Origin of the sequence: Marinobacter oulmenensis (assembly GCF_014201735.1) — a bacterium.
Lineage (GTDB): Bacteria > Pseudomonadota > Gammaproteobacteria > Pseudomonadales > Oleiphilaceae > Marinobacter > Marinobacter oulmenensis.
This window is the reverse complement of record NZ_JACHFE010000001.1, coordinates 341,929-457,271: the sequence shown is the minus strand read 5'-3', so window position 1 is coordinate 457,271 and position 115,343 is coordinate 341,929. Positions and strand designations below refer to the sequence as shown.

100 protein-coding genes, 1 tRNA gene and 1 other RNA gene (1 of these 102 running past the window's edge) are annotated in these 115,343 nt (G+C 59.7%); 36 read left to right on the top strand and 66 right to left on the bottom strand.

What is annotated here, in order from left to right; all coding sequences use genetic code 11:
- Positions 1-87 precede the first annotated feature (87 nt).
- The 4 genes from glcF to HNR38_RS02065 are packed head-to-tail and all read right to left on the bottom strand — an operon-like array spanning position 88 to position 4,272.
- On the bottom strand, positions 88-1,296 hold the full coding sequence (gene glcF, locus HNR38_RS02080) for a glycolate oxidase subunit GlcF (protein ID WP_183699268.1): 1,209 nt from the start codon (positions 1,294-1,296) through the stop codon (positions 88-90).
- Positions 1,297-1,298: 2 nt separating this feature from the next.
- The gene (gene glcE, locus HNR38_RS02075; RefSeq protein ID WP_183699266.1) at positions 1,299-2,366 is read right to left on the bottom strand and encodes a glycolate oxidase subunit GlcE; all 1,068 of its coding nucleotides are present in this window, start codon (positions 2,364-2,366) and stop codon (positions 1,299-1,301) included.
- On the bottom strand, positions 2,359-3,831 hold the full coding sequence (locus HNR38_RS02070) for an FAD-linked oxidase C-terminal domain-containing protein (RefSeq protein WP_183699264.1): 1,473 nt from the start codon (positions 3,829-3,831) through the stop codon (positions 2,359-2,361). The genes glcE and HNR38_RS02070 overlap by 8 nt, the downstream gene beginning before the upstream one ends.
- Before the next feature lie 15 nt (positions 3,832-3,846).
- Positions 3,847-4,272: a GlcG/HbpS family heme-binding protein gene (locus HNR38_RS02065; protein ID WP_183699262.1), complete on the bottom strand. Its 426-nt coding sequence runs from the start codon at positions 4,270-4,272 to the stop codon at positions 3,847-3,849.
- Positions 4,273-4,494: 222 nt separating this feature from the next.
- On the opposite strand from HNR38_RS02065, the gene HNR38_RS02060 reads away from it, so the two are divergent.
- From HNR38_RS02060 to HNR38_RS02035, 6 genes are all read left to right on the top strand, one after another.
- On the top strand, positions 4,495-5,259 hold the full coding sequence (locus HNR38_RS02060) for an FCD domain-containing protein (RefSeq protein ID WP_183699260.1): 765 nt from the start codon (positions 4,495-4,497) through the stop codon (positions 5,257-5,259).
- Positions 5,260-5,406: 147 nt separating this feature from the next.
- Positions 5,407-6,177, top strand: coding sequence for an ABC transporter ATP-binding protein (locus HNR38_RS02055; protein WP_183699258.1), 771 nt, complete (start codon positions 5,407-5,409; stop codon positions 6,175-6,177).
- 76 nt (positions 6,178-6,253) lie between these two features.
- Positions 6,254-7,006 carry a transporter substrate-binding domain-containing protein gene (locus HNR38_RS02050; protein WP_183699256.1) on the top strand — a complete coding sequence of 251 codons (753 nt, stop codon included), beginning with the start codon at positions 6,254-6,256 and terminating at the stop codon, positions 7,004-7,006.
- 48 nt (positions 7,007-7,054) lie between these two features.
- Positions 7,055-7,759: an ABC transporter permease gene (locus HNR38_RS02045; RefSeq protein WP_183699254.1), complete on the top strand. Its 705-nt coding sequence runs from the start codon at positions 7,055-7,057 to the stop codon at positions 7,757-7,759.
- Positions 7,760-7,762: 3 nt separating this feature from the next.
- Positions 7,763-8,485 (top strand): ABC transporter permease, encoded by a 723-nt coding sequence (locus HNR38_RS02040; RefSeq protein ID WP_183699252.1) that lies wholly within the window; start codon positions 7,763-7,765, stop codon positions 8,483-8,485.
- Between the two features lie 178 nt (positions 8,486-8,663).
- Positions 8,664-9,728 (top strand): succinylglutamate desuccinylase, encoded by a 1,065-nt coding sequence (locus tag HNR38_RS02035; protein WP_183699250.1) that lies wholly within the window; start codon positions 8,664-8,666, stop codon positions 9,726-9,728.
- Here HNR38_RS02035 and HNR38_RS02030 read toward each other — a convergent pair.
- Positions 9,688-12,714 (bottom strand): efflux RND transporter permease subunit, encoded by a 3,027-nt coding sequence (locus HNR38_RS02030; protein WP_183699248.1) that lies wholly within the window; start codon positions 12,712-12,714, stop codon positions 9,688-9,690. The two genes, HNR38_RS02035 and HNR38_RS02030, sit on opposite strands and share 41 nt — an antisense overlap.
- Complete coding sequence (locus HNR38_RS02025) at positions 12,714-13,799, bottom strand: efflux RND transporter periplasmic adaptor subunit (protein WP_343068206.1); 1,086 nt, start codon at positions 13,797-13,799, stop codon at positions 12,714-12,716. Before HNR38_RS02025 ends, HNR38_RS02030 begins: the two co-directional genes overlap by 1 nt.
- 171 nt (positions 13,800-13,970) lie before the next feature.
- Between HNR38_RS02025 and HNR38_RS02020 the strand changes: the two genes are divergently transcribed.
- Positions 13,971-14,609, top strand: coding sequence for a TetR/AcrR family transcriptional regulator (locus HNR38_RS02020; RefSeq protein WP_183699244.1), 639 nt, complete (start codon positions 13,971-13,973; stop codon positions 14,607-14,609).
- 3 nt (positions 14,610-14,612) lie between these two features.
- On the opposite strand, the gene astB is transcribed toward HNR38_RS02020, so the two are convergent.
- The 4 genes from astB to HNR38_RS02000 form a co-directional block, all read right to left on the bottom strand.
- Positions 14,613-15,953 (bottom strand): N-succinylarginine dihydrolase, encoded by a 1,341-nt coding sequence (astB, locus tag HNR38_RS02015; protein ID WP_183699241.1) that lies wholly within the window; start codon positions 15,951-15,953, stop codon positions 14,613-14,615.
- Positions 15,954-15,967: 14 nt separating this feature from the next.
- Positions 15,968-17,446 carry a succinylglutamate-semialdehyde dehydrogenase gene (astD, locus tag HNR38_RS02010; RefSeq protein ID WP_183699239.1) on the bottom strand — a complete coding sequence of 493 codons (1,479 nt, stop codon included), beginning with the start codon at positions 17,444-17,446 and terminating at the stop codon, positions 15,968-15,970.
- A 61-nt stretch (positions 17,447-17,507) separates the two neighbouring features.
- Positions 17,508-18,551 (bottom strand): arginine N-succinyltransferase, encoded by a 1,044-nt coding sequence (astA, locus tag HNR38_RS02005; RefSeq protein ID WP_183699237.1) that lies wholly within the window; start codon positions 18,549-18,551, stop codon positions 17,508-17,510.
- A 37-nt stretch (positions 18,552-18,588) separates the two neighbouring features.
- Positions 18,589-19,806: an aspartate aminotransferase family protein gene (locus tag HNR38_RS02000; RefSeq protein WP_183699235.1), complete on the bottom strand. Its 1,218-nt coding sequence runs from the start codon at positions 19,804-19,806 to the stop codon at positions 18,589-18,591.
- A 310-nt stretch (positions 19,807-20,116) separates the two neighbouring features.
- Between HNR38_RS02000 and HNR38_RS01995 the strand changes: the two genes are divergently transcribed.
- On the top strand, positions 20,117-21,307 hold the full coding sequence (locus HNR38_RS01995) for a DcaP family trimeric outer membrane transporter (RefSeq protein ID WP_183699233.1): 1,191 nt from the start codon (positions 20,117-20,119) through the stop codon (positions 21,305-21,307).
- Between the two features lie 156 nt (positions 21,308-21,463).
- On the opposite strand, the gene aceF is transcribed toward HNR38_RS01995, so the two are convergent.
- Complete coding sequence (gene aceF / locus HNR38_RS01990; RefSeq protein WP_183699231.1) at positions 21,464-23,146, bottom strand: dihydrolipoyllysine-residue acetyltransferase; 1,683 nt, start codon at positions 23,144-23,146, stop codon at positions 21,464-21,466.
- 12 nt (positions 23,147-23,158) lie between these two features.
- Positions 23,159-25,822, bottom strand: a complete 2,664-nt coding sequence (gene aceE / locus HNR38_RS01985) for a pyruvate dehydrogenase (acetyl-transferring), homodimeric type (protein WP_183699229.1) — start codon at positions 25,820-25,822, stop codon at positions 23,159-23,161.
- A 412-nt stretch (positions 25,823-26,234) separates the two neighbouring features.
- Between aceE and HNR38_RS01980 the strand changes: the two genes are divergently transcribed.
- Positions 26,235-27,599: a KamA family radical SAM protein gene (locus HNR38_RS01980; RefSeq protein ID WP_183699227.1), complete on the top strand. Its 1,365-nt coding sequence runs from the start codon at positions 26,235-26,237 to the stop codon at positions 27,597-27,599.
- A gap of 63 nt (positions 27,600-27,662) precedes the next feature.
- On the opposite strand, the gene HNR38_RS01975 is transcribed toward HNR38_RS01980, so the two are convergent.
- Positions 27,663-29,102 carry a hypothetical protein gene (locus tag HNR38_RS01975; RefSeq protein ID WP_183699225.1) on the bottom strand — a complete coding sequence of 480 codons (1,440 nt, stop codon included), beginning with the start codon at positions 29,100-29,102 and terminating at the stop codon, positions 27,663-27,665.
- A 35-nt stretch (positions 29,103-29,137) separates the two neighbouring features.
- A complete protein-coding gene (gene trxA, locus HNR38_RS01970; protein ID WP_183699223.1) occupies positions 29,138-30,001 on the bottom strand; it encodes a thioredoxin in 864 nt (287 codons plus the stop codon).
- A 139-nt stretch (positions 30,002-30,140) separates the two neighbouring features.
- Between trxA and lon the strand changes: the two genes are divergently transcribed.
- Positions 30,141-32,591, top strand: coding sequence for an endopeptidase La (gene lon / locus HNR38_RS01965; protein WP_183699222.1), 2,451 nt, complete (start codon positions 30,141-30,143; stop codon positions 32,589-32,591).
- A 26-nt stretch (positions 32,592-32,617) separates the two neighbouring features.
- On the opposite strand, the gene HNR38_RS01960 is transcribed toward lon, so the two are convergent.
- Positions 32,618-33,112 carry a MarR family transcriptional regulator gene (locus HNR38_RS01960; protein WP_183699220.1) on the bottom strand — a complete coding sequence of 165 codons (495 nt, stop codon included), beginning with the start codon at positions 33,110-33,112 and terminating at the stop codon, positions 32,618-32,620.
- 196 nt (positions 33,113-33,308) lie between these two features.
- On the opposite strand from HNR38_RS01960, the gene HNR38_RS01955 reads away from it, so the two are divergent.
- The 6 genes from HNR38_RS01955 (at position 33,309) to HNR38_RS01930 (ending at position 39,316) form a co-directional block, all read left to right on the top strand.
- Positions 33,309-34,220 (top strand): TPR end-of-group domain-containing protein, encoded by a 912-nt coding sequence (locus tag HNR38_RS01955; protein ID WP_183699218.1) that lies wholly within the window; start codon positions 33,309-33,311, stop codon positions 34,218-34,220.
- A gap of 152 nt (positions 34,221-34,372) precedes the next feature.
- Complete coding sequence (locus HNR38_RS01950; RefSeq protein WP_281380313.1) at positions 34,373-35,485, top strand: branched-chain amino acid ABC transporter substrate-binding protein; 1,113 nt, start codon at positions 34,373-34,375, stop codon at positions 35,483-35,485.
- Positions 35,486-35,641: 156 nt separating this feature from the next.
- Entirely contained in the window at positions 35,642-36,568 is a 927-nt protein-coding gene (gene livH, locus HNR38_RS01945; RefSeq protein WP_183699216.1) for a high-affinity branched-chain amino acid ABC transporter permease LivH, read from the top strand.
- The gene (locus tag HNR38_RS01940) at positions 36,568-37,842 is read left to right on the top strand and encodes a high-affinity branched-chain amino acid ABC transporter permease LivM (protein ID WP_183699214.1); all 1,275 of its coding nucleotides are present in this window, start codon (positions 36,568-36,570) and stop codon (positions 37,840-37,842) included. The genes livH and HNR38_RS01940 overlap by 1 nt, the downstream gene beginning before the upstream one ends.
- A 7-nt stretch (positions 37,843-37,849) precedes the next feature.
- Complete coding sequence (gene livG / locus HNR38_RS01935) at positions 37,850-38,605, top strand: high-affinity branched-chain amino acid ABC transporter ATP-binding protein LivG (RefSeq protein ID WP_183699212.1); 756 nt, start codon at positions 37,850-37,852, stop codon at positions 38,603-38,605.
- Between the two features lie 9 nt (positions 38,606-38,614).
- Complete coding sequence (locus tag HNR38_RS01930) at positions 38,615-39,316, top strand: ABC transporter ATP-binding protein (protein ID WP_183699210.1); 702 nt, start codon at positions 38,615-38,617, stop codon at positions 39,314-39,316.
- A 137-nt stretch (positions 39,317-39,453) separates the two neighbouring features.
- On the opposite strand, the gene pnp is transcribed toward HNR38_RS01930, so the two are convergent.
- From pnp to rlmE, 14 genes are all read right to left on the bottom strand, one after another.
- Positions 39,454-41,541 (bottom strand): polyribonucleotide nucleotidyltransferase, encoded by a 2,088-nt coding sequence (gene pnp / locus HNR38_RS01925; RefSeq protein ID WP_183699709.1) that lies wholly within the window; start codon positions 41,539-41,541, stop codon positions 39,454-39,456.
- A 387-nt stretch (positions 41,542-41,928) separates the two neighbouring features.
- Positions 41,929-42,198 (bottom strand): 30S ribosomal protein S15, encoded by a 270-nt coding sequence (gene rpsO / locus HNR38_RS01920; protein WP_183699208.1) that lies wholly within the window; start codon positions 42,196-42,198, stop codon positions 41,929-41,931.
- A gap of 77 nt (positions 42,199-42,275) precedes the next feature.
- Positions 42,276-43,202, bottom strand: a complete 927-nt coding sequence (truB, locus tag HNR38_RS01915) for a tRNA pseudouridine(55) synthase TruB (RefSeq protein ID WP_183699206.1) — start codon at positions 43,200-43,202, stop codon at positions 42,276-42,278.
- Positions 43,199-43,630 carry a 30S ribosome-binding factor RbfA gene (rbfA, locus tag HNR38_RS01910; RefSeq protein ID WP_183699204.1) on the bottom strand — a complete coding sequence of 144 codons (432 nt, stop codon included), beginning with the start codon at positions 43,628-43,630 and terminating at the stop codon, positions 43,199-43,201. Before rbfA ends, truB begins: the two co-directional genes overlap by 4 nt.
- Positions 43,630-46,191, bottom strand: a complete 2,562-nt coding sequence (infB, locus tag HNR38_RS01905) for a translation initiation factor IF-2 (protein ID WP_183699202.1) — start codon at positions 46,189-46,191, stop codon at positions 43,630-43,632. Before infB ends, rbfA begins: the two co-directional genes overlap by 1 nt.
- Before the next feature lie 20 nt (positions 46,192-46,211).
- Positions 46,212-47,705 carry a transcription termination factor NusA gene (nusA, locus tag HNR38_RS01900; protein ID WP_183699200.1) on the bottom strand — a complete coding sequence of 498 codons (1,494 nt, stop codon included), beginning with the start codon at positions 47,703-47,705 and terminating at the stop codon, positions 46,212-46,214.
- 54 nt (positions 47,706-47,759) lie between these two features.
- Positions 47,760-48,221, bottom strand: a complete 462-nt coding sequence (gene rimP / locus HNR38_RS01895) for a ribosome maturation factor RimP (protein ID WP_183699198.1) — start codon at positions 48,219-48,221, stop codon at positions 47,760-47,762.
- A 304-nt stretch (positions 48,222-48,525) separates the two neighbouring features.
- Positions 48,526-48,610, bottom strand: a tRNA-Leu gene (locus HNR38_RS01890).
- A gap of 7 nt (positions 48,611-48,617) precedes the next feature.
- Complete coding sequence (gene secG / locus HNR38_RS01885; RefSeq protein WP_183699196.1) at positions 48,618-49,010, bottom strand: preprotein translocase subunit SecG; 393 nt, start codon at positions 49,008-49,010, stop codon at positions 48,618-48,620.
- A 23-nt stretch (positions 49,011-49,033) separates the two neighbouring features.
- The gene (gene tpiA / locus HNR38_RS01880) at positions 49,034-49,792 is read right to left on the bottom strand and encodes a triose-phosphate isomerase (RefSeq protein ID WP_183699194.1); all 759 of its coding nucleotides are present in this window, start codon (positions 49,790-49,792) and stop codon (positions 49,034-49,036) included.
- An 84-nt stretch (positions 49,793-49,876) separates the two neighbouring features.
- On the bottom strand, positions 49,877-51,220 hold the full coding sequence (gene glmM / locus HNR38_RS01875; protein WP_183699192.1) for a phosphoglucosamine mutase: 1,344 nt from the start codon (positions 51,218-51,220) through the stop codon (positions 49,877-49,879).
- Positions 51,220-52,050, bottom strand: coding sequence for a dihydropteroate synthase (folP, locus tag HNR38_RS01870; protein WP_183699190.1), 831 nt, complete (start codon positions 52,048-52,050; stop codon positions 51,220-51,222). Before folP ends, glmM begins: the two co-directional genes overlap by 1 nt.
- 94 nt (positions 52,051-52,144) lie before the next feature.
- Positions 52,145-54,088 (bottom strand): ATP-dependent zinc metalloprotease FtsH, encoded by a 1,944-nt coding sequence (gene ftsH, locus HNR38_RS01865; protein WP_183699188.1) that lies wholly within the window; start codon positions 54,086-54,088, stop codon positions 52,145-52,147.
- A gap of 127 nt (positions 54,089-54,215) precedes the next feature.
- Positions 54,216-54,836 carry a 23S rRNA (uridine(2552)-2'-O)-methyltransferase RlmE gene (gene rlmE / locus HNR38_RS01860; protein WP_183699186.1) on the bottom strand — a complete coding sequence of 207 codons (621 nt, stop codon included), beginning with the start codon at positions 54,834-54,836 and terminating at the stop codon, positions 54,216-54,218.
- A gap of 153 nt (positions 54,837-54,989) precedes the next feature.
- Here rlmE and yhbY point away from each other — a divergent pair, with 153 nt between their 5' ends.
- Positions 54,990-55,298 (top strand): ribosome assembly RNA-binding protein YhbY, encoded by a 309-nt coding sequence (gene yhbY, locus HNR38_RS01855; RefSeq protein ID WP_183699184.1) that lies wholly within the window; start codon positions 54,990-54,992, stop codon positions 55,296-55,298.
- Between the two features lie 88 nt (positions 55,299-55,386).
- Here yhbY and greA read toward each other — a convergent pair whose 3' ends face one another.
- From greA to grpE, 7 genes are all read right to left on the bottom strand, one after another.
- A complete protein-coding gene (gene greA, locus HNR38_RS01850; RefSeq protein WP_183699182.1) occupies positions 55,387-55,866 on the bottom strand; it encodes a transcription elongation factor GreA in 480 nt (159 codons plus the stop codon).
- A gap of 4 nt (positions 55,867-55,870) precedes the next feature.
- On the bottom strand, positions 55,871-59,089 hold the full coding sequence (gene carB, locus HNR38_RS01845; protein ID WP_183699179.1) for a carbamoyl-phosphate synthase large subunit: 3,219 nt from the start codon (positions 59,087-59,089) through the stop codon (positions 55,871-55,873).
- A gap of 81 nt (positions 59,090-59,170) precedes the next feature.
- Positions 59,171-60,304: a glutamine-hydrolyzing carbamoyl-phosphate synthase small subunit gene (gene carA, locus HNR38_RS01840; protein WP_183699177.1), complete on the bottom strand. Its 1,134-nt coding sequence runs from the start codon at positions 60,302-60,304 to the stop codon at positions 59,171-59,173.
- Positions 60,305-60,563: 259 nt separating this feature from the next.
- The gene (dapB, locus tag HNR38_RS01835; protein WP_183699175.1) at positions 60,564-61,367 is read right to left on the bottom strand and encodes a 4-hydroxy-tetrahydrodipicolinate reductase; all 804 of its coding nucleotides are present in this window, start codon (positions 61,365-61,367) and stop codon (positions 60,564-60,566) included.
- Between the two features lie 11 nt (positions 61,368-61,378).
- Positions 61,379-62,509, bottom strand: a complete 1,131-nt coding sequence (gene dnaJ / locus HNR38_RS01830; protein ID WP_183699173.1) for a molecular chaperone DnaJ — start codon at positions 62,507-62,509, stop codon at positions 61,379-61,381.
- A 77-nt stretch (positions 62,510-62,586) separates the two neighbouring features.
- A complete protein-coding gene (gene dnaK, locus HNR38_RS01825; RefSeq protein WP_183699171.1) occupies positions 62,587-64,509 on the bottom strand; it encodes a molecular chaperone DnaK in 1,923 nt (640 codons plus the stop codon).
- A 91-nt stretch (positions 64,510-64,600) separates the two neighbouring features.
- Positions 64,601-65,206 carry a nucleotide exchange factor GrpE gene (gene grpE / locus HNR38_RS01820; RefSeq protein ID WP_183699169.1) on the bottom strand — a complete coding sequence of 202 codons (606 nt, stop codon included), beginning with the start codon at positions 65,204-65,206 and terminating at the stop codon, positions 64,601-64,603.
- A gap of 239 nt (positions 65,207-65,445) precedes the next feature.
- Between grpE and recN the strand changes: the two genes are divergently transcribed.
- Positions 65,446-67,125, top strand: coding sequence for a DNA repair protein RecN (gene recN / locus HNR38_RS01815; protein ID WP_183699167.1), 1,680 nt, complete (start codon positions 65,446-65,448; stop codon positions 67,123-67,125).
- 62 nt (positions 67,126-67,187) lie between these two features.
- Here recN and fur read toward each other — a convergent pair whose 3' ends face one another.
- Positions 67,188-67,607, bottom strand: coding sequence for a ferric iron uptake transcriptional regulator (fur, locus tag HNR38_RS01810; RefSeq protein WP_183699165.1), 420 nt, complete (start codon positions 67,605-67,607; stop codon positions 67,188-67,190).
- A gap of 122 nt (positions 67,608-67,729) precedes the next feature.
- On the opposite strand from fur, the gene HNR38_RS01805 reads away from it, so the two are divergent.
- Positions 67,730-68,062 carry an outer membrane protein assembly factor BamE gene (locus HNR38_RS01805; RefSeq protein ID WP_183699163.1) on the top strand — a complete coding sequence of 111 codons (333 nt, stop codon included), beginning with the start codon at positions 67,730-67,732 and terminating at the stop codon, positions 68,060-68,062.
- Positions 68,063-68,071: 9 nt separating this feature from the next.
- Here HNR38_RS01805 and HNR38_RS01800 read toward each other — a convergent pair whose 3' ends face one another.
- The 3 genes from HNR38_RS01800 to HNR38_RS01790 are packed head-to-tail and all read right to left on the bottom strand — an operon-like array spanning position 68,072 to position 70,442.
- On the bottom strand, positions 68,072-68,350 hold the full coding sequence (locus HNR38_RS01800; RefSeq protein ID WP_183699161.1) for an RnfH family protein: 279 nt from the start codon (positions 68,348-68,350) through the stop codon (positions 68,072-68,074).
- Entirely contained in the window at positions 68,350-68,796 is a 447-nt protein-coding gene (locus HNR38_RS01795; protein WP_183699159.1) for a type II toxin-antitoxin system RatA family toxin, read from the bottom strand. Before HNR38_RS01795 ends, HNR38_RS01800 begins: the two co-directional genes overlap by 1 nt.
- Positions 68,797-68,852: 56 nt before the next feature.
- Positions 68,853-70,442: a sodium-dependent transporter gene (locus tag HNR38_RS01790; protein WP_183699157.1), complete on the bottom strand. Its 1,590-nt coding sequence runs from the start codon at positions 70,440-70,442 to the stop codon at positions 68,853-68,855.
- A gap of 180 nt (positions 70,443-70,622) precedes the next feature.
- Here HNR38_RS01790 and smpB point away from each other — a divergent pair, with 180 nt between their 5' ends.
- Positions 70,623-71,102 (top strand): SsrA-binding protein SmpB, encoded by a 480-nt coding sequence (smpB, locus tag HNR38_RS01785; protein WP_183699155.1) that lies wholly within the window; start codon positions 70,623-70,625, stop codon positions 71,100-71,102.
- Between the two features lie 75 nt (positions 71,103-71,177).
- Positions 71,178-71,541, top strand: a transfer-messenger RNA (tmRNA) gene (gene ssrA / locus HNR38_RS01780).
- Between the two features lie 322 nt (positions 71,542-71,863).
- On the opposite strand, the gene HNR38_RS01775 is transcribed toward ssrA, so the two are convergent.
- The 6 genes from HNR38_RS01775 to HNR38_RS01750 all read right to left on the bottom strand — a co-directional run bounded on the left by HNR38_RS01775 (position 71,864) and on the right by HNR38_RS01750 (position 79,456).
- A complete protein-coding gene (locus tag HNR38_RS01775) occupies positions 71,864-73,081 on the bottom strand; it encodes a PP_RS20740 family protein (protein ID WP_425488685.1) in 1,218 nt (405 codons plus the stop codon).
- Between the two features lie 4 nt (positions 73,082-73,085).
- The gene (locus HNR38_RS01770; RefSeq protein WP_183699151.1) at positions 73,086-75,047 is read right to left on the bottom strand and encodes an ATP-binding protein; all 1,962 of its coding nucleotides are present in this window, start codon (positions 75,045-75,047) and stop codon (positions 73,086-73,088) included.
- A gap of 42 nt (positions 75,048-75,089) precedes the next feature.
- The gene (locus tag HNR38_RS01765) at positions 75,090-76,379 is read right to left on the bottom strand and encodes a DNA cytosine methyltransferase (RefSeq protein ID WP_183699149.1); all 1,290 of its coding nucleotides are present in this window, start codon (positions 76,377-76,379) and stop codon (positions 75,090-75,092) included.
- 91 nt (positions 76,380-76,470) lie between these two features.
- Positions 76,471-76,821: a very short patch repair endonuclease gene (locus tag HNR38_RS01760; RefSeq protein WP_343068221.1), complete on the bottom strand. Its 351-nt coding sequence runs from the start codon at positions 76,819-76,821 to the stop codon at positions 76,471-76,473.
- Between the two features lie 863 nt (positions 76,822-77,684).
- Positions 77,685-78,590 (bottom strand): ferredoxin family protein, encoded by a 906-nt coding sequence (locus tag HNR38_RS01755; protein WP_183699147.1) that lies wholly within the window; start codon positions 78,588-78,590, stop codon positions 77,685-77,687.
- The gene (locus tag HNR38_RS01750) at positions 78,587-79,456 is read right to left on the bottom strand and encodes an ABC transporter ATP-binding protein (protein WP_183699145.1); all 870 of its coding nucleotides are present in this window, start codon (positions 79,454-79,456) and stop codon (positions 78,587-78,589) included. Before HNR38_RS01750 ends, HNR38_RS01755 begins: the two co-directional genes overlap by 4 nt.
- A gap of 73 nt (positions 79,457-79,529) precedes the next feature.
- Here HNR38_RS01750 and HNR38_RS01745 point away from each other — a divergent pair, with 73 nt between their 5' ends.
- From HNR38_RS01745 to HNR38_RS01735, 3 genes are read left to right on the top strand one after another with little or no spacing between them, the layout of a single operon-like run.
- Positions 79,530-80,498, top strand: a complete 969-nt coding sequence (locus HNR38_RS01745) for an ABC transporter substrate-binding protein (protein ID WP_183699143.1) — start codon at positions 79,530-79,532, stop codon at positions 80,496-80,498.
- Complete coding sequence (locus HNR38_RS01740; RefSeq protein ID WP_183699141.1) at positions 80,492-81,496, top strand: FecCD family ABC transporter permease; 1,005 nt, start codon at positions 80,492-80,494, stop codon at positions 81,494-81,496. The genes HNR38_RS01745 and HNR38_RS01740 overlap by 7 nt, the downstream gene beginning before the upstream one ends.
- Positions 81,493-82,542: a FecCD family ABC transporter permease gene (locus HNR38_RS01735; RefSeq protein ID WP_183699139.1), complete on the top strand. Its 1,050-nt coding sequence runs from the start codon at positions 81,493-81,495 to the stop codon at positions 82,540-82,542. The genes HNR38_RS01740 and HNR38_RS01735 overlap by 4 nt, the downstream gene beginning before the upstream one ends.
- A 48-nt stretch (positions 82,543-82,590) precedes the next feature.
- Here HNR38_RS01735 and HNR38_RS01730 read toward each other — a convergent pair whose 3' ends face one another.
- From HNR38_RS01730 to HNR38_RS01705, 6 genes are all read right to left on the bottom strand, one after another.
- Complete coding sequence (locus HNR38_RS01730; RefSeq protein ID WP_183699137.1) at positions 82,591-84,705, bottom strand: TonB-dependent receptor; 2,115 nt, start codon at positions 84,703-84,705, stop codon at positions 82,591-82,593.
- A 234-nt stretch (positions 84,706-84,939) separates the two neighbouring features.
- Positions 84,940-86,352, bottom strand: coding sequence for an amidase (locus tag HNR38_RS01725; RefSeq protein WP_183699135.1), 1,413 nt, complete (start codon positions 86,350-86,352; stop codon positions 84,940-84,942).
- Positions 86,353-86,367: 15 nt separating this feature from the next.
- The gene (locus tag HNR38_RS01720; RefSeq protein ID WP_183699133.1) at positions 86,368-87,642 is read right to left on the bottom strand and encodes a TRAP transporter large permease; all 1,275 of its coding nucleotides are present in this window, start codon (positions 87,640-87,642) and stop codon (positions 86,368-86,370) included.
- Positions 87,643-87,657: 15 nt separating this feature from the next.
- Complete coding sequence (locus HNR38_RS01715) at positions 87,658-88,179, bottom strand: TRAP transporter small permease subunit (protein ID WP_183699131.1); 522 nt, start codon at positions 88,177-88,179, stop codon at positions 87,658-87,660.
- A 17-nt stretch (positions 88,180-88,196) separates the two neighbouring features.
- Positions 88,197-89,198 carry a TRAP transporter substrate-binding protein gene (locus tag HNR38_RS01710; RefSeq protein ID WP_183699129.1) on the bottom strand — a complete coding sequence of 334 codons (1,002 nt, stop codon included), beginning with the start codon at positions 89,196-89,198 and terminating at the stop codon, positions 88,197-88,199.
- A 248-nt stretch (positions 89,199-89,446) separates the two neighbouring features.
- Positions 89,447-90,337, bottom strand: coding sequence for a LysR substrate-binding domain-containing protein (locus tag HNR38_RS01705; protein ID WP_183699127.1), 891 nt, complete (start codon positions 90,335-90,337; stop codon positions 89,447-89,449).
- A 275-nt stretch (positions 90,338-90,612) separates the two neighbouring features.
- Here HNR38_RS01705 and HNR38_RS01700 point away from each other — a divergent pair, with 275 nt between their 5' ends.
- Both HNR38_RS01700 and HNR38_RS01695 read left to right on the top strand, forming a co-directional pair.
- A complete protein-coding gene (locus tag HNR38_RS01700; RefSeq protein ID WP_183699125.1) occupies positions 90,613-91,209 on the top strand; it encodes an exopolysaccharide biosynthesis protein in 597 nt (198 codons plus the stop codon).
- 143 nt (positions 91,210-91,352) lie between these two features.
- A complete protein-coding gene (locus HNR38_RS01695; protein ID WP_183699123.1) occupies positions 91,353-92,246 on the top strand; it encodes a chemotaxis protein in 894 nt (297 codons plus the stop codon).
- Positions 92,247-92,259: 13 nt separating this feature from the next.
- On the opposite strand, the gene HNR38_RS01690 is transcribed toward HNR38_RS01695, so the two are convergent.
- From HNR38_RS01690 to mqo, 4 genes are all read right to left on the bottom strand, one after another.
- On the bottom strand, positions 92,260-93,933 hold the full coding sequence (locus tag HNR38_RS01690; protein WP_183699121.1) for an acetolactate synthase large subunit: 1,674 nt from the start codon (positions 93,931-93,933) through the stop codon (positions 92,260-92,262).
- A gap of 14 nt (positions 93,934-93,947) precedes the next feature.
- Positions 93,948-95,987, bottom strand: coding sequence for a hypothetical protein (locus HNR38_RS01685; protein WP_183699119.1), 2,040 nt, complete (start codon positions 95,985-95,987; stop codon positions 93,948-93,950).
- A 50-nt stretch (positions 95,988-96,037) separates the two neighbouring features.
- Positions 96,038-97,270, bottom strand: coding sequence for an ATP-grasp domain-containing protein (locus HNR38_RS01680; protein ID WP_183699117.1), 1,233 nt, complete (start codon positions 97,268-97,270; stop codon positions 96,038-96,040).
- A gap of 143 nt (positions 97,271-97,413) precedes the next feature.
- Complete coding sequence (gene mqo, locus HNR38_RS01675) at positions 97,414-98,895, bottom strand: malate dehydrogenase (quinone) (protein WP_183699115.1); 1,482 nt, start codon at positions 98,893-98,895, stop codon at positions 97,414-97,416.
- 410 nt (positions 98,896-99,305) lie between these two features.
- Between mqo and HNR38_RS01670 the strand changes: the two genes are divergently transcribed.
- A complete protein-coding gene (locus HNR38_RS01670) occupies positions 99,306-100,298 on the top strand; it encodes a calcium/sodium antiporter (protein ID WP_183699113.1) in 993 nt (330 codons plus the stop codon).
- A 23-nt stretch (positions 100,299-100,321) separates the two neighbouring features.
- On the opposite strand, the gene HNR38_RS01665 is transcribed toward HNR38_RS01670, so the two are convergent.
- From HNR38_RS01665 to msrA, 3 genes are all read right to left on the bottom strand, one after another.
- Entirely contained in the window at positions 100,322-101,071 is a 750-nt protein-coding gene (locus HNR38_RS01665; RefSeq protein ID WP_183699111.1) for a lysophospholipid acyltransferase family protein, read from the bottom strand.
- Positions 101,072-101,153: 82 nt separating this feature from the next.
- Positions 101,154-101,594 (bottom strand): peptide-methionine (R)-S-oxide reductase MsrB, encoded by a 441-nt coding sequence (msrB, locus tag HNR38_RS01660; RefSeq protein WP_183699109.1) that lies wholly within the window; start codon positions 101,592-101,594, stop codon positions 101,154-101,156.
- 9 nt (positions 101,595-101,603) lie between these two features.
- Positions 101,604-102,254: a peptide-methionine (S)-S-oxide reductase MsrA gene (gene msrA, locus HNR38_RS01655; protein WP_183699107.1), complete on the bottom strand. Its 651-nt coding sequence runs from the start codon at positions 102,252-102,254 to the stop codon at positions 101,604-101,606.
- Positions 102,255-102,433: 179 nt separating this feature from the next.
- Here msrA and HNR38_RS01650 point away from each other — a divergent pair, with 179 nt between their 5' ends.
- A complete protein-coding gene (locus tag HNR38_RS01650) occupies positions 102,434-103,408 on the top strand; it encodes a metallophosphoesterase (protein WP_183699105.1) in 975 nt (324 codons plus the stop codon).
- Positions 103,409-103,412: 4 nt separating this feature from the next.
- Here the strand turns inward: HNR38_RS01650 and HNR38_RS01645 are convergent, their stop codons facing one another.
- The 7 genes from HNR38_RS01645 to HNR38_RS01615 all read right to left on the bottom strand — a co-directional run bounded on the left by HNR38_RS01645 (position 103,413) and on the right by HNR38_RS01615 (position 110,220).
- Positions 103,413-103,895: a CDP-archaeol synthase gene (locus HNR38_RS01645; protein WP_183699103.1), complete on the bottom strand. Its 483-nt coding sequence runs from the start codon at positions 103,893-103,895 to the stop codon at positions 103,413-103,415.
- 18 nt (positions 103,896-103,913) lie between these two features.
- Entirely contained in the window at positions 103,914-105,290 is a 1,377-nt protein-coding gene (locus tag HNR38_RS01640; protein WP_183699101.1) for a class II fumarate hydratase, read from the bottom strand.
- A 155-nt stretch (positions 105,291-105,445) separates the two neighbouring features.
- Entirely contained in the window at positions 105,446-106,966 is a 1,521-nt protein-coding gene (gene exaC, locus HNR38_RS01635) for an acetaldehyde dehydrogenase ExaC (protein ID WP_183699099.1), read from the bottom strand.
- A 55-nt stretch (positions 106,967-107,021) separates the two neighbouring features.
- Positions 107,022-107,792 carry a metal ABC transporter permease gene (locus HNR38_RS01630; RefSeq protein ID WP_183699097.1) on the bottom strand — a complete coding sequence of 257 codons (771 nt, stop codon included), beginning with the start codon at positions 107,790-107,792 and terminating at the stop codon, positions 107,022-107,024.
- Positions 107,785-108,711, bottom strand: coding sequence for a metal ABC transporter solute-binding protein, Zn/Mn family (locus tag HNR38_RS01625; RefSeq protein WP_183699095.1), 927 nt, complete (start codon positions 108,709-108,711; stop codon positions 107,785-107,787). The genes HNR38_RS01630 and HNR38_RS01625 overlap by 8 nt, the downstream gene beginning before the upstream one ends.
- Positions 108,701-109,828: a hypothetical protein gene (locus HNR38_RS01620; RefSeq protein WP_246362271.1), complete on the bottom strand. Its 1,128-nt coding sequence runs from the start codon at positions 109,826-109,828 to the stop codon at positions 108,701-108,703. Before HNR38_RS01620 ends, HNR38_RS01625 begins: the two co-directional genes overlap by 11 nt.
- Positions 109,829-109,941: 113 nt before the next feature.
- A complete protein-coding gene (locus HNR38_RS01615; RefSeq protein WP_183699093.1) occupies positions 109,942-110,220 on the bottom strand; it encodes a polyhydroxyalkanoic acid system family protein in 279 nt (92 codons plus the stop codon).
- Between the two features lie 115 nt (positions 110,221-110,335).
- Here HNR38_RS01615 and ubiE point away from each other — a divergent pair, with 115 nt between their 5' ends.
- The 8 genes from ubiE to tatC form a co-directional block, all read left to right on the top strand.
- Positions 110,336-111,118 carry a bifunctional demethylmenaquinone methyltransferase/2-methoxy-6-polyprenyl-1,4-benzoquinol methylase UbiE gene (gene ubiE, locus HNR38_RS01610; RefSeq protein WP_183699091.1) on the top strand — a complete coding sequence of 261 codons (783 nt, stop codon included), beginning with the start codon at positions 110,336-110,338 and terminating at the stop codon, positions 111,116-111,118.
- Positions 111,118-111,759: a ubiquinone biosynthesis accessory factor UbiJ gene (locus HNR38_RS01605; RefSeq protein WP_183699089.1), complete on the top strand. Its 642-nt coding sequence runs from the start codon at positions 111,118-111,120 to the stop codon at positions 111,757-111,759. Before ubiE ends, HNR38_RS01605 begins: the two co-directional genes overlap by 1 nt.
- Positions 111,756-113,399 carry a ubiquinone biosynthesis regulatory protein kinase UbiB gene (gene ubiB / locus HNR38_RS01600; protein WP_183699087.1) on the top strand — a complete coding sequence of 548 codons (1,644 nt, stop codon included), beginning with the start codon at positions 111,756-111,758 and terminating at the stop codon, positions 113,397-113,399. The genes HNR38_RS01605 and ubiB overlap by 4 nt, the downstream gene beginning before the upstream one ends.
- Positions 113,400-113,427: 28 nt before the next feature.
- Positions 113,428-113,829: a phosphoribosyl-AMP cyclohydrolase gene (gene hisI, locus HNR38_RS01595; protein WP_183699085.1), complete on the top strand. Its 402-nt coding sequence runs from the start codon at positions 113,428-113,430 to the stop codon at positions 113,827-113,829.
- 11 nt (positions 113,830-113,840) lie between these two features.
- Positions 113,841-114,170, top strand: coding sequence for a phosphoribosyl-ATP diphosphatase (locus HNR38_RS01590; RefSeq protein WP_183699083.1), 330 nt, complete (start codon positions 113,841-113,843; stop codon positions 114,168-114,170).
- Between the two features lie 86 nt (positions 114,171-114,256).
- Complete coding sequence (tatA, locus tag HNR38_RS01585; RefSeq protein ID WP_183699081.1) at positions 114,257-114,484, top strand: Sec-independent protein translocase subunit TatA; 228 nt, start codon at positions 114,257-114,259, stop codon at positions 114,482-114,484.
- Positions 114,485-114,495: 11 nt separating this feature from the next.
- Positions 114,496-114,918 (top strand): Sec-independent protein translocase protein TatB, encoded by a 423-nt coding sequence (gene tatB, locus HNR38_RS01580; protein WP_183699079.1) that lies wholly within the window; start codon positions 114,496-114,498, stop codon positions 114,916-114,918.
- On the top strand, positions 114,915-115,343 hold the 5' portion of the coding sequence (gene tatC, locus HNR38_RS01575; RefSeq protein WP_183699077.1) for a twin-arginine translocase subunit TatC. The gene runs 360 nt beyond the window's last position; only the first 429 of its 789 coding nucleotides appear in the window; the start codon lies at positions 114,915-114,917; the stop codon falls past the right edge of the window. Before tatB ends, tatC begins: the two co-directional genes overlap by 4 nt.

Sequence of the window (115,343 nt, the reverse complement as noted above, 5' to 3'; positions counted from 1 at the left end):
TCCTGTGATGTACTGGCAAACAGAAAGGCCGATGCAATCCCTGCACCGGCCCTTCTGACTATACCCGTATTTGCTGTCGACGGGATACTACCGATCCAACAACTCAATCCAGTGATGTACCGGCACCTGCGCCTTGCTCTCAATGTGCAACTGGCAGCCAATGTTGGCAGTGACAATCCTCACCGGGTCCTCCACCGTCAGCGCCTTGATCTTGTTATCCAGCAGCTTCTGGCTCATCTCCGGCTGCAGAACCGAATAGGTACCTGCCGAACCACAGCACAGGTGTTTGTCGCGGGTCTGGGCCAGATCCACGCCGGCACGGGTCAGCACCTGCTCCACGACACCTGTCTGTTTCATGGCGTGCTGCAGGGTGCAGGGGCAGTGAAACGCAACCTTTCCGGCCCCGGCGCTGGCTTTCAGGGGCTCCAGGTCCTCGTTCAGCAGGAACGCACCAAGATCCGTACACAGCTCGCTGACCCGCTTCGCCTTGTTGGCGTAGACCGGATCATCCTTCAGCAGATGGCCATAATCCTGAACCATCGCACCACAACCTGAAGCGGTCATCACAATGGCCTCGGCCCCGGCCTCAATAGCAGGCCACCAGGCATCAATATTCCGGCGCATCTGCTCGAGACCACGTTCGTGTTCCGACAGATGGTAATTAACCGCCCCGCAGCAGCCAGCTTCCGGCGCCTCGACCAGCGTAATGCCCAGCTTGTCCAGAACCCGCGCCGCCGCCGCGTTGGTGTTGGGAGTGGCCGAGGGCTGGACACAGCCGGCCAGTGCCAGCACCACCCGGCTATGACTGCTGGCCGGCCAGGGGCTGGCCTGGCGCCGGGGCGGCACCTTGGCGCGCAGCGCCTGTGGCAATACGGGCCGGAAGGCCTGGCCCAGCTTGAGCATGGAACCAAACAGCTGGCGATTTGGCAGCACCCGGGTCAGACCCCAGCGCACCCAGCGTTCCCGGGGTGAGCGGGGCATTTCCCGGTCCAGCAGGCCCCGGCTGATGTCCACCAGCCGGCCGTACTGTACGCCGGACGGGCAGGTGGTTTCACAGCTGCGGCAGGTCAGGCAGCGGTCCAGGTGTTCCCGGGTTTTTTCCGTGACTTCCCCACCCTCCAGGAACATCTTCATCAGATAGATGCGCCCCCTAGGCCCGTCCCGCTCGTCATTGAGTTCCTGATAGGTCGGACAGGTGGCCGTGCAGAATCCACAGTGAACACAGGCCCGGAGAATGTCTTCGGCTTCCTGTCCTTCCGGTGTATTGGCAAATTGTTGAACCAGATTCGTCTGCATAATTACAACCAACTGTAGAGACGGCCCGGATTGAACAGGCCATCGGGATCGAACGATTGCTTCACTCGGCGTTGAATGGTTTTCAGCGCCTGAGGCTGGGAGTGCATGACCTCTCCGTGACGGTCACCGCCCCGGAACAGGCTGACCTGACCGCCGGCGGCGGTGGCCAACGCTTCCATCTCAGCCAGATCGCCCTCGCCTTTCAGCCACCGCTGGGAGCCGGCCCAGTCGATAAACCAGTCGCCCCGACCGGCATCGATGGCTGCGGTGGATCCCACAGAAAACCGCCATAACGGCTGATCATCGTCCGCGAAAAAGCTGTGCTGAAGATCGCGCACCTGCTGCCAGAAGGTCTCACCGCCTTCCATGACCTCGCCGGACCACTTGTCCGCGGTGGCCTCGACCGCCGAACGGGCGCCGCTCAGACGCAGATAAACCTTGCCGTCGACCCAACAGGCGCCGGTGATCGGTTTGGGCTCTGCTGCCCGGCGGTTCATGTAGTCAATCACCTCGTCCGGTGACATGGCCTGCACCAGTGTCAGGGACGACGCCGGACGGGGCATGACTTTCAGGCTGATTTCGGTCATCACGCCCAGGGTACCCAGGGCGCCGGCCTGCAGACGGGAGACGTCATAGCCGGCCACGTTCTTCATCACCTGGCCGCCAAAGCGCAGGTGCTCGCCCTTGCCATTGATCAGCCGGACGCCCAGTACCTGATCACGCACCGAACCGCTCCATGGCCGCGCCGGGCCGGAGAGGTTACAGGCCAGTGTGCCGCCGATGGTGGCGGCGTCACCAAACCGGGGCGGCTCGAAGTGCAGGCACTGATCGTGTTCAGCCAGTGCGGCTTCAATCTCGGTCAGCGGTGTGCCCGCCCGGACGGTCATGACCAGTTCGACCGGATGGTATTCCACAATGCCGGAATGGTCCGCCAGGTTCAGGGTATCTGCGGTTTCATCCGCGGTGCGGCCCATAAACGACTTGGTGCCACCACCGACGATATTGAGTTTATGCCCGCTGTCACGGGCCTGGAGCACCTGCTCCTGTATCTGTTGGGTGTTATCAGCCATGGGCGGCATCCGTCTGTTCGTGCTTGTGTTGCTTGTGTTCGATGGACCGGTATTCCTGACAGAACCTGAGCGTCGGAACCCCTTTGCCCGGGTTCAGAATGCCGGTGGGATCAAAGGCGGCCTTGACGTCATGGAACTGCTGCAGTTCGTCATCGCTGAACTGAACCGCCATCTGCCGGATCTTCTCCACGCCCACGCCATGCTCGCCGGTAATACAGCCACCGACTTCCACACAGAGCTCCAGAATCCGGCTGCCAAAGGCTTCGGTACGCTCGAACTCACCGGGCACGTTGGCATCAAACAGGATCAGCGGGTGCAGGTTGCCATCGCCGGCATGGAACACATTGGCCACCCGCAGTCCGAATTCCTCGGTCATTTTTTCCATTTCGAGCAGCACATGCGCCAGGTAACGCCGGGGAATGGTGCCGTCCATGCAGTAGTAATCGGGCGAGATCCGACCGACCGCGGGGAATGCCGACTTGCGCCCTTTCCATAAAAGCGCCCGTTCCTCGTCGCTGCCGGAGGTTCGGATGGAGGTGGCGCCGAGTTTGCGGAACAGGGCCTCGGCCTCGGCAATGTGCTCATCCACTTCCTCGCGGGTGCCATCCACCTCGCACAGCAGCAGGGCTTTAGCATCCCTGGGGTAGCCGGCGCCGCAGAAATCATCCGCGGCAATAATGGCGTGCCCGTCCATCATCTCCAGACCGCCCGGAATGATCCCGTGCGAGATCACACCGCCGACCGCATCACCGGCTTTCTCGACACTGTCGAAACCGGCCATGATCACCTGGGCCACTTCCGGGGTGGGCAGCAGTTTGACCTTGACCTCCGTCACCACCCCGAGCAGCCCTTCCGAACCGGTCATCAGGGCCAGCAGGTCCATACCGCAGCTGTCCAGGCCGTCACTGCCCACGGTCACCCGATCGCCCTCGGCGGTGACCATCTCGACACTGAGGATGTTGTGAACGGTCAGGCCGTACTTCAGGCAATGGACGCCACCCGAGTTCTCCGCCACGTTGCCCCCAATGGTGCAGGCAATCTGGGAGGACGGGTCCGGCCCGTAATACAGCCCGTGCGCCGCGGCCTCCTCGCTGATCGCCAGGTTTCGCACCCCCGGCTGCAGCCGGGCGGTGCGGGCGACCGGATCGATGTCCAGAATCCGGTTGAACTTGGCCAGCGACAACACCACGCCTTCCCGGTGCGGCATGGCACCGGCGCAAAGGCCGGTTCCCGCGCCCCGGGCCACCACCGGTACACCCTGTTCGTGGCAGATGCGCATTACCCGCTGGACCTGGTCCACGGTCTCGGGCAGCACCACCAGCATGGGCATCTCGCGGTACATCGCCAGGCCATCACACTCGTAAGGCTTGAGGGTTTCATCATCGGTAATGACAAATTCCGGGTCGATGAATGACCGGAACTCGTCCGCCAGCCGATGTTTGCTGGGTATGGATTCGGTTGTCATGACATTCTCGGGTAATTATTGGCGTTTGCCTTGAAAGTAATCGATTCCGGCCTGGGCGCAATCCATGTCCTGCTGGGGGGTGCCGGAACTCAGCCCGATGCCGCCCACCACCTCGCCATCGACGATGACCGGCAGGCCGCCGCCAACGGAACTGATGCGTCCGCCCGCTTCGGTGTGGATGCCAAACGCCAGACTGCCCGGCACATTCGCCGCATTGTATTCGTGGGTCGCCTTGCGGGCGGCAGCGGCGGTATAGGCTTTGTCCTGGGCAATGAGGACACTGCTGGTTTTGCCACCGTCCATACGCTCGAACGCAATCAGGTTGCCGGATTCGTCGACAATGGCGATGCACATGGGAACCCCGATGTCCCGGGCTTTTTCCGCAGCCCCGGCAATCAGCAGTCGTGCGTCTTCTATGGAAAGCCGCTTGAAGGTCAGCATGGTCGGTACCTCTTTTGTTTTCGGTTTGGTTACCACGACGTACCGCAGATGGTCTTTGTATTCGCTCCGCACGTCCATAATTTTTGCCACTGGTCAGACCAGTTTGTTCGCCGGGCTCTACCCTGACTTCCGCTAAGCCACCGCCTGCCGGGCAGTTTGTGGTCACCCGGAGTTATCGCCTAAACTACCGGAAAACACCAAAACTGGTCAGACCAGCAAGACATGGGCATATCCAGAGACATCTCCTACCGGCTTGAACATCTGATTCTCGAAGGCGGACTGGCCCCCGGGCAGAAGATGCCCTCCGAACGCCAGCTGTCGGCCCGACTCCAGGTTTCCCGCTCCGTGGTCCGGGAAGCCCTGCACGAACTCCAGGCCCGCGGCGTCGTCGAAACACACCATGGCAAGGGCTCCTTTGTGGCCAGCATTGTCCCGGATTCCGACAATCGCCGCTCTGACAGCCCGCTGATGTATCTCTACCAGGGCCATTCCCGCACCCTGTTCGACCTGCTCGAAGTACGTGAGCAACTGGAGGGCCAGGCAGCGTTTCTCGCCGCCCAGCGGGCCACCAACCTGGACCGGCACCGCCTGACCCAGGCCTATCAGGCGCTGGAGCAGACCGATCCGCTGAGCAACGCCCGGCCGGATCACGGCTTCCACCAGGCCATTGTTGAGGCCTCCCACAACCCGGTGCTGGTGCATGTACTCAGCGGTCTGAAAAACATGATGCTGCTGACCGTGCAGGCATCCGTATCGAACCTGAACCCACGGGAGGAGATGCGCAGCCGCATCACCCGGCATCATCGCCAGTTATACGAAGCCATCATGGCTGCCAAACCCGAACAGGCCCGAAAGGTGGCGACAGCGCACGTCCGGTTTGTCCGCCAGACACTGCTGGAGATGGAAAAACAGGGGGAACAACTGCTTCGGGTACCCGCGCCGGAGGAACTGGAAAACCTGATGACCGACACCGAAGAGCGGCAATAGCGCAACACTTGCGTTGATCAGTAATTAAGCCAGAATGACGGGCGGGGTTTTTGGCCCCGATCTTGCCGTAATATAGCAACTCGGTATTGATTTCCGTGACGACAGTCCGTAAAACATGCGCCTTTGAACAATAGCCAGGAGTCAACCATGGCGGAGCCCGCGCCCCTGATCTGCAGGGACATCCACAAAACCTTCGACCAGCTTGAAGTGCTCAAGGGCATCTCGCTGGAGACACGCAAGGGGGATGTGGTTTCGCTGATCGGCAGTTCCGGCTCTGGCAAGAGCACCTTCCTGCGCTGCATCAATCTGCTGGAAACTCCCACCGCCGGCGACATTATTGTGCACGGTGACCCGATCCGGTTCACCGAGAACCGCAAAGGCGAGCGCATTCCTGCCGACAACCGGCAGGTTGAACTGATTCGCAGCCGGCTTTCGATGGTGTTCCAGAGTTTCAACCTCTGGTCCCACATGACCGTTCTGGAAAACATCATCGAAGCTCCGGTACACGTCCTGAAGGTGCCCAAAAAGGAAGCCATCGAGCGGGCGGAGGCCTACCTCCACAAGGTGGGTATCTACGAACGCAAGGACTACTACCCGGCCCAGATGTCGGGCGGCCAGCAGCAACGGGCCGCGATCGCCCGGGCCCTGGCCATGGAGCCAGAAGTGATGCTGTTTGACGAACCCACCTCGGCACTTGATCCGGAACTGGTGGGCGAGGTACTGAAAGTCATGCAGAGCCTGGCCGAGGAAGGCCGCACCATGATCGTGGTGACCCACGAAATGGCTTTTGCAAGGGATGTGTCTACTCAGGTCCTGTTCTTGCATCAGGGCGTGATCGAGGAGCAGGGAACCCCGGATAAGGTGTTCAACAACCCCGATTCTGAACGAATGAAGCAGTTTCTTGCTCCCAAGTTCTGAAAACCGGTGCTATCTTGAAGCCGGAAACTTCGATAAGAAACAAAGCCATCAAGGCAAATGACCGGAGAAGTGACGCATGAAAAAACTGTTTGCAGCAGCCAGTATCGCCCTGACCATGGCCGCCGGTGGCGCCCAGGCCCAGGACCAGAACCTGCGGATTGCATTTGACGTTCCCTACGCACCGTTCGAATACAAGGACGACAACGGCGAACTCACCGGCTTCGAAGTGGAGCTGGCCGATGCCATGTGCGAGGAAATGGAAGCCAACTGCGAATTTGTCATCCAGGCGTGGGACGGCATGATCCCCGGCCTGCTGGCCCGGAAATTCGATCTGATCATGTCTTCCATGTCCATTACGCCCGAGCGTGCCGAGCGCGTACTGTTCTCTGAGCCGTACTACATCACACCGGGTGGCTGGTTCGCCCATGACAGCTTCGACACCGACGTGACCGACATGGACGCCATGGAAGGTAAAACCGTTGGCGTTCAGCGCGGCACCACCATGGATACCTTCGTAACCGAAAACATGGGCGGCGTTGTGACCATCAAGCGCTACACCACGGCCGAGGACATGGCGCTGGACCTGGAAGGCGAGCGTCTGGATGTGGTCTTCGTGGACTACCCGGTAGGCGAACAGACCATTCTGAACAAGGATGGTTTCAAGGAAGCCGGTGAGCCAGTCAAACTGGGACAGGGCGTTGGCGTTGCCATGCGCAAGCGTGATGCCGACCTGGCCGAGGAAGTCAACGAAGCCCTTGCCACCCTGAAGGAAGATGGCACCTACGACGCCATCATGCAGAAGTACTTCAGCTACGACATCAAGATGTAAGAAGCCAGCGGGGTGGCTTCGGCCACCCCCTGATGACCGGATAATTCCATGATCGACCTTAAAGGCTACGGCCCGGCTCTCGCAGAGGGGGCAGTGGTCACCGTTGAGCTTGCCTTTCTGTCACTGGCCCTGTCCATCACACTGGGCCTGCTCGGAGCCAGCGCGAAGCTCTCCGGAAACCGCTTCGCCCACGGCGTGGCGGCCACGTACACAACCCTGATCCGAGGTGTTCCCGACCTGGTGATGATGCTGCTGTTCTACTACGGCGGGCAGGTAATGGTGAACACACTCTCCGACTATCTGTGGTACAACCACGAAATCGAGTTTTTCTTCCAGTTCGATCCGTTCATCTCCGGCGTGGTCACGATCGGGCTGATTTTCGGCGCCTATATGACGGAAACCTTCCGGGGCGCCTTCCTGGCCGTAGAGAGTGGCCAGATTGAAGCCGCCCGGGCCTACGGGTTCAGCCGCTGGCACACTTTCCGCCGGATCATGGTGCCACAGATGCTGCGCCATGCCCTGCCCGGGGTGGGCAACAACTGGCAGGTGCTGCTGAAAACCACCGCCCTGGTGTCCATTATCGGCCTGACCGACATGGTTCGGGTTGCCGAGGAGGCCGCCAAGGCCGAACGCATGCCCTTCCACTTCTTTATCCCGGTGGCGGCCGTGTACCTGGCCCTGACCGCGGTCACCGAGCTGTTCATCAAATGGCTCGACAAACGCGCCAATGTCGGCGTGGTGCAGGGAGGATAAGGCATGCCCGACTTTATCGCCCAATGGCTGAACCAGAACGACATCTTCACCGCCATGACCCTCATGGAATACTGGGATGGCCTGGTGACCACCGTGCATCTGGTATTCCTGTCACTGGTCATCGGCCTGCTGGTCGCTGTGCCCCTGGCCATCCTGCGCACCGTGCGCAATCCATTCGTGTCCGGCCCGGTCTGGCTCTACACCTACCTGTTCCGGGGCACGCCCCTGCTGATCCAGCTTTACATCATCTACTACGGCGTCGCCCAGATCCCCGGCATTCAGGACACCTTCTGGTGGGACATCTTCAAGGAGCCCCTGTACCCGGCGCTTCTGGCCTTTACCCTGAACACGGCGGCCTACACCACCGAAATTATCCGTGGCGCCATAGCCGCCACCCCCTACGGGGAGATCGAAGCCGCCAAAGCCTACGGCATGAACTGGTTCCTGAGACTGCGCCGGATCGTACTGCCCAGTGCCGCCCGCCGCGCGGTGCAGGCCTATTCCAACGAAGTGATCTTCATGCTCCATGCCAGCGCCATCGCCAGCGTGGTCACCATCGTGGACCTCACCGGGGCAGCCCGGAACATCTACTCCCGGTTTTATGCACCCTTTGATGCCTTCATCTTTGTGGCCCTGTGCTACATGGCCCTGACCTTCATGCTGGTGTTCGCCTTCCGGAAGCTGGAAAATCACCTGTTGCGGCATCAGAAGCCGGTCAGTTCCTGATCTTCAGGGATAGCACTCAGTCGGCAGGGTCCGGCATCCGGGAATCTCGAAGGCCAGGGACGGCCTGAGAGAAGCGCACATGGACGTGCTCGTAGCGGTTCCCGGATGCCGGACCCTGCCGACTGCCCGAGGTCTGCTATCTGCTCAGGCACCGATCGCTGTACATCCCGGGGAAGCCATGAATACATCCAGACCACTCTTTGACACCCACAGCGACTGGCTGGCCCATACCCTCGCCTGCGCCGGCCAGGAATGCCCGGAAACCAGCATGGTGCTGCACGACGGCACCCGAATCCTGCGCAAAGCCCTCGGCGTTCTGTGGATCACACCGCCCGACCTCGCCGACAACCGGCACCGGGAGGCCCTGATGGTCTCGGCGGGCATCCACGGTAACGAGACGGCGCCCATTGAAGTGCTCAACGGTCTGGTGTCAGAGCTGCTTGAGGGGCGCTGGTCACCGGGCTGCCCGCTCCTGCTGATCCTGGGCAACCCACCGGCCATGGTTGCCGGCGAGCGCTTCACCGGCGTCAATCTGAATCGGTTATTCAACGGCGCCCATGGACGCAAGGAGTACCGGGGTGAGCCGGAAGCCGACCGGGCCCGCTTGCTCGAAGGCGTCTGCCGGGCTTTCGCGGACACCTACCCGGAACTGGCCCTGAGCCATTACGATCTGCACACCGCCATCCGGCCATCCCGGCGCGAACGCTTCGCCCTGTATCCCTACCTGGAAGGCCGTTCAGCGCCGCCCCGGGAACAGTGCGACTTCCTGCTGGAAGCCGAGGTGGAAACGCTGCTGTTACAGCACAAGGAATCAACGGTGTTCTCGGCCTTTTCCGCCAGTGAGCTGAACGCCGAGAGCTTCACCATCGAGCTGGGCAAGGTGCGGCCGTTCGGCCAGAATGACCTGAGCCGCTTCGGTAGCATTAAGCAGGCCCTGCGCCGGCGATTTCAGGGGCAGATCGCGCCCGGATGCGACCACGCCACCGGGCAGCTCACCGTGTTTGAGGTGGTGCATGAAATTCTGAACACCGGCGACGGGTTCCGCTTCCACATCCCCGACGATGTTGCCAATTTCACCGAGTATTCACCGGGTACGGTCATCTGGGAGGATGACCAGACACGCTACCAGGTCGGCAGCGTGCCGGAGGCCATTGTCTTCCCGAACCGGGAGGTGCCGGTCGGGCACCGGGTCGGCCTGCTGGTCAGGCCGGCGCATTCTCCGGCTCGGGCACCGGCGCCCTGAGCACTTTCGCACACACAGACGGCACCACCAGCAGGGTCAGCACGGTGGATGCCAGCAGACCGGAGATGATCGCCCAGGCCATGGGCGGCCACAGGGTGGAGCTGGAAAACGCCAGCGGCAACAGCCCCGCCACTGTGGTCGCGGTGGTCAGCAGGATTGGCCGGGTCCGGCGCTCCACGGCCGTCCGGACCGCGCCATGGATATCCCTGCCCCGCGCCAGTTCCCGATCCATGACATCCAGCAGAACAATGGCATTGTTGACCACGATCCCCACCAGGGCGATAACCCCGAGCAGCGACTGGAAACCAAACGGCGAACCGGACAACACCAGTCCCGGGAAGATCCCCACCGCCGACAGGGGCACGGTGAGCAGGATGATGCCCACCCGCCGGAAGGAATTGAACTGGATCAGCAGGAAGAACAGAAGCAGCAGTATGCCAATGGGCGCGGACTTCAGCAGGGCGGTATTGGCATCACTGGAACCCTCGGCATCACCGCCCATTTCCAGCCGTGTCCCCGGAGGCAAGGGTTGCTCCGCCAGCCCGGCACGCAGGCCATCCAGCGCCTGACTGAAACTGAATCCGACTTCCAGGTTGGCCAGCACCGAATTGACCGGCGCCTCGTTGCGAAGGTAACGCACCGCCGGCTGCCATTCGGTCTCCACCGTGGCGACAGCGGACAGAGGGATGGCATCGCCCTGAGCGTTGTAGATATTAACGGACAACAACCGGTCCAGAGCCAGTGACGTGCCTTCCCGGGAGCGCAGGACGATGGGAACCGGATCATCGCCCTGGCGGAAACGCTCCGCCACGGCCCCGAAGCTCTGCCCGTACAGGCTGTTGGCCACATCCGCCCGGGTCAGGCCGTAGCGGGCAGCGGTGGCATCGTCCACGTTAATGGCAATACCGGGCACGCCGATGTCCAGGTCGTGGCGTACGTCCACGGTGCCCGGGGCCGACCGAAGCAGCCTGTAGACCTGGCGCACGGCCGTGGCCCGCCGGGCATCGTCGGCATTGAACACCCGCACTTCTACCGGCGCTTTGCGTACCGGGCCCTGCCCCAGAATGCCGACATCAATGGTCAGGTCCGGCAGATTGCGGGCCACCCGCTCACGGATCCAGTGCATCAGATCGGTGGTGTCCTCAAGGGTGGGCGTGCGCACCACCAGCCGGGCCAGGTTGGGCGCATCCGGAGAACGCCGCAGGTTGTAGTAGAAACTCGGGCCGGAAAAGCCAACGAACCGGTGCACATCCAGGACGTCCGGGCGCTGGCGCAGGGCGTGCTCCAGCTCGGAGGCCGCCTGCCCGGTCCGGGCCTGGTCGGTGCCCTCCGGCATGTGCAGTTCGACAATGACCCGTGGCCGGTCGGCGTTGGGGAAAAACTGCTGGGCCATGAACGGCGTCATGCCCACACTGATGGCCACCAGCACCAGGCCGGCCAGTATCAGGCGACCGGGGTAACGCTGCACCAGCCGTCCCAGAAAACGGGCCAGGCCGATCAGGCGGTCACGGTGGCCACTGCCACTGCGTTTCAGGAACCGGGCCGCCAGCAACGGCACTGCCGAGATCGCCAGCAGATAACTGACCGACAGGGTCAGCATGATCATCACCGGTACGCCGCGGGTGAAGTCCGCCGTACCGCCCTTGGCCATCAGCAGGGGCGCGAAGGCGGCCAGGGTGGTACCGGTCGAGGCGCCCAGTGGCCCGGCCAGTTCCGACACTGCCCGGCGCAGGGCATCGAGCCGGCGTATACCTTCATCGAGGTGGCCCTGAATGTTCTCGACGATGACGATGGCATTGTCGATCAGGATACCCAGGGAAATCACCATGCCGATCACCGCGATCTGGTGCAGCACGCCCCCGCCCAGGTCATACAGACCCACGCTGATCAGCGCCACCATGGGCAGGATGGACGCCACCAGCAGCCCCATGCGGATACCCATGCCCGTAAACACCACCGCGACGATGATCAGAACCGACAGCACCAGGCTCCAGGCCAGGTTGTTCAGGCGTTCCGCCACCTTGTCGGGCTGGAAGAACATTTCGTGGATGTCGTAAGGCGCAAAATCCGGCCGGATTTCGGTCAGTCGCTCACGCACGCTCTGGCCAAAACGGATGGCATCGGTGGTGTCCTCTTCCATGATGATGGACAAAAGCACCGCCCGCTCGCCGTCGTACCAGGTTTCCGGCTGACGTGGCTCCGCCGGCCCGCGCCAGACCTCGGCCACCGCCGACAGGGGCACCTGGGAACCGTCCGGCAATTCGATGGGGGTGGCCCGGATGGCCTGCATGTCCGTAAATTCGGAGTTGGGCAGCACCGACAGGCGCCGGCCATCCACCACCACGAAGCCACCGGTGATGGTCTGGTTGCGGCGGCTCAGGGTATCCAGAATCCGTTGGGGTGACACGCCCAGCCGGAACAGGGCGGCGTCATCCAGCGCCAGGGTGATCTGCTCATCCGCATCACCCTCCAGTTCGATTCGCGACACCCCCGGGATATCCGACAGGTTGCGCTTGAGACGTTCAGCCACCTCACTGAGCTCTGCCACCGACGGCGAGCCGGCAACCGCCAGCACGACGGCGGGAATGTCGATGACACGGTCATCAAGGGTCATCTGGCCGACACCGTCCGGGAAATCCAGACGTGCCCGATCCATGGCCTGGCGTACCCGGTCCCAGGCGGCATCGGTGTCGTAGATATCGTCCTGAAGGCGCATCCGGACAAGAGCGACACCGGTTCGTGCGGTGCCCTCGCTGTAATCCACTTCCTCTACTTGGCGGAGCTCCTCCGCCAGCGGCCGCAGAACCAGACGCTCCACTGTCTCGGCGCTGGCCCCGGAATAATGGGCAGTGATCAGACCGGCACGATCCGGAAACGACGGATCTTCCTGCCGGGGCATGGTGCTGTAGGCCGCCACGCCCAGCAGACAGAGCATGGTGACCACCATGCCCAGAAGACGTTGATAATGCAGCAGACGACGAACCATCAGTGGATCTCCACCCGGTCACCGTCCACCAGACGACTCATGCCGGCGTAAACCACCTGTTCCCCCGAAGTCAGGGGGCTGTTCGCCAGAATCGCGCGCTCGCCCATCACCCGGTCCACTGTGACCGGTACCCGTTCGACCACCGAGTCGCGGACCCGATAGACCGCGGTGCCATTGGCGTCACGAATCACCGCCAGCAACGGCACACTGACACCGTCGTTACGCTCCGGCATGATTCCCACTTCCACCGGCGCTCCGGTTTCCATGCTTGCCGGCGGCAGGCTGACCAGCACCGGGTGCAGCTCACCCCGAACAGCGCTGCCCCGGGCTACCTCGACCACGGTCCCCTGCCGGGGCTCCACATCCCGCTGGCGGACCAGCCAGACCGGCAGAGATTGCCCCGGTGCCACCCGGTCCAGCAGGTAGGCCGGCAACCGGACCTCCACTTCCAGGCCGGAGGGTGAGGCTAGGCGAACCACCGGCTGACCGGCACTGACAAACTCATCAGGTTCTACCGGCAGGGCTTCCACCTGGCCGGCAAACGGTGCCCTGAGCACGCTTTCCTCCAGCAGACGACTGGCTTCCGCCAGTTCCGCTTCGGCCGTTGCCATACCGGCCCGCAGCGCATCCCGGCGGGCCGCCAGTTGTTCCAGCTCCTGCTCGGAGACCACGCCCCGCTCATGCAGGCGGCTGGCTCGCTGCCACTCCCGCTGCGCCTGATCGAACCGGGTTTCCAGCTCCCGCAGCCGGGCCGCTGCGGAATCCCGCGCTGGCTGCAGCGCCGGGTTGTAGAGTCTGGCCAGCAACTGGCCGGGATCGACCGACTGCCCCAACTCCACCGGCCGCTCCCGAAGCGTCCCGCTGACCTGGAACGTCAGCGTGGCCCGCTGCACGGCGCGAACCACGCCGGCAAACCGCAGCGGCGCCTCCACGGTTTCACCTGCGGTGACCGGCGCCACGCGCACAGAGACGGTGGCAGCGTCCTGGCTGTTCGCAGACTCCGGTTTACAGCCCACCAGCGCGAATACAAACACCAGCACCAGCAAGCCACCGGAACGCAAGGGGGAGGAAGGAAAACACAGCACGGTTTGGCGACCTCTTTTTGTTGTTTGTCCGGAACATCGGACCGACACCGACATGACAGGGTGTTAATCAGACGATTACGACATCATGTCACTCTTTGACAAATTGTCAATATTCGGTTCTTATTCCGGATCAGGTACCCTGAAGCCAGGCAACAAGGATCCATCCGCACCATGAATGACTCCCTGAAATCGAGACGGGAACGGGAAAAACAGGCCAGGTATGACGCCATCCTGGATGCCGCCGAACAGGTGTTTCCGGAAAAAGGCTATGAGCGTACGTCGATGGACGACATCGCCCGCTCGGCCAGCCTCAGTCGGGCCCTGCTCTACGTCTACTTCAAGGATAAGGCGGCCATACAGCGGGGCATCATGCTGAGAGCGGGCGAAAGCCTGGTGGCCCGGTTCCGGGAGGCACTGGAAGGGGTAGAAACGGGGCTGGCCCAGATTCGCGCCATGGGCGAGGCGTATTACCGTTTCTACCTGGAATCACCGGACTACTTCAATGCCCTGACCAAAGCCTCGACGGCCATCGCTGAGGCCGATGAAGACCAGGCCCGGGCCATTGTGGAATCCAAGAATGAACTGATGGCACTGATGGAAGGGACCATCCGTCGCGGCCTGGACGACGGTACCCTCTGTGCCCGGCGGGTTGAATCACCGGCCCGGACAGCCCTCTATCTTCGGGGTGCCCTGCACGGGGTGATCATGCTGTGCCAGGCCGAGGCGGGCCAGGACAGGGCGTTCCCGGCGGAATCACTGATCCGGCATACCATGGACATGCTCAGCCATTCCATTGCCCGCCCGGACTAGAACCTAAAGCTGGAAATCGTAGATACTGCCAAGGCCAAGGATGCCCGTCAGTTCATCCAGCGCCTTGCGCACCTCCTCCAGCAGCATCGGATCCCCCAGATCCTCATGACTGAGCTGGTCCCGGTAGTGGGCTTCCACCCAGGCTGTCAGGCGCTGGTAAAGGTCATCCGTCAGGATCACCCCCCGATTGAGGGCATGCAACTCGTCATCATTGAGCGCCACCCGCAACCGCAGGCAGGCAGGACCACCGCCATTGCGCATGGACTGCTTGACGTCGAAGACCTCCACCGAGGTGATCGGACCATTGCTGGCCAGCAGCTCATCAAGATAGCGGCTGACCGAAGGGGTTTCCCGGCACTCGCCGGGTACGGCCAGCAACATGCCATCGGGCGTGTTCAGCAACTGGCTGTTAAACAGGTAGGAGGCCACCGCATCCTCAATGGGCACTTCTGCACCGGATACCCGCACGGTTTCCAGTGAAGCGCCCGTCAACCGGTCCGACAGTTCATCCAGTACCCGCTGCTCTTCCAGAAAGGCCATCTCGTGATAGAACAGGGTATTGCCGTTGCCAACGGCAATGACGTCGTTGTGGAACACGCCGGCATCAATGGCTTCGGGATTCTGCTGGGCGAAGACCACATGGCGGTCGGTTAGTCCGTGCAGGCGGGCAATGGCCTGGGATGCCTCCAGCGTCTGACGCGCCGGATACCGCCGCGGCGCCGGCGCAGACTCGTTGAAGCCTTCACGGCCGTAAACGAACAGTTCCACGCCCGGCTCCCCGTAACGGCCACACAGGCGTGTGTGGTTGGCGGCGCCCTCGTCACCGAACTGGCTCACCGCCGGCAGCGCCGGATGGTGGGCGAAATAGCTTTCGTCGGCAAAAATGGAGCGCAGCGTCCTGCCCGTTACCGCATGTTCGATGGAGCGATGGAATTTGGCATTGAGATTGGCCGGAGTGAAATGCACCCGGTGATCCGCCGTATCGGCACTCGGTGACACCGTGGCAGCGTTTGCTGTCCACATGGCCGAAGCCGACGATACCGACGCCAGAATGCCCGGCGCCTTGCGCCGGGCCTGCTCCAGCACCTGCCGGTCATCACCTTCGAACCCGAGGCCGCGCAATGTCGGGATATGAGGGCGCTCATGGGGTGGCAGGACGCCCTGGACATAGCCCCGGTCGGCCAGGCGCTTCATCTTCGCCAACCCCTGAAGCGCAGCCTCCCTGGGGTTGGACACCGCGTTCACATTGGACCGTGAAGCCACATTGCCCCAGGACAGGCCCGCGTAATTGTGGGTCGGCCCCACCAGGCCATCAAAATTGACTTCCACTGCGTGTTTAACCATGGCGGGGATTCCTGTCAGTCAAAATCGAGCCCGGGCGCCAGGCTCTCGGGTTTTTCAGCCTTGCGCGCCTCCAGAGAAGCCATGGGCCAGGCACAATAGTCGGCCGCGTAATAGGCACTGGGGCGATGATTGCCGCTGGCACCAACGCCGCCGAAGGGAGCCGCACTGCTGGCTCCGGTCAGTGGCCGGTTCCAGTTGACGATGCCCGCCCGGACTTCCTCGGCTAGGCGCTCATAGAGCTTGCGGTCGTCGGTCAGGATGCCGGCCGACAGCCCGAAACGGGTATCGTTGGCCAACGCCAGCGCATCGTCAAAGCTGCGATACCGGCAGACTGTAAGCAGCGGGCCGAAGTGCTCCTCATCGGGCCGGTCCAGACCGGTCACATCCACGATGCCCGGTGATACCAGGCCGGTTTCCGGGGCCAGCTGTTTCATTTCCAGCAGCACCTTGCCACCCTGCTCAACCATGGCGGCCTGGGCGCCCAGCAACTGCTCGGCGGCTTCAGAGGAAATCACCGAGCCCATAAACGGTTGCGGGTCGTCATCGTAGCCACCGACCCGGAGCCTGGACGCCACCTCCACCAGACGGGCCAGGAACTCGTCCCCCTTGCGCCCTTTCGGCACCAGCAGGCGGCGGGCGCAGGTACACCGCTGGCCGGCAGAGATAAACGCCGACTGAATGGCATGATGCACCGCGCCATCCACATCCGAGACCTTCTGGACAATCAGCGGGTTGTTGCCACCCATTTCCAGCGCCAGGATTTTTTCCGGCTGGCCGGCAAACTGCTCGTGCAGCAGGTGTCCCACCGTAGCGCTGCCGGTAAAGAACACACCATCCAGCAAACGGTGTCTGGCCAGGCATTTGCCGACGTTGGCCCCACCCTGCACCAGATTGAGCACACCATCCGGCAAACCGGCTTTCTCCCAGAGTTTGACCATCAGTTCCGCTACGCCGGGCGTCAGTTCACTGGGTTTGAACACGACCGTATTGCCCGCCAGCAGGGCGGGCACGATGTGGCCATTGGGCAGGTGGCCGGGGAAATTGTAGGGGCCGAACACCGCCACCACGCCGTGGGGACGGTGGCGCAGAACGGCATGACCGCCAGCCACTTCGGACTCCGACCAGCCGGTACGCTCGTTGTAGGCCTTGATGGAAATAGGGATCTTGCCTGCCATGGCGGCGACTTCGGTGCGGGCTTCCCAGAGCGGCTTACCGGTTTCCAGTCCGATCAGCTCGGCCATTTCCTCCCGGTGTTTTTCCAGCAGGCTGCCAAAGCCTTCGACCACCGCCTGGCGCTCGGCAAACCCTTTACGGCGCCATTTCACGAACGCGTCTCCGGCCTCACGCACGGAGGCGTCCACATCCTCCAGACTGGCGGAGTTGCCGTCCCAGACAGTTTCTCCGGTAACCGGCTGAACCGATTCAAAGGGAACACCGTGGCCCTGGAACCACAGTCCATCAATATACAGGTCGCCCGTGAGGGTATGGCTCATGTTGCACCTCCTGGCCGGAGAATCTGCGAGTGGCTGAATGTGTCACGGTAACAGGTATCGGTCAAAATCGGGGCTCTTTCAGGGAAACCAGTCTGACCTGGTCGCCCTCCTGAACGTTCAGGGCCTCCATCATCGGCCTGGGCATCGCCACTTCCTGGCTCTGCACTGCCGATTTGGCCAGCAGCGCCACCCGGAAATCCCCGAAGGACCGGTTCGAGACCATTACTTTGCTTTCCTTTTCTTCGCCGGATGGACCGTCTGACGTCGCCGGCACAGCGGTTCTCAGCACACTGTGCCGGATGATCCGGATGTTGTGGCCAAACGCCTCCACAACCGGCCCGCCATCAAAAATATCCACCAGGCCGTTAAAGTTGAAGCCTTCATCCTGGAGCATCCGCAGGGCGGGCTCGGTGTCCCGGTGGACTTTGCCGATGACTTTCGTTGCACTTTTCGGCAACAGCGACAGATAGATGGGGAAGCGGGGCATCAGTTCGGCGATGAAGGATTTGTTGCCAAGGCCGGACAGTCGATCCGCCTCGGCGAATTCCATATCAAAAAAGCGGCGGCCCAGTGCTTCCCAGAGCGGACTCCGGCCCTGCTCATCGGAGACACCACGCATCTCCGCAAAGATCTTGTCGGAGAAATGTTCGTGGTATTCGTTCAGGAACAGGAAACGACTGCGGGACAGCAGCAGGCCATTGCCACCCTGACGGTGACTTTCGGCCAGCAACAGTGAGCCGATTTCGGTGGCATCGGTCATGTCGTTGGTGAGGTAGAGCGTGGGCGTGCGCACGTGAACGTCCAGCTCGCGGCTGTCGTGCACGGTGGTACTCAGGCGATAGTTGTAAAAGACTTCATCCAGGCCCACACGCGCCTGGATGCCACTGATGCCGACACACCGTTGCTGCTGCAGATCTTCCAGTACAAACAGATAGAGCCCGGCATCAGGCGGGCACCGGCCTTCGAAGGTGTCGCGGGCCTTGCGGATCTTGCTGGCAAGCAGATTCCTGTCCTGGGGCAGTGTGGTCAGGCCATTGCCGGCAGCCCCGGTCAGCTCGTAAAGGTCATCCAGATCCTGCTCCTGGATGGGCCGGATGATCAGCATAGCTCTTTCCTTTGCGGTACAGGGGTTACTGGCCCGGTTACGAGCCCGTCAGTTTCTGTACGGCCGCTTCGAAACGCGCCAGGGCATCATCGATATCCGTGTCGGGAATGATCAGGGACGGCGCCAGGCGGACCACATTACCACCGGCAACCAGCACCATCACGCCCTCATCCAGGCCAGCGGCCAGAAATTCCTTGGCGCGCCCCTGCCACTGTTCGGTCAGCACGCACCCCAGCAGCAGGCCAGCCCCCCGGACTTCCGAAAACACGCCGTAACGTTCGCCAATGGCCATCATGCCGTCCCGCAGCTTGTCGGACCGGGCTTTCACACCCTTGAGGACCTCCGGCTGGCTGACGGTATCGATCACTTTCTGGGCAACGGCGCAGGCCAGTGCGTTACCGCCATAGGTACTGCCATGGGTACCAACGCCCAGGCTGGCGGCGACGCTGGCGGTCGTCAGCATCGCGGCCACGGGGAAACCGCCACCCAGGCCCTTGGCACTGGAAAGAATATCCGGCTCCACTCCGTACATTTCATAGGCATACAGGTGACCGGTCCGGCCAACCCCGGTCTGCACCTCGTCAAACACCAGCAGCGCATTGTGCTCATCACACAGCTCACGCAGGCCGGTCAGGAACTCCGGATCCGCCGGCAGGACGCCACCCTCACCCTGGATGGGCTCGACGACCACGGCACAGGTTTTCTCGCTGGAGATCAGGGCCTTTACAGAGTCCAGGTTGTTGAACTCGGCATGATGGATGCCGCCGGGAGCTGGTTCAAAACCCTCCAGATACTTGGGCTGGCCACCGACACTGACGGTGAACAGGGTGCGGCCGTGGAAAGAGTTGGTGAACGAGATGATCTCGTTCTTCTCCGGTCCGTAGTGCTCCCAGGCATAACGACGAGCCAGCTTGAAGGCGGCCTCATTGGCTTCGCCACCGGAATTGGCAAAGAAAACCCGTTCGGCGAAAGTCAGTTCACAGAGCGTCCGGGCCAGGCGCAGGGCTGGCTCATTGGTCATGACATTCGACAGATGCCAGATTTTTTCCGCCTGGTCCTGAAGTTCACCCACCAGTCCCGGGTGGCAGTGCCCCAGACTGGTGACGGCGATGCCTCCCTGCAGATCCACGAACTCGCGCCCTTCCTGATCCCAGACACGGGAGCCCTCGCCTCGCACGGGAATGATGTTGCCCGGGGCGTAATTCGGCACCATCACGTCATCAAACAGTTCACGGGAGACGGGTTCTCTGTTCATAAATCACTCTCAGCGGCTGAATAAATCTGACCCCATAATACGACACTCACGGCATAAGAACAGCCGGTGTGCCCGATGCCGGTAACCCGATCACGCAGCAGCCCGCCCGGGCAGCCGATGAGCGAAGCCCTCTCAGTTTTTTTCAGCCATTTCAATGAGTACGAGCAGAATCGCGCGCTGGATTCAAGCATCGGGTGTTTTTTGCACATAGACATTCGTCTAAATAATCTGTAATTCATTTGAAATGTCACATGTTCGTAACTACCTTGTTTCTGGGTCCAACAAAAACAAACCTTTGGAGACAACAACGATGCAGAACAACAAGCTAAGAATGGCTATTCGCGCAACGGCCGCCATGGCTGCACTGGGCATGGCAGGTCAGGCAAGCGCCATCAGCTTCGAAACCGGCGGCTGGGAAACCTCAATCTACGGTTATGCCCGTCTCAACGCCAGCTACGATATTGACGAACAACACACCAACTCGGCTCAAACGGCCAGCTTTTCCGACATCAACGTGGGTGATGAGGAAGACGATGAAGTAAGCGGCCACTTCGATGCCGACGCAGTACAAACCCGACTGGGCATCCAGACCATGACTCCCGAAGGGGTGAAAATGGTCGTGGAAGGGGACTTCCGCGGTAATGGCGGTGGCGATCTCCGCCTGCGTCATGCCTACGGCGAGTACGAAGGCGTCCTCGCAGGCCAAACCTGGTCAAACTTCAACAGCTTTGTGGGCAACACCTCCACTCTGGATTTTGACTCACTGCCGGGTCTCGCCGGTCTTCAGGGACGTACGGCTCAGTTGCGTTATACAACTGGCCCCTTCTCTGTTTCTGTTGAAGAGCCAAGCAGCAGCGTTGCGAGTGTAACAACCCCCACTACTGGAGCTAATGCTGGCAACCTCGTACTTGACGATCAGGCCGGCTCTAAAGACGGCATGCCCACCTTCACCGCCCGTTTCCAGGACTCCAATGGTGGGCTGTCTTACTCAGCGGCCGCCCTGGTGCACCAGGTGGAATACGACACTGGCACGGATGACGACAGTGCTATCGGTTTCGGCGCATTTGTCGCCGGTAAAATCGCAATCACTGACATGGTCTCAATCCAGGGGTCGTTCAACTACAGCGACGGCGCCAACAGCTACCTCTGGCGCTCAGGTGAAGACTACTACGGTTATGATGCCTACGTGACTCCGGGTGGAGACGTGGAAACCCTGAAAGGCTACAGCGGCTCTATCGGGACAGGCATCAAGCTCGGCAACGGCAATAGCATCAACGTTGGCTATGGCATGACCACCATGGACGTGGATGATATTGGCGACGACTACACCGGCAATGAGTCCATTGCAGAGACTAACTCTGCCATCATGGCCAACTACCAGTTCACTCCCGTCAAAAACGTGATGATGGGCGTTGAATTCCAGCACCTGAAAACAGAGGATGCCAACGGTGATGACGGCGACTCCAACCGCCTGCTGTTCGCAGCCCAGTACAACTTCTAATACTTCCTGTTAGAAGTTAACTCAGCAGAAGCCCCGGCCTTTGGCCGGGGTTTTTGCGTTCAGGGCGGGCCATTATGCTGCCTGCCCCTGATCTCCAGACATAAAAAACCCCGGCACCAGGCCGGGGTTTTCCGTTTAGTGGCTTGACCACTCGCCTTACAGCAGCAGGGTTCGGATATCCCCCAGCAGTTGCGTCAGCAGGTTGGTGAAACGGGCCGCGTCGGCACCGTTGACCGCCCGGTGGTCATAGGACAGCGACAGCGGCAGCATTAGCCGCGGCTGAAACTCCTGGCCATCCCAGACCGGCTTCATGGACGCCTTGGACACCCCGAGAATCGCCACTTCCGGCGTATTCACGATCGGCGTGAAAGCGGTACCACCAATGCCACCCAGGCTGGTGATGGTGAAGCAGGCACCCTGCATTTCCGCAGGCTTGAGCTGCTTGTCCCGGGCCTTCTGGGCCAGTTCGGCACTCTCTGCCGCCAGCTCCCAGAGCCCTTTCTGATCCACGTCACGAATCACAGGAACCATCAGGCCATGGGGCGTGTCCACCGCAATACCGATATGGATGTACTTCTTGTGAACCACCTCCTTGCGCTCCATGTCCAGGGACACGTTGAACTGGGGCAGTTCCGCCAGTGCCGCCGCACACGCCTTGAGCAGGAACGGCAGGGGCGTCATCTTGATGCCCTTCTTCTCGCCGGCGGTTTTCTGGGCTTTGCGGAAGGCTTCCATCTCGGTGATGTCGGCATCATCAAACTGGGTCACGTGGGGCACGTTGAGCCAGCTGCGCTGCATGTTGGTGGCGGTAGCCGCCATCATGCGGGACATGCCCTCGCGCTCCACTTCGCCAAACTGGCTGAAGTCCGGCAGTTTCACACCCGGAATACCGGAACCGGTGCCGACAGAACCGCCCTGCTGAGCCTGTTGCAACTGACTCTTCACATAGGCGTGAACATCATCCTTGATGATCCGGTTTTTCGGACCACTGCCCTTGATGCGGGTCAGGTCAGCGCCAAGCTCGCGGGCAAGCTTACGAACCGCCGGCCCTGCATGCACCTTGGTGCCGGGCGCGGGTGGCTCGTAGGTGGAACCCTGAGGCTGGGAAGGCGCAGACTCCTGCTTTTCCGGCGCCTTTTTCTGCTCCGGTTCGGAGGTCTTCTCCGAGGCCTTGCCGCTATCCTCGCTCGAGCCGGCGTCTTCGGCTTCGTCGCCGCCCTCTTCCTCAATGGTCATTTCCAGCAGATCATTGCCTTCGGAAAGCTTGTCACCTTCCTTGACCAGGATCTTGCCGACTTTGCCGGCATAAGGTGACGGGATCTCCATGGTGGCCTTGTCAGACTCAACGGTCACCAGCGGGTCTTCCTCGCCGACCGTGTCGCCTTCAGACACATTGATCTCGATGACCGGTACATCCTCGAAACCGTCCAGGTTCGGAACCTTCACGGTCTCGGTGCGGGAGCCGCCGGATTTTTTCGGTGCCGGCTTGGACTCTTCCGCCTTGCCGTCATCCGAACTCTCAGCCGCTTCCTGGCTCTCGCCTTCGGGCTCCTGGTTTTCTTCAGGCTCGTCATCAGAGGACCCGGAGTCACCAGCATCGCCGCTGACTTCCAGGGTACCAACCACGTCGCCTTCTTTGACCTTGTCACCGACCTTGGCGGTGATCTTGGTGATCTTGCCGGCTGCCGGTGACGGCAGCTCGACAGAGGCTTTGTCAGACTCGAGGGTCAGGATCGGATCTTCCTCACCAACCGTATCCCCTTCACTGACCGTGACTTCGATGATCTCGACTTCGTCTGCGCCGCCAAGATCGGGAACCTTGATTTCCTGTTCACTCATTGGGCGGACTCCTTAGCTCAGCACCGGGTTCGGTTTGTTGCGGTCGATACCATACTTGCGCATGGCTTCCAGCACTGTCTCCTGCTTGATGTCGCCATCATTGGCCAGCGCAGACAGCGCCGCAACGGTGACGTAGTAACGATCCACCTCGAAGAAGCTGCGCAGCTTCTCACGGGTGTCACTACGCCCGAAGCCGTCGGTTCCCAGAGTGACGTAGGTCTTGGGAATGAATGACCGGAGCTGCTCGGAATGCAGCTTGATGTAGTCGGTGGAAGACACCACCGGCCCTTTCTGCTCTTCCAGCATCTGGGTCACGTAAGCCTTGCGTGGCTTGTCATCCGGATGCAGGTGGTTCCAGCGTTCCACGTGCTGACCGTCACGGGCCAGTTCGTTGTAGCTGGTCACGCTCCAGACGTCGGAGGCAACGCCCCAGTCTTCCTTGAGCATTTCGGCGGCTGCGGTGACTTCGTTGAAGATGGCACCGGCACCCAGCAGCTGGACCCGGGGCGCTTTCTTGCCGCCCTTGGCTTCTACGGAGCTGAACTGGTACATGCCCTTGATGATGCCGTCTTCACAGCCTTCCGGCATGGCCGGCTGCTCGTAGAACTCGTTCTCGATGGTCAGGTAGTAGTAAACGCTCTGGTTGTCCTCGAACATTTCCTTCATACCGTGACGGATCACCACGGCCATCTCGTAACCGAACGCCGGGTCATAGGCCTTGCAGTTCGGAATGGTGTTGGCCAGAACGTGGCTGTGGCCATCCTGGTGCTGCAGACCTTCACCGTTGAGGGTGGTGCGCCCGGCGGTACCGCCGATCAGGAAGCCGCGGGCCTGCATGTCGCCAGAAGCCCAGGCCAGGTCACCGATCCGCTGGAAGCCGAACATGGAATAGAACACATAGAACGGAATCAGCGGGAAGTTGTTGGTGCTGTAGGATGTGGCCGCGGCCATCCAGGTCGCCATGGCACCGTCTTCGTTGATGCCTTCCTGCAGGATCTGGCCTTTCTTGTCCTCACGGTAGTACATGATCTGGTCACGGTCCTGGGGCACGTACTTCTGGCCCTCGGACGTGTAGATACCCAACTGGCGGAACATGCCTTCCATACCGAAGGTACGCGCCTCATCCGGCACGATCGGTACCACCCGCTTGCCCACACGCTTGTCTTTCACCAGCGCGGTGAGGATGCGCACAAACGCCATGGTGGTGGAGATTTCACGGCCGTTGGAGCCTTCAAGCACCTGCTTGAAGATGTCCAGTTCCGGAATCTGCAGCGGCTGACAGTCCTTGATGCGCTTGGGATAGAAACCACCCAGTTCCTCGCGGCGCTTCTTCATGTACAGCAGTTCCGGACTGTCCGGTGCCGGACGGTAGTAAGGAATCTCTTCCAGCTCCTCGTCCTTGAGCGGCACACCGAAACGGTCACGGAAGGCCTTGAGGGTGTCCAGGTCCAGCTTCTTCAGGGAGTGCGCGGTATTCTGGGCTTCGCCTGCAGCACCGAAACCATAGCCCTTGATGGTGTGGGCCAGGATCACGGTCGGTTTGCCGTTGGACTGGTTCGCCGCCTTGTGATAGGCCGCGTAAACCTTGTAGGGGTCGTGGCCGCCCCGGTTGAGCTTCTCGATTTCCTCATCGGACATGTTCTCAACCAGCTTGGACAGCTCCGGATACTTGCCGAAGAATTCCTTGCGGGTGTAGGCGGGGCCCTTGAACGTGTAGTTCTGCAGATCGCCATCGCAGATCTCGTCCATGGTGCGCTGCATGATGCCGTCCTCGTCCTTCTCGAACAGAGGATCCCACATCCGGCCCCAGACGACCTTGATGACGTTCCAGCCGGCACCCCGGAACACGCCTTCGAGTTCCTGAATGATCTTGCCGTTGCCGCGTACCGGGCCGTCCAGACGCTGGAGGTTACAGTTGACCACGAAGATCAGGTTATCGAGACCCTCACGGCCAGCCTTGGAAATGGACCCCAGGGTTTCCGGCTCGTCGCACTCGCCGTCACCGACGAAGGCCCAGACCTTGCGGTGGTCCATGTCGATCAGCTCACGGCTGTGCAGGTATTTCATGACGTGAGCCTGGTAAATGGCCTGAATCGGCCCCAGACCCATGGAAACAGTCGGGAACTGCCAGTAGTCGGGCAGCAGCCAGGGGTGCGGGTAGGACGGCAGGCCATCGCCATCGACCTCTTCCCGGAACTTGTCCAGTTGCTCTTCACTGAAACGACCTTCCAGGAAGGAGCGTGCATAAATACCCGGCGCCGCATGACCCTGGAAGTAGACCAGGTCGGAATTGCGCTTGTCGTCGCCGCCGTGGAAGAAGTAGTTGAAGCCGACGTCGTACAGCGTCGCTGCCGAGGAGAAGGTGGAAATGTGGCCACCCAGGTCACCCGGACGCTTGTTGGCACGCACCACCATAGCCATGGCGTTCCAGCGGATCAGTGAACGGATCCGGCGTTCCATGAACAGGTCACCGGGCATCTGAGCCTGCTGGGTGACCGGGATGGTGTTGCGGAATGGCGTGGTGATGGAATAAGGCAGCTCGGTACCGTCCCGGCTCGCGCGTTCGGACAGGCGCTCCAGGATATATTTGGCGCGCTCGACTCCCTCGTTCTCGATCAGAGATTCCAGAGCGTCAAGCCACTCACTGGTTTCAATGGGATCATCGTCCTGGTACATCAAACCTCCCGTTGGCATTGTTTTGAAACTTTCTCAAGCATAGAACAGCTTTCCTGTTTTTTCTGTCCGGGACCTCCGACATAAGGACAGTCAACCGATGAACCGGGCCGCATACAAGTCAGAGGATTTCTATCAGACCATAAGGAATAAAACTTTCGTATTTTTACTACAAAAACACCCCAAAAAACAAACAAACACCCGTTTTAATTGTGATCTGAAGCAATTTATTTAGATTACTTACGCAATCCTTGGTGCTGAAACCCGTCGACACAAAGCATTTCCCGACCCGCACCGGGAAAATTTCGTTAGACCTGAAAATAAATTTCTATTTATGTATACTTCCTGCCCGTTTTTTGACCATTGGAGGTGGTCAGACCATTTCCCCATCGCTAACAACAACCGAGGGCGATCTATGAACTCCATCGTTACCTTCCCGAACCGTATCCCGGTCAAGGAATTCGAGGAGCGCAGGTTCAAGGTTTATACGGACCGCCAGCTCGACAAGATTGAAGCCATCCAGAATCTCCCGGAAGATACCCTGTTTGAAATGAAAGTGGTGGCCAGCGTGCTGCCCTTCCGGGTCAACGAGTATGTGATCAACGAACTGATCAACTGGGACCAGGTTCCCAACGACCCGATCTATCAACTGGTCTTCCCGCAAAAGGCCATGCTGAAGGAAGAACATTACGAACGCGTGGCGCAACTGCATCGCGAAGGCGCCGACAAGAAGGAAATCCAGACCATTGCCAAGGAAGTCCGGGACGAACTGAACCCGCACCCCGCCGGACAGATGGAAATGAACATGCCGGAACTGGACGGCGAAGTTCTTGACGGCGTCCAGCACAAGTATCGGGAAACCGTGCTGTTCTTCCCATCCCAGGGCCAGACCTGCCACAGCTACTGTACCTTCTGTTTCCGCTGGGCCCAGTTCGTCGGTGACAAGGACCTGAAAATGGCCAGCACCGACGCCGGGAAGCTGCACGGCTACCTGGCGGAACACCCGGAAGTGACCGACCTGCTGGTAACCGGCGGCGATCCGATGATCATGAAGACCAAGAATCTGGTGCAGTATCTGGAACCCCTGCTGGACCCGGAATACGACCACATTCAAACCATCCGGATCGGCACCAAGGCGCTGACCTTCTGGCCCTACCGGTTTGTCACCGACAAGGACGCCGATGAGTTGATCGAACTGTTCGCGAAACTGGTCGATGCCGGCAAGCACGTGGCCATCATGGCCCATTACAACCACTGGCAGGAGATCACCACGGACATTGCCGAAGAGGCCATTCGCCGTATTCGCGCGACCGGGGCCGAGATCCGCGCCCAGGGCCCGCTGATCAAGCATGTCAATGACGATACCGACGCCTGGGCCCGGCTCTGGAAGAAAGAGGTCCAGCTGGGCATCATTCCCTATTACATGTTTGTGGAACGTGACACCGGCGCCAAGAACTACTTCGAAGTACCGCTGGCCGAAGCCTTCAACATCTACCGCGAGGCCATAAAAAAGGTCTCCGGCCTGGCGCGGACCGCTCGAGGCCCGAGCATGAGCGCCGGCCCCGGCAAGGTGGAGATTCAGGGCATTACTGAAGTTCAGGGAGAGAAAGTATTTGTCCTGCGCTTCCTGCAGGGACGCAACCCGGACTGGGTACAGCGTCCGTTCTTCGCCAAATACAGCGAGACCGCGACCTGGCTCCATGAACTTGAGCCCGCCTTCGGAGAGGAAAAGTTCTTCTTTGAAGACGAGTACGAGGCCATGAAGAAAGGCAACGGCTGATCCGTTGGACTCCTACGCTGAAAAGCCGGGCTCACAGCCCGGCTTTTTTATGGAAGCAGCCAACTACTCTGGATACCCAAACAGTCTCTCCAGCAGCCAGGGCGAGTCAAAGTGCCGGGTACCGACGAACGCAGTGGCATGGCTGCCCCACTGTCGCATCGCACCCGGAGACGGCACCCCGGTGGGCCAGAGCAGAAATCGCTCGGGGCGCTCGGTTCCCGGAATCAGGCCCTCACTGTTGAACAGACGTCCACCGGCAAAGCTTCTACCCCTCAGCCTTCCGTAAGGCTCCAAAGCATAGGCCGTCACTCGATCACCAGCCTCTGCCGGCTCCCGGCTAACCCCCATCAGATAATGCTGCCCAGCCGACACCTGCAGAGCCAGCCCGCCGTCTGTCGCCGGCGCACTTCCGGCAATCCACAGCGGCTCCTGCCAGTATGACAGCCCGCCCTTCGGCCTCAGGCCGCCGGGCGCCAGCACCCAGGTGTGGTAGCAGCCGCAGGGATGAATCGAGTCGTAGATCAACGGCTGGCCGTCAGTGCCCAGGGTAACGCGCCAAACCAGGCCATCCAGCTCGCCCGCGGCAATACCAAATCGACTTTCGGCCGGGCGACGGGGGAACCAGAGGGTATACACCAACTGCGGCAATACCTGGCCACCAAACCGTGTATACGCAACCTGACTGAAAACCACGGGCTCCGCCCGAAACTGCAGAGCACCGGCAGGATCGCGGCCAGGCGTGCCCGGCTGGTCACTGGCACCGGCAGTCTCCACCTGCCAGGAGGGCGCGTACCGGGTAAACAGTTGGCGCGCCTCCTCCGACCTGAAGGAGGGAATCCCGAGAACACTGCGGCTGGTTGCCCTGGCCATCAGTTCGGCCGGATCCTGAGCCTGGCCGGACTCCGGAGGCCTGTAAATCCGCACCGGATGCGCCGGCCGGTACCGATTGAAATCAGCAAGCAGTTCGGTCATCACCACGCCGGCCCGCCAGCGGACCACCGGAGCAACCAGGGGGTAGGCCCCGGCCACCCGCGCCGGGGTATTGTAGCTGTCCGGCACATCAACGAGGGCCGCCATCTGATGCCAGCGCTCGTCATCGCTCTTCAGGGTATCGACAGCCCGTTCGCCGCACTGGCGGAGCCGCTCCAGCATCACACCCCGGGCCCCGTCCATGGCAGCGGACTCATACTTCCAGGCATTCAAGGCCAACTGGTGGGAACGACTCAGCCACTCCTGCCGTTGCAGGCCGGAGAATGTATCAAGCGGGAAACTGGCCAGAAGCCGGTTGACCCGAAGGAATGGATAGCCCGGCACCGGCACCGCCTGGGCATCGAAGCTCCCGGTCTCGGCAACCTGCCGCTGCCAGTCGGAAAACACCCGCTGGCACTGGTCTGCGCCCGGAACCTCGGCCGGGTGGCCGGCATACTGACGGGAGGCACAGCCGGAAACCAGCGTGAGAGCCGCCAGTAACACCAACCATAGGCGCAAGCTACCTCTGCTCACAACGCACCCTTTCCCTCTGGCCGAATCAGCGTTGATCAGTGCATCAGGGTATACAGTTTACGACGATAGGCCCGGACATCCGGGTTGCCATTGCCCAGCTTGTCAAACAGCTCGATCAGGGTGTTTTTGGCGACGCCGTCCTGATAGTCGGGCTGGGCCTGCATCAGACGGATCAGCAGCTCCATGGCCTCGGCATTGTTATCCCGAAGCACATGCTGGAGCGCCAGTTGGTGCAGGGCGTCCGGGTCTTTCGGGTTGTCCGCCAGCCGGGCTTCCAGGTCGGCCATCGGCGGTAACTCCCCGGCCTGTTTCATGAACTTCACTCGGGCAGCCAGCTGTTTGGCCTTGTGCTGCATTTTCTCCTCGGGCGGCAGGCTCTCCAGAACCTGTTCAGCGGTTTCCAGGTCGCCCTTTTCAGCCTTCAACTGAGCCAGGTCGATGAGCACTTCCAGGTTCTCCGGATCCTTCCGGTTCAGCTCGGTGAGGATAGCCAGGGCCGCATCCACTTCACCCTCTTCCCACAGGGCCTGCGCTTTCTCATAGGGATCCTCGGCTGGCGCATCGACGTGTTTCTCCAGCACTTTGCGGATTTCACTTTCGGGCAGGGCGCCGTTGAAACCATCCACCGCCTGGCCATCTTTCACCAGGATGACTGTCGGCAGGCTGCGCACACCCAGGGACGCGGTCAGTTCCTGCTGCTGGTCGGCATTTACCTTGGCCAACTGCAGGTTGCCCTCATATTCCCCGGCCAGCTTTTCCAGAATCGGCATCAACTGTTTACAGGGGGCACACCAGTCAGCCCAGACATCCACCAGCACCGGCGTGGTGGCCGAAGCCTCCATGACCCGCTGCTGAAAGTTCTCCATGGTGGCGTCGAAGATGTAGGGGGAGTCGCTCATGTTTGAGGCACCTGAACCGGAAATGAATGAATGGTTGTAGACATATGATGTCAGCCCCACAGAAATCAAGCCAGCTTGAAAAAACCAAAGCCGCCGTCACATAACCAGTTAATCCCTAAAGCCTTGAGAGCAAAACGGTATGAACGACGAGAACCGCAACGACTCCCTGGAAGAATTCGAAGAGGACCTGGCCGAATACATTGGCAAGGACGAGCACAGCAAGGGCCTGGCCCTGCCCGACCAGGTCATGCCCCAGCGCATGTATGTGCTCCCGGTGTCCAACCGGCCGTTCTTCCCGGCCCAGGTCCAGCCCATCATGGTCAACCAGAATCCCTGGCAGGAGACCCTCAAACGCGTGGGCGAAACCGACCACCGGGTGATGGGCATCTGTTACGTGGAGGATCCCGAGTCGGAGGATGACGTGCCCGCCAGCGAGAAGGTGGAAACCATCGGCTGCGCCGTGCGCGTGCACCAGGCCCAGCAGGAAGGCGGCAAGGTACAGTTCATCGCTCAGGGGCTGAAACGCTTCCGGATCGTGCAGTGGCTCCGGCGTCGCCCACCGTATCTGGTCGAGGTGGAATACCCCGAGGAACCCGAGGAAGCGGCCGACGAACTGAAGGCCTACACCCTCGCCATCATCAGCGCCATCAAGGAACTGCTGCGGACCAACCCGCTCTATGGCGAGGAGGTCAAGCAGTACCTGTCCCGCTTTGGCCCCGACGACAGCTCGCCGCTGGCCGACTTTGGCGCCTCCATGACCAGTGCCCCCGGCCGGGATCTGCAGGACGTGCTGGATGCGGTGCCCCTGCTGCATCGTATGGAGAAAGTCCTGCTGCTGATGCGCAAAGAGCTGGAGGTGGCCCGCCTGCAGTCCGAAATCAACGAGGAAGTAAACGAAAAGGTGCAAAAGCACCAGCGCGACTTCTTCCTGCGTGAACAGCTAAAGGTCATCCAGCGGGAACTGGGCATTGCCAAGGATGACAAGACCGCAGACATTGAGCGCTTCGAGGAGCGCATGGAAAAGCTAGACCCGCCCGAAGCGGTTCTGGAGCGTTTCCGTGATGAAGTCCAGAAACTGCAGGTCCTGGAGCAGGGCTCACCAGAGTATGGCGTTACCCGTAACTACCTGGACTGGCTGACCCAAGTGCCCTGGGGCATCCATTCCGAGGATCATTTTGATCTACCCGAGGCGCGCCGGGTACTCGATCGGGACCATGACGGCCTGGAAGACGTGAAAAGCCGGATTGTGGAGTTCCTGGCCGAGGGTTCCTTCAAGGGCGAAGTGAGTGGTTCCATACTTCTGCTGGTCGGCCCGCCGGGCGTGGGCAAGACCTCCATCGGCCATTCCGTGGCGGATGCCCTGGGCCGGAAATTCTATCGCTTCAGCCTCGGCGGCATGCGCGACGAGGCGGAGATCAAGGGGCATCGGCGCACCTACATCGGCGCCATGCCGGGCAAATTCGCTCAGGCCCTCAAGGATACCGGTGTGGCCAACCCGGTGATCATGCTCGACGAAATCGACAAGATCGGCTCGTCCTTCCAGGGCGACCCGGCATCTGCCCTGCTGGAGACCCTGGACCCGGAACAGAACCGGGAGTTTCTGGACCACTACCTGGACGTCCGCATGGATCTGTCCAAGGTGCTGTTCATCTGCACCGCCAACCAGCTGGATACCATCCCCAGAGCGCTGCTCGACCGGATGGACGTGATCCGGCTGTCCGGCTACATCGCCGAAGAAAAACTGGCCATCGCCAAGCATTACCTGCTGCCCAGACTGCTCAAGCGTACCGGGCTGCTCAAGAAACAGCTCAACATCACTGATGCGGCCATCCGGCAGGTGATCGAAGGTTATGCCCGGGAAGCCGGGGTCCGAAGCCTGGAGAAACTGCTGCACAAGATCGTTCGCAAGGGCATCGTCAAACTGCTGGATGATCCTGACAAACCGGTGAAAGTGGGCGTTCAGGACCTGGCCGGCTATCTGGGCCAGCCCGTGTTCCGCAAGGAAAAGTCCCTCAAGGGCACCGGTGTGGTGACCGGCCTGGCCTGGACAGCCATGGGCGGCGCCACGCTGAGCATCGAGGCGTCCCGGATCCACTCCAGCCAGCGAGGCTTCAAGCTGACCGGCCAACTGGGGGATGTGATGCGGGAATCGGCGGAAATCGCCTACAGCTTCGTGTCGTCCAACCTGAAACGTTACAAGGGCGACCCGGGCTTCTTCGACAAGTCCTTCGTCCACCTGCACGTACCGGAAGGGGCGACGCCCAAGGATGGTCCCAGCGCGGGCGTCACCATGGCCACTGCCCTGCTGTCCATCGCCCGTCGGGAGGCGCCGCAGCAGAACATCGCCATGACCGGCGAGTTGACCCTGACCGGGCAGGTGCTGCCCGTGGGCGGTATTCGCGAGAAAGTGATTGCGGCCCGGCGCCAGAAGATCAGCAGCCTGATCCTGCCGAAAGCCAATCAGGGGGATTACGAGGAGCTGCCGGAGTATCTCAAGGAAGGATTGACGGTCAATTTCGCCGGACACTTCAACGATGTATTCCAGGTCTGCTTTGCCAGCAAACCCAGACAGGGCGCGTCTGTGCACTGACGCGCCGCCGGCACGGAAGGGCGGGGCTAGGCCTTGCCCTTCCAGCCGTCGTCCTTGAGGACAGAGCCAACATCCAGCACCGGAGAGGCATCGATTTCATCGGCATCCATCATGTTGGCCACACGCTGCAGCGACGCCAGAATCATGGTCTGCTCCCACTCCTGCAGGTTCTGGAACTTCTCGATGAAATCCTCCTGGAGCGGGTTGGGGGCCCGGGCCAGAATCTCGGCGCCCTGCTCCGTCAGATGGGCATGGACCTTACGTTTGTCCCGGGTACTGCGCACGCGGTACACCAGATTCCGGTGTTCAAGGCGATCCAGAATAGTAGTCACCGTCGCCTGGCTCAGGCTGACGTGCTCAGCAATGGTGCCAATGGTGACCTCGCCGAGATCCCGGATGGTGCGCATAATCAGCAACTGCGGCCCGGTAAGGCCGGCATGCTTGCTCAACCGCTTGGAATGAAGATCTGTCGCCCGGATTACCCTGCGCAGCGCCACCAGAACCCGATCGTAATCACTCACACCTGTCCTCCATACCCTCTGTCCTTATAACTCTAATTATTAGAGGTCTTTGAAATCAGGAATGCAAGTAGACCATTTCCCTTACCTGTCTCAGCCGGCCACCCCGGCAGGAACGCGGGCAGGGCCCGGCATTATTTCTGTCAGCCACTATGCTAAGGTCTACAGCCTTAAACTCACCCACAGACGGAAACGTTTGATGATCAGGTATTACCTCGCTTGCCTTCTCGCCCTGCTGCTCGCCGGCAATGCCCAGGCCCAGCAACAGGAACTCGGTCCGGAAAAGGAACTGACCGCTGAAGACGTCAAGGAGAGCATCAAGGCTCAGGACGAACCCATGTACACGCCGTTTGTGGAGCTGTACCTGCTGGAGGAATCCAAGGCCCTGCGCAAGGAAATCCAGAACACCCGCGCAGAGCTGATCGAAAAGGTGGTGGACAAGGAACTCTCCGTGGCGGACAAGACCATGTCTTACGCCACCGATACCGTCACCTATTTCTTCTACCTGATCGCTGGCGCCACCTCTATCCTGGTGGTGATTGGCTGGAACTCCATCCGCGACATGCGCAACCAGTTGACCAGCCTGGCGGAAAAACGGGTCAACGAACTGGTGGTGGAATACGAAAGCCGGCTGCAGTCCATTGAGGACCAGTTGCATCAGAAATCCGAGATCATTCACCAGAACCAGGCCGAGATTGAGCGCACCAACGAGGTGCACGCGCTCTGGCTCAAGGCAAGCCAGGAGACCTCACAGCAGAACAAGATTGCCGCCTATGACCAGATTCTGGATCTGCGTCCGGACGATGTCGAAGCACTCAGCTACAAGGCCGACGCCGTGCTTGAAATGCAGGAACCGCTCTGGGCCATCAGCCTGTGTCAGCGCGCCCTGAAACTGGCCCCCGACAATGGCCACGCCCACTACCAGCTGGCCTGTGCCTACGCGGAAATCGGCCGCTGGGAAGATGCCGTGAATACCCTGGCCAAGGCCATTGAAATGTCCGAAGCGTACCGGGACGACGCCTCGGTGGACCCCAGCTTCGAACCCCTGCAGGAACACCAGAGCTTCCGTGATCTGGTCTTTGCCGATGATGAGGAAAATCCGGGCGAATAAAACCTATTCCGGCATAGGGCTTGCATCGTTTTGGATGACTTGAGTAGCCATGTTCCAGACTGGTGCGCCTTTGCTTGACAACCTGAAGGCAGTGGTGTTTGTTTACCGTTCTGAGAACATAAGAATAACCCTGACAACGACAGGAAAACACGATGACAATGTCTGTAAAGAAACTCGCTACCGCTGTAGGAACGTCCGTTGCGCTGATGGCCGCAGGCCAGGCTGCCGCTGAAATCAAAATCGGTGTTGCCGGCCCGATGACCGGCCCGGTTGCCCAGTACGGTGACATGCAGTTCTCCGGTACCCGCATGGCGATCGAACAGATCAACGCCAATGGCGGCGTTATGGGTGAAGAACTGGTTGCCGTTGAGATGGACGACGTCTGTGACCCGAAACAGGCGGTAACCGTCGCCAACAGCATGATCAACGAAGGCGTCAGCTTTGTGGTTGGTCATCTGTGCTCCAGCTCCACCCAGCCGGCATCCGACATCTACGAGGATGAAGGCATCCTGATGGTCACTCCGGCCTCCACCAGCCCGGACATAACCGAGCGTGGTTACGAGCTGGTATTCCGGACCATCGGCCTCGACAACATGCAGGGTCCGGTGGCCGGCGACTACATCGCCAGTCAGAACCCGGAGCGCGTGGCAGTCGTTCACGACAAACAGCAGTACGGTGAAGGTATTGCCACAGCCGTCCGTGACACCCTGAAGGACAAGGGCATCGAGATTGCCATGTTCGAAGGCATCACCGCCGGCGCCAAGGACTTCTCTTCCCTGGTCACCAAGCTCAAACAGGCAGACGTGGACTACGTTTACTACGGCGGCTACCACCCGGAGCTGGGCCTGATCCTGCGCCAGGCACGCCAGGCTGATCTGGACGCCACCTTCATGGGCCCCGAAGGCGTGGGTAACAAGGACATCAACACCATCGCCGGTGAAGCTGCAGAGGGCCTGCTGGTCACCCTGCCGCCGAGCTTCGACGAAAAAGCCGAAAACAAGACGCTGGTTGATGCCTTCCAGGCCAAGGGCGAAGATCCTTCCGGCCCGTTCGTACTGACGTCCTATGCCGCCGTCCAGGTGATCGCCGATGGCATTGAACAGGCGGGTTCCACCGATCCGTTTGAAGTGGCCGACACCCTGCGCAGCGGCAGCTTTGAGACTCCGATCGGTACCGTTCAGTACGACGACAAGGGTGATCTCGAATCATTTGAGTTTGTTGTCTACGAATGGCATTCAGATGGCAGCAAAACTCCGCTAAACTAAGCCCCACCGTTAACAAACGGTAATGATAAGAGCACCTTCCCACCGCGATCCGGGGGAAGGTGTTTTTCTAGTTTCCCAGCGAAGCGCTATTCGGCCAACCCGCTATCCGGGTCGACCGCGTGGTTGCGGAGGGAAAAGGCTCGCGGAGTAACAAGAATGTCAGAAGCCCTCCTGTATTTTATCCAGCAGCTCATCAACGGGCTGACGATCGGGAGCGCCTATGCCCTGATCGCCATCGGCTACACGATGGTTTACGGCATCATCGGCATGATCAACTTTGCCCATGGTGAGATCTACATGATTGGCGCCTACACCGCGCTGATCGCCATTACCGGCCTGGCCACTCTGGGAGTGACCTGGCTGCCCCTGGTTCTGTTGGTGGCACTGGTCTGTGCCATGATCGTCTCCAGCTCCATGGGCTGGGCCGTCGAAAGGGTTGCCTACCGGCCCGTGCGGGGGCGTCACCGGCTGATTCCGTTGATTTCCGCCATCGGCATGTCCATCTTCCTGCAGAACTATGTTCACCTGGCCCAGGGCTCCCGGAACATCGGCTTTCCGTCACTGATTGAAGGCAGTTTCCGTTTCGGGTCTCCTGAAAACTTCCAGGTATCGCTGTCGTTTATCCAGATCACCATCTTTATCACCACCCTGATCTGTATGACGGCGCTGTCTGTGTTCATCTCCCGCTCCCGGACCGGGCGCGCCTGCCGTGCTGTATCCCAGGACCTCGGGATGGCCAGCCTGCTGGGCATTGATACCAACCGGATCATCTCGGCCACGTTCGTGATCGGCGCGGCCCTGGCCGCTGTCGCGGGCCTGCTGCTGGGCATGTATTACGGCTCCATTGATCCCCTGTTCGGCTTCATTGCCGGTCTCAAGGCCTTTACAGCGGCAGTGCTTGGCGGCATCGGAAGTATCCCCGGCGCCATGCTCGGCGGACTGATCCTGGGCGTGGCAGAAAGCATGACCTCCGGGTACCTCAGTGGTGAGTACAAGGACGTGATTTCGTTCAGCCTGCTGATTCTGATTCTGCTGTTCAAACCCACCGGCCTGCTCGGCAAACCGGAGGTTGAAAAGATCTGATGGCTGCTCAAAACTTCAGGCACGCACTGTTCTGTGCCATCGTCACACTGATTATTGCCTACCCGATCCTGGGGCTGAACCTCGAAGCCCGGGGCATCGATATCACCCTCACCGGTGCCGACACCTTCACCGTTGTCATGGTGTTCATCGCGGCCGTTGTGGTCTTTGCCTTCCAACTGTTCCGTGACGGCATCATGGAAACGTTCAAAAGCCTGCCCGGCCTGCGCTCCGGTGGTGCCCACAAAGAGCCGATGGCGGAAAACCGCCGGGCCAGGATCGAATCCTGGGTGATCACCGGGATTGTCGTTTTGGCCCTGTTCTGGCCCTTCTTCGTGTCCCGGGGCTCGGTGGACCTGGCGACCCTGGTGCTGATTTACGTCATACTGGCTCTGGGCCTGAACGTGGTAGTCGGCCTGGCCGGCCTGCTGGACCTGGGCTATGTGGCCTTCTACGCCGTAGGCGCCTATACCTTTGCCCTGCTGTCGGAGTATCTGGGCGTATCCTTCTGGCTGGCCTTGCCGATTGGTGCCTTGCTGGCAGCCCTTTTCGGCCTGGTACTGGGTTTCCCGGTACTGCGCCTGAGGGGCGACTATCTGGCCATTGTGACCCTGGGCTTCGGTGAGATCATCCGGATCCTGCTGAACAACTGGACCTCCCTCACCGGCGGTCCCAACGGCATCGGCGGTATACCCGACCCGACCCTGTTCGGTATGGAGTTCGGTCGCCGGGTCAAGGAAGAAGGCAACGTCTCCTTCCACGAAACCTTCGGCATCGCCTACGCCGGCGAACACAAGGTCATCTTCCTGTACCTGATCGCCCTGGTACTGGCGGTGTTTACCGCTCTGGTTATCCGCCGCTTCATGCGCATGCCGGTAGGACGCGCCTGGGAGGCGCTGCGGGAAGATGAAATTGCCGCGCGTTCCCTGGGCATGAGCCGGACCGCGGTGAAGCTGTCGGCGTTCACCATCGGCGCTTTCTTTGCCGGTTTTGCCGGTACAGTGTTCGCCTCCAAGCAGGGCTTTATCAGTCCTGAATCCTTTGTGTTCCTGGAATCCGCCATCATCCTGGCCATCGTCGTACTCGGTGGCATGGGCTCGCAGATTGGCGTGATCCTGGCAGCCGTGGCTGTCACCATCCTGCCGGAACTGGCCCGGGAGTTCTCGGAATACCGGATGCTGATCTTCGGCGCCGCGATGGTACTGATGATGGTCTGGCGCCCGCAGGGCCTGATGCCCATGCGCCGGATCCACATTGAACTCAAAGGGCAGGAGTGACAGACCCATGCTTGAAGTAAAGAATCTGTCCATGCGCTTTGGCGGCCTGCTGGCGGTGGACCAGGTGTCCCTGGACGTTCAGGAGCACGAGATTGTCTCCATTATCGGCCCCAACGGGGCCGGTAAGACCACCGTGTTCAACTGCATCAGTGGTTTTTACAAACCGTCCGGGGGCCAGATCCTGTTCGAGGGCAAGGAAATCCAGGGCAAACCGGATTTCCGGATCTCCAGGCTGGGCATGGTGCGCACCTTCCAGCACGTGCGCCTGTTCGGCAACATGACCGTGGTGGAAAACCTGCTGGTCGCCCAGCACCGGCACCTCAACACCAACCTGATTGCCGGCCTTCTGAAAACGCCGGATTACCGGGAACGGGAGAAAAAGTCCCTGGAACGGGCCCGATACTGGCTCGACCGGGTCGGGCTTCTGGACCTGGCCAACCGCGAGGCGGGCAACCTGGCCTACGGCCAGCAGCGACGCCTGGAAATCGCCCGCTGCATGGTCACCGAGCCCAAGCTGCTGATGCTGGATGAACCCGCTGCCGGCCTGAACCCCGCCGAGACCCGGGAACTCGACCAACTGATCGTCAGCCTGAAAGAGGACTACAACGTCTCGGTGCTGCTGATTGAGCACGACATGAGCCTCGTGATGGGCATTTCCGACCGGATCACCGTGATCAACCAGGGTCGCCCCCTGGCCAGCGGCAAACCGGAGGACATCCGCGAGAACGAGGACGTGATCAAAGCCTATCTGGGTGAGGCCTGAGGAAGAACCATGCTAGTAGTTGATAACATTCATACCCATTATGGGAAGATCGAAGCACTGCACGGGGTTTCTGTCGAGGTCAACAAAGGCGAAATCGTCTCCCTGATCGGTGCCAACGGCGCCGGCAAGACCACCCTGCTGATGAGCGTCTGCGGCAACCCGCAGGCCAGTTCCGGGCGCATCCTGCTCGAGGGCCGCGACATCACCACCGCACCCACGGCGGAAATCATGCGTTCCGGCATCGCTATCGTGCCGGAAGGACGTCGTGTGTTTCCGGGCCTGACGGTTGAGGAGAACCTGCACATGGGCGGGTTCTTCAACACCAAATCGGAGATCCAGAAGAGCCTCGAGCACGTCTACGAACTCTTCCCCCGCCTGAAGGAACGGGAACACCAGCGCGCCGGCACCATGTCCGGAGGTGAGCAGCAGATGCTGGCCATTGGCCGGGCGCTGATGAGCCGCCCGCGGATGATCATTCTGGATGAGCCCTCCCTGGGGCTGGCTCCGATCATCATCGCCCAGATCTTCGAGATCATCGGGCAGCTGCGGGACGAAGGCATCACCGTGTTCCTGGTGGAGCAGAACGCGCACCAGGCCCTGAGCCTGGCTGATCGCGGCTATGTGCTGGAGACCGGCCGTATCCGCCTGCATGACACCGGTAAAAACCTGCTGGCCAACCCGGAGATCCGCGAGGCCTACCTGGGCGGCTAATCCTTTCGCCAGCCCCATCAAAGCCACCCCTGCCCCCGCAGCGGGTGGCTTTTTTATATCCGAACACAAACCGCGCAGGCACAAAAAAACCCGCCAGGCCGAAGCCGAGCGGGTTCCAGGAAGCTTACCGACGGTGATCAGTCGGTAAAGTCGGTCGGCTGTTCGCCTTCCTTCACTTCCTTCATGGACAGCTTCACGCGGCCCCGGTTGTCCACGTCCAGAACCTTCACGAGTACTTCCTGGCCTTCGCTCAGTTCATCGGTGACGTTTTCAATGCGACGCTCGGAGATCTGGGAGATGTGAACCAGACCGTCTTTGCCCGGCAGGATGTTCACAAAGGCCCCGAAGTCGACAATGCGCTCAACGCGGCCTTTGTAGATCGCGCCCACTTCGATCTCGGCGGTGATCTCCTTGACCCGGTTAACCGCTGCCTGGGCAGCCGCCTGATCCGCTGCGTAGATCTTCACATTGCCATCGTCGTCCAGGTCGATGGATGCGCCGGTTTCATCGCAGATGGAGCGGATGGTGGCGCCGCCCTTACCGATCACGTCGCGGATCTTATCCGGATGGATCTTGATGGTGGTGATGCTCGGAGCATGCTCGGACAGCTCGGCACGCGGCTCGGCGATGACCTTGTTCATCTCACCCAGAATGTGCTGACGCGCTTCGTGCGCCTGCTCCAGGGCAATTTCCATGATCTCGTCGGTGATGCCGTTGATCTTGATGTCCATCTGCAGGGCGGTGACGCCCTCTTTGGTACCGGCGACCTTGAAGTCCATGTCGCCCAGGTGGTCTTCGTCACCCAGGATATCGGTCAGAACTGCGAACTTGTCGCCTTCCTTGACCAGGCCCATGGCGATACCCGCAACCGGCGCTTTCAGTGGAACACCCGCATCCATCAGGGCCAGGGAGGAACCACAGACAGAGGCCATGGAGCTGGAACCGTTGGACTCGGTGATCTCGGATACGGCACGGATCGCATACGGGAAGTCATCAATGGTCGGCATGACCGCCGCCACACCGCGCTTGGCCAGACGGCCGTGACCGATTTCACGACGGCCCGGAGAGCCCATACGACCGGCTTCACCGACGGAGTACGGAGGGAAGTTGTAATGGAACAGGAACGGATCCTTACGCTCGCCTTCCAGGGCATCCACAATCTGGACATCACGGGTGGTGCCCAGGGTGGTGGTGACAATCGCCTGGGTTTCACCACGGGTGAACAGGGCAGAACCGTGGACGCTCGGCAGGATACCCACTTCGATCTCGATCGGACGAACGGTCTTGTTGTCACGGCCATCGATACGCGGCTTGCCGTCCAGCACCTGCTGGCGAACCACGGTTTTTTCCACCTTGCCGAAGTACTTTTTCACTTCGTCTTCGGCGGGCTGATCTTCCTCTTCACCAGCCAGTTTTTCCACGGCAGCGGAGCGGATTTCGCCCAGGCGCTCGTAGCGGGCCATCTTGTCGTGAATGGAATACGCCTCTTCGATGGCGCCACCGAATTCAGAACGGATGGCTTCCAGCAGGCTGGTGTTCTCAGCCTCCGGCTGCCAGTCCCAGCGCGGCTTGCCATGTTCGGCGGCAAATTCCTTGATGGCGGTAATGGCAGTCTGCATTTCCTGGTGGGCAAACAGAACGCCACCCAGCATCTGGTCTTCGGTCAGGCCCTTGGCTTCGGATTCCACCATCAGGACGGCGTCTTCCGTACCGGCAACAACCATGTCCAGCAGGGAGGTTTCCAGGGCTTCGAACGACGGATTCAGAACGTAGCCATTCTCGTTGGTGAAGCCAACACGGGCAGCGCCGATGGGGCCATCGAACGGAATACCTGAAATTGCCAGGGCTGCAGAGGCCGCGAGCATGGCGGCGATGTCCGAATCCTGCTGCTTGCTGGCAGACATGACGGTCAGGACGACCTGAACTTCGTTCATGTAGCCGTTCGGGAACAGCGGGCGGATCGGACGGTCGATCAGGCGGGAAGTCAGGGTTTCCTTCTCGGAAGGACGACCTTCACGCTTGAAGAAGCCACCGGGAATCTTGCCGGCTGCGTAGGTTTTTTCCTGATAGTTGACAGTCAGTGGGAAAAAGCCCTGACCAGGTTTCGGCTCGCGGGCGCCGACGACGGTACCCAGTACCGAGGTGTCACCGGTAGTGACCAGTACAGAACCGGTTGCCTGACGGGCGACCCGGCCTGTTTCCAGGGTGAAGGTTTCCCCACCCATTTCAAAGGTTTTCTTGTGTGCTTGCAGTTCCACAATAAACTCCTGCGATATCTCTTTCTTTAATGTTCCGGAGGCAACAACGCCAACCGGTATTTTCCAACCGCTGCAGAAGTCTGGTCTGTGAACCGAAAGCCAACCCGTCTGAAAGCTAACAGGCTGTTGCAAAACCCCGGTCTGAGCCTTGGCGAATCACCGTAGCCCGGGCTTTTCAACAACCTGCTATCAATATCGGCTTTCTTTTGTGACAGGGAAAATCTTTCGGTTTCACGGACAAATCGACTGCAGCATAAGCCAACTGGTCTTCCTGAACAGGCAGACGCAGGTAGCGGGAGAGAGGCGCGGCAGAGCCGGGCAAGCCCGGACTCTGCCTTCAGGTCGTAACCCGGATTAGCGACGCAGGCCAAGACGCTGGATCAGATCCAGGTAACGGTCGGCGTTTTTGCGCTTGAGGTAGTCCAGCAGTTTACGACGCTGGTTTACCATCCGGATAAGGCCACGGCGGGAATGGTGATCCTGCTTGTTGGCCTTGAAGTGATCCTGCAGCTTATCGATGTTGGCGCTCAGCAGAGCCACCTGAACCTCGGGGGAACCTGTGTCGCCATCACCTTGCTGAAAATCCTTGACGATCTGAGCCTTCTCACTGGCAGACAGTGCCATATTTCACCTCATTGGTTGCGATGCAAATCAATACAGCCGAACCGCGCATCTCTACAGCCCGGCTATCCGGCAATCCGTTAAACGGCGTTGCCACTCTTTACCAGGCGACGGGGAACCAATCGGGTTTCCCCGCCCTCCGGTATTGCTTCAGCCAGCCCCACAAAATCCTCGTTGCCGTACAGGCGAACGAAGCCTTCAAGGGACTGGTCGGACATTCTAACCGGTTGTCCGTTCAATATCGACACCAGCGAGGTCCCGGACAACCGATGCTCCGGGAACATGGTCAGGGCGCTCTCCGGCGGCAGCAGCAGGCCGTCCAGGCTTTCGCCCCGCTCCCGCATGGCCTCCAGTTCGTCAACCGGCCGGGCGTCCGTTAACGTGTAGCCTGACGCCATGGTTCGACGCAGCGCACTGACATGGGCGCCACAGCCCAGCGCTTCACCGATGTCTTCAACCAGTGAACGCACATAGGTCCCCTTGGTGCAGGCAACCGCCAGGTCGATTTCATGATCACGAACCGCCAGCAGTTTGAGCTCATGAATCGTGACCGGCCGGGCCGGGCGCTCCACTTCAATGCCTTCACGGGCGTACTCGTACAGCGGGCGGCCCTTGTGCTTCAACGCAGAATACATGGAGGGAACTTGCTCGATCGGCCCCCGGAACCGCGCCAGCACAGTCTCGATGTCATCCTCACTGAAAGACGGAACCGGACGTTCGTCCACCACATTGCCTTCACTGTCACCGGTTTCCGTGCGGACACCCAGTGTCGCCGTGGTGATATAGGCTTTGTCGCTGTCGAGCATCATCTGGGAGAACTTGGTGGCCTCCCCGAAACACAGCGGCAGGACACCGGTGGCGAGAGGATCCAGGGCACCGGTATGACCGGCCTTGGCGGCTCCGAACAGGCGCTTGACCTGCTGGAGTATGCCGTTGGAGGTGACACCCTGGGGCTTGTCGATCACCAGGATGCCATTAACGTTGCGGCCCTTGCGTCTGCGACTCAAGCGTCACGCTCCGGGTTGTCGGAAACCGGGTCGTCGTTATCATCGCGAGGGACGGCAGGCTGATCGCCCACCGCTTCGCGAATCAGGCGATCCATTTTGCGGCTCTGACCAAGCAGCGTGTCAAAGTGGAAGCGCAGATGAGGCACCACCCGCAGCTTCATGGCACGGCCGACCTGACCGCGCAGATAGCCTGAAGCCTTCTCGAGAACCTTCAGGGCATCGACCACTTCCGGGCTGTCCTCGGTCAACTCTTCGGTGGACAACAACGACACATAGATGTCGGCATAGCCCAGATCGCGGCTGACCCGAACATCATTGACGGTCACCATATCAACGCGAGGGTCTTTCACCTCGCGCTGGATGAGCTGGGCGAGCTCACGCTGCATCTGATCGCCGATGCGATCAACCCGGCTGTATTCCCGTGCCATCAAGCCCCCGTGGATTCGAGCTGACGTTGTACCCTGACGCGATCGAAGACCTCAATCTGGTCGCCGACTTTCACGTCGTAGCCTTTCACGCCGATACCACATTCCATGCCGTTACGGACTTCCTGGACGTCATCCTTGTAGCGACGCAGGGATTCCAGCTCGCCCTCGAAGATAACCACGTTGTCCCGGAGTACGCGGATCGGCTTGTTACGGTAGACATTGCCCTCGGTCACCATACAGCCAGCCACCTGGCCGAACTTCGGTGAACGGAATACTTCGCGGACATCCGCCACGCCCAGGATGTCCTCGCGGAATTCCGGCGCCAGCATGCCGGTCAGGGCCGATTTCACGTCATCAATCAGGTTGTAGATGATGCTGTAATAACGCAGGTCCAGACCTTCCTGCTCAACCAGGCGCTTGGCCGCGCCGTCTGCACGGACATTGAAGCCGAACAGAACCGCATTGGTGGCCAGGGCCAGACTGACGTCGGTCTCGGCGATACCGCCAACACCGGAGGACACGACCTTCACCTGAACCTCGTCGTTGCCCAGATCCTGCAGGGCCTTGGTAATGGCCTCCAGGGAACCTCGAACGTCGGTCTTGAGCACCACGTTGAGGGTCTTGACCTCGTCTTTGCCCATGTTCTCGAACATGTTCTCGAGCTTGGCCGCCTGCTGACGCTGCAGCCGCTGCTCACGATCACGGGACTGACGGAACTCGGCCAGCTCTTTGGCCTTCTTCTCGTCCGCCACGGCAAAGAACTCGTCGCCCGCGTTCGGGGTGCCGTTCAGGCCCAGAATCTCAACCGGAATGGATGGCCCGGCATCCTTGACCTGTTTGCCGGCCTCGTTGGTCATGGCCCGCACCTTACCGAAGCAGGCACCCGCCACGATGGTGTCGCCCTGGCGCAGGGTACCGTTCTGTACCAGCACAGTCGCTACAGAGCCACGGCCACGTTCGAGGCTGGATTCGACCACAACCCCTTTGGCCGGGGCATCCGGAGACGCTTCCAGCTCCAGGATTTCCGCCTGCAACAGAACTGCTTCGAGCAGGTCGTCAATGCCGGCGCCCGTGTGGGCTGACACAGGAACGAACTGGACCTCACCACCCCAGTCTTCCGGGATCACGTCCATACCGGCCAGTTCGGTCTTGATACGATCCGGATCGGCCTCTTCCTTGTCCATCTTGTTGATGGCCACGACGATCGGCACGCCAGCGGAACGAGCGTGATCGACCGCTTCTTTGGTCTGAGGCATGACGCCGTCATCGGCGGCAACCACCAGAATGACCACATCTGTACACTGGGCACCGCGGGCACGCATGGCGGTAAAGGCCGCGTGGCCCGGGGTATCCAGGAAGGACACCATGCCGTGACCGGTTTCCACGTGGTAAGCACCGATGTGCTGGGTAATACCACCGGATTCGCCAGACGCCACTTTGGTACGACGGATATAGTCGAGCAGGGAGGTCTTACCGTGGTCAACGTGGCCCATCACACTGACAACCGGTGCACGCTTCTCTTTGTCTTTACCATCATGCCCACTGGCGATTTCACTGAGCACTTCTTCTTCAAAGGCGTCTTCACTAACCGCCTTGGGTTTGTGCCCCAGTTCCTCGGTGACCAGAATCGCGGTTTCCTGATCCAGTGCCTGGTTGATGGTGGCCATCACACCCATGCCCATCAGTGTTTTGATCACGTCGGCGGCCTTGACCGCCATCCGCTGGGCCAGGTCGCCCACGCTGATGGTTTCCGGAATCTCTACTTCTCTTACCATTGGTTTGGTTGGCCTCTCAAAGCCGTGACGCTTTTCTTTGGGTTTCTTACGTGCCCGCAGCTGTTTACGGGGAGACGCTTCTTCCTCGTCTTCGGAGATCACCAGAGGCTCTTCAACCGGCCGGGAGCGCGGGCCACGATGCCCCGCCTGCTTCTTCTTCGGCTTGCCTTCGTCCAGTTCCTCTCCACGCTCACGCGCTTTCTTCTTCTTGGCCTTGGAAGCCTTACGATCGCGACCGTCATCTTCAGGCGGCGGCATAGGGATTTCAGCCTCCGCGGGGGCTTCCGGCTCGGCCGCTTGTGCCGGCTCCGGTTCTGCCTCGTTCTCAACCTGCGGCTGCTCGGCTTCAGGCTCCGGTTTCGCCGGCGCCTCGGCTGCCGCCGTTTCCTGCTCTGCCGTTACGGCCGGTGCTTCTTCGGTAGCCGGTTTCTCAGCCACCGGCTCCGGTGCCGCTTCCACGGGCTGTTCAGCCTCTTGCTCAGACTCCGGTTGCAGTTCCGCCCGTTTAACGTAGGTCCGACGCTTGCGAACCTCTACGTTGACGGTCTTGGCCTTGCCAGCCTTCAATGTGGTGGTCGTCTTGCGTTTCAGAGTAATCTTGCGCGGTTCGGCGTCGGCTTCGCCGTGGTTCTTCCTCAGATACGCCAGCAACTGCTGCTTCTCGTCGCCGGTCACCGCGTCGTTTTCGCTGCGAGCGTCAAGGCCCGCCTCTACAATCTGCTTCAGCAAACGATCCACGGGAGCGCCTACATCTGCGGCCAGTTGTTTTACCGTTACTTCAGCCATACTGGTCCTCCTCTCCCGAATCAGGCCTGGTCTTCAAACCAGGGTGCGCGCGCAGTCATGATCAACTGACCGGCACGTTCCTCATCCATACCTTCAATCTCGAGCAGATCCCCTACGGACTGCTCGGCCAGATCTTCCATGGTGCGCACACCCATACCCGCCAGCTTGAAGGCCAGGGCACGGTCCATGCCGTCCATTTCAAGAAGATCTTCCGCAGGCTCGGAACCTTCCAGAGCCTCTTCGCTGGCCAGTGCCTGATTCAGCAGGGCGTCCTTGGCCCGACGGCGCAGTTCGGTCACGGTTTCCTCGTCGAACCCGTCGATAGCCAGCATTTCATCCATCGGCACGTAAGCCACCTCTTCAATGGAGGTGAAGCCTTCCTCAATCAGCACACCAGCAAATTCTTCATCCACATCCAGGATACCGGTGAAGTTATCCAGCAGCCGGTTGTATTCCTGCTCCTGGCGTTCCCCCGCTTCCTCTTCGGTCATGACGTTCAGCGTCCAGCCGGTAAGGTCGGTTGCCAGGCGGACATTCTGGCCGTTACGGCCGATGGCCTGGGCCAGGTTATCCTCGGCGACCGCGACATCCATGGTGTGGCGGTCCTCATCAATGACGATGGACGCCACTTCGGCGGGTGCCATGGCATTGATCACCAGCTGTGCCGGGTTGTCATCCCACAGGACGATATCGACCCGCTCACCGCCAAGCTCATTGGACACGGCCTGAACGCGGGAACCACGCATACCGACACAGGCGCCGACCGGATCAATGCGACGGTCATTGGTCTTGACCGCGATCTTGGCCCGGGAGCCCGGATCACGGGCGGCACCGCGGATTTCAATCAGATCCTCAGCGATTTCCGGCACCTCGATACGGAACAGTTCCACCAGCATCTGGGAATCGGTGCGACTCAGGATCAGTTGCGGGCCGCGATGGTCCGTGCGGATTTCCAGCAGCAGGGCCCGAACCCGGTCACCCATACGGAAGGTTTCCCGCGGAATCAGGTGTTCACGGGGCAGAAGGGCTTCGGCGTTGCTGCCAAGGTCCACAATGACGTTGTCCCGTGTCACTTTCTTGACCGTACCGGAGACCAGTTCGCCCACGCGGTCACGGTAGCTGTCGACCAGCTTGGTGCGCTCGGCCTCACGTACTTTCTGGAAGATGATCTGTTTGGCTGCCTGGGCACCAATCCGACCGAAGGAAACAGACTCGACTTTCTCTTCGTGAATATCGCCGGGCTTGAGGCCGCTGTCGATTTCCTCAGCCTCCTGCAGGGTCAGCTCGGTACCCAGGGCCGGCACGGCGTCGTTGTCGACAACCAGCCAGCGGCGGAAGGTCTCGTACTCACCAGTCCGGCGGTCAATGGCAACCCGGATATCCGCTTCCTCGTCTTCGTAGCGTTTCTTGGCAGCGGTGGCCAGGGCGAGCTCGATCGCCTCAAAAATCACATCCTTCTCAACGCCTTTCTCGTTTGAGACGGATTCCACTACCAGCAAGATCTCTTTACTCATTGGATTGCCCTGCCCTCAAAATAAACTCTTAATCCTAGGATTTATCCGAAACTCTTATTCAAATACCGGCACGATATTGGCCTTCTCGATGCTATCGAAAGGCAGCAGATACTCCTGATCATCGACCTGGACAACCACCTCGTCGCCCTCGACTCCCTTGATCAGGCCCTGGAATTTACGACGCCCTTCAAAGGCCATACGCAAACGGAGACGAACCTGATGGCCAACAAACGCCCGGTACTGGTCGAGGTTGAACAAAGGCCGATCCATGCCCGGGGACGAAACCTCCAGGGTGTACTCGGTCTGAATCGGATCCTCGACATCCATTACCGCGCTGACCTGGCGGCTGACTTTTTCACAATCATCGACACTGACCCCGTTTTCGGCGTCATCAATAAACACCCGCAACAGGGAATGATGGCCCTGGGAACGAAATTCAATCCCCCAGAACTCAAACCCCAGCCCTTCCACTACCGGGCGCAGGATCTCTTCAAGTCGTTTAAGCTTGGCTGACAAGGTGTCGCAGCCTCCATGTCTCAGATTTACCGGGTACAAAAACAAAAAAAGGGCTGTTGATCAGCCCTTTTTATGCATCAGGGCACTGTTCGCCAGGCCCCTTAATCAAAAAGCCCCTGAACCTGGGGCCTTTTGTTGCAAGAACTCACGGAAAGCCGCAACCCGCAACTTTTCCGCTGACAGACACCTGGCCTGTCCGGAGCCGCAGGCTCCGCATGCGCCGGAGTATAGAGACGACCGGCCAAGTGGTCAAGGACTGACCAAAAAAAACGGCCTGGGTATACCAAGCCGTTTTCTTCAATAATGGTGCCCGGGGCCGGACTCGAACCGGCACGGCTTGCGCCACTACCCCCTCAAGATAGCGTGTCTACCAGTTTCACCACCCGGGCAACAACCTTACTCGAGCTCGGGAAGATCAGACGACTTCCCTTGCTCGGATTCACCATCGGCCGCGTCCTGCTCAGCAGCGGCCTGACCGGAAGCATCCTCGGCAGGTGCCTGCTGGGCTTCCTCAACCTGGGGAATACCCACCTGACCTGCCACTTCGGCACGCTGCTTGGCGAACACCGCCAGCGAAAAACTTGTCACAAAAAAGATGACCGCCATCAGCGTGGTCATCCTGGTCAGGAAGCTGCCGCTGCCCTGACTACCGAAAACGGTCTGTGAGGCACCGCCACCGAATGCAGCACCGGCGTCCGCACCTTTACCCTGCTGGATCAGAACCAGACCCACCAGCGCCACGGCGATGACGACGTGAACAACAACAACCAGTGTTTCCAACCAATCCATACAGACTCTCGTAAATTCTCGGCTTAATGATCCGCCGGAAACGCCCGACAGATATCAAAAAATTCTTCCGCCTTCAGGGATGCTCCGCCCACCAGGGCGCCATCCACATCCGGCTCCGCAAACAGAGCGGCCGCATTATCCGCTTTTACGCTGCCGCCGTAAAGTACCGACATATCATTTGCCGGCGCACCCATCTCAGCCAGCACGTCCCGGATGGAGGCGTGCATGCCCTGGGCATCCTCTGCTGTGGCTGTCTTACCGGTGCCAATGGCCCAGACCGGCTCGTAGGCGACCACGATCTGCTGCCACCGGGATTCAGCCACCTTCGACAACCCACTGCGAATCTGTGCAGCGACAACGGCTTCTGCCACACCGGCTTCACGCTGTTCCAGCGTTTCGCCAACACAGAGCATGGCAACCAGTCCGGCTTCAAGCACCCGCTCAACCTTGGCCGCGATCTGCTCGTCGGTTTCGGCGAACAACTGGCGACGCTCCGAGTGCCCAACCAGCACATAACGGCAACCGAGGTCTTGCGCCATCCCGGCAGACAACTCGCCGGTATAGGCGCCGCTCTGCCACTGACTGACGTTCTGGACGCCGACTGCAACGGCACGCTGCCCGGACGCCTGAACCTGCGCCACGTATAGCGCCGGCGGAATCACGACAACCTCAACCCGCTCAGCCAGACTGCCGACTTCGTCGTGCGCCTTGCCGACCAGCTGTTTCACCAGGTCCTGAGACCCGTTCATTTTCCAGTTTCCGGCTACAATTCTGCGACGCATACCCTTTATCCCGACAGTCCCGAACACAAGGGAGGGCGAACTATACAGCAGTCCTCCGGCTTGCACAACCAGCCCAAGCGCCGGTTAAGGCTCGGATTTTTCCACCACCCGGGCAAGCTGGTCCGCCACCCCGGCAATCCGTTCACGGTCCTGGCCTTCAGCCATAACACGAATCAGTGGCTCAGTACCCGATGCCCGCAACAGAATACGCCCGGCCGCACCCAGTTCCTCCTCCGCCTGGCGGACCGCCCGCACAATGTCATCCCGATCCCACGGGTCAAAACGTTCCGCAACCCGGACGTTGACCATGGTCTGGGGCAGCTTGCTCATGCCCTGACGAAGTTCCGCCATGGACTGGCCCGAACGGCGTACGGCGAGCAGTACCTGCAGGGCCGAGACAATGCCGTCACCAGTGGTGGTGCAGTCACGGATCACCAGGTGCCCGGAACCTTCTCCCCCCAGCGACCAGCCGTTGGCAACCAGCTTTTCCATCACATAGCGGTCACCGACCTTGGCACGCTCAAAACTGATACCCAGGTTGCGCAGCGCCAGCTCAACCCCCAGGTTGGTCATCAGGGTTCCGACCACCCCGCCCTTGAGCCGGCCCTCAGCCGCCCGCTGGGAAGCAAGAATAAACAGCAACTCATCGCCATCAATCTCGGAACCATCCCGGTCCACCATCAGCACCCGGTCGCCATCGCCGTCAAAAGCAATGCCCAGATCCGCCTCCCGATCCGCTACCGTCTGTTTCAGGGAGTCGAGATGTGTGGAGCCGACATTAAGATTGATGTTCAGACCGTCGGGCTCTGCCCCGATCACCGTCACCCGGGCACCAAGCTCGCGAAACACCTTGGGAGCCACATGGTAGGTGGCGCCATGGGCGCAATCGAGCACCAGATGCATACCCTCAAGGGTGAATTCGTTGGGCACGGTGCTCTTGCAGAACTCGACATACCGGCCCGGAGCGTCATCGATTCGGGAAGCCTTCCCCAGTTCCTCGGCGGCGCAGACCTCAATAGGCCGATCCAGCCAACGCTCAATCTCTTCCTCAAGCGCGTCATCCAGCTTGGTGCCGGCGGCGGAGAAAAACTTGATGCCATTGTCATGATGGGGGTTGTGGGAAGCGCTGATCACGATGCCGGCGGATGCCCGGAAGGTACGGGCAAGATAGGCAATGGCCGGTGTCGGCATGGGGCCGAGCAGCTTCACATCCACCCCCGCAGCCGAGAGCCCTGCTTCCAGGGCGGACTCGAACATGTAGCCCGATAGCCGGGTGTCCTTGCCGATGATCACACTGTTACGCTGGCCGGCGCGCTTGAACGCCTGGCCGGCCGCCCAGCCCAGGTGGAGCATGAAATCCGGCGTCACCGGCTGGTCTCCGACCTTGCCGCGAATACCATCCGTTCCGAAATACTTTCTCTGGGACATTACATGACCTCCTTCATCGCGGTGACCAGCCGGACCGCATCCACCGTCTCCCGCACATCGTGCACCCTCAGGATGCAGGCATCCTTCATTGCCGCTATTGTCGCGGCCGCGATGCTTGCCGGCAAGCGTTCATCCACGCCCCGCCCGGTAATCGCGCCCAGCATGGACTTCCGGGAGAGCCCCACGAGCAGCGGATGACCAAGCAGATGCAACTGCTCCAGCGACGCCAGCAGTTTCAGGTTGTGCTCAACCGACTTACCGAATCCAAACCCCGGATCCAGGATGATGTTATCCGCCAGCACTCCGGCCTGCTCTGCCACCCGCATACGCTCGGTCAGGAATGAGCTGACCTCGCGGCGAACATTGCGGTAACGGGGATCATCCTGCATGTGATCGGGCTCGCCCTGGATGTGCATCAGGCACACCGGCACTCCGGCACGGGCGGCGCTCTCCGGTGCCCCCTCCCGCTGCAGCGCCCGGACATCATTGATAAGACCCGCTCCGAGGCGGGCCGTCTCTTCCATGACCACCGGATTGCTGGTGTCCACCGAAATCACCGTTTCCAGCTCCCGGGCCACCGCCTCAACCACCGGGCAGACCCGGTCCAGCTCTTCCTGGGTCGACACCGGGGCTGCTCCGGGCCGGGTGGATTCACCGCCAATATCAACGAATGACGCTCCGTCCTCCACCATTTGCCTGGCCCTGGCCAGTGCCAGCTCAGGCCGGTCGTAATGGCCACCATCCGAGAACGAATCCGGAGTGACATTGAGAATACCCATCACATGACACCGGGAAAGATCGAGCTCCCGGCCGGCGAACGTCATTTTCATTGCAGCGATTCCAGAGATGCTTTTTCGGGGGAGGGAAAAACAAACGCCGCCCGATGGCGGACGGCGTTAATCAGGGCTGTGCCGGCGTGGTGGCTCAGTGCTCACCCGCCGGACGACCGACACCAGGCTGCTGGCCGTCATCGGAACCTTTCGGCTCCGGGCCAACCTCGGTCTCGCCTGCAGCGGCGCCACCGGTCGGGCCATTGCCCCCCCAGTTTTTGGGCGGACGCGGCTCACGGCCAGACATGATATCGTCAATCTGCTGACTGTCGATGGTTTCGTACTTCATCAGGGCATCGGCCATCAGGTCCAGCTTATCCCTGTTATCAACCAGCAACTGCTTGGCTTTCTCATAGCAGGTGTCGATGATGTTACGCACTTCCTCATCGATGCGCTGGGCGGTTTCCGGCGAGTACACGGTATGGCTCTGCCCGGCACTGCGCCCCAGGAACGGCTCCTCGCTCTCGGTATCGTACTGCAGCGGACCCAGCTTCTCGGACAGCCCCCACTTGGTGACCATGTTACGGGCCAGTTGGGTAGCCCGCTCAATGTCATTGGAGGCACCGGTGGTCACCCCCTCGAAGCCCAGTGTCAGCTCCTCGGCGATACGGCCGCCAAACAGGCTGCAGATCGAGCTGATCAGGTAACGCTTGGAGTGGCTGTACTTGTCCTCCTCCGGAAGGAACATGGTGACACCCAGCGCCCGGCCCCGGGGAATGATACTGACCTTGTAGACCGGATCGTGTTCCGGCATCAACCGGCCAACAATGGCGTGGCCGGATTCGTGATAGGCCGTATTCTGCTTTTCCTTCTCGTTCATCACCATGGACTTGCGCTCGGCGCCCATCATGATCTTGTCCTTGGCGAGCTCGAGCTCCTCCATGGACACCAGTCGCTGGTTACGACGGGCGGCAAACAGGGCTGCCTCATTCACCAGGTTCGCCAGGTCCGCGCCGGAAAAACCGGGCGTACCACGGGCGATGGTGGACGGCTCCACGCCATCCGCGAGGGGCACCTTCTTCAGGTGCACCTTGAGAATCTGTTCGCGGCCGATGATATCAGGCAGGTTAACCACCACCTGACGGTCGAAACGGCCAGGACGCAGCAGCGCCGGGTCCAGAACGTCCGGACGGTTGGTCGCGGCAATGACGATGACGCCTTCGTTGCCTTCGAAACCATCCATTTCAACCAGCAACTGGTTAAGGGTCTGCTCACGCTCGTCGTGACCGCCGCCCATGCCGGCACCCCGATGACGACCGACGGCGTCGATCTCATCGATAAAGATGATGCACGGGCTCTGCTTCTTGGCCTGTTCGAACATGTCACGGACACGGGATGCACCCACACCCACGAACATCTCGACGAAGTCGGAACCGGAGATCGAGAAGAACGGCACCTTGGCTTCGCCCGCGATGGCCTTGGCCAGCAGCGTCTTACCGGTACCCGGAGGGCCAACCATCAGCACGCCTTTCGGAATCTGACCACCCAGACGCTGGAACTTGCTCGGATCCCGCAGGAAGTCCACCAGTTCCTTCACGTCCTCCTTGGCTTCATCGCAACCGGCGACGTCCCCGAAGGTGGTCTTGATCTGATCTTCGCTCATCAGGCGGGCCTTGGACTTACCGAAGGACATAGGACCCTTGCCGCCGCCACCGCCCTGCATCTGTCGCATGAAGAACACGAACAGCGCGATGATGATCAGAATCGGGAAGGCCGCCACCAGCAACTGAGTCCACAGACTCTGGCGCTCCGGCTCCTTACCGATGACTTCAACGTTGTTGGCCAGCAGATCATCCATGAGCCTGGCGTCGGAAACCTGCGGACGGACTGTCTGGAACTGGGAGCCGTCATTGCGGACACCCTGGACTTCCAGGCCGTCGATGGTTACCTGTCGAACACGGCCCTGCTGGACCATTTCAACGAATTGCGTGTAATTGACCTGTTGCCCTGTGGTGGTCGGAGAAAAGTTCTGAAACACCATCAGAAGAACAGCGGCTATAACTAGCCAGAGAACCAGATTTTTTGCCATATCGCTCAAGGATCATCACCTGTGAATTGCAGAGCCCAGCCTATCAGGCCATCGCCCTTTTTCGACACCTTACACCAATTGTACGCCCGCGAACCAGAAACGGCCCAACCGCAATGGCAGCGGGAAGCTGCACCCGTCAGCCCTTGAAGCCCTTGCAAACCTGATAGATTTCCCGGGACCGTGCCCGCGAGGAATCCGGCTTGCGGCTGACCACCGTGTCAAAGCTGCCGCGCATGTCTGCCAGCAAGGCATCAAAGCCTTCGCCCTGAAACACCTTGGCGACAAAAACGCCGCCCGGCCGCAGGACCCGCTGGGCCATATCCAGGGCCAGCTCAACCAGCCCCATGGCCTTGGGAATATCCACGGCCGCCATACCACTCATATTGGGCGCCATATCGGAAATTACAACGTCTGCGCGACGATCGCCCAGCAGGGCCAGCAGTTCGTCCAGCACCTCATCCTCGGTGAAATCCCCCTGAACGAAGTCCACGCCGGCGACGGGGTCCATGGGCAGGATATCGCTGGCGATAACCACGCCCTTGTCCCCGACCTTCTCGGCAGCCACCTGGGACCAGCCGCCCGGCGCGGCGCCGAGATCCACCACCAGTTGCCCGGGGCGGAACAGTCTGTCTTTGTGGTCCAATTCAATCAGCTTGTAGCTGGCGCGGGAACGGTAGCCGTCTTCCTGGGACTTTTTGACCCAGGCATCGTCGAAATGTTCCTGCAACCAGCGACCACTGGACTTAGAACGAGCCAAACCTGCCTCCTGACGGTTCCGGGGCCCGAACAGGGTACGTAGAGACGCCCATTCGTGGCCCGGAGCAATCTGTTACAATTGCCCGATTATACGATGTTGTCAGCCTTTACGCCGCTGACCTTTTGTTAATTGCACTGATAAAGAGATTACATAATGAGCCTTTCACCGGAACAGCGCCGGGAATACCGGGCCATCGCCCACAACCTGAAGCCGGTCATCATTGTTGGTGACAAAGGTCTGTCAGAAGGCCTCCAGGAAGAACTGGAGCGCGCCCTGAACGATCACGAGCTGATCAAGATCAAAGTCGCCAGCCCCGACCGGGAAGTCCGCCGCGAGGCCATCGACGCCCTGTGCGAGGCGTCCGGCGCTGAGCTGGTACAGACCATCGGCAAAATTGCCGTCATCCTGCGCCGCGCCCGGCAGCCCAACCCCAAGCTGTCCAACCTGTTGCGTCAGCGCTGAATCGCCCTGCGGGCGCGGTTACCGCGCACCGCCAACAAAAAAGCCGGCCCGGGAAACCCTGGCCGGCTTTTTTGTATCGGCTATCGCCTCAGATGTACTGAACTTCAGCGATCTCATACTCCACGGTACCCGAGGGGATGCGCACAGCAACAACGTCCCCTTCGTTCTTGCCGACCAGGGCACGGGCGATCGGAGAGGCGATCGACAGCTTGCCTTGCTTGATATCGGCTTCGTCCTCACCCACGATCTGGTAACTCACCTCTTCGTCGGTTTCCATGTTCACCAGGTGCACGGTGGTGCCGAAAATCACCCGACCGGTGTTTTCCATGGTGGTCACATCGATCACCTGGGCGGAGGCCAGCTTGCCTTCAATCTCCTGGATGCGACCTTCAATGAAGCTCTGCTGCTCGCGAGCCGCATGGTATTCCGCATTTTCCTTGAGATCGCCGTGTTCACGGGCTTCGGCGATGGACGCAATCACCCGGGGACGATCCTCGGACTTGAGCTTCTGCAGCTCCTCGCGCAGGCGGGCTTCGCCCGCCGTGGTCATGGGTACTCTGTCAGCCATGGCATTACTTTCCTGCGTGTAGTTCCTGGAGGCGGCGAACGGTGCGTTCCGGACCAAAGCGGATGGCCCGGCAGAAAGCTTCGCCCCCTGCCAGCGTGGTGGTATAGGTTACCTTGGTCTGCAGGGCGGACTGGCGGATCTGCGCCGAGTCCGAAATCGCCTTGCGACCCTCGGTGGTATTGATGATCAATTGCACTTTGCCATTCTTGATGGCATCGACAATGTGCGGACGCCCCTCGCGGACCTTGTTGACCCGCTCGGCTTCGATACCGGCGTCAGCCAGCGCCTTGGCGGTACCGGTGGTGGCAATGATCCGGAAGCCCACATCGATCAGGTCCTGAGCGACACGGGCGGCCGCCGGCTTGTCCACATCGCGCACCGACATGAACGCAACACCCTGATCCGGAAGCCGCTCACCGGAAGCCAGCGCGGCCTTGGCAAAGGCCTCGTCAAAGCTGTCGCCGATGCCCATCACCTCACCCGTGGATTTCATTTCCGGGCCGAGGATCGGATCCACCGCCGGGAACTTGTTAAACGGGAACACAGACTCTTTCACCGAGTAGTGCTCCGGCACAATTTCCTGGGTAAAGTTGAGCTCTTTCAGCGTCTTGCCGGACATCACCCGGGCGGCAACCGCCGCCAGGGAAACACCCACCGCCTTGGACACGAACGGCACGGTCCGGGATGCCCGTGGGTTCACCTCGATCACGTAGATCTCGCCGTCCTGCCAGGCCAGCTGCACGTTCATCAGGCCGATGACGTCCAGCTCGATGGCCATCTTCTTGACCGCCTCCCGCATCTCGTCCTGAACGCTCTTCGGCAGGGTGTACGGCGGCAGGGAACAGGCGGAATCACCGGAGTGCACGCCGGCCTGCTCAATGTGCTGCATGATACCGCCGATCACCACATCGGTGCCGTCAGAGATAGCGTCGATGTCCACCTCGATGGCGGCATTGAGGAAGTGATCCAGCAGTACCGGGCTGTCGTTGGAGACCAGCACGGCATTGCGCATGTACCGGACCAGCTCGGTTTCGTCATAGACGATTTCCATGGCGCGGCCACCCAGCACGTAGGACGGGCGAACCACCAGCGGATAACCGATTTCACGAGCGGCCAGGATGCCCTCTTCGTGACTGCGCACGGTGGCGTTTTCCGGCTGCTTCAGACCCAGGCGGTTGATCATCTGCTGGAACCGCTCACGGTCCTCGGCGCGGTCAATGGCATCCGGCGTGGTGCCGATGATCGGCACGCCGGCCGCTTCCAGGCCACGGGCCAGTTTCAGCGGCGTCTGGCCACCGTACTGGACGATCACACCCTTGGGCTGTTCCAGATGGATGATCTCCAGCACGTCTTCCAGGGTGATCGGTTCGAAATACAACCGGTCGGAAGTGTCGTAATCCGTGGACACGGTCTCCGGGTTGCAGTTGATCATGATGGTCTCGTAGCCATCCTCCCGCATCGCCAGGGACGCATGCACACAGCAGTAGTCAAACTCGATGCCCTGGCCAATCCGGTTCGGACCGCCGCCGATAACGACAATCTTGTCGCGGTCACTAACGTCTGCCTCGCACTCTTCCTCATAGGTGGAGTACATGTAGGCGGTATCAGAGGCGAATTCAGCGGCACAGGTGTCCACACGCTTGTAGACCGGGCGGATACCCAGGTCGTGGCGCAGCTTGCGCAGGCTGACTTCGGAAATACCCAGCAGCTTGGCCAGGCGGGCATCCGAGAAGCCCTTGCGCTTGAGGCGGAACAGGGTCTTCTGGTCGATGTCGGCCTTGCCTGCGCTCTTGAGCATCTGCTCTTCGAGGATCAGATCTTCGAGCTGGACCAGGTACCAGGGATCGATCTTGGTGTAACGGAAGATGTCCTCAACGCTCATGCCGGAGCGGAAGGCATCGCCCAGGTACCAGATACGGTCCGCGCCGGGAATGCTCATTTCCCGGTTGAGGGTTTCCCGGGCATCTTCGGTGTCCAGGTCTTCAAGCTTTTCATCCAGCCCTTCGGAACCCACTTCCAGGCCACGCAGCGCTTTCTGCAGGGATTCCTGGAAGGTCCGGCCAATGGCCATGACCTCGCCCACGGATTTCATCTGGGTGGTCAGGCGCGCATCCGCCTGCGGGAACTTCTCGAAGGTGAACCGGGGAATCTTGGTGACCACGTAATCGATGCTGGGCTCGAACGAGGCCGGAGTGACACCACCGGTGATTTCGTTGTTCAGCTCGTCCAGGGTGTAACCCACGGCCAGCTTGGCCGCCACCTTGGCAATCGGGAAGCCGGTGGCTTTGGACGCCAGGGCCGAGGACCGGGACACCCGTGGGTTCATCTCGATGACCACCATACGGCCGGTGTCCGGGTTGATGCCGAACTGGACGTTGGAGCCGCCGGTTTCCACGCCGATCTCACGCAGGACCGCCAGCGAGGCGTTCCGCATGATCTGGTATTCCTTGTCGGTCAGGGTCTGGGCCGGCGCCACGGTGATGGAGTCACCGGTGTGCACACCCATGGGGTCGAAGTTTTCAATCGAGCAGACGATGATGCAGTTGTCGTTCTTGTCGCGGACAACCTCCATCTCATACTCTTTCCAGCCGATCAGGGACTCGTCGATCAGCAGCTCGTTGGTGGGCGACAGGTCCAACCCGCGCTGACAGATCTCTTCAAACTCGTCCCGGTTGTAGGCGATCCCGCCACCAGAGCCGCCCATGGTGAAGGACGGGCGAATGATGCAGGGGAAACCGATGTCTTCGGCCACTGTCCAGGCTTCGTCCATGGAATGGGCAATAGAGGCGCGCGGGCACTCCATGCCGATTTTCCTCATGGCCTTGTCGAAACGATCCCGGTCCTCGGCCTTGTCGATGGTGTCGGCGTTGGCGCCGATCATCTCAACACCGTGTTTTTTCAGAATGCCGAACTTTTCCAGATCCAGCGCGCAGTTCAGCGCGGTCTGCCCGCCCATGGTCGGCAGCAGCGCATCCGGCTGCTCCTTCTCAATGATCTTTTCGACGGTTTTCCAGGTAATCGGCTCGATGTAGGTGGCATCGGCCATGACCGGGTCGGTCATAATGGTGGCCGGGTTGGAGTTCACCAGAATCACCCGGTAACCCTCTTCGCGCAGGGCTTTACACGCCTGCGCCCCGGAGTAGTCGAATTCGCACGCCTGCCCGATCACGATGGGGCCGGCGCCCAGGATCAGGATGCTTTTGATGTCGGTACGTTTTGGCATGTCTTGGTAAACCTGTCAGCAACTTTTGAATTCTTGCAGCGCAAAACGCGGCGCCAGTGAGTTATCCGTGAACGAACCGCCTCAGGCGGATCGCTGTTCCATCAACTGGATAAACTCATCAAACAGCGGTGCCACGTCGTGGGGACCGGGGCTCGCTTCCGGGTGTCCCTGGAAGCTGTAAGCCGGCTTATCGGTCCTGCGGATACCCTGCAGGGTGCCGTCAAACAGCGACTTGTGCGTCGCTTGCAGATTATCCGGCAGGCTCGCCTCGTCCACCGCAAACCCGTGGTTCTGGCTGGTAATCATCACCGTGCCTTTGGCGATGTCCTGCACCGGATGGTTGGCGCCGTGGTGGCCATGGCCCATCTTGACGGACTTGGCGCCACTGGCCAGGGCCAGCAACTGGTGCCCCAGGCAGATGCCGAACACCGGGGTGTCGGTTTCCAGCACTTCTTTGATGGCGTTGATGGCGTAATCGCAGGGCTCGGGATCCCCCGGGCCGTTGGACAGGAAAATGCCATCCGGATTCATTGCCAGCACTTCCGAAGCCGGGGTTTTGGCCGGCACCACGGTGATGTCGCAGCCGCGCTCGGCCAGCATCCGCAGGATGTTGTACTTGACGCCGTAATCCCAGGCGACCACCCGGAACCTGGATTCGGTACGCTCACCGTAGCCACCGCCGTTCAGGGTCCACTCTGACTGGCTCCACTGGTAGCTTTCGGTGCAGGTGACCTCTTTGGCCAGGTCCATGCCCTTGAGGCCGGGGAAGGCCTTGGCCAGTTCCAGCGCTTTCTCGGCACTGGCATCCTCACCAGCCACGATGGCGCCGTTCTGGGAGCCCTTGTCGCGCAGGATACGGGTCAGGCGGCGGGTGTCGATGTCCGCGATGCCAACCACGTTGTTGCTGCGCAGGTAGTCATCAAGAGTCTGCTCGTTACGCCAGTTACTGGCCAGCAACGGCAGGTCGCGGATGATCAGGCCAGCGGCCTGGACACGATCGGATTCCACATCTTCCTTGTTGACACCGGTGTTGCCAATGTGGGGATACGTCAGGGTGACAATCTGGCGGGAGTAGGACGGGTCGGTCAGGATTTCCTGATAACCGGTCATAGCGGTGTTGAACACGACTTCGCCGCTGGTTTCTCCGTCTGCGCCGATGGCGGTGCCGTAGAAGAGGCTTCCGTCTGCGAGTGCAAGGATTGCTGGTGTGCTCAAGGCTTGTATCCTCATCGAGTGGCGGTAAGTTCGTCACGAACAGGAACGCAAGCGCATACTCAGGTTGCAAAAAAGCGAGACTGAGCTTTGAACTCGGTCCCGCTTTTCATAAACTTCTAGATGGTACGCTTGGTGCAGTCAAATCGCCTTATTGTAAGAAATCCGACGATTTTTGTCCACGGGGATTTGCCCCGTACTTCTTGGCACCAGTCCGGCCGAAGTTTCGGGTCTCCCTTCCGAAAACCGCTACGAGCTTACCTTAACCTTTGAGCCCCAAAACATCCTGCATATCGTACAACCGGGCCGGCTTGTCCTGCAGCCAGAGAGCGGCGCGCATGGCGCCTTTGGCGAAGGTCATGCGGCTACTGGCCTTGTGGGTCACCTCGATGCGCTCACCTTCGGTGGCAAACAGCACGGTGTGATCCCCCACCACGTCGCCGGCCCGAATGGTTTCAAAGCCGATCTCGTTGCGGGTCCGCTCGCCGGTAAAGCCTTCGCGGCCGTAGACCGCGCACTCTTTCAGATCACGCCCCAGGGCATTGGCCACCACTTCGCCCATGCGCAGCGCGGTACCGGAGGGTGCGTCTTTCTTGTGGCGATGGTGGGCCTCGACGATTTCCACGTCGTAGTCGTCACCCAGGGTGGCCGCTGCAGTACGCAGCAGATTGAGGACAACATTCACGCCCACGCTCATGTTGGGCGCAAAGACGATGGGGGCAGACTCGGCTGCCAGCGCAAGACGGGCCTTTTCAGCGTCGGTCATGCCGGTGGTTCCCACCACCAGCATCTTGCCGTTGTCCTTGCAGAACTCAGCATTTTCCAGCGTCAGGTCCGGGAAGGTGAAATCCACCAGCACATCGAAATCATCCTTCACGTCCTCAAGGCTGCCCGCCATGCTGACGCCGGTTTTACCGATGCCGGTCATATCGCCGGCGTCGGCGCCGATGAGGCTGCTGCCAGGCGCAACTACAGCGGCACCCAGCTCAAGGCCCTCGGTGCCATCCACGGCCTCAATCAGAACCTTGCCCATGCGCCCGGCGGCGCCGATGACTGCTACCCTCATCACATCCGTCCTCAGAATTTCATCTCATCGAAGAAACTTTTCACGCCCTCAAACCAGGAGGTCTTCTTCGGTGCGTGATTGGTGCCATTGCCGCCATCCAGCGTCTTCTGGAACTCTTCCATCAACTCTTTCTGACGCTTGGTCAGGTTGACCGGCGTTTCCAGGATCACGCGGCACAGCAGATCGCCTGCCGGGCCACCCCGAACCGGGCTGACACCCTTATTGCGCAGACGGAACAGCTTGCCGGTCTGGGTTTCCGGCGGAATCTTGAGTTTGACCCGGCCATCAAGGGTCGGCACTTCCAGCTCGCCCCCCAGGGTGGCGTCCACGATGCTGATGGGCACCTCGCAATACAGGTTGCGACCATCCCGGGTAAAGATGGAGTGCTCCCGTACCGCAATCTGAACATACAGGTCGCCGGGAGGACCACCGTCAACACCCATCTCACCTTCACCGGAAAGACGGATGCGATCGCCGGTATCCACACCGGGCGGCACTTTCACCGACAGGGTCTTCTCTTCGCGCACCCGGCCCTGGCCATGACATACCTTGCAGGGGTTCTTGATGATCTGACCGGAACCACCACAGGTCGGACACGCCTGCTGAACGGCGAAGAAGCCCTGCTGCATGCGAACCTGGCCGATCCCCTTACAGGTACCACAGGTTTCGACACCCGAGCCTTTCTCGGCGCCGCTACCATGACAGGAATCACACTCTTTGTGGCCGGGAATGGTGATCTCGACGGTTTTGCCTTTGACGGCCTCTTCAAGGTCCACCTGCAGGGTATAACGCAGGTCGGCGCCCCGAGTGGTGCGACCGCGGCCACCACCGCCTCCGAAGATATCCCCGAACACGTCACCGAAGATATCGGAGAAGCTGGCACCACCACCGCCGAAGCCACCGCCTCCGGCCTGACCGTCAACGCCGGCATGACCGAACTGGTCATAGGCCGCCCGTTTGTTTTCGTCCGTCAGAACCTCGTAGGCTTCGCTGGCTTCCTTGAATTTGGTCTCGGATTCTTCGTCATCCGGGTTGCGGTCCGGGTGGTATTTCATGGCGAGCTTACGGTACGCCCGCTTTATTTCCTTCTCGTCCGCGCCCCGGGAGACCCCGAGCACTTCGTAATAGTCGCGCTTGGCCATGCTTCAGAACCTTGTTTTACAACGAGGAAAAACGCGGGACCAGCCCGCGTTTTTCCAGTTGCCTGATGTACCTCGGATTACTTCTTGTCGTCGTCTTTGACTTCTTCGAACTCGGCGTCAACGGCGTCATCAGCGCTCTGCTGTGACTGGGCACCTTCCTGCCCTTCAGCCGCCTGTTCACCCTGCTCCGCGTACATCTTCTGGGCCAGCTCGGAAGACACCTCTGTCAGCTTCTGGGTCTTGGCCTCGATGTCTTCCTTGTCAGAGCCTTCCAGAGCTTCCTCGAGCTCTTTGATGGAAGCTTCGATGGACTCTTTCTCGCTGTCGCTGACCTTGTCGCCGGCTTCGCTCAGGGTCTTGCGCACGGCGTGAACCATGGCATCACCCTGGTTGCGGGCCTGGACCAGTTCCTCGAACTTGCGGTCCTCTTCGGCGTTGGCTTCCGCGTCCTGAACCATCTTCTCGATTTCATCGTCGTTCAGACCGGAAGAGGCCTTGATCACGATGGACTGCTCTTTGCCAGTCGCCTTGTCTTTCGCAGACACGTTCAGGATACCGTTGGCGTCGATGTCAAAGGTGACTTCGATCTGCGGTACGCCACGCTGTGCCGGCGGAATGTCGGCCAGGTCGAAGCGGCCCAGAGACTTGTTCTGGTTCGCCTGCTTGCGCTCACCCTGGACCACGTGAATGGTCACGGCTGTCTGGTTGTCTTCCGCGGTAGAGAAGGTCTGCGACTTCTTGGTCGGGATCGTGGTGTTCTTCTCGATCAGCGGAGTCGCAACACCACCCATGGTTTCGATGCCCAGGGTCAGCGGAGTCACGTCCAGCAGCAGTACGTCTTTCACGTCACCGGCCAGTACGGCGCCCTGGATGGCAGCACCCATGGCAACGGCTTCATCCGGGTTCACGTCTTTGCGCGGCTCTTTGTCGAAGAACGCTTTTACCTTCTCCTGAACCAGCGGCATACGGGTCTGACCGCCCACCAGAATGACTTCGTCGATTTCACCGGATTTCATGCCGGCATCCTGCAGGGCAACCTTACACGGCTCGAGACTGCGGGTAACCAGATCTTCAACCAGCGATTCCAGCTTGGCCCGGGTCAGCTTCACGTTCATGTGCTTCGGACCGCTCTGATCCGCCGTGATGTACGGCAGGTTCACATCGGTCTGCTGGCTGCTGGACAGCTCGATCTTCGCTTTCTCGGCGGCTTCTTTCAGGCGCTGCATGGCCAGGGAATCGCCACGCAGGTCGATGCCGCTGTCCTTCTTGAACTGGTCTGCGAGGTACTCGATGATTTTCAGGTCGAAGTCCTCACCGCCCAGGAAGGTGTCGCCATTAGTCGCCAGCACTTCGAACTGGTGCTCACCGTCTACATCGGCGATCTCGATGATGGACAGGTCGAAGGTACCACCGCCCAGGTCGTATACGGCCACGGTACGGTCACCGCTCTTCTTGTCCAGGCCATAGGCCAGAGCAGCAGCGGTCGGCTCGTTGATAATGCGCTTGACTTCCAGACCGGCGATCTTGCCGGCGTCCTTGGTGGCCTGACGCTGGGAATCGTTGAAGTAGGCCGGCACGGTGATAACCGCTTCGGTTACCTTCTCGCCCAGGTAGTCTTCTGCCGTTTTCTTCATTTTCTTCAGAACTTCGGCAGAAACCTGCGGCGGAGCCATCTTCTGGCCTTTCACCTCAACCCATGCGTCGCCGTTGTCCGCCTTGGCGATGGTGTAAGGCACCATCTTGATGTCCTTCTGGACCACGTCGTCTTCAAAGCGGCGACCAATCAGACGCTTGATGGCGTACAGGGTGTTCGCCGGGTTGGTAACGGCCTGGCGCTTGGCAGACTGACCAACCAGAGTCTCACCATCATCGGTGTAGGCAATGATGGACGGGGTTGTGCGATCACCCTCTGCGTTTTCAATAACCTTGACCTTGTCACCATCCATGATGGCAACACAGGAGTTTGTGGTTCCCAGGTCGATACCAATAATTTTGCTCATCGAATCACTCCAACTCTTCTTAATACGGTTCCGGTGGCTTTAATTCCGGTTTTGACTGTTAACTCGGTATATTGGCGCTTGAACTGACTTTTCAAGCCTGCTCGTCGATTTTTGGCGACTCTTCCGCCTTCGAGACAATCACCATGGCCGGACGAACCACTCGGCCGTTCAGCAGGTAGCCTTTCTGCACCACGTTCACCACGGTGTTGGGCTCAGCATCCGGCGCCGGCACCATGGACATCGCTTCGTGCTGCTGGGGATCAAACGGCTCACCTACCGGATTCACCTGCTCGACATTGAACTTGCCCAGGCTGTTCATAAACAGGTTGAGCGTCATTTCGACACCCTCACGGATGGACGCCACCAGCTCGCCGGACTCCTCCTGCCCTTCGGTGCTTTCGACCGCCTTTTCCAGGCTGTCAGCAACCGGCAGCAGCTCCTTGACGAACTTTTCCAGCGCGAACTTGTGGGCTTTCTCCACATCAATCTCCGCGCGGCGACGCACGTTCTGCATCTCTGCCTGGGCACGCAGCGCCTGCTCCTGGTACTCCTGAAGCTTGGCCTGCAGCGCCTCGACTTCGGAGCCTTCGCCTGCAGAAACCTCTTCCTCGGCAGCAGCCTGCGCTTCCGCTTCCGGCTCTACCGCCTCGTTCTGCTCTTCCTCTACCTGCTCGTTGCGCTTTTCGTCAGCACTCATGACAACTCCTGATACCTGTTTCTCACGGCCCATTCGGGCGCTCGGCTAAATGAACCCGCCTGTCTGCGGCAGGAAAACTGGCTTTGCGAACGGATATGGGGCCCTGCTCAGCGGTTTCAACCGCCTTTAAGGGCAATCGATGAAATTTTCACCTTTCCCACATTTGCAAACCGGAAAAACCCTGTATATATTCACAGTCACTGTATGAACGAACAGTATCACCGAGCGGAGGTCACGGCATGCTCACAGAACTCACGGTATCCAACTACGCCATTGCCGAAAGGGTTGAACTGAACTTCAGGCAGGGCATGACAGCCCTGACCGGGGAGACCGGTGCCGGCAAATCCATCGTACTGGACGCCCTGGGCCTGGCCATGGGCGGCCGAGCCGACGCCGGCGCGGTACGCCATGGCGCCAAACGGGCCGACATCACCGCCAGTTTTGATATTGGCCGCATTCCCGACGCCCGGGAATGGCTCGAAGAGCACGAACTGGACGACGGCAGGGATTGCATCCTGCGCCGAACCATCAGCAAGGAAGGCCGCTCCAAGGCGTTCATCAACGGCCAGCCCTGCCCGCTTTCGCAGCTGAAAGAACTGGGTAGCACCCTGATGGACATCCACAGTCAGCATCAGCACCAGTCACTGCTGCGCAAGGACACCCACCGCCGGCTGCTGGATGAGTTCGCCGGTTGCGAATCCCTCGCTGCCGACACCGGCGCTGCCTGGCGCGCGTGGAACCAGACCCGCCAGAAACTGCATCAGCGCCGCCAGAACGCCGACGAAGCCGAAGCCCGGCTGCAACTGCTGCGTTATCAGGTGGAAGAACTGGACCGCCTGGCCCTTGAGGACGGCGAACAAACCGCACTGGAAGAAGAACAGGCGCAACTGAGCCAGGCCGATGCCGTGCTGCACAGCAGTCACCAGGCTGCCCTGTTATGCACCGAAGACGAGACCAGCGCCGCTGGGCTGGTGCGCCAGGCCCTGCAACAGCTTGAACAACTGCCGGTGGAAGTGCCGGCCCTGGCCGACACGCTGCAGATGCTCAGCGAGGCGGAGATCCAGATTTCGGAGGCCGGCGACAACCTCCGCCACTTCGTTGACGACTACGAGGCAGACCCGGCCCGACTGTCGGAAGTGGAAGACCGCCTGAGCAGCATCTACCAGATGGCCCGGAAGCACCGGATCACCCCGGAAGAGCTGCCTGAATTCCATCAGCGCCTGGCTGCGGAACTGGCGGAGCTGGACGGCGGGGCCGGCAGCCTGGAGCAACTGGAAGCGGAACTGGCAGAACAGCAGGCACGTTTTGACACCCTGGCCAGCGAGCTGACCGACAAACGCCAGCGGGCAGCGGCGGAACTGGACCAGCGCATCGCCGAGGAACTGGCGCAGCTGAGCATGCCGTCCGTGCAGTTCGTTACTCACCTCAACCGTAACGATGACGGTGAGCCGGCACCCCATGGCCAGGAAGACATCGAGTTTCTGGTCAGCGCGAACCCCGGGCAACCGGCCCGGCCACTTGCCAAGGTAGCCTCCGGTGGCGAACTGTCCCGGATCAGTCTGGCAATCCAGGTTGTGGTGGCCCAGACGTCCACCACCCCGACCCTGGTCTTTGACGAAGTGGACGTTGGCATCGGCGGCGGCACGGCGGAAGTGGTTGGTCGACTGCTGCGCTCACTCGGGGAAAACGGACAGGTTCTGTGCGTAACGCATCTGCCGCAGGTGGCAGCGCAATCCCATCAGCACCTGTTTGTCAGCAAGTTTACCGAAGCGGAAACGACTTACTCACGAATTGAGACACTGGATGATCAGGGAAGGATCAGCGAAGTGGCAAGAATGCTGGGTGGAATGGATATGACGGAGCACACAATCGCCCATGCGCGGGAAATGTACACCAAGGGCCAGGCCACCCATCACTGAACCCCTTCTCTACTTCGTGGAGAGCTTTCAGGGCCGACGCTGTCGGCCCTTTTTTTCACCGGTCAGCTTTTGTCGCCACTTGCCGGCTTTACATAGAGGATCAGGCTGTGATCAACGATCTCATAGCCATGCTCCTCGGCAATCTTCTTCTGGCGCTCTTCAATCACCTCATCGACAAACTCGACAACCTCACCCGTCTGGGTACAGACCATGTGGTCGTGGTGATCATCGCCCGCCATCTCAAACACGGCATGGCCGCCTTCAAAGTTGTGGCGCAGCACCAGTCCAGCCGCTTCGAACTGGGTCAATACACGGTAGACCGTCGCCAGGCCCACGTCATCGCCCTGATCGAGCAGCTTCTTGTAAACGTCCTCCGCACTCAGATGGTGCTCGTTAGCGTTTTCGAGAATATTGAAGATTTTCACTCTGGGCAGAGTAACCTTCAAACCGACTTTTCGTAATTCGGCGTTTTCAGATGACATGTTAACATTCACTCTTTGGTGTGCCTTACGGCTTCGGGTATGATGAAGCCGCCGTTCAACGGTGTACCCGTTTCACTCCTGCCCCGCGCAGGCGACTTCAAGATAGAGGATTTCCCCTGGCGATGCAAAAGCTCACCGCTATCGTTCTTATTAGTATTTTATCCTTGGCCGGCTGCGCGTTCCCGGGCGTCTACAAGATCAATGTCCAGCAGGGAAACATCGTCACCGATGAAGAACTTGGCCAACTGTCCGAAGGCATGCCCAGAAGCCAGGTACACGCCATCCTCGGGACACCGCTGACCATCGATCCGATTGACCCAACCCGGGACTACTACGTGTACACTTTCCAGCGCCGGGGCGGTGACATCGAGGAGCAGCGGATCGTCATCAACTATGACGATGACCAGTACACCGGCCACGAGGCCAAGCTGCTGGAAGAGACCCCGGCCTACTGAGCCGGGCGCCTAGCCCTTCTTCCTGGCGCGGTTCAGCCGCGCCTGCTTCGGGTCAATCTTCAGGGGGCGGTACAGCTCAATGCGGTCCCCTTCCCGGAGTGCCTGCTCCGACGGGCTTTTCACCACCTTGCCGAAGATCCCCATATCAATGGCGTCCGGCTCAATCTCCGGAAACACCTCGGTAATACCCGACAGTTTGACCGCTTCCAGCACCGTTGTCCCTTCCGGCACCTTTACCGGCACAATACGTTGCTTGTCCGGGCGGGCATAGGCAACTTCCACCTGCATCAGACCGTCTCCTTCTGATAGATCTCATCCGCCCGCTGGCAGAACGCCTCGACCATGGAGTTGGCCACCTGATTGAAGATGGGGCCGAAGGTCATGCGTGACAGGGTACCGGAGAACTCGAACGCCAGGGTCAGAATCACCTTGCAGGCATTGTCCCCGATGGACTGGAAACTCCAGCGCCCGGTCAGGTTTTTCAGGGGCCCGTCCACCAGTGTCATGTCGATGGTGTCCGGCTCAGCCAACTGATTCTGGGTCGTCAGACGCTGCCGAATACCGCCCTTGGCAATCTCGATGGAGGCCACCACCTCCTGCTCGCTGCGCTCATGAACTTCGGCGTCGGCACACCAGGGCAAAAACTCGGGATAGCGGGCAATATCGTTCACCAACTGGAACATGCGTTCAGCCGAGTGCATGACAAGTGCGGTTTTGTTGATCTGGTGGGCCATCGAATCCGGAATTCCTGCAAATTAACTGAATGACGACCGGGCCTGCCGGTTAATGCTCATACGCTATCATAAAGGATATTGCCTTCCTTTGGCGCGTTTTCAAGGGAATCCCCTTCTCGCACATGCGTGCTGAGCCCCGCCTTGGTGGGCTCGACCACCTCTTCCGCCTCGTCACCCGCCGGTGCCTCGGGGGAAGCCTTCGACATCGGCGCCTCAGCCGCCTGATCGTTACCGCACCAGCCCGCCGTATTCTGCCCGTGGCACAGGCTGGTGACCGAGAACACGGTGTACTGCAAACCGATCCAGGCAATCACAAACGGCAACACCAGGCGCAGCACCCAGTACCACACCTTGCGGAAAAGCTTGGGCGTATGCCCCAGCAGAAGTCCGCCAAAGCGACGACTGAGGCACCAACCGGCAAACGCCGACACCAGCACACCCACCGCCGGGATCACCAGGCCGCCGGCCACCAGCTCGATCCAGCGGAACGGCGACGCACCACCCGGGCGCACATCGGCCCAGGCATTGAACGACAACAGGGACGCCACCCCGACCAGCCAGACCGCCAGCCCCACTAACGCCACGGCGACGACCCGGGAAGCCCCGCTCCATTCCATCAGCCAGCCAACCACCGGTTCCAGCAGAGAAATCGCGCTCGCCCAAACAATCAGCACCACCGCCAGGAAGACCGCAGCAATCATCACTTGGCTGTAGGGCAAGGCGGCCAGATGGGCTGGCAGCGAGACAAACAACAGGCTGAAGCCGCGCTCACCATCCAGCCCGGAACCGTCGCCCGCGATGGAAAACACCATCAGGCCGGCACCGATGGAGACCAGGGTATCAATCAGCACCACCGCCAGAATCGAACGCTTCAGGCGCGTATGGGAGGTGCTGTAGGCCCCGAACACTGTCCAGACGCCCATGCCCAGGCCCAGGGTATAGAACGCGTGGAAGAAAGCGCCCTGAACGCTGTCCATGCCCAACTGATCCGGACGCAGCTCCAGGATGTGCCGGATGCCGGTATCCAGGCGACCATGACTGGCCGACATGAAAAACAGAACGGTCATCAACACCAGCGCCAGCGGCACAATCATCCGTACCGACCGCTCAACCCCCTGCACCACGCCGCGGGCGGAGACCAGCAGCACCAGTAACAGGAAAGCCCCGTGCCAGGCCATGAAAATGCGATAGTTGTCCGGGTTGGACACCAGATCGGAAAAGACGGCGGACGCGGAATCCACCGTGGCGCCCTCAAACACATCACGGGCACCGAGGAAAACATAGGCCAGCGCAATGCTGCCAAACACGGCGGTAAACGACAGCACGAGAAACGCCGCAAGAATACTCAGCGGCCCGGCCAGCCGCCAGAACCGCCGGACACCCGCCGTCTTCACCAGGGCGTTCATGGTCGGCACAATACCCTGGCGGGAATAGCGGCCAAAAACCGCCTCGGTAATCATCAGCGGCAGCGTAATAATCAGCAGGCAGGCCAGGTAAAGCAGCACAAAGTAACCACCACCGTGCATGCTGGCCAGATAGGGAAACTGCCAGAGGTTCGCCAGGCCCACCGTAGCGCCCACCGACGCCCAGAAAAACGTGGATTTGCGGGTAAACGAGCCGATCGAGTTCTGATTCGTGAGTGACATTCCTGTCCCTGATCGCAATGGTGGCCACATTGTAGCCGAAGCAGGCCCCGGCAAACGACCGTTTCTGCTCGGCAGCCACCGGATATCGTGACCCGCCACGCAGTCCTGAGCTACAATCCCGCTTCCGCCGACAGGCCATCCCGGTCGGCGACGTCATTCTTCCGACTCCGGACAGGATTCATGAGCAAGAAGAAAGCCAACGCACCGACCAGCAACACCATCGCCCTGAACAAAAAGGCGAAGCACGAGTACCACATCGAGGAACGCTTCGAGGCCGGGCTGTCGTTACTCGGCTGGGAAGTGAAATCCCTGCGTGCCGGCAAGGCACAGCTGGTGGACGCCTATGTGCTGCTGAAAAACGGCGAGGCGTGGCTGCTTGGGGCACACATCACGCCTCTGAGCACCGTTTCCACCCACATCATTCCGGACCCGACCCGCACCCGGAAGCTGCTGCTGCACGCCAAGGAAATTGCCAAGATCATCGGCAAGGTTAACCAGGCCGGGCACACCTGCATCCCGCTGGCGCTCTACTGGAAACACAACAAGGTGAAGTGCGAGATCGCCCTGGCCAAGGGTAAACAGAAGCACGACAAGCGCGCCGCCGAGAAGGAAAAAGACTGGAACCGCCAGAAACAGCGCATCCTGAGGGAAAACAACTAAGGCGGCCGGGTAGGTACAAATAGCGAACGCGGCCCTTGAAGTTCCCGGTAACGGCCACATATACTTAAACCAAGAGGGGACGACATGGCTTCGACGCCGGTGACGAACCCTTGGGTGCATGTCGAGATGGCAGCGAATCTCGTTAATCCAAAGCTGCTTTAAAATAGTCGCAAACGACGAAAACTACGCACTGGCAGCGTAAGCTGCCGGTCGTCCTGGCTGGGGCGCCTATAACCCAGTAGCAACATCCCAGGACGTCATCGCTTATAGGCTGCTCCGTTAGCCAGAGCTCACTGTCTAACGGCTAAGATCAAAGAGCTCGCCTCCTGCACCCTGACCTTCGGGTCGCTTGAGGCTAAATCAATAGAAGGACGCTAAGCATGTAGATCTCAAGGCTGAGTGCTGGCGGACGCGGGTTCAATTCCCGCCGTCTCCACCACCTTCTAGGAAAAAGCCCCTGACTTCAGGGGCTTTTTTTGTGCCCCCCTCTCAAATTCGCAGAATGCCCAAAGATTGCCGCCCAAGAGGTGGTGATGATCGACACCAATGAGAGGAAATTACTGGACGGGCATATCTACATGATGTGGAGTGGATACCACTTGCTGGTTAAGCAGATCAGGCGCTTTGGAATGATGGTTTACAGCTGCCGAGTGACAATAAGGAGCGCGCTCCTCAGAAGATTGCCACCACCGACCTAGACGATCTTAAAATAATTGGGGAAATGAGGTATCGCCGTAAAGAATTTTTTAAAGGCCTACCATCTAGGCCTTTATTTGCTCTAAATCCCACCCTTTACTCTCCACTTCTGGACGGCACACATCTTCCCAAAACGTGTCAATACATTTGCCACATTGGTCGAGAAAAGCAGCAAGGTCCTTTGAAATACTTCGATAACTTTCTTGCTCACCAAACAACATATTCTCAACCTTTTTCGATTCCTTTACCTTCCTCACGAATCTGGATGCTACTAATCCCTCAGGCTCGATACCACCTTCATCGTCTGGTATTCGAACAAGGTTGCGAGGGTCTTCGCCCCTTAGACCCACCTTCTCAAACCTTAATACCAATGAAAACATATCACTGTCCGCCTGATCTCCTTCCACATCATATCTTACAACGCTCGTAAGCTTTACCTTCACGCTGGAATCTATGGCGGACGAAGCGATCCATTTCAAAAAACCTAGTATAAAAAACTCACTGTAATGATGTTCACATTCATTAATGCTTTTCAGCTCAAGAGTATTACCATCATCGAGACCATCTAATGAATCCATATAATGGTCAAAAAACTGATTTAGGAAATCATCACTTTTTTCTACGTTGTCTTTAATTATATCAAAAACTTCGCCAAAAAAATCTTCGCTAACCGCACCTCTAGTAGTACGGGTAGTGAACATAAAAACCCAGGGCTTTGCCTGATAGCTAAACTGGTACCTCAGAATTTGGAAAATTGATGCGACTCTGCTTTTCACACCGGGTGGCGCAACACTATTACAATAGTCTAGATTAACAACCTCAAAGGGCCCTCGATTTCGAAACGCCCGATTCACAACCCCATTTTCAGAAAGGTTATCAATGGTATCATTTTGTATGAGCGCATCTTTTGATTCAGGCTGAGAAATCCCAAGAAGTGGAAGGTTCCGCTGTGCCTCTTCATAATCCTTTGTATTATTTATGAAACCGACCAACCGGAGCTTCTTAACATTAGTTTTCTCATCATCAAGTTTAAGTTTTGAATGAAAATATCGGACATCAAGCAACTCACCGCCAGGGAGAGTCAAAACATTAAAGTAGGAGCTCTGCTCATGAGCTGGGTCTTTTCGCAAAGAATCAATCGCAGCCCACCATTGCTTGGATCGAATCCAATGCTTTCGGGGTCTATGCCAAGCCTCAAAGGTAGTACTCTTAACCACCTCCTCAATTTTGTCAGCATCGACATCACCACCAAATGCCTCACTATCGGCGAATTCGTCCATCATCACCTCAACTATCCCGGGAATATATTACAGCCGCCAAATCCGCGATTAATGCTTCCTGATCTTCATAGCTCATATCCTCCAGAACACCATAAAGATCCAAAACTGACACAATTGCTCTAATTTTTTCCTTGGCCAGATCTTTTTTAGGACCTTTCTTATGCCTTTTAGGTACACGCTCAAATACACTATCGGAATCAAACTTATATGAATCCCAGGTATCGGAGTCATCATCAAAATAAACAGGCCGAATATCTGAGAGGTCGTAATTACGGGAGTTGGCAACAGCTTCTATAGTTTCAGAAAGTTGCTGTCTAAACTGACTCGCTTGTTCCACCTTACCCTGCTCTAAGGCTTCTTTCTTTAGATCCTTATACTTACCAATAACCTGCCTTAGCGCTGAGTGGAGCCATCTAGAGACAATCTGGTAATGGGGGTGCGCAGTATTAAAAGACTCCCTGTCAATGTTCAGAGCAGACTCCAAACCTTCTTTAATAAAGATTTCAGCAACAAGCTGACTCTTAATGGTATGCTCAGCAACCTGATACTTCATGAAAGTTTCATCAAATAGCGTACCAGTGGCATTATGAACTCTCAACACAACGCCATTATGCTCTTTTGGGACAACCTTTGGGCACCACATAATATAAGCGTCAAAGCTTAAAGAACCGCCAGATTGGGTAGGCTTCATATTTTCAAATTTATTATGATAGCTTCCAATGAATAGTATTGGATTCCTAACAGCTGCCTGAGTGGAGGGGAGCCTTCGATGTCTTATGGGTCGATAAATTTTCACGCCATCAATTTCGACATTAAAAGCTGGACTCTTTTCGTCTATCTCCAGATTGACAAAATCGCTAACTGACTGATCCCCGGATAGCTCAACTCGTTCAGCCTTACCCTTAAGGCTATTAACTATCTTATAAATTATTGGATAGTCATCTGAGCCCAAATCAAATGGATGTTTATCAATATAAGGAACTGGAACCGAAAGACCGATGCTCCACAGCATCGCTAAATAGTTATCAAAAACCTCATGTAATTTAGGGCTTACCGTTTTTCCCGCAAGAGATAACATCGCATCATATAACTTGTTAAACCTATCTTCAGGCTTATCACTATATGACCATGGGAGCTCTTCATCTCTTGCAACGATGTCCTGATTTTTACTCTGGGTCGTACCAATATGAAAGTTTGGAGTATGGACTCTGGGATTCGACGAGGGTTCATCGCCATCGTTTTCACTTGCTTCCAGAGACCATATTTCAGTACTCCTCAATTGATTACGGGCGCTTTCCTTTATATTTTTAAGAAAAATATTTGTACCATGATCTTCGATATTATCGGTCTTTATGGACTTTATGGCCACTCGACCTGCGGAAAAGCTTTGACCTCTTGCATCAACTTCTGACGTAGAATCTGGATCTGCATAATTATGCAGTACAACATGAGCTTCTATATAGTAGTCATCACCACTCTTTTTGGTCGTAATAAAAAACTCTCGTGTCAACTGAGCAACGCTAAATAAGCCTATCCCAATTTTTCCAATAAGCTTTCTATTCTTTACCGGACTTCGAGATGGATCTACTTCGTTGACAATCCCTAAATTCTCTTTACTTTTGTCTCTTTTGGCGCTTCCACCTATATGATGAATAAGGTTTGTCAACTCTGCTGACGACATACCATTGCCATCATCCTTAACTATTATATTCTTAAATCTTGGAACATCAGTGTCAATCCAAACGTTATCTGCATCAGCGTCATAGGCGTTGGAGATAAGCTCCCTTATAGCCGAAGCGGGCTGCCTATAAATACCATCAGTAACACGAGCCAAAACCTTCTCGTCCGTGTTTAATTCAGCATAGGCGACGCCTCCACTCTCCTTGTTACGGTCAATCTCTTCCTGAAGGTCTACGTCCTTCTTCTGATCCAACCGCTTCTTCTCATTTGTATAGTCTTCCCTAGACATGAGACTGAAGACCTCCTAATCGTTTTTATACACAGTAGACGATCAAAAAGACCCTAACTCAATCGCCAATGGTGAATATTCGCCACTGCTTCTCTTAGATTTTAACAAGGTGGCAAGGAATAAGCCTAGAGCCTCAGAAAGCAGAGGAGGAACAGCATTGCCCACTTGTGTATATCTAGGGCAAGTTACTTTTCTGCGCTTACCACCTGTTGTATACGGACCGAGAAAGGCAAACCAATCAGGGAATGACTGTATTCTAGCCATCTCCCTAACCGTAAGTATCCTAGGCTCACTATAATGCAATATATCATCAGGCAACGTGGTAAGCGTCGCTGAAGGTTTGTCAGGATGCAAGGGAGTAATCGCGTGCTTTTTTATACCGTATCTATCCCTATCTTCCTTACTCAACGTATATCCCTTTCGACAATCCCTAAGGATAGAATTGAATCTAAAAACGACATCTGAGCTATGTCTCGGCAATCTCAAACAATTAGGCGCGAATCCTACGCCACACCCTTTTCTCATCAACCTAGTAAAGGGGGAGCTTTTTACAGCTCTAGCATCATAATCAATTTGCATAAAGCCTTTAATATTACCATCCATAGCGGCAACAAGTTTTTTTCCAGAAATTTCCAGATCACATATAGCCTGCCGGACTGTAACAGGCTTAGCGACAGGTAATCGCTTCGATTTCAAAAAGTTACTTCTCTGTTTTTTAAGCAAAACAAAAGGATCCTCCTTAATGCCCATATTTTTTTTCACTGCAATTAATATAAATCTAGGCCGTAACTGAGGAACACCAAAGTCGGAGCTCTTTAAAATCTCATATTTTGCATCATACCCCAACGCATCCAAACGTTCCTTAACAATTTCTGAGTAAGGTACACCGGAATACGCGCCGCCGGATTTCGTAAAGGGAGAGTTAAAACCGCGGACGTTTTCTATTAGCAGGAACTTTGGTTTAACAAGCGAAACCACTTCCATATACCGCTCAGCCATCCTATTCCTCGGGTCGTTCGGATCACGGCGACCTGCGGGAGAAAACCCTTGGCAAGGAGGGCCGCCTGCAATGAGATCAACCTTTCCTTCAAGTTCGGTCAGTCTTTCAGAGTGTGTTTTGAGGAACCCCTCAATGTCATGGGCTCGCTCAGACAGCCAAGAAGGCCACTGGTAATCGAAACGTCCTGAGTCGACGAGATTATGGTGGAGAGTAGAGAACGCATCTGGGCTCCGCTCAATAGCGAAAAGTCCCTGCCAGCCTGCCTGGAGAAGGCCAAGTGACAAGCCTCCACAACCGGCAAAAAGATCAATAAATACAGGAGCCTTTGACATCCAATTTTCCAGTATGCGCGCTATTTTTACGTTATTGGCATTGTACAGGAATCATTACAAATGTCCAGGACATTGGGCACGTCTGGATAGACTACCCCCGATCCGTATCGAAATTGAGGTTGTTAACCAACACTCCATCCAATCGAGTTTGATCCATCGTTACACATTCCCAGACAACCTCTACCAGCCATCTCATGTCCTCGAGAGCCAACTTGTTCCTCTTGTCCCTCAACCGATTCGACCTGAACTTCGCTTCCCAGAATTCTGGTCGGGTCTTTGGAACCGACGCCAGCCGACATCCAGAATGACGGTGCCAGAAACAGCCATGGACAAAGATGATGAGTCCGTGCCTTGGCAGGACAATATCAGGTTTGCCAGAAAGATCCCTTCGATGGATCCGGAACTGCATGCCCATGGAATGGAGCGTTTTCCTGACCCGGATCTAAGGCCGTGTATTTGCGGGAAGATTAGCCCTCATTATGCGTTTCCGTGTCTCAGAAACCATGGTTTCCCGGAAAACGACACTAGCGTCTATTTTGTGGACAGGAACGACCACAGAAGAGTAATCATGTCCTCTCCAGATATGGGTCATTCAACTACTACTTGTACCACTGATACACGCAGTCTTAGACTCGCCCCCGATACGGATCTAGGTCGACATCTATCTAAGGAGTAAATAACCAACAATAAGGCGAGGCATTAGCCTTCCCTACTATGGCAATGCAGGCAGAGGTGTCCCAACAGTATACTTAGCCCTGATCAGTACCAATATAGATCGTAGTTCCTACACGGTACACGGGAGCCTACTACAGCTACCCTTCATTATCATAGGAGCCAGAGACAATCTATGCGCACAGGCCGAGCCGTATCGCCATAGGGAACCGGAGATCCGATACCCGCATATGTGAAGGGCGCGATCTGCCTCCCGGTAGAAAACTCGGACTTGGTAGCCCCCTGACACCAGATTCCTGATGGCCTACAGCCCAAAGCGGGAACAATTCCTCCCGTGCCATACAAGTTTCTCACCGTCCCAGCAGTTCTCGTAGCCGTACCCAGTTCTCCGCAGAACACCCACGTTGCAGAAGACAGTATTCGGAGCCTTGGCGATGGCAACCGTTTAGCTAATCACCTCCCCTCTGCTCACGGGGTATGTCTAGGATCTCGTGATATCGTTGTGGGTGTAGGTGAGGCCAACTTTGCACATAGGAGCCTGCCAACAGCAGAAAGGGTCAATAATGATTAGCGTCATTCAGGTGTCAACAACGTGTCCACGCCTGCTCTTTTCAGGGCCTTTCGGCGCCCGGCCTACTCCACCCAATCCACCACCCAATAACCCGCCTCAGACGGCCCCTCGGGCAAATCCGCACAGGTATCGTAGCGCACGATGCTCTGGCGCTTGCAGTGCACCCGCAGTGTTCGGGCGGAACCACCAGAATCATTGAGGTTAACGGGTACGATGAGCTGCTCACCGTTTTCGACTTCATCCCCTACATCCAGCCAGCTATAACCTTCCGCTTCGGGGTGGTGCGTGAGTACATGAATCTCGGCCACCTGCTGGGCCTGGGTCAGGTTGCCCCGGCCGCGGTAGCAGGGCAGGTAGGGCTTGTCGGCGAGTTCGCTGTCGAGCAGCGGGCGGATGTCGGTGTCCGTGAGGCGGCCGTATTTTCTGAGTGCCGGGAAGGCAACTGCACTGGCCGCCAAGCGGCAGCCGCCCAGGTGTGAGCTTTCCCAGACGTCGATGGGCAGGTTGCCTGCCTGGGCGGCGTCACGCAGTTGTTTGTAGGTGCTGTAGCCGAATTTGGCGCAGCACTTGTCCTTTTTGCCGTGGGTACAGCACAGCAGCATCGGTCGGGTTTGCGGTTGCGGGTTCCAATGCTCCAGGGCGTCTCCCGCCCTGATGGCGTCCAGCAGTTCCGGGAGGGCCACACGGGGCACTTCCAGGGTGATGGCTTCGGGGAACAGGAACAGCCGATGGGTTTCGTCGGGCAGGTCCCGGTCGTAGATCATGTTCACGCGGCGCCCTTCCTCAACCATCTGGTTCAGGTGTTCGGTCACCTCCGGGGCCATGTCACTCGCCCGGCGCAGGCTCCGGGTCCAGGTCTGGCGGGGCCAGGTGATCAGAAGATTCCGGGTCAGATGAACGCCCGTGCCGGCCAGCGGGTCGCCGACGCGTTCGCTTTCAACCGCACAAAACAGCTTTGCGCTGCTCATGACACCACCTGTTCCCGGGCAATGCGGTCTGCGGGAGGGGCGTCAGCGCTTCGCTTCAATGGCAAACAGACCGGCGCACCGTGTTGCGGATCAGCCAGTACCTGCGCATCCAGGTCAAAGACTTCTTTCAGCGACCGCTCGGTGAACACGGCCTGGGGGCTGCCGCGATACCGTATTCGCCCGTCACGCATCATCACCAGTTGGTCAGCGTAGGCCGCGGCCAGGTTCAGATCATGGAGTACCACCAGGAGGGTTCGCTGGTGATGGGTGCACAAGTCTTTCAGTAGTTCCAGCAGATCCACCTGGACCTTCAGATCCAGGAACGTTGTCGGTTCGTCCAGCAGAAGCAGCTCGGTTTCCTGGGCCAGGACCATGGCAATCCAGCAGCGCTGGCGCTGGCCGCCACTCAGGGCCTCGACCGGGCGATCCGCAAACTGGCTGACATCGGCGTTCGCCATGGCCTTTTCCACGGCAGCCTGATCCGCTCTCGACCATTGCCGCAACAGGGACTGATACGGAAAACGGCCGAGGGCCACCAGTTCCCGCACGGTCATGCCCTCGGGCGCGGTGGGACTCTGGGGTAGCACGCCCAGACGGCGGGCCACGGCTTTGGCGGGCTGGGCCTGTATGTCCTGGCCGTCCAGCAGGACGGTCCCCTGCCGGGTCGGCAGGGTGCGTGCCAGGGCTTTCAGCAGTGTGGATTTGCCACAGCCGTTGGGGCCCAGTAACACGGTCAGTTGTCCGGCCGCCAGCTCAAACTCCACGTTGTCCAGGATGATGCGGTCGTCGTAGCCCACACACAGCCCCTGCCCCACCAGGGGAGAGGTTATGGGAGGCCGGTCGGCCTGTTCAGGGCGAAAAGTCATAGGCAAGTCGCTTGGCATGGGGAACAGATGATATTCTTACGCATTCTCATTATCAATGTTGCCCCATTGTCCCATGGCTCACCCTTCCCTGACAGACCTTTCGCCAGCCAGATTCCTCGCTGCCCTGCCCCTGCTTCTGCTGTGCCTGTTTCCGCCGGCCGCACTGGCCAGTACGGCCGTCAGTCATGCCTTGGGCACCACCGAGGTTCCGGCCTCACCAGAGCGGGTGATGTCCCTGTTCCAGGGTGCCACGGACAGCGCCGTGGCGCTGGGGATCAAGCCGGTGGGCATTGTCGAGTCCTGGATCGAAAAGCCGGTGTACCGATACCTTCGGTCATCCCTGCAGGAGGTGCCGCTGCTTGGCCTGGAGACCCAGCCCGACCTTGAGCGCATTGCCTGGCTGCATCCGGACCTGATTCTCGGTGCGCAAAACCGCCATCAGGATATCTATCCCCTGCTTCAGCGTATTGCGCCCACGGTCATCGCCGAGGACGTCTACGACTTCAAGGCGGTGCTGCGAACCGTCGCCCTCGCCACCGGCAAAACGGAGAAAGGCCAGTGCCTGCTGAACCACTGGCGCAACCGGGTCACGGACTTTCGCGAACGCATTGCCCGCAAGCTGGGCGGGCGCTGGCCGCAGACCGTGGCCATTCTGAGCTTCAGGGCCAACCACGCGCGAATCTACTACGGCGGCTTTGCCAGAACCATTCTGGATGAACTGGGTTTCCAGTCACCGGAGGCTCACCGGCAGGACACCTGGGGCATCAAACTGACCAGCCAGGAAAGCATCCCCACCATGGACGCCCAGGCGATTTTCTATTTCATGCAGGATGAGCCGGCGGTCAAACGGACCTTCGATGACTGGACCGCCCACCCGCTCTGGCAAAACCTGGAGGCCGCCCGCAACGGGCAGGTGTATCGGGTGGACGTGGTGGCCTGGAACATGGGCGCGGGCATCCTGGCGGCCAACCACATGCTTGATGATCTCTACCGCCACTACGGCCTGAGTAATACCCTGCCTGAGGTTCAGGACGCATGCTGAACAACCGATCGCTTCGGATATCCGGTGTACTGGCCGGACTGCTGCTTCTCGCCACCGCGCTGGTGGCGAGCCTGCGCTTTGGTTTCCAGCCGGTCTCGCTGGCCGATGTGGTCAACAGCTTTATCGCCTACGATGGCGGCACGCTGGAACACCTGATCATTCGGTCCGAACGCACGGTGCGCACCATCATTGCCCTGTGTGTGGGCTCGGCCCTGGCGGTGGCCGGCACGCTGATGCAGACCCTCACCCGCAACGCCCTGGCCTCCCCGGGGCTGCTGGGCATCAATGCCGGCGCCCTGTTCCTGGTGGTGATCGGGATCACCCTGTTTTCCCTGAATACCCCCCTGCAACTGATCTGGCTGGCCTTTGCCGGGGCGGCCCTGGCGGCAACGCTGGTGTATTTCCTGGGCCGCGAGACCAGCGGGACGCTCTCGCCCATGCGTACCATCCTCGCGGGCGTTGCCATCACCACACTGTTCGTGTCGGTGTCTCAGGGGCTGCTGATTTTCCACCAGGAACGGCTGGAAACCCTGATGTTCTGGATTGCCGGTTCCGTCTCAGGGCGGGATCTGGACACCGTCTCGGCCATCCTGCCGATGATCGGCGCGGCGCTGTTGCTTTCCCTACTGCTGGCCCGGCAACTGAACCTGCTGGGGCTGGATGACGATGTCATGCAGGGCCTGGGACTGCAGGTTGCCCGGGTCAGAATTCTCTCCGGCCTGCTGGTGGTGGTCCTGGCCGGGGCCTCGGTGGCGATCTCCGGGCTGATCGGTTTTGTCGGCCTGATTGTGCCCCACATCGCCCGGGCCCTGTTTGGCACGGACCACCGCTGGCTGCTGCCCGCCTCGGCGCTGATCGGCGCCATCCTGCTGTTGGTGGCGGATACCCTTGCCCGCCTGATGATTCCGCCACGGGAGATTCCCATCGGCGTGATCACCGCCCTGCTGGGCACGCCCCTGTTCCTGCGCCTGGCCACCCGTGGGAGCACCTCAACATGAATCGTCAGTGGGTTGTGCGCAGCCAGTCAGACCGTTTCTCTGTTCGGGCCAGCACCCGCCTGCTGGCCACCGGCACCGGCCTGAGCCTGTTGCTGCTGGCCAGCGCCCTGTTCTCGCTTTCCGTCGGTAGCTACCCAACGCAGCCGGGGGATCTGCTTCATCTGGTTCTCGGCACTATCGACGATCCGGGCCTCGGGCTAATTTTCCATGAAATCCGCCTGCCCAGGGTGCTGATGGGCATCCTCGTGGGTGCCTCACTGGGAGTCGCCGGTCTGGTCCTGCAGGGCATGGTGGGTAATCCGCTGGCATCGCCGGATGTCATCGGGATCTCCCACGGCGCCGCCGCTGCGGCCGTTCTGGCGCTCTGGTTAACCGGAAGCGCCGGCAACACACCCTGGATGGTGCCGGCGGCCATGGCCGGCGCCCTGTTGGTGGCGGTGGCTCTGGTCGCCCTGGTGTGGCGCGTTGGGATCCGCCCCGCGCGGCTGGTGTTGATTGGCATCGGCCTGGCCGCGGGTTTGTCCGCCCTGACCACGCTGTTGCTGGTCCTGAGCCCGGACGCCACCGCCATGACCGCGTACGTCTGGCTGACGGGCAGCCTGTACGCTACCCGCTGGAACGAAGTCTGGCAACTGGCTCCGATCACCATCGGTGCCGTTGCGGTCATCCTGCTGAATGCCAGGCACCTGGACCTGCATTCACTGGGGGCAGACATGGCGCAGGGGCTGGGTAGCCGGATAACCCGCATGCGCCTGCTGTTCCTGCTGGCCGCGGTGACACTCACCGGCAGTGCTGTGGCCTACGCCGGGGCTCTGGGATTCGTCGGACTGATTGCACCGCACCTGGCCCGGCAACTGGTGCGGGCGGGGCACGCCGGCATGGTGTGGCTCAGTGGCCTGACCGGGGCCCTCCTTCTGGTGTGGGCCGATGTCATCGGCCGAACCCTGTTCCTGCCCCGGGATATGCCGGCCGGCATCTTTATCGCCGGGCTGGGTGCCCCTTTCCTGCTCTACCTGCTATACCGCCTGAAAAAACGCACCGGCTGATACAAAAAAGGCGCCCGTTGCAGGCGCCTTTTCACAGAGACCGACCGATCAGAAGTCGTAGGCGTAGCCTACAGTGACAGTACGGCCACGACCACGGAAGTAGTATTCATCACTGACCCGGGCGGCCTGTGAGTAATACGTGAAGTAGTCTTCGTCCAGCAGGTTTTCAATACCCAGGGAGAACGCCCCGACCCGGCTCTGATAGGCGAGAGAACCGTCCAGAAGACCGTAGCCGTCGAAATCCAGCTCGTCGTCATCCACGTCCCGGTTCATGTACTGGGTGTACCTCAGGTGGCTGGACAGGTTCGGTGTCCAGGCCGCAGACCAGGTGGCACGGACCGTCTCGGGAGCGATGTTGATGCCGGTCAGATCCTGGTCGACCCGGCCGTCACCGTCCGTGTCGGATTCGCCGCTGGCGTAGGTGTAGCTCAGTCCCAGACGATGGCGGTCCGTCACATCGGCCTTGGCGACCACTTCCCAGCCGTGGATTTCAGTTTTCTCCCGGCTGCCTACCCAGACACCGTTCTCCTCGGTCAGGCGTTCGCCAAAGTCGGAATCCGATTCATAGTAGCTGACTTCCACCTGATAACGGTCCCAGTTGAAGCGTGCGCCCACTTCCCGGTTATCAGTGACAATGGGCTGCAGTTGCAGCAGGGTGTCCACGTCCTGCCCCGGATCACCAATGCCCCGCAGAACACGACCGACATCAGGCATGCCGAAGCCTTCGGAATAATTGGCGTATACCTGCGCGGCCTCGGTTACCTGGTAGACAACCCCGGCGTTTGCCAGCGTTTCACTGAAGTCGGGCTTGCCACCGCCGACCCTGACGTTGTCCTGGGTTATGTTACTGCGATCGATGGTGCTGTAGCTGTCGACCTTCAGCTCCGCCTCTTCCTGGCGAAGTCCGCCATGGATGGACAAAGCATCGGTGATGAACACGTCGCCCTGAAGGAAGGCGGCAATGTTGCGGAACTGGGATTCCGGCACGTAGGTCCGCCCGGTTTTGACCAGTTTCTGGCTGGTTTCGTCCTGCAACAGGTCCAGGCCTGTGGTCAGGGTCAGGTGGTCATCAAACAGGCCGGCGCGGGTCAGCGTGAACTTGGCGCCCAGCTTGTCGGATTCATTGCGGGTCTGATCGAACTGGTTGTTGCCATTGCCATCCACGTACGGGAAGTACGGCGTTATGCCGAAACGGGCACGGAATTCCTGCCGGTACAGTTGGGCATCCACCCGGTTGCCCAGCCAGTCGTCGTGGGTATAGGACAGCCGGGCGGTGGTCACTTCGTTAAAACCGGGAGCGCCATCGGGATCGCCCCGCCTTGCGGTGGTTGGCACACCATTGTCCCGGTCCCCGACAACCGGCACGTAATCGCCATTGCCTTCCAGGTCGAAATGGTTCACGAAGAGCTCAATGTTCTGGTTGTCATCCAGCCAGTAGCCAACCTTGGCAAGCACGTCGTAACTCTCGGAATTCTGGATTTCGCCGGGGTAGGCAATGCCAATGCGCTCATCCTTGCCATCGTAATAGACCCCGCGTTCCTGGTAGGTCAGGCCCGCCAGGTACTCCCAGCTTCCTTTCTGGCCACTCAAACGGTAGCCCAGCTTGTAGCCCTGGCCATCGGTGGAGACGTCGTCATCCGTGGTGGCGCTGGCAGAGACCGACTGGTTCATCTGCCCGCCTTCCGGTTTGCGGGTGACAAAGTTGATGATGCCGCCGGTCGCCCCCAGACCATGCTCGGCACTGGCGCCGTGAATCACTTCGATTTTTTCCACCATGGAAAAGTCGATGGTGTAACTGTCCCGGGCACTGTCACGCAGCGGGTTGGTCTGAGGCACGCCGTCAATCATGAACAGCGGGGCCCGGCCACGGAAACTTTCACCGGCGTTGGTCAGTTTCTGTCGGCCCGGCGAGTAGGAGGGAATCAGGTTGCCAAGCACCTGGCCGGGATCGTTATTGATCGCCAGTTGCTGCTCGATTTCCTCGCGGGTGATGATGGTGACTTTCTGAGGCGTCTTGTCGGCCGTGGCCTGGTTACGGGTTGCCGTGACCACCAGCTCCTGGAGTGTGGATGCGCCCTCAGACTGCGGAGTCTGGGCAAGCGCCACGGGTGCAATCATAGAAGCGCCGGCCAGAAGAAACGGGCTCAGGGGGGATTTGTGCATGGATATGGCTCATTGCTCGATGGGTTAACAGCTTGTAGGCGCCAGAAGAGGCAAAGCCGAACGAATACCAAACAATAATGATTTTCGTTTAATATTTCAATATTTGGCCATCCCTGCGGTGAGGCCAGTACGAGGTTCCATCACACGCCAACAGCCTCCCATAAAAAAAGCCCCTGTCGGCAGGGGCTTTGTCATAGATGTGTGATCACCTGACTCTCGAGTGCCAGCCCGCCATCAGGCGGAACCGTGGGGAGCCGGCGGCGCCCCCAGAATATCCAGCCCGGTGCCGAGCTTGCGTTCAATCGCCCGCCCAACCTCAAGGAGGAAGGACTCCTCGTTAGCCCCTCCGATCACCTGGAGGCCAACAGGCATTCCCGCCCGGTCACGGCCAACGGGCATGGTCAGAGCACTCAGGCCCAGGAAGTTGGCAACCACCGTATTCCGCAAAGCCAGCATGTTGCTCTTCTTGTATTCGCCCTCCGCTTCGAGATCAGATAACGCCGGCGGCGTAATGGCGACGGTCGGTGTCAGGATGGCATCCACCTTGTCCACGTATGGCCGGGCCTCTTCAGACAGGCGCTCGATCATCTGGCGACGGTGTACGTACTCCCAGGCCGGGATGTTCTCCGCCTCTTCCACCCGCAGCGCCACATTCCGGTCCAGCCGGTTTATAAGCCCCGTGTCTTCCGTGTGGAGGAACGACGCCAGCTCGGCTGCCGCGACGCCTCCACGCTGGAACAGCTCGAACACTTCCTCTGCCCCGGGCAGATCCAGTGTTACGATCCGTGCCCCCGCAGATTCCAGGGACCGGATGGCCGTTTCAACAGTCTCGGCGATGCCCGGACTGCAGCTTTCCCAGAAATAGCATTCCGGCACCCCGAAGGTGAGGTCCGCAAGATCAAGGTCAAAGGCATTCCCGCGCCCCGCCTTTCTTCCTTTCGGGTCCATCGCCTCAAAGGCGAAGGCGAGATCATCCACACGAAACGCCATCAACCCGGGCGTATCCAGGGTTGGTGACAGCGGCACAATCTGGTCAATCGGCCAACGGCCGGCTGTCAGCTTCAGGCCTGCGACACCGGTCATGGCCGCCGGTATGCGTATGGAGCCTGCCGTGTCGGACCCCAATGCCAGGCTTGCGGTACCCCCCACCAGCGACACCCCGGCACCGGAACTGGACCCCCCGGGAGCCCGCTGGCGAAGTTCATCCCAGGGATTGCGCGGCGCGCCCCAGTGGGCGTTGGTACCCAGGCCACCAAAAGCCAGCTCCACGGTATGGGTTTTACCCATCAACGACGGCAACTGTGACAGCAGGGTCTCAACCACCGGCCCGGCCTTTTGCCACTTCTCCGGGAGGCGCTCTGAGGCTCCGGCATAGATTGGGAAGCCGGGCACACCGTAGTTGTCCTTGATCGACACCGCACAGCCCATCAGCGGGCCGGCATCGCCTCCATTGGCGAGCACGGAGTCGACGGCAGTCGCGTTGGCCACCGCGCCGTCACCGTTCCAGGTGATGTAGGCATTATCGTGCCCGCCCCGTCTCTGATGAGCATCAACGGCCGCATCAACAACCGTGCGGGCACTGAGACGGCCATCGCGTAGCCGTGAATGCTGCTCACGCAGGGGCAGCAGCAAAGGCGAATCAGCCATATAAGTTTCCATAGTTCAGTAAATGAGGGAGGGCAGCCAGGTACTCAGCCAGGGCACATAGGTAATCACTACGAGCGCGACCATCATCAGCGCGATCAGTGGCAGACAGGCCCGGAAAACTTCCTTGAGCGACATCTTCGAGATCGACATGGCCACAAAGAGGTTGAGCCCCACCGGCGGCGTAATCATGCCCACCGAGAAGTTGATCAGGGTAATCACACCAAAATGCACCGGGTCCACACCCACCTGGGCCGCAATCGGCTGTAGCAGAGGCGACAGGACGATGATCGCTGACGCGCTGTCCAGGAAGAAGCCGGCAACCACCATGACAAAGTTGAACAGGGCCATCACCTGCAGCGGCTCGTCAGTTACCGACAGCACCTCACTGGCCAGCTGTGTCGGCGTACCGGAAATCGCCAGCAGCCAGGAGAACGCCGATGCCCCGGCGGTGATCAACAGCAGGGTCGACGAGGTCAGACCGGCGCTTCGCAAGGTCGCCACGAGCTCGGGCAGCCGAATGGTGCGATAGACAAACACGCCGATCAGCAGGCCATAGACACAGGCCACAGCCGCCGACTCGGTGGGCGTGAACACACCGCTGTAGATGCCACCCAGCAGGATCACCGGCAGCCCCAGCCCGAGCCCTGCCGAGCGGAAGGCGCGGCCAATCTCAGCCAGCTTCGGGAACGGTGCCCGGTCGTATTTCTTGAACGAGGCGTAGATGATGCAATAGGCGATGAGCAGAGCCGCGATAAACAGCGCGGGCAACAGGCCGGCGGCAAACAGTTTGCCGACGGAGGTTCCGGTCACCGAGCCATAGATAATCAGGGCAATACTGGGCGGTACAATCGGGCCAAGCGTTCCGGCCGTGGCGATCAGGCCAATGCTGAAATGCTTGCTGTAGCCCGCGGCCACCAGGGCCGGGAACATGATCGAACCGATGGCCACAACCGTGGCCGGGCTGGAGCCTGAGATGGAGCCAAACAGCAGGCAGGACAACACCGTTGCCGCGCCCAGGCCACCCGGCACCCAGCCAACCAGTACCTTCGCCAGGTCAATCAGGCGGTCAGACAGCCCACCAATACGCATCAGCTCGGCGGCGAGTATGAAAAACGGAATCGCCATCAGCGAAAAGTTGTTCATACCGGTGAACATTCGCATCGGCACGATGACACCACTGGTGCCACTGAAAAACTCGATCGCGATGAATACCGAGAGCGCAAGCGCGGCGAAAATGGGCAGCCCCAGGAGGAGCACCGCAAAGAATGCGGGCAGTAATGCTGAAATCATGGAAATCCCTACCCTTTACGCAAAGTTGTCAACGTCAGTCGCCAGCTCTTCCGAGTGGCTGACGGGTGGCCGGCTCCAGACATCCTTGACCAGCCCGAGGTAACGGATCATCAGCAGCACCCCCGACAGGCCAATGGGCAGGTAGAACCACGCAACCGGGAATCGCAGGGCGGAGGACAGCTGGCCGCGATCCAGTGCCGAGAAGAAAAGCTGAAAGCCGAAATAGATCAGGAACCCGGCAAACACCATTCCCAGGACACAGGCGATGATATGCAGCCAGCGGTTAACCGCAGGAGGCACCATGGCGTTGAGAACATCCACGGAGATATGGGCTCCGTGGCGAACACCCATACTGGCGCCCACGAAGCTCATACAGATGATGGAGTAGATAACGACTTCCTCAGCCCAGAACAGAGAGCTGTTGAAGCCGTAGCGATAGACAACCTGGACAACGGTAATGACGGTCGCGATCGACATGAACGCGACCATCGCAAAGCCTTCCAGCCAGTCAATCAAGCTATTAAGAGCTTTGAGCACAACGGGCCTCTCGAGACTTAGTAGTCAATGCCGACAACGTCGTAGACTTTGTGGAGGAGTTCCGGCGTAACAATGTCCTTGTACTCCTCGTGCACGGGCATGCTCGCTTCCACGAAGGCAGCCTTCTCTTCTTCGGTCAGGCGATTGATTGCGATCTCACCCTCAATCTCATCGAGAATTCTTTTCTCGTCGCGAACAGTCAGCTCACGGGCCAGGTCCCTGGCGTTGTCAAAGGCGGTGCGCATGACGTCCTGAAGATCAGCCGGCAGGGATTCCCAGACGTTCCGGTTAACGATGGCGGCATAACCGTGGTAGGCGTGGCTGGTCAGGGACAGGTAGTCCTGAACCTCGTAAAAGCGCATGGTGTAGATATTCGCCAGCGGGTTTTCCTGGCCTTCCACAACACCCTGCTGCAGCCCGTTGTAGACTTCCGCGAACGCCATGGCCGTGGCATTTGCCCCGTAGTTCTCGTAGGTCGAGATAATGATCGGAGACTGCATGGTGCGCATGCGGATGCCGCTGAGGTCTTCCGGGCTGCTGATCGGGCGGATGTTGTTGGTCATGTGGCGGAAGCCGGCACCCCAGAAATTGACGCCGTAAACACTGTCGTCATTCAGGGTGTCCAGGATTTCACGGCCAACGTCGCCGTCCAGCACTTCCATCATGGTTTCCCGGTCGGAGAGCAGGAAGGGAAGATCCAGGATCTGCATCCTTGGCTCAAAGTTGCCCAGGGTGGCTGTCGGAGGAATGCCGATATCCACCAGCCCCATCTGGATCTGTTCAATGATTTCAACATCACCACCGACCTGGGCCGCCGGAAGTACGTTGATTTCAATGGCCCCGTCGGAGTTCTTCTCGACCTCTTCCTTGAAGTGCAGTGCTGCCTGGCCATTGGGGGTGTCCTCGACCAGTACGTGAGCAAAGGTCAGTGTGTAATCTGCGGCATAAGCCGGCAGGGAACTGACCGCAGCTGACAGGGTCACTGCGCCCAGGAAGGCCTTGAAACGAAAATTCGTCATGTCATCACCTTTTGCGTTAATACGTTGCTTAATCCGTTTTTTGCGATTGGATGCTCACGGGAACCCGACAGGAACTGACAGCCGGATTCTCTCCATTCGACATTTTTAATAGTTGTGCGCGACAACCCCGGATCAGTTTCAAAGCTCACACTGACCGGCGTCGACAGGAGAGATGCTAGTTGATCGTGCGGGATCTAGGGATAGAACTTTTCTTTGCTCAGCTGTAAAAAAATTTACAGGCGTTTCTGCTACTGGGCGGGGCTGCTCAGGAACAGGGATTGCTCCCGGGCGAAGGCATCGACGATAAAATTCCAGACCTTTAACAGACCATCAAAACGGTGCAGATCCCGGTTGGTGGATATCCAGTAGTGGCGGAGAAAAGCGATCTCGGGCAGGACCCTGACCAGGCCGGCCTCGTTCTTTGCCATGTACTCCGGCAGTATCGAAAGCCCGACACCCTCCTTCGCGGCCTCCATCTGTGCGCGAATGGTGGTGCTCTGAAACGCAAAGTTCAGGTTCTCGGACAGTTCGTGATGGTAGCGAAGCTCATCCGAGAACAGGATGTTGTCGACATAACCTATCCAGGGGTGGGACTCCAGTTGTTCCCTCTGGCAAACAGGACCATACCTGGCCATATAGTCGGGACTGGCATAGATCCCCAGATGGTAATCCGTCAGCACCTGACGAATGACATTCTCGCCTTTGGGCTTCTCGAGGGTAATGCTGATGTCCGCCCGGCGGCTGGTCACGGTTGTGGTCTTGGGCAGGGAGATGAAATCGATATCCAGGGTCTGGTCCTTGAGCCAGCGGGCAACCCGGGTGGCCAGAAAGTTATCGCCCACCCCCTCGGTAACGCCGATGCGCACCTTCGGACGGGTATGTTCATCCACCTTGGCCTCTTCCAGACCCAGTCGCAGAACATGCTCCAGTTCATCCGCGTGCCGGTAAAAAATGACGCCGGATTTGGTCAGCTCAAAACCATTGCGGTTCTGGATGAACAGTTTGAACCCGAGGGTCTCCTCCAGTGACGCGATTCTGTTGGCGACCGTCACATGACTGGTTCCCAGATGGGCTGCGGCTTTGGACAGCCGCCGGAAACGGGCCAGGGTGATGAAGAACTTCACGTCATTCCAATTCACGCCGTGCAAATTCACTTCATTTGCCATAGTTCACCCAAGCTGGAAAATCCGGAGTCGGCCTGCTCATGGGCGCAAATACGCAACCTGGCAGGAAAGTACCGCAAACTGATAGCCGCACCGGCGAATCTTTACATACATTGGGCTCCAAGCCCATTCCCTGGAACGCGGATCAGCACCCGACTTCGTTACCCCCATTTCACCCCTCTTTCATGAAGTTGCAGCCTGTTCACGTTAAAGTGGTGGAATAATCTGACTCTCAGGCCCATAGGCACACAATGAATCAGCCCAACGATCCACAAAGTTTTGAGGAATTGCTGACCCGCATCCGTGACCGAACGGACGGCATGGAGCAGGTGTCCGTGGGCGATGTGCTGTGCGCGGTGGGCGAACGCTCCTTCGGGCCGGTGGTGCTGGTGGCGGGGCTGATCACCCTGGCCCCGTTGATTGGCGACATCCCCGGCGTGCCCACGCTGCTGGGCCTGCTGGTTCTGCTGACGCTGGGCCAGCTCATGTTCCAGCGCAACAACATCTGGATTCCTTCCAAGCTTTCGAACCGGAAAATCTCCCGGGGCAAACTGGTCAAGGGACTGGAGTGGATGGACAAGCCGGCCCGGTTCATGGACCGCTGGACCGGAGCACGCCTGTGCTGGCTGGTCCGCGGCCCGGGTCAGTATGTGATGGCGCTCATCTGCATGCTCGTCGCACTGGCCATGCCACTGATGGAGCTGATTCCATTCAGTGCCAACGGCGGCGGCCTGGCACTGATGGCGTTCGGCCTGGCGATCGTCGCCCGGGACGGACTGCTGGCCCTGATCGCCATGGCTTCAACGGCGGGAACCGCCTGGTTTATCGCCGCGAATTCGCCCTGGTGAGGCCCCACCTTTCAAGAACCCCCGCAAAGCGGCTACTATAAAAGGCTGTCAACATACCGAACTGCCCTGTGTGGTCGCTGCCCTGATCGCGGCCAGTCAACCGGGCACCATTGCGGCACCGTTGTTCCTGAAAGGATAAGTCTATGTCGAGCAAAGCGAAACAGACCCAGAAGCTCCTGTTATTCCGGTTGTCCGGATCGCGGCTGTTCGGCCTGGGCACCCTGAAAATCCGGGAGATCCTTCCATTTCAGCGCCTGACGCACCTGCCCCAGAGCCACCGGGCGGTGATTGGCACCGCGACGTTCCGGGGTTCGGCCGTCCCGGTGATCGACATGGCAGCGGCTGTCGGCTACCCGCCAATGACCCAGGAGGAGCTGGAACAAGGCTCGATCATTATTACCGACATCCAGCGCAAGGAAATCGGGTTTGCGGTGCGCAGCGTCAACCGCATTGTCGAAACCGACTGGAAGAGCGTGATGCCACCGCCCAAGGCCCTTGGCAGTAACGCCTTCATCACCGGCCTGCTGGAAACCGACGACGAGATCATTCAGTTGCTGGATGTGGAACTGCTGATTGCCCGGGTGTATCCGGAATCTCTGGACGCCCAGGAAGTCATGCTGACCGATGTGGAAGGGGAAACCCTCAAAGAACTGAATATCCTGCTGGTGGATGACTCCGTGGTGGCACGCAAACAGCTGAGCGATGTCCTCGACAGCAAGGACATCACCTACCACGTGACCAGCAATGGCAACGAAGCCATGCAGGTATTGCTGGATGAAAACCGCAAGGGCCGGCCTATCAACATCCTGGTGAGCGACATCGAAATGCCCGGTCTTGACGGCTATGAACTGGCCTTCAACGTGCGTGACGACAACGCCCTGCCCCAGCCCTACATCATCCTGCATACCTCACTGAACAGTGAGATGAGCCTGAGCTACGCCAACCAGGTCGGCGCCAACGAGGCGCTGACCAAGTTCGACGCCAACGAGCTTCTGCACGCCATGCTGCGGGGCGCCCAGGGCGGGCATCAGTCGTAACCCGCCCCGGGGATCACTGAAGCCGGCAGGTCAGCTCCGCCAGCTCTTCATCAAACACCCGGTGATTTTCACTGTAGTCCACCGGCACCTCCACCAGATGCACACCTCCGGCATCCAGAGCCTTCCGGAGCGTTGACTCCAGGTCCCCGGTGCCGGTCACCCGGTGGCCGGTGGCGCCGTAGGACTGGGCGTAGGTGACAAAGTCCGGGTTGCGGTAGTCCAGCCCGAAATCGGGATAGCCTTCCTGACCCTGCTTCCACTTGATCATGCCATAGGCACTGTCGTTGATGATCAACACCACCAGATCCAGCTCCAGGCGCACGGCGGTTTCCAGCTCCTGACTGTTCATCATGAAGCCGCCATCACCGCAGATCGACATGACCTTGAGCTGCGGATACAGCATCGCCGCCATCATGCCACTGGGCAGGCCGGCCCCCATGGAAGCCAGGGCGTTATCGAGCAGTACGGTATTGTTGTCGTAAGCCCGGTAATTGCGGGCAAACCAGAGTTTGTACATGCCATTGTCGAGAGCGATGATGCCGTCTTCCGGCATCACCCGGCGAACGTCGCGGACAATCCGCTGGGGGATCACCGGGAAGCGGTCGTCATCAGCCCGTGACTCGAGATGATGGTCCGCGGCCTGCTTTACTTCCATCAAGCCGGCAAAATCGTGGTTGGCACACTGGCCGCAGTTATCCGCCAGATATTCCACGCTGTTGGCGATGTCCCCCACCACCTCATGGTGCGGGAAGTACACCGGGTCCACATCGGCGCCACTGAAGTTGATGTGAATGACCTTCTTGCCACCCGGCGTCATGAAGAACGGCGGTTTTTCCACCACGTCATGACCCACATTGATCACCAGGTCGGCGCGGTCGATGGCGCAGTGCACAAAATCACCGGCCGAAAGCGCCGCGTTGCCGATATAGCAGGGATGCCGTTCGTCAATAACGCCTTTGCCCATCTGGGTGGTGAAAAACGGGACACCGGTGACATCCACCAGTCGCAGCAGCGCTTTGGAGACCCGCTTGCGATTGGCGCCAGCCCCGATCATCAGCAGTGGATGGCGCGCCTTGCGAAGCATGTCGCAGGCCATTTCCAGGCTTTTGCTGCTGGCCGTGGGGCGCCGGGCATCACTGGGGGTGAAGATATGGGCGTCCGCCTCGGGCTCCTCATCGGCGATGTCTTCAGGCAGTTCCAGATGCACAGCACCCGGCCGCTCCTCGGAAGCCAGACGGAAGGCTTCCCGCAACTTCGCCGGTATGGTGTTGGCGTTGCTGATCTGCCGGGTGAACTTGGTGAGTGGCCGCATCAGGTCCACCACATCGAGAATCTGGAACAACCCCTGCTTGGAGGATTTGATGGGCTTCTGCCCGGAGATCATCATCATCGGCATGCCACCCAGTTGAGCATAGGCCGCAGCCGTGACCAGATTGGTGGCGCCAGGGCCCAGGGTTGAGAGGCAGACACCCACTTTGCCGGTCAGTCGGCCATAGGTGGCAGCCATAAAACCGGCTGCCTGCTCGTGGCGATTGATCACCAGCTGAATGCTGGAATTGCGAAGGGCCTCCAGAAACGCCAGGTTCTCTTCCCCGGGCACCGCAAAAATATACTGTACGCCTTCGTTTTCCAGTGCCCGGACAAAAAGCTCCGCGCCGTTGTGAACCTGCGGCTGGGCTTCGCTCATAACAACTCCTCTGATCAGTCCGACGCGCGCCCCTGACTGCTCGCCGGTTCGGCCTGGAGCGTATCGGCAGCGATGCGGGTCTTGCCCCAGCTTGTGCTGATGCCTTCAATCACCCGGTCAAGCTCTGCCTGCTCCACGGCCGCCGGCTCGCCACGTTCAAGCGGGTCGAAGTGGTAGATATAAAGCCGGGAGGTGAACTGCTCAAACGGCAGTGACGATTCGCCAAAACGCTCACCATGGCCCGAGGTACTGACAGTAACGCCATTACCCCAGTTCTGGCCACTGTCATTGTTCGGGTTGAAGAAATAGACCCGCATGATGCCTTCCGGGTCGAGGCCGGCGCGCAGGATGGTAATGGCATGCCAGCCGATAAAGCGGGCGGCGCTGTCAGTCACCGCAATGCCGGCCGGCTGGGGATGGATCAGCGGCTGGTTGCCGTTGTAATACGGGTGGTAGCTGGCATAGAAATGGCGGATAAAGCCTTCGAGGTCCACCAGTTGGCCGGTGGCCACATCCACATTGATGGCAAACCCCCGGCCGGACGACCAGCCATGGAACTCCGGGTTGACCCACCGGTGGGGGTCGCCCTCACGGCCCACACACAGACGCCCCATTTCGGCATAGATGCGATCCAGATGCGGCACCACCACCAGCGACACCGGATCCAGGTCCAGGGTCACTTCGGATGCCACACCGCCGGCGCTGGTGGCCGACGACACCGGCTGCCCTTCAAAGTGCATGACAATCTCATTGTCACGCCCGGCCCAGGCCACCATCTGCAACAAGAAGTCCGGGTCATTGTAGGCCCACATGGACAGGGCGCGGGCGGACTGGCAGGTGGGGTTGTTGCCCTGCCCCACGCCCAGCGGCTGGCCAAGCATGTTCAGCACCCCCTGCAGCAGCCAGGCCGAGGGCGCCGGCTGATAGCCATAGGCCAGCTCCAGCCGTTCCCGGGCCTGGGCGCAAAGCGGCAGGCGCACCTGCCGCCACAGGGCCGGGGCCACCGGCGGCTGATAGAGGATGCCCCGCTCCAGCAACAGAGCCAGGCCGTAGATGGCCTGACAGGTTTCCGGGAACACCGCTTCCGCCAGCAGGGTGTACACCAACTGACGGTAGCACAGCAGACAGTCGCGGCCGGTACTGGATAGCCCCAGAGCTTCGGTCAGCAGGGAATCCTGACCTTCCAGCACGAACCGGATGAACGCCGCATGATAGGGCGACACCAGGCCGGTATCGTGCATCGAACGGGCAAAGCCGGTGGCTTCATTGTGCAGGGAGGATGTGTCCATGGCTTCCAGCCGTTGCAGGTAGACCGGAATCCCCGGGTCTTCACTGCACGCCCGGGTGGGACCGTACAGGCTGGAAATCAGGCGGTCCGCGCCCAGCCCGGCACCCCCCAGGTCTGTGCCCGGATCAGCCCGGCACATGGCGATCTGGGTGATCATCTTGCGCACCGGGCTGACCTGTATCGGGCGCTGCTCCAGAATGCGCCAGATCTCCTCAATCAGACTGTCAATCACCTGCTCGTAGCCCACGTGGCTGGCAATGTACTGCACCAGCCCCTCACTGACCCGGGCGAGCCGCCCCTGTTGCCTTTCCGCTTCGCCAGCCATACCGAACAGTAACCCCAGGTTGATCGCCAGTACCTGGGTCAGATAATTGCGGGCCTGCTCGGCAGAAAATGACGGATGCAGGTAATGGCCCTGGACAATCGACAGCAGCCGCAGCTCACTGAGCGCCTCGACCACCACGGTTTCGGTGACCGGGCTCTGCAGTGACAGCGGGGTAAGTGACGGCAACAGGATGGCCGGATCGGCCCAGTCCGTGCCCTCAAACACCCCGGCGGTATCCAGGCGCTCGGATCGTACGGCCACTGCGTCGAAGCCGCCCGGCTGCATCAGCACACGCCTGACGATGTCCAGCAGCCTCTGGAGCTTACCGGTCCTGGCAAAGGAACGGCTCTGCTCGAAGGCCTCAATCGCCTGGTCCAGTTTGTCGGTCAGCTGTTCAATGCTGACAGCCGACGGCTGGTTCTCTGATGCCTGATCACTCAAACACGGGTCCTTGGGGCTCGTCTGAGCCTCGTTATGGGTGCGTTCGATGATTATACATAGAAATCCAGGTCTTCCTGGTGCTTGAGGAGATCCCGCATCACATAGGGATCATCCCCGTAGAAGTACACCAGCCCCCAGTGCGTCCCGAACGCAGTGCGTTTGGTCACCGTTTCTTCCAGCGGCGGCGTCAGCTCGTGGAAGTCGAAATAGGGGTGGTTCTCGGTTTCCTCTGGCATCTCCAGATGGCTGACCACGCGTCGTCTCGGATAGACACCAAAGCAACCGGCATAGCCCTTGGCGTCCACCACTTCTTTCGGGAAGAACCCGGTAATTTCCTCTTCGGTGGTTTTCGGGTCAAAGGCCAGGATCAGCCCCTGATAGGCGTTGAAGCCATAGGCCCGTTCCAGCAGCTCGAACACCTTGAAGCCCGGCGGGCGGTAGGCCACTTCGCCGAAATACATGGTGCCGTCACTGGTAACGAAGTACTCGGGGTGCACAAAACCGAAATCGATGTCGAAGGTCTTGATCAGCTTCTCGATTTCATTGGTGATCTGGGCGCGGTATTTCTCAAGGTCCGGGGTCGCTGGCACGAACACCGAATAACCCAGGGTGACGTACTCGGAAATGTTCAGAAACCGGATCTTGCCATCGTGAATCCAGGCTTCCACCGCGAACTCCCAGCCATCCAGGTGGGATTCCATCAAGACCGGGAACTCTTCTTCCGGGATGGTATCCACCTCATCCGGTGTCCGGATGACCCGGTGCCCAAGGCAGCCGGCTTTATCAAAGGCCTTCAGGTGGATCGGATCGTTGGGGTCGCCATCGAGCTTGAGCAGGGTCTGATTCACCCGTTTGAGGAAGCGGATAACATCCTCACGGTCATGGGCCTCTTCAAAGATCCCCACGCGGATACCACCAAGCTGCGCCCGGCGTTTCATCAGCGCCTTGTCCCTCAACAGCATGGCCTGGCCCAGCAGGCGGGGATTATTCAGCAGCACCGAGTTAATGGCACCGGCCCATTCCACCGTCTCCTCGAACAGCGGAATCGCCACATCCACGCCCATTTCTTTCAGGGTCTGGGCGATTTCCACAGAGCGGTCATTCAGCCTTTCAAAGTTCCAGGGGACATAGGGAATGTCGTGCTTTTCGCAGTATTCCTGGGCCCAGTCGGGCGCCACCACCACGTAACGGCGGTTGAAACTGTCTGCAGCCTCAACGGCATTGAGACTCCACCCCAGCAGGGCAACATAGCCCTTTTCAGGGTCATAATTTTGCTCGGACACGGCAGATCTCCTTTCAAGGGATACCCCTTTACCTTGGACCTCCGCCGGTCAAAGCGCAAATGGTGACCAGTTAACAGATGGCCATAAAAAAGGGCACTGGCCTTGCGGCAGTGCCCTTTTCAACAGCTTGGGGGATTTTCTGCTCAACCCAGTTTGAGGGTGGAGAGCGTCCGCGCCCGAACGGTATTGAGCAGCTCTTCGTTGTCCACCAGGGAGTCGCCGTAGGACGGCACCAGTTCCTTCATGCGGGACTGCCAGTCCGGGGTCTTGATTTTGTCCCCAAAGCAGCGCTCGATCACGTCCAGCATGGCATTGGCGGCGGTGGAAGCGCCTGGCGAAGCGCCCAGCAGAGCCGCCAGGGAGCCATCCTTCGCGGCCACGATCTCGGTTCCGAATTCCAGCTTGCCGCCGCCTTCCGGATTCTGCTTGATGATCTGCACGCGCTGGCCGGCCATTTTCAGGGTCCAGTCTTCCTCGCGGGCATCCGGGAAGAAGTTGCGCAGCGCATCCACCCGGTCCTTGTGGGACTGGAATACTTCGCCGATCAGGTAACGGGTCAGATCCATGTTGTGGCGACTGACCGACAGCATCGGCAACAGGTTGTTGGCCCGAACGGAACCGAACAGGTCAAAGATGGACCCCTGCTTCAGGAAGCGGGTGGTGAACCCGGCGAAGGGCCCGAACAGCAGGGCCGGTTCGCCATTGATGATACGGGTGTCCAGGTGCGGAACCGACATCGGCGGCGCACCAATCGGCGCCTTGCCGTACACCTTGGAATGGTGCTGTTTGACGATTTCCGGCTTCTGGCAGACCAGCCATTGACCGCTGACCGGGAAGCCACCATAGCCACGGGCTTCGTCAATGCCGGATTTCTGCAGCAGGGGCAGCGCACCACCACCCGCGCCGAGGAACACAAAACCGGCTTCAAAGGTGGTGCTTTCGCCGCTTTTCTGGTTCTTGACCCGGACTTCCCAACTGCCATCCGAGTTCTGGTCCAGATAGGTGACCGGGGAGCTCAGCATCAGCTCGAAGTTAGGCTGGGTTTCCAGCCACTGGACCATATTGCGGGTGAGCGAACCGAAATCCACATCCGCGCCATGCTTGATGCGGGTCGCCGCCACCTTCTCGCTGCGGTCACGATGGTTAACCACCAGCGGCATCCACTCTTCGAGATCGTCCAGATTCTCGGTGTATTCCATCTCCTGGAACAGGTGATGCTCTTTGAGCCGCTCCCAGCGGCGCTTCAGGAAGGCCACACCGTCTTCGCCCCAGACAAAGCTCTGGTGCGGGGTGCGGTTAATGAACTGGGTGGGCTCCGGCAGGATGCCCTGCTCGACCAGGTAAGACCAGAACTGCAGGGAAACCTCGAACTGGGCGTTGATTTTCAGCGCCCGGTCGATGGTCACGTCGCCATCATCGGTTTCCGGGGTGTAGTTGAGTTCACAGTAACCGGCGTGCCCGGTACCCGCGTTGTTCCATCCATCCGTACTTTCATGGGCAACGTGGTCCAGACGCTCGACCATCACGATATTCAGGGATGGGTCCAGTTGCCTGAGCATCATGCCGAGGGTCGCGCTCATGACGCCCCCTCCGACCAGAACTACATCTGCCTTTCTAACGGCCATTGGTAATCACCCTAGCTAGTGTTTGAGCCTGTTGTCACCCCACGATCAGCAGGATGACCTGTCGGAAGCCGGCCAAACGCGTGGTAAAAGGCGCCGCCGAGTGCTCCCGGTCCGAATTTTGGGCGCAATTATCCAGATTTTGTAGGAAAGAATAAATTGCGTTTGTCAATTGATGTGCGTCGGAACAGCTATTGTGGTTTCCCGAAATTCTCTCTCGTTTTGTCAACAATATCAGCGCCACTTTAGTCTGATACCCATAAACCGTTGGATCGGATCATCCGGATTTCAGACAATTCCACGCTCCAGTTGCTGACCTTAACGCCCGTCTGCTGTATCTTTTCGCCAGTCTCAACGGCTTTCTGACATCCATTGACGAAAGCCGTCAACACATACACTACTGAGGTTTATTCATGCTTCTGGCAATTGGCGCCATCCTTCTGGGTCTTGTTCTGCTGGTCTGGAGCGCCGACCGCTTTGTAGAGGGGGCAGCGGCAACCGCCAAGCACCTGGGCATGCCGACACTGCTGATTGGCATGGTGATCATCGGATTCGGCACCTCGGCACCAGAACTGGCCGTTTCGGCCATGGCCGCCTCGGACGGCAATCCGGGGCTGGCCCTGGGCAACGGCTACGGCTCCAATATCACCAACATTGCCCTGATCGTTGGCCTGACGGCACTGATCGCCCCCATCGCGGTTCACTCCCAGGTTATCCGCAAGGAACTGCCCCTGCTGGTGGTGCTGACCCTGATTGCCGGCGCACAACTGCTTGACGGTGAACTCAGCCGGCTGGACGGCTGGGTACTGCTGGCAGTGTTTGCTGCGGTGATGGGCTGGTCCATCTATCAGGGCTTCCGGGGCAAGCCGGACCCACTCGGCGGGGATGCCGAGGCAGAGGTCGTGGCCCATCCCATGCCCCTGAAAACCGCTGTAATCTGGCTCGTAATCGGCCTGGTACTGCTGATTGCCAGCTCGCGCATGTTGGTCTGGGGGGCGGTCACCATTGCCCAGGCACTGGGTGTCAGTGACCTGGTGATTGGCCTGACCATCGTCGCCATTGGCACCTCACTGCCGGAACTGGCCTCGGCCATTGCTGCCGTCAAGAAGAACGAGCATGATCTGATTCTGGGCAATATCCTCGGTTCGGGCATCTTCAACACCCTGGCGGTGGTAGGCATGGCAGCCGCCATTAAACCGCTGGCGGTTGATCCGGAGGTGCTGTATCGGGACTGGACGCTGATGCTCGGCCTGACACTGGGCCTGCTGCTGATGGGCTTTGGCCTGACGGGCTGGCGTCGGACCATTTCCCGGCTGGATGGCGGTCTGCTGGTGGCAGTCTACCTGGGTTACACCGGTTACCTGTTCTATACCGTGGCAGCCAGTGCCAGCGCAGCCCTGAGCTGACGCGGCGCCCGCCTGGCCATGCCTCAGCCCCGCAGTTTTTCCAGGGAGGAGCGGACCTCCGCCATCACCTGAGGCAGCTCCTCCTTGCTTCGACCCGCCACATCCATGGGCTCACCGACTCGCACGTCCACCGGCTGACCCAGATTGATCTGCCAGCTTCGGGCTGGCAACACCCGGTGAATGCCATTGATGGCCACAGGCACGATCACCGCATCGGTATCCAGCGCCAGGTGGAAACACCCCTTCTTGAACGGCAGCAGACGGCCGTCCGGTGAGCGGGTCCCTTCCGGGGCCGCCCACAGCACAATGCCGTCCTCCATCATGGCCCGGGCCTTTTCCAGGTCCCGGACCGCGCGTTGCCGACGGGAACGGTCCACGGAGGGGAATTCACCGGCCCGCATGGCCTGGCCAAGCAGTGGAATGCTGAACAGCTCTTTCTTCGCCAGCATGCGCACCGATCCGGGCAGGGCCACAAAGGTCGCCGGGATATCGTAATGGCTGGCATGGGTGCACATGATGATGTAGCGGCGGCCGTCATCGAAATCCGGAATCCGGCCGGTCACCGTCAGGTCCACCCGCACCAGCCTGAGCAGGGCTGCGGACCAGGCACGGCAGTAGTTGTCGACAATCGTACGGTTCAGGCGTCCGGTCACGGCCCGGCTAATCACCAGTGACGAGTACCAGGCCGTCAGGCCAACCGACCCCACCACCAGACGCACCCGTTGCAACAACGTGGCCGCCCGGATGGCGGGGTTCGTGTTCTGTGCGATCATCCTTCACCTTTCATGCCGTGGCCCGAGCGGGCCTGAACGAAAGGCGGATTATAGCGGTTTCAGCGCTGACCGATAATGGACTTTACGCCAACGCCGCCTCATCCCCGGCCTGAAACACCATGGCAACGGAGTTCAGACAGTAGCGCTGCCCCGTGGGAGGCGGTCCGTCCGGAAAGACATGGCCCAGATGGCTGTCGCACCGGGGACAGCGGATTTCCGTGCGCGCCATGCCCAGGCTGTTGTCCTCCAGATAGCGGATGTGGTCCGGGTCAAACGGCTGGAAGAAGCTGGGCCAGCCACTGCCGGAGTCAAACTTGGCGTTGGAGGCAAACAACGGCAGGTCGCACAGGCGGCAGTGGTAAACCCCTGCCTGCTTGTTGTCCAGCAGAGTTCCGCAGAACGGATGCTCGGTACCGTGATCCAGCAGGATCCGGCGCTCCTCATCGGTCAGGCCAGCGGCCTTTTCGGCAATTTCCGCTTCTGTCAGCGGTGTCAGGTCATAACCTGCGGCAGACTTTGTCATACATCCTCCTCAGGCCGGATCGGTGTCGTCCGGCCCCTGGCGTGACTTGAGTTTCTCCGGCCAGGCACTGGCCAGTTTTTCCACTTTGGGCAGGGCAGCGGCCATTACATAGGGCTGGCCAGGATTACGGGCGGCAAAATTCTGATGGTAGCCCTCCGCCGGATAAAAGGCGTCCAGCGGTTCCAGGCGGGTCACCACCGGATCGGTATAGACACCGGCCTGATTCAACTGGCGAATGTAGGCGTCGGCCACCTGCCGCTGCTCGTCGGTTTGGTAAAAAATGGCCGACCGGTACTGGGTGCCAATATCATTGCCCTGCCGGTTCAGTTGCGTCGGATCGTGGGCAACGGAAAAGAACAGCTGCAACAACTCGCCAAAGCTGACCCGGGACGGGTCATAGTGGACATCCACCACTTCGGCGTGGCCGGTCTGCCCCGTGCAGACCGCTTCGTAGTTGGCGGTGTCGGCAGAGCCACCGGCGTAGCCGGACTCCACCCGGGTGACACCATCCACGGCCAGGTACACCGCTTCCACACACCAGAAGCAGCCTCCGGCCAGCACCACGCGGGACTCATTACCGGTTTCCGTCAGATCCTGTTCCGGCGCCGTGAAACGGCTCCGGGGGACCGTTAGCCCGGGAATACTGCAGGCATCGCTCATGGTGTCACTCCGCTTGTCTCATGGGTTTTCTGGGATTGTGGGGATTGGCCGGCACAAAGCCAAGGCCGCAGGGTTATACGATACGGTAACCCAACAGGACTTGCGGTTGCAGACACCCGTTGAACATCCATAATGACATCAGGGGCCGACGCGGCCCTGCTCGGCTACAGGGACATCGCATGACCGCCAGGATTCGCACACCGGAACACCACGAGGAATTGCTGGAGTACCGCCTCAGCCTGCGCCTGGGGCCGGTACATGCCCGCCAGAGACTGGGCATTGAGCAGGAAGCCGAAGCGCGGGTCACCGGCCGGGACCGACGCTCCTTCCACCTTGAGAACCTTACCAATGCGCCCCGACTGATCCGCCTGTGCCTGCAGGCCGCCGGGCTCTACCGCCGGGCACAGGCCAACAGCCGGCAGTTGAAAACGGCGCGAAACACCTTCGTTCTGCCGGATTTGCCAGAAGCCTTTGAAGGCTACCGCATCCTGCACCTCACCGACCTGCACGTGGACATGGACGAACAGAACCTGCAGGCCGTGATGCGCCAGATTGAACCCCTGGAGTATGACCTGTGCGTGCTGACCGGCGACTACCGTCAGCGCACCAGCGGCCCTGTTGACGCCGCCCTGGACGGGATGAAACGCCTGCGCCAGAGCATCCGCGGAGCTGCCTATGCGGTACTGGGCAATCACGACAGCATCCGCATGGTGCCGGCGCTGGAGGATATGGGCTATCAACTGCTGCTCAACGAGATGACCCCCGTCGAGCGGAATGGTGCCAGCCTTTATCTCGCCGGCGTGGACGACGCCCACTACTACCGGGCCCATAATCTGCACCGGGCGGGGGATGACATTCCCGCCGGCGCGGTCAGCCTGCTGTTAAGCCACACGCCCGAGATCTGGCGCGAAGCCTCCCACGCGGGCTACGACCTGTTCCTGTGCGGCCATACCCACGGCGGTCAGCTCTGCCTGCCCGGCGGCATCCCGCTGACGCTGGACGCCAATTGCCCGCGCCGGCTGGGCCGCGGGTTCTGGCAGGTCAACGGCATGCAGGGATACACCTCACCCGGGGCGGGCACCTCAGTACTCAACGTACGCCTGAACTGCCCGCCAGAGGTCACCCTCCACACCCTTTCAAGGGGCCCGGTTTAACGGGTCAATGGGGCTGTCGGCGAATGCCCAGGCGGTACAGCAGGGGGGAGAAAACCACGTTCGCCAGCGCGAACAGGATACCAATGGCAATGGCCTGCCCCAGTGGCAGCGGTATCCAGTACCAGGCAAGCAGCATCGGCAGGAGCGATTCGGGCAACTGATCAAGGCCCAGTGCACGGGCACTGGAGGCCAAACCCATCCGGCGTTTGATGAAGCTGCTGGCCAGATCCCCGAACAGCGACAGCAGGCCGAACAGGGCGCCAAACAGCCAGTCAAAGCCGGTCCAGACGGCGAAAACCAGGCAGCCCAGCGAGCCTGAAATCAGGCCCCGCCAGGTCTTGCTGGCCCCGAGAAGCCGACGTCCGTCCGGCCCAAATCGGCCGCCGTCCACCGGCCAGTTACCCCGGTCACGGAACAGCCGGGCCACCACCACAGGCGAACCGTTGGCGATGGCCAGCATGACGAACAATTCCAGTGACAGCAGCATGTTTTTGTTTCCGGCGGGTTACATCAGGCCGCCCCGGGTAAGCTTCAGAGGATCCATCAGCTCTTCCAGGCGTTCCCGGCTCAGACCGCTGCGCTCTTCAGCAACATCAATAACCGGTCGACCACTGGCATAGGCTTCCTTGGCGATGTCGGAAGCCAGGGCATAACCGATTTCAGGGTTCAGGGCCGTCACCAGTACGGGGTTGCGCCCTACGCCTTCGTTCAGGTTATCCGCATTAACAGTAAAGCCCTCGATGGCCTTGTCCGCCAGCATGACGATGGCATTGGACAGCAGATTGGTCATATCCAGCAGATTGGCACCCACCAGCGGCAACATGACATTGAGCTGGAAGTTACCGGACTGACCGGCAATTGCCACCGTGCTGTCCAGGCCCATCACCTGGGCCGACACCATGGCCACGGATTCCGGGATAACCGGGTTGACCTTGCCCGGCATGATACTGCTGCCAGGTTGCAGCGCCGGCAGGCTGATTTCCGCCAGGCCGTGAATCGGGCCGCTGTTCATCCAGCGCAGGTCATTGGCCATCTTGGTCAGCACCACCGACACACCACGCAACTGGGCAGACAGCGCCACCGGGGCATCCACGGCGCTCTGCCCCGTGAACTTGTGCTTGAGCGACCGGAAGGAGTGACCGGTGTTGATCTTCAGGAATTTGGTGAACTCGCCAGGAAATTCCTCATCGGCGTTCACCCCGGTGCCCACGGCCGTCCCGCCCTGGGGCAGCAGCGCCAGGTCTTCCATGGCCTGTTCCAGCCGGCGTTCAGATGCGATCAGTTGTTCCCGCCAGGTTCTCAGCTCCTGCTCCAGGGTCACCGGCATGGCGTCCATCAGGTGGGTACGCCCGGTTTTCACCTGATCCCGCAGACCGGACTCGCGCTGGTAAAGCACCGAACGAAGATGGGCCATCGCCGGCAGCAGCTGTTCTTTCACGGCCAGCAGGGCGCTGACATGAATGGTGGTGGGAATCACGTCGTTCGAGCTCTGGCTCATGTTTACGTGATCATTGGGGTGAACCTCCACGCCACTCTGGCGTGCAATGGCCGCCACCACCTCATTCATGTTCATGTTGGTGCTGGTGCCCGAGCCGGTCTGGTAACGGTCCACCGGGAACTGGTCGGCATATTCGCCATTGGCGATCTTCTGACAGGCCGCCACCACGGCGTCGCGTACCTCAGGCTGGAGCAGCCCCAGAGCCGCATTGGCCTGGGCTGCGGAGCACTTGACCAGCGCCAGTGCGCGGATAAACGGCGCCGGCATGGGCTGGCCGCTGACCGGAAAGTTGTTCACGGCCCGTTGTGTCTGTGCGCCCCAGAGCGCGTCCTGGGGTACATGAACTTCCCCGAGGCTGTCCTTTTCGACTCTGTATTCGCTCATGTTCCCTCCTGACTGTGCATGTGATTTCAAGGGTACTACGAACCAGCGCAGTGCCCATAGCAGGTTGTATCAACCGGGCTGATGGTCAGGAACAATGAAGGGCAGTGTCGAAGGTGGGAAAACGGCGGGCCCGGAAAGGGCCCGCCTGGCAGGGTTCAGAAGAACCCGAGGGGATTGGTGTCGTAGCTGACCAGCAGGTTCTTGGTCTGCTGGTAGTGTTCCAGAGCCATCTTGTGGGTTTCCCGGCCGACACCGGACTTCTTGTAGCCACCGAAGGCGGCGTGGGCCGGATAGGCGTGGTAGCAGTTCATCCACACACGACCGGCCTGGATACCACGGCCCATGCGGTAGGCCAGGTTGGTATCGCGGGTCCAGACACCGGCGCCAAGTCCGAATTCGGTATCGTTGGCAATCGCCAGGGCTTCCTCTTCGGTCCGGAAAGTCGTCACACCCACGACCGGGCCAAAGATCTCTTCCTGGAAAACCCGCATCTTGTTGTCGCCCTTGAACAGGGTCGGCTGGATGTAGAAGCCGTCATTGAACTCAACGCCGAGATCTTCCTTGCCACCGCCGGTCAGCACCACAGCGCCTTCCTGCTTACCGATTTCCAGGTACGACAGGATCTTGTCGAATTGTTCCTTGGACGCCTGGGCGCCCACCTGTACCTCGGTATCCAGCGGGTTGCCGCGCTTGATGGCCTTGGTACGGGCCACCACTTTCTGCATGAATTCCTCGAACATGTCCTCCTGGACCAGCGCCCGGGACGGACAGGTGCAGACTTCACCCTGGTTGAAGAACGCCAGCACCAGGCCTTCAACACACTTGTCGACAAACTCCGGCTCTGCCTTCAGGACATCGGAGAAGTAGATGTTCGGCGACTTGCCGCCCAACTCCACGGTGGAGGGGATGATGTTGTCCGCCGCGCACTTGAGGATGTGGGAGCCCACCGGGGTGGAGCCGGTGAATGCGATTTTGGCGATGCGCTTGCTGGTGGCCAGCGCTTCACCCGCCTCGGGGCCGTAGCCGTTGACGATGTTGATCACGCCCGGCGGCAGCAGATCGTTGATCAGCTCCATCAGGACCAGGATGCTGGCCGGCGTCTGTTCAGCGGGCTTGAGAACGGTGCAGTTGCCAGCCGCCAGACAGGGTGCCAGTTTCCAGGCCGCCATCAGCAGCGGGAAGTTCCACGGGATGATCTGGCCGACGACCCCCAGAGGCTCATGGAAATGGTAGGCCACCGTGTTCTGGTCAATCTCGCCGAGGTGCCCTTCCTGGGCCCGGATACAGCCGGCAAAATAACGGAAGTGGTCCGCCGCCAGTGGGATGTCGGCGTTCAGGGTCTCACGGACCGCCTTGCCGTTGTCCCAGGTCTCGGCCACGGCCAGCATTTCCAGGTTGGCTTCAATGCGGTCAGCGATTTTCAGCAGGACGTTCGATCGTTCGGCTACCGAGGTCTTGCCCCAGGCCGGCGCGGCCTTGTGAGCGGCATCCAGCGCCAGCTCGACATCCTCGGCGCCGGAGCGGGGGATTTCACAGATCACGCCACCGGTCACCGGCGTGATGTTCTCAAAATACTCGCCCTTGACCGGGGCTACCCACTCACCACCAATGTAATTCTCGTAACGGGACTTGAATGAAACAACCGATCCGTCCTTTCCTGGCTGTGCATAAATCATGGTGTCGACCTCCTGCTTTGTCTGTCGTTTTGACGTTGTTTTTGTAGCAACAGATTCAATGTAGACGCAAACGCCGGCGCGTGAAATTTTTTACACGTTTTTCAGCCCCCGCCAGCAACGAAATTAACAGTACCATCAGAACGATAGCAGGCCCGACCGGCAGGTCGACAAGGACCGATAGTGCAATTCCCGACAGCACCCCCGAAACAGCACAGACCAGGGCCGGGAGGTAACCACGTCCATCCAGCTCACCCTGCAGTAATGGCGTGATGATCAGCAGGGCAAACACCACGTAGATCCCGGCCAGAGCCACCGACCAGGTTACAGCCACAGCGAAGACCGGCATGAACCAGTTTCCGGCCAGCCACCCCGGCTGCCAGCGCATCAGAGCCCAGACCAGCAACGCCAGCACGGCGACAGCCAGAACCGGCCCGTGGCCCGCCCAGAGCAGATCCCCGGACGCGGCCCGATGCAGGGCCTGCGCACCGTGGGGATCGCTACTGACCACCAGGATGGCCAGGTTGGCACCAGCTACATAGAGTATCCCGATCAATGCCTGGCGCATCCGCCGGGGCTGGCGCACAACCCGATGCACCAGCCAGGCGGAGGCCAGCCCGGCCAGCAGGCTGAAGGGGGAAATACCGGCAAGCGCACCGGCCACGGGCAGATAATGCCCCACCAACGCGCCGAGGGCGGCCCACTGGGCAATGGCAAGGTCGGCAAACACTGCACCCCGGGCAATCACCTGAAAGCCCAGAGGCACCAATAGCAGAGCCAGGAAGACACCACCCGACACCGGCACAAGCAGCCAGCCAAGTTCAGCCACCGGATTGGTCTCCGGCTGTTTCCAGCAGGGCCGAGACAATCCGGGAAATCAGATCTCCCAGGGTGTCCGTCCCCGGCTCCCCGGTCACCGTACCCGGCAATGTCAGAACCGGCTTGCCCGATTGCTCCGACAGCCATTGCGCCCCACGATTCCCCTGGTGACTGGCAATGAGAATCGCCGACACCCGTTCCAATTCAGGAGAGCCCAGCAGGGTGTTCAGGTGGCCGGCACTGGGAGGCAGCCCTGGCTTGGGCTCCAGATCCAGCGGCATGGCAATGCCCAGCCATCGCAGCAGGTAGGCAAAGCTGGCGTGCTGGACGACCACGGACCGCCCTTCCAGTTGTGAGGCGGCGGCCTGCCACTGGCTCCGCAGGTTGTTCCAGCGCACCCGCCAACGCACGTAACGGGTCTGAATGGCCGCGGCCGATGCCGGCTGCAATGCCTGCAGACGCTGAACCAGCGCGGCCATGATCACCGGTACCCGGTCCGGGGCCAGATGCACGTGGGGATTCCCCTCCGGATGGACATCCCCCATGCTGCGATCCACATGGTCATGGGCGGAGTGAAGCTCCACCTGCTCGGCAGCCAGGAACAGCCCCTCGCGCCCGGGCTGGATGACCGGATTGGCCGCCCGTTGAAGCAGCGTCGGCAACCAGCCGCCTTCCAGCGAGGCACCGGTACACAGGGCGATATCGGCCCGACTCATGGCGGCAATCAGGCTCGGCCGGGCCTCGATATAGTGAGGGTCCTGAAGGTAACTGGTGGCGGTGGTAATGTCCGCCTCCGGCACCAGGGCCCGGGCCAGAGCCGCCCATTCGGGCTCACAGGCGAACACCCGGAGGCCGGCCTGTGCCGGCAACGCCAGCAGGCACAGGATCAGCCCCAGGGCATAGCCCGGCAGCCGCGGTTTAATAGCCATGGGAACCATGGGCGCCGAAGGACATGACGTACTGCACGGTCACCGTATTGTCCGCGTGCTCAAACCCGTCGGCACTCTGGTGTGTGTACTGCAGACGCACGGTGGAGAAGTGGGACCGGGACCAGGCCAGCATCACCTCGCTTTCCTCCAGGGTCTGGCTGTGGAAGTGATCGCCATGAGCCTCCAGCAGGTCGGCCTCGCCATAGCGGGCACCAGCAGACCATTGCGGCGCGAACTGATAGACCGCAGAGACATACCAGCCGTCGTTGCTGTCGCCACTGTTGGCATGGGGCCCCAGGTCGTCCTGATAGAAGTACTCACCGCTCAGGGTCACCTGGCCTGCACGGTTGTTGCCGTTCGGCGCCCATTTCCAGACGGCGTCGGCAATGTAAAGGTTCTCACCGGTATAGGTGGTGGCATGGCTGTGATCGTGTCCCTCTTCTTCGTGCTCATGCTCTTCCTCTGCATGGGCATCGCCAGCGTGCCGGTTACCCAGATAAGACAACCCGAACTGCCAATTCTGGGATTCGGACAGGTCCCCTCCCAGCCGGGTATTCACAGTGTAGGCACCGACATCGTCTTCCCCTTCGGTCAACTGGTCACCACTGAAGGCCTCCACGCCCACCTGCCAGAAGAACGGAACGGGCAGCAGTGCATTCAGGCGAACGCCATCATCGTAATAGTGACTGCCCAGCATCGCCCGATAGACTGCGGGCCGCTCGACGAAATCATCCTCGTGCATGTGACGGCTGTTCAGGTAACCCACCTGGGAAAGCAACCGCCCTGCCCGGACACTCAGCCCGGCCGGCAAACCGTTGGTCTGCAGGTAAGCTTCCTCGATCAGGACTTCGTTCTCACCGTCGTGGTCCTCGAACACAGCAGTCAGGCGGCCACTGAACATGTCATCAATCGGGGAAGACAGGGACAGCTCGGTGTGGCCCAGACCAAACCCCTCGTCCCGGTGCGACAGCGCCGTTTCATTCTGCTTGTAGTAACCATCCAGTGTGACACTGACATCCGGATTCATTTCCGCAGCACCGGCCGCACCGGCCAGCGTGAACGATAGCCCCAGCAGAGAAAGCCGGGCATAACGGCGGTCTTGTTTTCGAGTCATCATCTTTACGCTCCATCACTACGTTATAACGTAACTTTAATAGGGCGAAAAATGTTATGTTATAACATTACCGAAAGTAAAGGGAGGACACTGAATTCGTTCAGCGCCCCCCGATCTCAGGCGCTGGTGACGCGATCAAGCCGGGTGTGGATTTCCTCTTCGATGCGCTGCTTGAACGGGCGGAGCATCATGCCAAGCTCAAGGTGGACATGCAGCTCCGTGTCCGACACGTCCAGGTGCCCGTTCACACCACTGCGCCGGAACATCAGGCGGTCGCCCTGCCACTCGGACTGAACGTCCAGTTTGCGGGCCAGGTTATCGGCCAGGGCATCGGCGGCGGTGCGAGCTTTCTCTTTGCCAAGATCGTGGGAACGCTGGATATCAATGACAGACATGGATCAGTTTTCTCGATGGTTTGAAACGGTTTTACAGTGTAAGGCGGCTTTAAACTTGTAGCCAACCCTTCAGCGGTTAGAATACGGGTTTCAGATTCTGACAGGACCATCCCTCATGAGCGAGCAGCAGACGCCAGGCAATAACGGCAACCGCCAGGACGAGGTAACCCACTTCGGGTTCCGGAACGTGCCGAAAAGCCAGAAAGCCGGCCAGGTAGCCGATGTCTTTCACAGTGTTGCCGGCAAATACGACCTCATGAATGACCTGATGTCCATGGGCATCCACCGGCTGTGGAAGCGTTTTACCATTGAAACCTCCGGAGTACGCACCGGCAACCAGGTCCTGGACATTGCCGGCGGCACCGGTGACCTGACCATGAAGTTCTCGGATCTGGTGGGCCCGACCGGCAAGGTGGTTCTGGCTGACATCAACGCCTCCATGCTGGAAGTCGGCCGCAGCCGGCTGACCGATCGCGGCTACGCCGGCAACATTGAGTATGTTCAGGCCGACGCCGAGCACCTGCCCTTCCCGGACAACCAGTTCAACGCGGTGTCCATCGCCTTCGGGTTGCGCAATGTCACCGACAAGGACCAGGCCCTGCGCGACATGGCCCGAGTACTCAAGCCCGGCGGCAAGCTGATGGTTCTGGAGTTCTCCAAGCCCACCAATTCGCTGCTGAGCAAGGTGTATGACGAATACTCCTTCCGGGCACTGCCGCTGATGGGCAAACTGATCGCCAATGACAGCGAGAGCTACAAGTACCTGGCCGAATCCATCCGCATGCACCCGGATCAGGAGACCCTCAAGGGCATGATGGAGCAGGCCGGCCTGGTGAACTGTCGTTACTACAACATGACCGGCGGCATTGTTGCCCTGCATGTGGGAACCAAGCCCTGATGTTTCCCGGTCCGTCCCTGCTCTCAGCCATCACGGCGGTTCTGGAAAGCGCCCTGGAACAGGCTCTCAGCCTGGACCCCGCCGGGCGCGCCAGCCTGCTGGCCGCCCTTGAGCATCCCGTCCGGCTGGACATCAGTACCCCGCTGGCAATGTCGCTGCAGTTGGAGCAGAGCGGGGGCAAGGTCCGCGTTTCCGGCCATCCGGATATCGCACCGGGCGTCACCCTGACCGGTGGCCCGGCTGCCATGGCGGCACTGGCCGTTGGTGATGGCCAGGTGCTGGACGACGGTCGCCTGTCGATTAACGGCAAGGCCGAGCAGGCCCGACAGTTGCAGCAGGCACTGGCCAGACTGGATCCGGACTGGGAGGCAGCCATGGCCCGCCACCTGGGTGATGTGCCCGCCCATTTCCTGGGCTCGCGGATACGGGGCCTGCTGCGCTGGAGCCGGGAGGCGGCCAACAGCATGACCGCCAATATTGAGGAATACCTCCACGAGGAAAGCCGCACCCTGCCCGGTCGGCGCGAACTGGAAGCCAACCTGCAGGAAATCCAGCAACTGGAGCAACAGGCCGAGCGCCTGCAAGCCCGGCTTGACGCACTGGACAACACCGGCAGCGAACAACAAACGGAGAACCTGTGACCCGCCTGCAACGTCTGATCCGAATTGCCTGGGTGTTCTGCCGCTACCGGCTCGACATTTTCCTGCCCCTGGCGGAACTGCCCACCCCGCTGAAGATATTCTTCCTGCTGGCGCCCTGGCACCTGTTCCCCAAACCCAAGATCTCCCGGGGGGAGCGCCTGCGCCTGGCCCTGGAAGAGCTTGGCCCGGTGTTCGTCAAGTTCGGGCAGATCCTGTCCACCCGCCGGGATCTGCTGCCCGACGATATGGCCGAGGCCCTCAAACAGCTGCAGGACCGGGTGCCGCCCTTTCCCAGCGCCCGGGCCCGGGGCATCATTGAGCAGTCCCTGGGGGCCCCGGTCTCCGAACTGTTTGCGGAATTCAGCGCCGACCCCATGGCCTCGGCCTCGGTCGCCCAGGTACATGCCGCCACCCTGCGCTCCGGCCAGCGGGTGGTCGTGAAGGTACTGCGCCCGGGCATTGACCGGGTGATCCGTCAGGACATCGCCCTGATGTATCTGATGGCAGGACTGCTGGAACGCTACTGGTCCGAAGGCAAACGCCTGCATCCGGTCGATGTGGTGGCAGACTACGACACCACCATCCATGATGAACTCGACCTCCAGCGTGAGGCCGCCAACGCCAGCCAGTTGCGCCGCAACTTCGAGAATTCCCCGCTGATCTACATCCCGTTCATCGACTGGGACTACACCAGCAAGGAAGTGCTGGTGATGGAGCGCATTGAAGGCATTCCCATTGCCGACGTGCCGGCCCTGCGGGCCGCCGGCGTGGACATGAAGGTGCTGGCCGAAAAAGGCGTGGAGATTTTCTTCACCCAGGTATTCCGGGACAGCTTCTTCCACGCCGACATGCATCCGGGCAATATTTTTGTGGATGTTTCCAATCCGGCCGATCCTCAATATATTGCCATCGATTTCGGCATTGTCGGCACCCTGGCACCGGATGACCAGAGCTACCTGGCCCGCAACCTGCTGGCCTTCTTCCGCCGGGACTACCGCCAGGTGGCGCAACTGCATATCCAGTCCGGCTGGGTGCCACCGGATACCCGGGTCAATGAATTTGAAGCCGCCATCCGCACGGTATGCGAGCCCATTTTCGAGCGCCCATTGAAGGACATTTCCTTCGGCCACTTCCTGCTGCGCCTGTTCCAGACCGCCCGGCGCTTCAACATGGAAGTCCAGCCGCAACTGGTGCTGCTGCAGAAAACCCTGCTTAACGTGGAAGGACTGGGCCGCCAGCTGTATCCGGACCTGGACCTGTGGAGTACCGCCCAGCCATTCCTCGAAAAATGGATGCGGCAGCGGATTGGCCCGTCCGGCCTGATCAAGTCATTGCAGAGCCACCTGCCCTCCTGGCTGGAACAATCGCCGGAAATGCCACAATTGGTTCATGATGCGCTGGTACAACTGAGACGATCAGGCCCGACCCAGGAGCAGAACCAGGCAGCGCTGACACTGATGAAAAAACAGCAGAAGCGCAGTGACCGGCGCTGGCGCCGTGGTATTCTGGCCGCCGCCCTGGTCGGGGTAGCTCTGGCCGGTGGCCACCCGGACGCCGAACAGTGGCTGGCACAGATGCCGGCCTGGAGCTGGGTTGTCCTGGCTCTGGCAGGGCTGACCGTGTTCCGCAGCAACCGCTAAACCCATGATGAACGCAGGATCAAACGCAATGCAGGACTCCTCCGCCGCCTGGCTGGACGATATCCAGTGGACCGACGATGGCCTGGTTCCCGCCATCGCCCAGGACGCCGAAACCGGTGACATCCTGATGATGGCCTGGATGAACCGCGAATCCCTGAAACTGACCGCCGAGGAAGGCCAGGCCGTTTACTGGTCCCGATCCCGGGGTAAACTCTGGCGCAAGGGTGAAACCTCCGGCCACCAGCAGGTGATACAGGATATCCGCCTGGACTGCGACGGTGATGTCATTCTGCTGAAGGTTGTCCAGAAAGGCGGCATCGCCTGTCACACCGGCCGGCGCAGCTGCTTCTACCGGAGCCTGACCGATGGTGAGTGGGTCAGCACCGATCCGGTGATCCGGGACCCTGACGCCATTTACGGCAAGCACTGAGGAGACAGCAGATGAGCGACGTACTCGAGCGCCTGGCGGAAGTACTTGAGGCCCGCAAGCAGGCAGCACCGGACACCTCCTATGTGGCCAGCCTCCATCACAAGGGGCTGAACAAGATTCTGGAAAAGGTGGGCGAGGAGTGCACAGAAACCCTGCTGGCGGCCAAGGACGCCGAGCAGTCCGGCCAGACCCGGGAGCTGGTGGCGGAAACCGCCGACCTCTGGTTCCATAGCCTGGTCATGCTCTCGCACCTGGACCTCGGCCCCGACGATGTCCTGGCTGAGCTGGCCAACCGTTTCGGCCTTTCCGGACTGGAAGAGAAAGCCTCCCGGAATTCCTGAAGGGGTACCCCCAAGGGGGATTTCCCGATTCGGCAGGCACTGACGTACAATGAGTTTTACCTGAAACATTCAAGCGAGGATTCCTCATGGGTATCAGCATCTGGCAGCTTTTGATCGTGCTCGGCATTGTCATCCTGTTGTTCGGAACCAAAAAACTGCGGAACATCGGCACGGACCTGGGCGGCGCCATTCGCGGCTTCAAAAAGTCCATGAACGAGGAAGAAAGCAAACCTGCCGACGACCCGGAAGCCTTGGAAACCCAGGACACCGAGAAGGCGCAGACCGAGCAGAAATCCCAGGAAAAACAGGGCTGAGCGCCACCTGAATGTTCGATATCGGCTTCCTTGAACTGCTGATCTGCGGTGTCATTGCACTGCTGGTGCTCGGTCCCGAACGGTTACCGGCAGCAGCCCGTGCCGCCGGCCGCTGGGTTGGCGGTGCGCGGCGCATGGTGGGCCAGTTCACCAGCGAGCTGGACCGCCAGCTGAAAGCCGAGGAACTGCGCGAAGAGCTGCGCAAGGCCGGGGACGTCGGCCTGGACGATGTGCAGCAGACGGTCCGGGGTGCCCTGGACGAAGCCAAAAAATACGAACACATGATCGTGTCTGATAAGGACAGCCGGTCACCGGCCAGGGCACCCGACAACGACAGCCCGGCTCCCGACAGCAATGACCAGCAGGACCGGGACACGGATTCCGGGACCGCCCCCGCAACACCACCAGAGTCTTCATCGGACCCGCGTTCATGACCGCCAACACCCACGGCCAACAACCGCCCCCCGAAGAACAGCAGGAAATGCCCCTGATTGAGCACCTGCTGGAACTGCGCAGCCGGCTGCTGAAAATCGTGCTGGCGGTGGTGATCTGTTTCGCCGCCATCTATCCGTTTGCCAACGAGCTCTATCTGCTGATATCCGAGCCGCTGCGGGAACTGCTGCCGGTCGGTCAGACCATGATCGCCACCGACATCACTTCGCCGTTTTTCGCGCCGCTCAAGCTGGCCCTGGTGCTGTCGGTGTTCGTGGCCATTCCCTACATACTGTTCCAGATCTGGAGTTTCATCGCACCGGGCCTGTATACCCACGAGAAACGCCTGGCGTTCCCGCTGCTGTTTACCTCGGTGATTCTGTTCTACGCCGGCGCGGTGTTCGCTTACTTCGTGGTATTCCCACTG

What these genes read in the sequence shown, in the direction of transcription:
- glcF (WP_183699268.1), bottom strand. Translation starts at nt 1,296, where the DNA reads ATGCAGACGAATCTGGTTCAACAATTTGCCAATACACCGGAAGGACAG.
- glcE (WP_183699266.1), bottom strand. Translation starts at nt 2,366, where the DNA reads ATGGCTGATAACACCCAACAGATACAGGAGCAGGTGCTCCAGGCCCGT.
- HNR38_RS02070 (WP_183699264.1), bottom strand. Translation starts at nt 3,831, where the DNA reads ATGACAACCGAATCCATACCCAGCAAACATCGGCTGGCGGACGAGTTC.
- HNR38_RS02065 (WP_183699262.1), bottom strand. Translation starts at nt 4,272, where the DNA reads ATGCTGACCTTCAAGCGGCTTTCCATAGAAGACGCACGACTGCTGATT.
- HNR38_RS02060 (WP_183699260.1), top strand. Translation starts at nt 4,495, where the DNA reads ATGGGCATATCCAGAGACATCTCCTACCGGCTTGAACATCTGATTCTC.
- HNR38_RS02055 (WP_183699258.1), top strand. Translation starts at nt 5,407, where the DNA reads ATGGCGGAGCCCGCGCCCCTGATCTGCAGGGACATCCACAAAACCTTC.
- HNR38_RS02050 (WP_183699256.1), top strand. Translation starts at nt 6,254, where the DNA reads ATGAAAAAACTGTTTGCAGCAGCCAGTATCGCCCTGACCATGGCCGCC.
- HNR38_RS02045 (WP_183699254.1), top strand. Translation starts at nt 7,055, where the DNA reads ATGATCGACCTTAAAGGCTACGGCCCGGCTCTCGCAGAGGGGGCAGTG.
- HNR38_RS02040 (WP_183699252.1), top strand. Translation starts at nt 7,763, where the DNA reads ATGCCCGACTTTATCGCCCAATGGCTGAACCAGAACGACATCTTCACC.
- HNR38_RS02035 (WP_183699250.1), top strand. Translation starts at nt 8,664, where the DNA reads ATGAATACATCCAGACCACTCTTTGACACCCACAGCGACTGGCTGGCC.
- HNR38_RS02030 (WP_183699248.1), bottom strand. Translation starts at nt 12,714, where the DNA reads ATGGTTCGTCGTCTGCTGCATTATCAACGTCTTCTGGGCATGGTGGTC.
- HNR38_RS02020 (WP_183699244.1), top strand. Translation starts at nt 13,971, where the DNA reads ATGAATGACTCCCTGAAATCGAGACGGGAACGGGAAAAACAGGCCAGG.
- astB (WP_183699241.1), bottom strand. Translation starts at nt 15,953, where the DNA reads ATGGTTAAACACGCAGTGGAAGTCAATTTTGATGGCCTGGTGGGGCCG.
- astD (WP_183699239.1), bottom strand. Translation starts at nt 17,446, where the DNA reads ATGAGCCATACCCTCACGGGCGACCTGTATATTGATGGACTGTGGTTC.
- astA (WP_183699237.1), bottom strand. Translation starts at nt 18,551, where the DNA reads ATGCTGATCATCCGGCCCATCCAGGAGCAGGATCTGGATGACCTTTAC.
- HNR38_RS02000 (WP_183699235.1), bottom strand. Translation starts at nt 19,806, where the DNA reads ATGAACAGAGAACCCGTCTCCCGTGAACTGTTTGATGACGTGATGGTG.
- HNR38_RS01995 (WP_183699233.1), top strand. Translation starts at nt 20,117, where the DNA reads ATGCAGAACAACAAGCTAAGAATGGCTATTCGCGCAACGGCCGCCATG.
- aceF (WP_183699231.1), bottom strand. Translation starts at nt 23,146, where the DNA reads ATGAGTGAACAGGAAATCAAGGTTCCCGATCTTGGCGGCGCAGACGAA.
- aceE (WP_183699229.1), bottom strand. Translation starts at nt 25,822, where the DNA reads ATGTACCAGGACGATGATCCCATTGAAACCAGTGAGTGGCTTGACGCT.
- HNR38_RS01980 (WP_183699227.1), top strand. Translation starts at nt 26,235, where the DNA reads ATGAACTCCATCGTTACCTTCCCGAACCGTATCCCGGTCAAGGAATTC.
- trxA (WP_183699223.1), bottom strand. Translation starts at nt 30,001, where the DNA reads ATGAGCGACTCCCCCTACATCTTCGACGCCACCATGGAGAACTTTCAG.
- lon (WP_183699222.1), top strand. Translation starts at nt 30,141, where the DNA reads ATGAACGACGAGAACCGCAACGACTCCCTGGAAGAATTCGAAGAGGAC.
- HNR38_RS01955 (WP_183699218.1), top strand. Translation starts at nt 33,309, where the DNA reads ATGATCAGGTATTACCTCGCTTGCCTTCTCGCCCTGCTGCTCGCCGGC.
- HNR38_RS01950 (WP_281380313.1), top strand. Translation starts at nt 34,373, where the DNA reads ATGACAATGTCTGTAAAGAAACTCGCTACCGCTGTAGGAACGTCCGTT.
- livH (WP_183699216.1), top strand. Translation starts at nt 35,642, where the DNA reads ATGTCAGAAGCCCTCCTGTATTTTATCCAGCAGCTCATCAACGGGCTG.
- HNR38_RS01940 (WP_183699214.1), top strand. Translation starts at nt 36,568, where the DNA reads ATGGCTGCTCAAAACTTCAGGCACGCACTGTTCTGTGCCATCGTCACA.
- livG (WP_183699212.1), top strand. Translation starts at nt 37,850, where the DNA reads ATGCTTGAAGTAAAGAATCTGTCCATGCGCTTTGGCGGCCTGCTGGCG.
- HNR38_RS01930 (WP_183699210.1), top strand. Translation starts at nt 38,615, where the DNA reads ATGCTAGTAGTTGATAACATTCATACCCATTATGGGAAGATCGAAGCA.
- pnp (WP_183699709.1), bottom strand. Translation starts at nt 41,541, where the DNA reads ATGGGTGGGGAAACCTTCACCCTGGAAACAGGCCGGGTCGCCCGTCAG.
- rpsO (WP_183699208.1), bottom strand. Translation starts at nt 42,198, where the DNA reads ATGGCACTGTCTGCCAGTGAGAAGGCTCAGATCGTCAAGGATTTTCAG.
- rbfA (WP_183699204.1), bottom strand. Translation starts at nt 43,630, where the DNA reads ATGGCACGGGAATACAGCCGGGTTGATCGCATCGGCGATCAGATGCAG.
- infB (WP_183699202.1), bottom strand. Translation starts at nt 46,191, where the DNA reads ATGGCTGAAGTAACGGTAAAACAACTGGCCGCAGATGTAGGCGCTCCC.
- nusA (WP_183699200.1), bottom strand. Translation starts at nt 47,705, where the DNA reads ATGAGTAAAGAGATCTTGCTGGTAGTGGAATCCGTCTCAAACGAGAAA.
- secG (WP_183699196.1), bottom strand. Translation starts at nt 49,010, where the DNA reads ATGGATTGGTTGGAAACACTGGTTGTTGTTGTTCACGTCGTCATCGCC.
- tpiA (WP_183699194.1), bottom strand. Translation starts at nt 49,792, where the DNA reads ATGCGTCGCAGAATTGTAGCCGGAAACTGGAAAATGAACGGGTCTCAG.
- glmM (WP_183699192.1), bottom strand. Translation starts at nt 51,220, where the DNA reads ATGTCCCAGAGAAAGTATTTCGGAACGGATGGTATTCGCGGCAAGGTC.
- folP (WP_183699190.1), bottom strand. Translation starts at nt 52,050, where the DNA reads ATGAAAATGACGTTCGCCGGCCGGGAGCTCGATCTTTCCCGGTGTCAT.
- yhbY (WP_183699184.1), top strand. Translation starts at nt 54,990, where the DNA reads ATGAGCCTTTCACCGGAACAGCGCCGGGAATACCGGGCCATCGCCCAC.
- greA (WP_183699182.1), bottom strand. Translation starts at nt 55,866, where the DNA reads ATGGCTGACAGAGTACCCATGACCACGGCGGGCGAAGCCCGCCTGCGC.
- carB (WP_183699179.1), bottom strand. Translation starts at nt 59,089, where the DNA reads ATGCCAAAACGTACCGACATCAAAAGCATCCTGATCCTGGGCGCCGGC.
- dapB (WP_183699175.1), bottom strand. Translation starts at nt 61,367, where the DNA reads ATGAGGGTAGCAGTCATCGGCGCCGCCGGGCGCATGGGCAAGGTTCTG.
- dnaJ (WP_183699173.1), bottom strand. Translation starts at nt 62,509, where the DNA reads ATGGCCAAGCGCGACTATTACGAAGTGCTCGGGGTCTCCCGGGGCGCG.
- dnaK (WP_183699171.1), bottom strand. Translation starts at nt 64,509, where the DNA reads ATGAGCAAAATTATTGGTATCGACCTGGGAACCACAAACTCCTGTGTT.
- grpE (WP_183699169.1), bottom strand. Translation starts at nt 65,206, where the DNA reads ATGAGTGCTGACGAAAAGCGCAACGAGCAGGTAGAGGAAGAGCAGAAC.
- recN (WP_183699167.1), top strand. Translation starts at nt 65,446, where the DNA reads ATGCTCACAGAACTCACGGTATCCAACTACGCCATTGCCGAAAGGGTT.
- fur (WP_183699165.1), bottom strand. Translation starts at nt 67,607, where the DNA reads ATGTCATCTGAAAACGCCGAATTACGAAAAGTCGGTTTGAAGGTTACT.
- HNR38_RS01805 (WP_183699163.1), top strand. Translation starts at nt 67,730, where the DNA reads ATGCAAAAGCTCACCGCTATCGTTCTTATTAGTATTTTATCCTTGGCC.
- HNR38_RS01800 (WP_183699161.1), bottom strand. Translation starts at nt 68,350, where the DNA reads ATGCAGGTGGAAGTTGCCTATGCCCGCCCGGACAAGCAACGTATTGTG.
- HNR38_RS01795 (WP_183699159.1), bottom strand. Translation starts at nt 68,796, where the DNA reads ATGGCCCACCAGATCAACAAAACCGCACTTGTCATGCACTCGGCTGAA.
- HNR38_RS01790 (WP_183699157.1), bottom strand. Translation starts at nt 70,442, where the DNA reads ATGTCACTCACGAATCAGAACTCGATCGGCTCGTTTACCCGCAAATCC.
- smpB (WP_183699155.1), top strand. Translation starts at nt 70,623, where the DNA reads ATGAGCAAGAAGAAAGCCAACGCACCGACCAGCAACACCATCGCCCTG.
- HNR38_RS01775 (WP_425488685.1), bottom strand. Translation starts at nt 73,081, where the DNA reads ATGATGGACGAATTCGCCGATAGTGAGGCATTTGGTGGTGATGTCGAT.
- HNR38_RS01770 (WP_183699151.1), bottom strand. Translation starts at nt 75,047, where the DNA reads ATGTCTAGGGAAGACTATACAAATGAGAAGAAGCGGTTGGATCAGAAG.
- HNR38_RS01765 (WP_183699149.1), bottom strand. Translation starts at nt 76,379, where the DNA reads ATGTCAAAGGCTCCTGTATTTATTGATCTTTTTGCCGGTTGTGGAGGC.
- HNR38_RS01755 (WP_183699147.1), bottom strand. Translation starts at nt 78,590, where the DNA reads ATGAGCAGCGCAAAGCTGTTTTGTGCGGTTGAAAGCGAACGCGTCGGC.
- HNR38_RS01750 (WP_183699145.1), bottom strand. Translation starts at nt 79,456, where the DNA reads ATGACTTTTCGCCCTGAACAGGCCGACCGGCCTCCCATAACCTCTCCC.
- HNR38_RS01745 (WP_183699143.1), top strand. Translation starts at nt 79,530, where the DNA reads ATGGCTCACCCTTCCCTGACAGACCTTTCGCCAGCCAGATTCCTCGCT.
- HNR38_RS01740 (WP_183699141.1), top strand. Translation starts at nt 80,492, where the DNA reads ATGCTGAACAACCGATCGCTTCGGATATCCGGTGTACTGGCCGGACTG.
- HNR38_RS01735 (WP_183699139.1), top strand. Translation starts at nt 81,493, where the DNA reads ATGAATCGTCAGTGGGTTGTGCGCAGCCAGTCAGACCGTTTCTCTGTT.
- HNR38_RS01730 (WP_183699137.1), bottom strand. Translation starts at nt 84,705, where the DNA reads ATGCACAAATCCCCCCTGAGCCCGTTTCTTCTGGCCGGCGCTTCTATG.
- HNR38_RS01725 (WP_183699135.1), bottom strand. Translation starts at nt 86,352, where the DNA reads ATGGCTGATTCGCCTTTGCTGCTGCCCCTGCGTGAGCAGCATTCACGG.
- HNR38_RS01720 (WP_183699133.1), bottom strand. Translation starts at nt 87,642, where the DNA reads ATGATTTCAGCATTACTGCCCGCATTCTTTGCGGTGCTCCTCCTGGGG.
- HNR38_RS01710 (WP_183699129.1), bottom strand. Translation starts at nt 89,198, where the DNA reads ATGACGAATTTTCGTTTCAAGGCCTTCCTGGGCGCAGTGACCCTGTCA.
- HNR38_RS01700 (WP_183699125.1), top strand. Translation starts at nt 90,613, where the DNA reads ATGAATCAGCCCAACGATCCACAAAGTTTTGAGGAATTGCTGACCCGC.
- HNR38_RS01695 (WP_183699123.1), top strand. Translation starts at nt 91,353, where the DNA reads ATGTCGAGCAAAGCGAAACAGACCCAGAAGCTCCTGTTATTCCGGTTG.
- HNR38_RS01690 (WP_183699121.1), bottom strand. Translation starts at nt 93,933, where the DNA reads ATGAGCGAAGCCCAGCCGCAGGTTCACAACGGCGCGGAGCTTTTTGTC.
- mqo (WP_183699115.1), bottom strand. Translation starts at nt 98,895, where the DNA reads ATGGCCGTTAGAAAGGCAGATGTAGTTCTGGTCGGAGGGGGCGTCATG.
- HNR38_RS01670 (WP_183699113.1), top strand. Translation starts at nt 99,306, where the DNA reads ATGCTTCTGGCAATTGGCGCCATCCTTCTGGGTCTTGTTCTGCTGGTC.
- HNR38_RS01665 (WP_183699111.1), bottom strand. Translation starts at nt 101,071, where the DNA reads ATGATCGCACAGAACACGAACCCCGCCATCCGGGCGGCCACGTTGTTG.
- msrB (WP_183699109.1), bottom strand. Translation starts at nt 101,594, where the DNA reads ATGACAAAGTCTGCCGCAGGTTATGACCTGACACCGCTGACAGAAGCG.
- msrA (WP_183699107.1), bottom strand. Translation starts at nt 102,254, where the DNA reads ATGAGCGATGCCTGCAGTATTCCCGGGCTAACGGTCCCCCGGAGCCGT.
- HNR38_RS01650 (WP_183699105.1), top strand. Translation starts at nt 102,434, where the DNA reads ATGACCGCCAGGATTCGCACACCGGAACACCACGAGGAATTGCTGGAG.
- HNR38_RS01645 (WP_183699103.1), bottom strand. Translation starts at nt 103,895, where the DNA reads ATGCTGCTGTCACTGGAATTGTTCGTCATGCTGGCCATCGCCAACGGT.
- HNR38_RS01640 (WP_183699101.1), bottom strand. Translation starts at nt 105,290, where the DNA reads ATGAGCGAATACAGAGTCGAAAAGGACAGCCTCGGGGAAGTTCATGTA.
- exaC (WP_183699099.1), bottom strand. Translation starts at nt 106,966, where the DNA reads ATGATTTATGCACAGCCAGGAAAGGACGGATCGGTTGTTTCATTCAAG.
- HNR38_RS01625 (WP_183699095.1), bottom strand. Translation starts at nt 108,711, where the DNA reads ATGGCTATTAAACCGCGGCTGCCGGGCTATGCCCTGGGGCTGATCCTG.
- HNR38_RS01620 (WP_246362271.1), bottom strand. Translation starts at nt 109,828, where the DNA reads ATGATGACTCGAAAACAAGACCGCCGTTATGCCCGGCTTTCTCTGCTG.
- HNR38_RS01615 (WP_183699093.1), bottom strand. Translation starts at nt 110,220, where the DNA reads ATGTCTGTCATTGATATCCAGCGTTCCCACGATCTTGGCAAAGAGAAA.
- ubiE (WP_183699091.1), top strand. Translation starts at nt 110,336, where the DNA reads ATGAGCGAGCAGCAGACGCCAGGCAATAACGGCAACCGCCAGGACGAG.
- HNR38_RS01605 (WP_183699089.1), top strand. Translation starts at nt 111,118, where the DNA reads ATGTTTCCCGGTCCGTCCCTGCTCTCAGCCATCACGGCGGTTCTGGAA.
- hisI (WP_183699085.1), top strand. Translation starts at nt 113,428, where the DNA reads ATGCAGGACTCCTCCGCCGCCTGGCTGGACGATATCCAGTGGACCGAC.
- HNR38_RS01590 (WP_183699083.1), top strand. Translation starts at nt 113,841, where the DNA reads ATGAGCGACGTACTCGAGCGCCTGGCGGAAGTACTTGAGGCCCGCAAG.
- tatA (WP_183699081.1), top strand. Translation starts at nt 114,257, where the DNA reads ATGGGTATCAGCATCTGGCAGCTTTTGATCGTGCTCGGCATTGTCATC.
- tatB (WP_183699079.1), top strand. Translation starts at nt 114,496, where the DNA reads ATGTTCGATATCGGCTTCCTTGAACTGCTGATCTGCGGTGTCATTGCA.